This is a genomic window from Roseovarius aquimarinus (genome assembly GCF_043661195.1).
Classification (GTDB): domain Bacteria; phylum Pseudomonadota; class Alphaproteobacteria; order Rhodobacterales; family Rhodobacteraceae; genus Roseovarius; species Roseovarius aquimarinus.
In genome coordinates this window covers 1-109,594 of the sequence record NZ_JBIHMM010000002.1, presented here as the reverse complement: position 1 = coordinate 109,594, position 109,594 = coordinate 1, and the positions used below count along the sequence as shown (strand labels likewise).

Here is a 109,594-nt window from a genome sequence, read left to right as displayed (position 1 = left end):
CCTGCGCCTTCAGGACACCGGCGCGCTTCTGGCCCGGCTCGGCAGCGCCGAGCTGACTGCGCGCGAGGTGGTGAGCGCCGTCTATCCCGACCTCGCCCCGCAGGGCGGCGAGGAGGTGGGCCGCGACCGCGCGGTGATCGGCCTCGATCCGGGCCAGCGCTTCGAGCGGGCGAAATGCTGCGAGCCCCTGCCGGGCGAGCGCATCGTCGGGATCACGTTTCGCGGGCAGGGCGTCACCGTCCACTCCATCGATTGCGACAATCTCCAGAATTACGAGGACCAGCCCGACCGCTGGATCGACCTCGCCTGGCACTCGGGCACGCATGCGGCGGTCTACACGGTTTCGCTCGATATCACGATGAGCAACGATGCCGGCGTGCTGGGCCGAATTTGCACCTTGATCGGGGAGTGCAACGCCAATATCTCCGACCTGACATTCGTGGACCGCAAGCCGGATTTCTACCGCATCCTGGCCGAGGTCGAGCTTCGCGACGCCGAACAACTGCACAGCGTCATCAGTGTTCTGGACGCCGACAGCGATATCGCCCGGATCGAGCGTCACCGAGATATCGCCCGTGCCTCCGGCAAGGGCGCAACCTGAAACCGAAAGAGGGCTCCCCTTGGTCTTCAAGCGACGAGACAGAAGATCCGTCTGGAGAGCCACGGCAGGATTCTTCTGGCCCGAGGGCGGCTGGACGCGCGCGGCGAAATACGTCCAGCACCGCGTCACGCGCCTGCCCGATCCGCCGCACCGCATCGCGCGCGGCATCTTCGCGGGCGTGCTGGTGACGTTCTCGCCCTTCTTCGGGCTGCATTTCGTGTTGGCCGCCCTCATCGCCAAGATCCTGCGCGGCAACATCATCGCGTCGCTTCTGGCGACCTTCGTGGGCAATCCGCTGACCTTTCTCGCCATCGCGGCAAGCTCGCTCCAGACCGGGCATTTCCTCCTGGGCACCGGGCGCAACGTGCTCGAGGAATCGGATCTCAGCCTCGCCGAGAAGTTTTCGGGCGCGGCGGGCGATCTCAAGCACAATTTCCTGGCGATCTTCACACATGAGAAGGCGCATTGGGATCAGCTCGCGCTCTTCTATCACGACGTGTTCCAGCCCTACATGATCGGCGGGATCATCATGGGTCTGATCGCTGGCCTCGTGGCCTATTACTTCTCGCTGCCGATCATCATGGTCTATCAAAAGCGCCGCCAGGCCAAGCTGAAGGCCAAGTGGATCGCGCTCAAGCAGAAGGCGGCGGTGGAAGATGCGAAAGCGTCACACCGCGAGACGCCGCCGCGCTAGGTGGCTTGACGGCGCGCGCCCGCGCGCTTTCTGTAGGGCGGTGCGGGCCCGCTCCAACCCGCCCGTAAGCTGCCGTTCTCGGGGGAAGTCATGCCGGATACGTCAAAGCTGCGCCTCGGCGTCAATATCGACCACGTCGCGACCCTGCGCAATGCGCGCGGCGGGGCCGTCCCCGATCCGGTGCGCGCGGCGAAGCTCGCCGAGCAGGCGGGCGCAGACGGCATCACCGCGCATCTGCGCGAGGATCGCCGCCATATCCGCGACGCCGATATCGAGGCGCTGATGGACGCGCTGAGCGTGCCGCTCAATTTCGAAATGGCGGCCACGGAAGAGATGCAGGCCATCGCCCTGCGCCACAAACCCCATGCCGTCTGCCTCGTGCCCGAAAAGCGCGAGGAGCGCACGACCGAAGGCGGCCTGAACGTCGCCCGCGACGAAAACCACCTTGCCCATTTCATCGCCCCCTTGCGGGACGCGGGCTGCCGCGTGTCGATCTTCATCGCCGCCGATCGTGCACAGATCGAGGCGGCGGCGCGCACCGGCGCGGACATCATCGAGCTGCATACCGGCGCCTATTGCGACGCGCATGCCGAAGGGGATCTCGAGACGCGCGACCGCGAATTGGAATCCCTGCGCGAAATGGCCGCATTCGCCCACGGTCTCGGCCTCGAGGTGCATGCCGGCCACGGCCTGACCTTCGACACGGTCGGCCCCATCGCGGCCATGCCCGAAGTGAGGGAACTCAATATCGGTCATTTCCTGATCGGCGAGGCGGTCTTCATGGGCCTTGAAGGCGCCATCGGCCATATGCGCGAGCTGATGGAGGCGGCGCGATGAATTACCTGCGCTATACCGCGATCTTCCTCGGCGTGGCCGTCGCCTCGGCATTGATCGTGCTGGCGCTGAACACCTGGGCGGATGCGGGGCTAGGCGCGTCCGGGCAGCTTCTGGCGCCGGCGATGATCGCGGCGCTGCTCGAGGGACGCGCGTTCGTGCGGGACGAGGGGCGCGTGCCCAACCCTTCGGAGGCGTGGAATTTCGCGCTTCTGGCGACGGGGCTTGCGGTTCTTCTCAATGCCGCGCTCAGCTTCGGGGCCGTCTGGGTCATCCCCGAAGGCTCGGCGCAGAGCGTCGCGCCAATCGGCACGCGCGCCTTCTGGCTGATGCTCGCGGTGCATGCCATCATCTATCTGCTCTCCAACCGGTTCTTCCTCGGCCTCGGCGCGCGGAACGAGGAGGCGCGCCGCAATCGGCCGGGAGCCTCCTGAGGCGGGCGCGCGCATGATCCTCGGCATCGGCACGGATCTGGCGAATATCGAACGGATCGCCGGCACGCTCGAGCGGTTCGGCGATCGCTTTCGCAATCGCGTCTTCACCGAGACCGAACAGCGCAAGGCCGAGGCGCGCGCCGACACGCCCGGCACCTATGCCAAGCGATGGGCCGCCAAGGAGGCCTGCTCGAAGGCGCTCGGCACCGGCCTGCGCATGGGCATCGCGTGGAAGGACATGGCCGTGAGCAACCTCGTCACCGGCCAGCCCGTGATGGAGGTCACCGGCTGGGCGGCGGAGCGGCTCGCCGAGATGACGCCGCCGGGGCATTCGGCGCTGATCCATGTCACCCTCACCGACGATCACCCTTGGGCGCAGGCCTTCGTGGTGATCGAGGCGCGGCCTCTGGCCGAAGGGCAGGGCGCCTCTGCGGGTTGACTTGGCCCGCCCCCGCGCCCATGAAGCAACTCGACGCGGCGGGGCAGCGGCCCGGCTCGCACAGCCCTGATCGCATAGGCGGAGACCGCGCAATGGCCAAAGGCGCCAAGACTGGCAATCCCATCATCGAAACGATCAAGACGGTGGTCTTCGCCCTCCTGATCGCGGGCATCTTCCGCACGCTCTTCTTCCAGCCCTTCTGGATTCCCTCGGGCTCGATGAAGGACACGCTGCTGATCGGCGATTTCCTTTTCGTCAACAAGATGGCCTACGGCTATTCCTATGCCTCCTGCCCCTCCGTCGCCTTCGGTCCGATCGACATCGACGCGCGCGACATCTGCGGCTTTCTCGACGGCGACAACACGCGCCTTTGGGGCGAGGAGCCCGAGCGCGGCGACATCATCGTCTTCCGCCATCCGGTCAATCACAAGGATTTCATCAAGCGCCTGATCGGCCTGCCCGGTGACACCGTGCAGATGAAGGACGGCGTGCTCCACCTCAACGGCGAGGCCGTCGCGCTCGAGGATGCGGGCAGCTTCGATGAGGTCTATGCGCCGCAAGGCTCGATGCGCAGCCGGCCGCGCTGCGAGAATGGCGTCGTGGGCGAGGGGGGCACCTGCTCGAAATCGCGCCAGATCGAGACGCTGCCGGGCGGGCATTCGCACAATATCCTGAATATCGACGACCAACGCTCGGACGATACCGGCATCTTCACCGTGCCCGAAGGCCATTACTTCTTTCTCGGCGACAACCGCGACAACTCGACCGACAGCCGCTATCCGCAGAGTGTGGGCGGTGTCGGCTTCGTGCCTTACGAGAACCTGATCGGCCGGGCCGGGCGCGTCATCTTTTCCTCGGCAGGTTCGTCCATGCTCTATTTCTGGACGTGGCGGGGGGATCGCTTCTTCAAGAGGCTCGATTGAAACTCTCAAGCGATCTCAAGGCGTTCGCCGAGCGGCTCGGGCATGAATTCTCCCGGACGGCCCTGCTGATCGAGGCGGTCACGCACCCCTCGATGTCCTCGCCCGGACGGTCCGACAATCAGCGGCTGGAGTTTCTGGGCGACCGGGTGCTTGGTCTCGTGATGGCCGAGGCGCTTCTCGCCCATGACCCCGAGGCGAGCGAGGGCCAGCTCGCTCCGCGCTTCAACGCGCTCGTGCGCAAGGAGGCCTGCGCCGATGTCGCGCGGCAAATCGAGCTCGGCCAGGTGCTCAAGCTCGGACGCTCGGAAATGCTCTCGGGCGGGCGCCGCAAGGAGGCTCTCTTGGGCGATGCGATGGAGGCGGTGATCGCGGCGGTCTATCTCGATGCCGGGTTCGAAGCGGCGCGCGCCATGATCCTGCGGCTCTGGGCCGGTCGCATCGGCGCCGTGGCCGAGGATGCGCGCGATCCCAAGACGGCCTTGCAGGAATGGGCGCAGGCGCGTGGCATGGCCCCGCCCAAATACACGGAAACGGCCCGCAGCGGGCCGGATCACGCGCCGCAATTCACCATCGCGGCGCAGTTGCCGAACGGAGCGCAGGAAGAAGCGACCGCGGGCTCCAAACGTCAGGCCGAGCAGGCGGCGGCGCAGGCGTTGCTCGCGCGCGTCGAGGCGCAAGTCGCGAAAACGCCTCCGAAGTGATCCCCCCGGAGGCGCCCTTGCAGTGTCAGAGTGCCGCGACCATCACGGCGGGCAGGCCGAGCATTCCGGCCGTGATGAGTGCGATGGACAGTCCCAAGCCCTTGAACATGATGCTTTCCTCCCGATTGCCATGTACTTGTTGAAATAGGCATCAACGCCGCGTTCCCCATGCGACCCTCCGCCGCAGGCCCGCGCCCTCTGGGCAATCGCGGCGCGATCGGGTAGGGGTGCGCTCTGCAATCACTGGATAGGCATCCCATGAGCACACGCGCCGGATTCGTAGCCCTGATCGGCGAGCCGAACGCAGGCAAGTCCACCTTGCTGAACCGCATGGTGGGCGCCAAGGTCTCGATCGTCACCCACAAGGTGCAGACGACCCGCGCGCGCATCCGCGGCGTGGCCATAGAGGGCCAGTCCCAGATCGTCTTCGTCGACACGCCCGGCCTCTTTCAGCCGCGCCGCCGTCTCGACCGCGCGATGGTCGCGGCGGCCTGGGGCGGTGCTTCGGATGCCGATGTGGTGGTCCTTCTGATCGAGGCGCATCGCGGCATCACCGAGGGCGTCGAGCGCATTCTCGAGAACCTGCCCAATGTCACGAAGGGCCGGAAGGTCGCGCTGGCCATCAACAAGATCGACCGCGTGGAATCGCCCCGGCTTCTGGCGCTCACGAAAGAGATGAACGAGCGGTTCGCCTTCGACGAGACCTATCTCATCTCCGCCGAGAAGGGGCATGGCGTCGAGGATCTGCGCGGCTGGCTGGCGGGCGAGATGCCCGAAGGCCCCTGGCTCTATCCCGAGGACCAGATCGCGGATCTGCCGATGCGCATGATCGCCGCCGAAATGACCCGCGAGAAGCTGACGCTGCGCCTCCATCAGGAGCTGCCCTACCAGCTCACCGTCGAGACCGAGAACTGGGAGGAGCGCGAGGACGGCTCGGCCCGGATCGACCAGCTCATCTACGTCATGCGCGACGGGCACAAGGGCATCGTGCTCGGCCGCAAGGGCGAGACGATCAAGCAGGTCGGCGCCGCCTCGCGCGCCGAGATCGAGGCATTCCTCGGCCGCCGCGTGCATCTCTTCCTTCAGGTGAAGGTGCGCCCGAATTGGCTGGAAGAGGCCGAGCGCTATTCCGAGATGGGCCTTGACTTCAAGGACGGGAACTAGGGCGCGCGTCCATGCTTCATCTTGGCAAAAATACTCAGATGCGGCGGTTGCCATGACGCGCCTCACCGCCGAATTCTGGGTGCATGCCTATCTCGCGCGGCTTCGTGGCCTTGAAATTCCGGCCTTCGTGACGGCGCATGGCGACGACACCGCAGGCGCCGTTCTGGTCAAGCTGAACACGCTCGACGGGCAGGCGGCGGCCTTTCAGCGCAGTTTCGATCTCATGTCGGGCGCGCGCCAGTGGCAGACGCTCACGCAAGGCCCGGAGGCGGAGGTCGATGCGGCCATCGCGCGGCAGCGCGGCTTCGATCCCGATCTTTGGGTGATCGAGGTCGAGGATCGTGCGGGCCGGCATCTTCTGGACCAGCCCGGTCTTGCCGATTGAGGCGCTTGCCATCGCGGCCCGCCCGGTGCCTCATGGCGCGGCAAGGGGGTGAGACGGCATGGAATGGCGCGATCAGGGCATTCTTCTATCGGTGCGCCGGCATGGCGAGAGCGCCGCGATCATCGAGGTTCTGACGCCCTCGCGCGGGCGCCATGCGGGTGTCGTTCGGGGCGGGGCCTCGCGCAAGCTCGCGCCCATCCTGCAACCGGGCGCGCAACTCGATCTCGCGTGGCGCGCGCGGCTCGAGGATCATATCGGCACCTTCGCGGTCGAGCCGATGCGCAGCCGCGCGAGCCATGTGATGACCGACCGCCTCGCGCTGTCGGGGCTGAACGCGGTCACCGCGCTTCTTCTTTTCTGCCTGCCCGAGCGCGAGGCGCATCCGCCGCTCTATGCGCGGACCGAGACGCTCCTCGATCTGATGGGCGAGCGCGACGCCTGGCCGCTGGCCTATCTGCGCTGGGAACTGGCGCTGCTCGAGGAGATGGGCTTCGGCCTCGATCTGTCGGCCTGCGCGGCGCTGGGCGGGCGCGCGAATGATCTGAGCTATGTCTCGCCGCGCACGGGGCGCGCGGTGTCGCGCGCGGGCGCGGGCGAATGGGCGGACCGCCTTCTGCCGCTGCCGCCCTGCCTTCTGGGCCACGGCACCGCACCCGACCACGAGATCGCGCAGGGCTTCGATCTGACGGGGCATTTCCTGCATGCTTGGCTCGCGCCCGAGCTCGGGTCCAAGCCTCTGCCCGAGGCGCGCGCGCGCTTCGTCGAGCGCTTCAAGGCGCGCGCGGCGCTTTGACACCCGGCCCCGCGCTCCGCATAAAGGCGCGGCATTCTCAACGGAGATTTCCCGAATGACCGCCGCTCCCCTGTTTGACATCCCCCCCGCACCCGGCGTCGCCGTTGCCGGCACGGACCGGATCTTTCCGGTGCGCCGCGTCTTCTGCGTCGGGCGCAACTATGCCGCCCATGCCGCCGAGATGGGCAACGAGGTGGACCGCGCCGCGCCCTTCTACTTCACGAAATCGGCCCATGCGGTGATTCCCTCGGGCAGCGAGATCGCCTATCCCGCCGGCACGCGTGATTGCCATTACGAGATGGAATGCGTCATCGCCATCGGCGCCGAGGCGCATGAGGTGCGCGAGGCCGATGCGATGGGCGCGGTCTTTGGCTATGCCTGCGGGATCGACCTGACGCGCCGCGACCTTCAGGCGCAGGCCAAGGATGGCCGCAAGCCGTGGGATCTGGGCAAGGATTTCGAGAATTCCGCGCTGATGGGCACGATCACGCCCGCCGCCGAGTTCGGGGCGCCGGGCGATCAGGCGATCACGCTCGATCTCGATGGCAGGCGCGTGCAGGAGGCGAAGCTGTCGGACATGGTCTGGTCCGTGCCCGAGATCATCGCGCATTTGTCGCGCTACTACCGCCTTGCGCCGGGCGATCTGATCTATACCGGAACGCCCGCGGGCGTGGGCCCGGTAGTGCCGGGCAGCTCCCTCGCCGGTGCGATCGACGGGCTCGAGCCGATCACGCTGACGATCGCGGCATAGGCGGGGCCGGAGCCCGATTGCGGGCCGGGTCCGAGTATTTTCGCCAAGATGAAGCTTCGGGATGGCGCCCCCTTCACAAGGGAGCGCCGTTTCTCCTCAGTTGCTCTGGCTCAGCAGGCGGCGGGCGATGACCTGCGCCTGGATCTCGGCGGCGCCCTCGAAGATGTTGAGGATGCGCGCGTCGCAGAGGATGCGGCTGATCTTGTATTCGAGCGCGAAGCCGTTTCCGCCGTGGATCTGAAGGCCGTTATCGGCGGCGGCCCAGGCGACGCGGGCGCCCAGAAGCTTGGCCATGCCCGCCTCGAGATCGCAGCGGCGCCCCTGATCCTTTTCCCAGGCCGAGAAATAGGTGAGCTGGCGCGCGACCATGATCTCGACTGCCATCATCGCGAGCTTGCCCGAAACGCGCGGGAAGTCGATGAGCGGGCCGCCGAATTGCTGGCGCGTCTCGGCGTATTGCATCGACACGTCCAGCGCCGATTGCGCGACGCCCACCGCGCGGGCGGCGGTCTGGATGCGGGCGCTCTCGAAGGTCTCCATGAGCTGTTTGAAGCCTTTGCCCTCCTCGCCGCCCAGAAGGTTCTCGCCCTTGACGTGGAAATTGTCGAAGGCGATCTCGTATTCCTTCATGCCGCGGTAGCCCAGCACCTCGATCTCGCCGCCGGACATTCCGTCGGTGGGGAAGGGCGCCTCGTCCGTGCCGGGGGTCTTCTCGGCGAGGAACATGCTGAGACCCTTGTGATCCTTGCTCTCGGGGTCGGTCCGCGCGAGGAGGGTCATCACATGGGTGCGCGCGGCATGGGTGATCCATGTCTTGTTGCCGGTCACGCGGTAGTCGTCGCCGTCCTTGACCGCGCGGGTGCGCAGGCTGCCGAGGTCCGAGCCGGTATTGGGCTCGGTGAAGACCGCCGTGGGCAGGATCTCGGCGCTGGCGAGTTTCGGAAGCCAATGCGCCTTCTGCGCATCGGTGCCGCCGCAGATGATCAACTCGGCCGCGATCTCGCTGCGCGTGGCGAGCGAGCCTACGCCGATATAGCCGCGGCTGAGTTCTTCGGAGACGACGACCATCGACGCCTTGCTGAGGCCGAGGCCGCCATGCTCTTCGGGGATGGTGAGGCCGAACACACCCATCTCGGCCAGCTCCTCGATGATCTCCATCGGGATGAGCTCGTCCTTGAGATGCCAGTCATGGGCATGCGGCTCGACCCGGTCGAGCGCATAGCGGCGGAACTGCTCGCGGATCATCTCTAGCTCGTCCTCGAGACCGGTCTTGCCCACGGTGATTTCGGCGCTCTGCTCCTGCATGAGGCGCACGAGGCGGGCGCGCGCGGCCTGGGTGTTGCCTTGCTGCGTGAGCGTCATCACCTCGTCCGTCATCAGCCCGCGCATCTGCTCCTGGCTGAGGCCGATATCCTGAAGTCGCAGGATCTCGCCCTGGCTCATGGGGATGCCGCCGTAGATCTGCCAGAGATACTCACCGAAGGCGATCTGGTGGATCAGCGCCTCGGTCTCGCCGAAGGTGCCGGCCTCGGTCAGCCGGTCGGCCCAGTTCTGCATCTGGCGCAGCGCCTCGGTATAGGTGGCGAGCCAGGCCAGCCCGTGCGCGGCGGTCTGATGCGCATCGACGAGCGCGCCCGAGACGCGCCCCTCCTCGGTCACGGCGTTCCGCAGTGCGGTGCGGGCCGCGCCCAGGATGGCATCCACCGGCCCGAGCGCCGCGCGCGTGAGGTCGGTCAGACCGTTCAGAAGCACGGCGGGCGCCGCCATGTCGAGTTGTCCATCATGTGCCATCATGCATTCCTTTCCCGTGTCCCGCCCTTCCTAGTCCTTTCGCAGGTGCAGCGCAACTATAAGACAAAAAATAGCCCCTCCTTGTTCTAATATTGCGCGGCAAAATAGCGCATCGACGCGCATATGGGCCATTCCACCCCCCATGAATAGCCGGTATTGAAGCGTCATGGAGATTTTCGCCGCGCTCGGACCGCCTCATCTGTGGTTTCTCGCCTATGCCATCGCGCTCGCCGCGGGGGTGGTCAAGGGCGTGGTCGGCTTCGCGATGCCGCTGATCCTGCTCTCCGGGCTCAGCAGCTTCATGGCGCCCGACCTCGCGCTCGCCTGTCTCATCGTGCCGACGCTCCTGACCAATGCCTGGCAGGCGCTGCGGCAGGGGCCGATGGCCGCACTCGCCTCGCTCAAGCGGTTCCGTGTCTTTCTCATCGCCGGGGGCAGCATGCTGATCCTGAGCGCACAGCTCGTGCCGGTCCTGCCCGCCTCGGCGCTTTTGCTCATCATCGCGGTGCCGCTCGTGGCCTATGCCGCCGCCACGCTGGCCGGGCGCCCGCTGCGGCTTCCGCCGCATCCCGGCCCCCGGATCGAAGCGGGCATGGGGGGCGCCGCGGGTTTCATCGGGGGGCTCTCGGGTGTCTGGGGGCCGATCACGGTGGCGATGCTGACGGCGATGGAGACCGAAAAGCGCGAGCAGGTGCGCATTCAGGGCGTGATGTACGGGCTGGGCGCGCTGGCGCTGGCGGGCGCGCATCTCGGCTCGGGCGTGCTGAATGCGCAGACACTGCCGCTTTCGGTCGCGCTCGTGCCGCCGGCGCTTCTGGGGATCTGGACCGGCTTCGCGATCCAGGACCGGATCGATCAGGCGCTCTTCAAGCGGCTGACGCTCTGGATCCTGCTCATCGCCGGGCTGAACCTTCTGCGGCGGGGCATCATGGGGCTCTGAGCGCCCGAATCGCGGACAAGCGGGGCAGGGCGCGCCCCCGGCGCCGCCCCGGCCGCGCGCTCCGGCCCCGCGATGCGCGCCGCCGGAAACCGGCCGAGGGCGGCAAAATTGGCGGATTTCAGGGGATAAGGGGCGGTTTCTGTTTTTGTTTGCCGGACGATGACCTATAGTCTCCTCCAAGCCGAATGGGGCATATAACAAGCGACCGGGGGACTGCGCCGATGATCCGATCGGAATTGATTCAGAAGATCGCGGACGACAATCCGCATCTTTACCAGAGAGACGTCGAGCGGATCGTGAACACCGTCTTCAACGAAATCACGGACGCCATGGCCGCCGGAAACCGGGTGGAACTGCGCGGCTTCGGCGCTTTCTCGGTCAAGAAGCGCGATGCGCGGATGGGGCGGAACCCCCGCACCGGCGAAGCCGTTCCCGTCGAAGAGAAACACGTGCCCTTCTTCAAGACCGGCAAGCTCCTGCGGGACCGTCTGAACGGAAAGTAATACATGCGCTACATTCGCTATGCCTCGATCGCCATCTTCGCGCTGGCCCTGATCCTCGTCGCCCTGGCCAATCGCGAGATGGTGACGGTGCGCATCGTGCCCGAGGATCTCGCGGGCTTCACCGCGCTCAATCCCGCAGGTCAGGTCCCGCTCTTCGTGGTGATCTTCGGCGCGATCCTCGCGGGTCTCATCCTCGGCTTCATCTGGGAATGGATCCGGGAGGCGGGCGAGCGGGCCGCCGCCGCGCGCCAAGCGCGGGAGATGCAGCGCATGCGCGCCGAGATCAAGCGCCTCAAGGCCGAGAAGCATGAGGGCAAGGACGAAGTCCTCGCCATTCTCGACGACGGCCGTTGACGCGCCATGCCACCCGATGTCCGAGTGAAGATGTGCGGCCTGCGCCGCCCTGCCGATATCGCGGCGGCGGCGGAGGCGGGCGCGCATTATGTGGGCTTCGTCTTCTTTCCGAAATCGCCGCGCAACGTCTCGCTCGCCGAGGCCGCCGAGTTGGCGCTGGCGGTGCCGGTGGGGATCGCCAAGGTCGCGCTGGTGGTCGATGCGGATGACGCCGCGCTCGATGCGCTGACGGCGCGCGTGCCGCTCGACATGCTGCAACTGCACGGGCACGAGACGCCGGGGCGTGTCGCCGAGATCAAGGCGCGCTACGGCTTGCCGGTAATGAAGGCCATCGGCATCGCCGACGCTCCGGACCTTGCCGAGATCGAGCGCTATGCCCCGGTCGCCGACCAACTTCTGATCGACGCGAAACCACCCAAGGGCGCCGATCTGCCCGGCGGCAACGCGCTCAGCTTCGACTGGTCGCTCATCGCCGGTCGGCGCTGGAGCAAGCCGTGGATGCTGGCCGGTGGCCTCACTCCCGGGAATGCCGCCGAGGCGGTGCGCCGCACCGGTGCGCGCCAGCTCGACGTGAGTTCCGGCATCGAGAGCGCGCCCGGCGTCAAGGATGCGGGGCTCATGCGGGCCTTCGTCGCGGCGGCGCGGGGCTGACCCGTTTTCGCTGGAAAACCCGGCGCGCCTCCCCTATCCATTCGCCAACGCGCGCAAGGAAAGGCCACCCGCACATGAACGATCTTTTCAACAGCTTCATGACCGGACCCGACGAGAAGGGCCGCTTCGGAGATTTCGGCGGGCGCTTCGTCAGCGAGACGCTGATGCCGCTCATTCTCGAGCTGGAAGAGCAATATGAGCACGCCAAGACCGACGACAGCTTCTGGGCGGAGATGCACCATCTCTGGACGCATTATGTCGGCCGCCCCAGCCCGCTCTACTACGCCGAGCGGATGACCGAGAAGCTGGGCGGCGCCAAGATCTATCTCAAGCGGGATGAGCTCAACCACACGGGCGCGCACAAGATCAACAACGTGCTGGGCCAGATCATCCTCGCGCGCCGCATGGGCAAGACGCGCATCATCGCCGAGACGGGCGCGGGCCAGCATGGCGTCGCCACCGCGACGGTCTGCGCCAAGTTCGGCCTGAAATGCGTGGTCTACATGGGCGCGCATGATGTCGAGCGCCAAAAGCCGAACGTTTTCCGGATGCGCCTTCTGGGCGCCGAGGTGGTGCCGGTGACATCGGGGCGCGGCACATTGAAGGATGCAATGAACGACGCGCTGCGCGACTGGGTGACGAATGTGCGCGACACGTTCTATTGCATCGGAACGGTCGCCGGCCCCCACCCCTATCCCGCGATGGTCCGCGACTTCCAGAGCATCATCGGCAAGGAAGCCAAGGCGCAGATGCAAGAGGCCGAAGGGCGCCTTCCCGATACGATCATCGCCTCGATCGGCGGCGGCTCGAACGCGATGGGCCTCTTTTATCCCTTCCTCGACGACAAGGACGTGGACATCATCGGCGTCGAGGCCGGCGGGCGCGGCGTCAACGAGAAGATGGAGCATTGCGCCTCGCTCACCGGCGGGCGTCCCGGCGTGCTGCATGGCAACCGCACGTATCTTCTGCAGGACGATGACGGCCAGATCCTCGAAGGGTATTCGATCTCGGCGGGGCTCGACTATCCTGGTATCGGGCCGGAGCACAGCTGGCTGCACGATATCGGCCGCGCCAAATACGTCTCGATCACCGACAAGGAGGCGCTGGAGGCGTTCCAGTTCAGCTGCGCGCTCGAGGGGATCATCCCCGCGCTCGAGCCGAGCCATGCGCTCGCCCATGTGATGAAGATCGCGCCTGAGCTACCGAAGGATCACCTCGTCATCATGAACATGTGCGGGCGGGGCGACAAGGACATCTTCACTGTGGCGAAGCATCTGGGCTTCGGCATGGAAGAGAAGGACTGAGCGCGAAAAGCAATGCGCGCTCCCTTCGCCGGCCGCTTGAATGAGTATTTTCACCAAGATGAAGCCGCAAGGTCACCCCGCCGCCCGACACTCGCTTGGCGGAAAGGACGGCGGGGCTTCACCTTGGACGGTCATCGGCTCTCCAGCCTGTACCGCGCGCTCAGTCTGCCCGCATAATCTTTAAAGGCCAGTTAAGCGCCCTGCTTCATCTTGGCAAAAAATACTCGCGGGCGCGGCGCCGGGGGCTGGGCGAGACGTCAGCGTGTGGGCTCGGGGGTCTCACCTCGGTAGTCGTAGAAGCCGCGCCCGGCCTTGCGGCCCAGCCAGCCGGCTTCGACATATTTCGTCAGAAGCGGGCAAGGGCGGTATTTCGTGTCTGCCAGCCCGTCATGCAGCACGTTCATGATCGCGAGGCAGGTGTCGAGGCCGATGAAATCGGCCAGCTCGAGCGGGCCCATCGGATGGTTCGCGCCGAGCTTCATCGACTGGTCGATCGAGCGCACGTTGCCGACGCCTTCATAGAGCGTGTAGACCGCCTCGTTGATCATCGGCATCAGGATGCGGTTGACGATGAAGCCCGGGAAATCCTCGGCGGACGCGGCGGTCTTGCCCAGCCGCTCGACCACTTGAAGGCAGGCGTCATAGGTCTCCTTGTCGGTCGCGATGCCGCGAATGAGTTCGACGAGGCTCATCACCGGCACCGGGTTCATGAAGTGAAAGCCCATGAATTTCTCGGGCCGGTCGGTGCGGCTCGCGAGGCGCGTGATCGAGATCGAGGAGGTGTTCGAGGTCAGGATCGTCTCAGGCTTCAGATGCGGGATGAGATCCTCGAAGATTGCCTGCTTGACGGTCTCGCGCTCGGTCGCGGCCTCGATGATGAGATCGCTGCGGCCCAGATCGGTGAGACTGAGCGTGGTGTCGATGCGTGACAACGCCCCGGTCATGTCGGCCTGGCTGATCTTCTCGCGGCTGACCTGCCGCTCGAGATTGCGGCGCATGACCTCCATCGCCTTGTCGAGCGCATCCTGGCTGACATCGGTCATGAGCACTTCATAGCCCGCCAGCGCCATCACATGCGCGATGCCGTTGCCCATCTGCCCCGCGCCGACGATGCCGATTGTCTCGATGTTCATGGCCCTGCTCCGCTTGCGATGTCGGCGCACAATAGGCCCTTGGGCAGGGGGGCCGCAAGGGCCGGGGGGCGCAGGGGCGCGGCGAAAAGATTTAGTCGAATTCGCGCTTTAGCGATTCCTAAAGGCATTGGGCCGAATCTGCCGGTCGGGTGAATTGAACTGGTGGGAAAAATGGCTTTCGAAAAGCTTGGGGCGACGCCCCTCGACTACATGCCGTGCCGCTATGGCACGTCGAAACTTCTCTTTCGCGGCCCGGCGCGCGATCCGCGCGGGCGGTATGTCGCGTTTCTCGGCGGAACCGAGACCTACGGCAAATTCATAAGGCGGCCCTTCCCGGCGCTGGTGGAGGAGCGCTGCGGGCTGCCCTGCATCAATCTCGGCTGGCCCAATGCGGGGCTGGACGTGCTCTTGCACGATAGCGCGATCCTGCCCGCGGCCTCCGGCGCGGCACTGGCGGTGGTGCAGGTGCCGGGCGCGCAGAATCTCTCGAACCGCTATTTCACGGTGCATCCGCGCCGCAACGACCGCTTCGTCAAGCCATCGGTGCTGCTGCGGGCGATCTATCCCGAGGTCGATTTCACCGAGTTTCATTTCACGAGGCACATGCTCGGCCATCTGGCCGATCTCTCGCCCGAGCGGTTCGCGCCCGTCCGGCGCGAGCTGCAGCAGGCATGGCGCGCTCGGATGCGGCTGCTACTGACGCGGATCGATGCGCCGGTCCTGCTCCTTTGGCTTGCGCCGCAGGCCGCGCCGCTTCGGGCCGATCTGCCCGGGCCGGGGGCTGCGCCCGCCTTCGTCACGCGCGCGATGCTGGAGGCCCCGGGCGGCGCGTGCGTGCGGCTGGTGGAGCTGGCGTACGGCGAGGCTGCGCTCGGTGGGCGGGGCATGGCCTTCTCGCCCTTCGAGGCGCAGGCGGCCGCCGAACTGCCCGGCCCGGGCGTTCATGCGCTGGCTGCCGACGCGCTGATGCCCGCGCTTCGGGAGGCTCTCGGCGCATGAATAAGGCCCGCCTGCGGGGTGCGCGGGCGGGCCCTCTGCGGCAGTGCCCGAAAGGCTCAGCCGAGTTTCTTGGTCAGATCAGGCACGGCCTCGAAGAGATCGGCGACAAGGCCGTAATCGGCGACCTGGAAGATCGGCGCCTCTTCGTCCTTGTTGATCGCGACGATGATCTTCGAGTCCTTCATGCCGGCGAGATGCTGGATCGCGCCCGAGATGCCGACGGCGACGTAAAGATCGGGGGCCACGACCTTGCCGGTCTGGCCGACCTGCCAGTCATTCGGCGCATAGCCCGAATCGACCGCCGCGCGGCTCGCACCGACAGCGGCGCCGAGCGCATCGGCCAGCTTCTCGATCATCGCGAAATCGTCCTTGCTGCCGACACCGCGGCCGCCCGAGACGACGACGCCCGCCGAGGTCAGCTCGGGGCGGTCGGAAGCCGCGACCTTGTCCTCGACCCATTCCGAGAGGCCGGGATTGTCGGTGGCCGAAATCGTCTCGATCGGCGCGTTGCCGCCCTCTTCGGCGGCGTCGAAGGTCGAGGTGCGGAAGCTGATGACCTTCTTGCCGTCGGTGGATTTCACCGTCTGGATCGCGTTGCCGGCATAGATCGGGCGCTCGAACGTATCGGAGGACACGATGCCCGACACATCCGACAGCACCATCACGTCGAGAAGGGCCGCGACGCGCGGCAGCACGTTCTTGGCATCGGTCGTGGCGGGGGCGACGATATGCTCGTAATCGCCCGCAAGGCTCACGATCAGCGCGGCGGTCGGCTCGGCCAGGCGATGGCCCAGGGATGCGTCCTCGGCCACGAGCACCTTGGAGATGCCCTTGATCTTGGACGCCGCCTCGCCCGCAGCGGCGGCGGAGGCGCCACAGCAGAGCGCGGTCACATCACCCAGCTGCGCGGCAGCGGTCACGGCCTTGGCGGTGGCGTCCATCGCCAGTTCGCCATCGGTCACTTCGGCAAGGAGAAGAACAGCCATTACACGGCCCCCGCTTCTTTGAGTTTCGACACGAGCTCGTCCACCGAGCCCACGATTTCGCCGGCCTTGCGTGCCTCGGGCTCTTTCGTGCCGGTGACTTGCAGGCGGGGCGTGACATCGACGCCGTAATCGGCGGCGGTCTTTTCATCGAGCGGCTTTTTCTTCGCCTTCATGATGTTGGGCAGCGAGGCATAGCGCGGCTCGTTGAGGCGCAGATCGACGGTGATGATCGACGGCATCGTGACCTTGATCGTCTGAAGGCCGCCGTCCACCTCACGCGTGACGACCGCGTGATCGCCCTCGATGTCCAGCTCGGATGCGAAGGTGCCCTGGCTCCAGCCCAGCAGGGCCGAGAGCATCTGGCCGGTGGCGTTCATGTCGTTGTCGATCGCCTGTTTGCCCGCGATGACGAGGCCGGGCTTCTCTTCGTCGATGATCGCCTTGAGGATCTTGGCGACGGCCAGCGGCTCGATATCGGTGTTCACGTCTTCGGAGGCGACGACCAGGATCGCGCGGTCGGCGCCCATCGCGAGTGCGGTGCGCAGCGTTTCCTGCGCCTGCTTGACGCCGATCGATACGGCGACGACTTCCTCGGCCTTGCCGGCCTCCTTGAGACGGATCGCCTGTTCGACGGCGATCTCGTCGAACGGGTTCATCGACATCTTCACATTGGCAAGATCGACGCCGCTCCCATCCGCCTTGACGCGGACTTTCACGTTATAGTCGATCACGCGCTTGACAGGCACGATCACCTTCATTGCATGGTCTCCTTCGGATTGACTTGAGAGCCGCGCGGCGACTCCGTGACAGGCTGTTACCCGGGTGTGATATAGGTTTCATCCGGGCGAAAACAGGGCAAAACCGTCACACCATCGCTTGGCCGCGCCTTCCGGCGCTCAAGGCTGCGTTTATACGCCGGAGCTCAGGGTTCGACGCCGTGCTTTTGCGCCAGCTCGGCGAGAATGGAGCCTTCGGGCGGCGTTCCGCCGAAGCGGTTGAAGAGCCGCGCGCGCACGCGGCGGCCGTAGAAATGGATCGAGACGGTATCGTCCCGCACGCGTTTCCATGTCTTCTGCGCGTCGCGGAAGTAGTCGCGCCGATGCTCGAACGGGACGGGGTAGAGGACGTGCGGCTCAAGCGCGCGGTCGAACTCGCCGTTCGCGTGCAGGAAATGCGACAGCGCCTTCGGCCCCCACGCCCCCCATGGCATTTCCGAGACATGCATGGGATCGCCCGCCTCGGCGCGCGCGCGCATCTCGCGCTTGTGCTTGGGCATCATCCAGGGCGGGATCGCGTATTCGTCCTCGCAGAACTCGATCAGCGCGCGCAGCGTCGGAGAGCCGGAGGGCAGGGCCATCACGCCGCTCGCCACGATCTTGTCCGTCTCGCGCCCGAACATGTAGCCGTCTTTCGGCTCGAAGGGCTTGAGGCAATAAGCGTCGGTGTCGGACCACACGATACCGTCGTTCCCGGCCAGAAGATGATAGCGGAACTTGTCGGAGTGAACGGCGGGGCTGCCCGTGCGCTCGTGCACGGCGATCCCGTCGCGATGCGGCAGGATGTCGTTGGCGGAGGCCTGCTCGATTCCCTGCGGCAGGCCGCTGAGACCGCCATAGGAAAAGACCACCACCTTGTGCCCCGCATCGATGAACGAGGTCATGCAAAGCCGCTCGATGAAGCCGGGAGGCGGGCCGTCCCAGAACATGGCGATGGTGGGCAAACTCATGGGCGCGCGCTCCTTTTCGGCGGTGTCCGGCAGCCCGGACGGCGCCAGACTGCCATAGCCGCGCGCACGCCGCCAGACGCTTTAGCGGTTGGCCCCCGGCACCCAGAGCACATCGTCCTTGCCGGCGTTGTTGGCCATCCGGCCGGCGACGAAGAACCAGTCGCTGAGGCGGTTGAGATAATGGAGCGCGGCGAGGTTCACCGCCTCCTCCTCGGCGAGAACGGTCGTCAGACGCTCGGCCCGGCGGCAGGTGGTGCGGCACAGGTGCAGATGCGCGGCGAGCGCGGTGCCGCCCGGAAGGATGAAGCTGCGCAGCGGCTCCAGAATATCAGTCATCGCATCGATTTCGGCCTCGAGCCGCTCGACCTGGGCCGGGGCCATGCGCAGCGGCGGATATTCGGCCTCGGCGTCCTTTTCCATGTTCGGCGTGCAGAGATCCGCACCGAGATCGAAGAGATCGTTCTGGATGCGGGCCAGCGCCTCGTCGGTCTCGGCGGTGGCGTGAAGGCGGGCCATGCCCACGGTCGCGTTCAACTCGTCCACGGTGCCGTAGGCGGTCACGCGGGCCGAATGCTTGGCCATGCGGCTGCCATCGCCGAGCGCGGTGTCGCCCTTGTCGCCGGTGCGGGTGTAGATCTTGTTGAGAACGACCATGATCATTGGCCTCCGAATTGCTGGTGAAGGGTGACGAAGAGCAGGATCAGGGCGACCGCGCCGAACTGGGCATAGATGCGCCAGCGCATGAACTTGTTCGCGCGCTTGCCGTTCTCCGCGCCTTCCTTGCCGAACGTGCTGATGCCGAGGGCGAGGATGATGGCGACGCCGATACAGGCGGCGGCGGCGATCAGGAAGAGCGGGTCTTTGAGCATGGAAGCCTCCTCGAGCGGTTTGCCCGCCATGTAGACCGGATGCGCGACAAGGCGAAAGGGAATTTGCCCAAGAATTCGGTGCAGGCGATCGGCTCAGGCGCGCGACAGGATCCAGTCGAGCGCACGCGTGGGCAGCAGGCGCCGCGCGAGGCCCATCGCATGGGTCGGTACCGTCACCGGATAGCGCGCGCGCGGGCGGCGGGCCTCGACGGCGTGAACGAGTTTCTTGGTCACGGCGGAGGCGGGCAGCTCGAACGTGTCGGGGCCGGTATCGGCATAGAGCCGCTTTTGAAGCCCGGCGCGGTAATCCTCGACGCGGGCCGCGTTCTGCCAGTCGATCCAGCGCTCGAAATGGGGAATGGAGTTCTGACGGATCCGTGAGGTGACGGGCCCCGGCTCGATCAGGCAGACGTGGATGCCGGTGCCGCGCAGCTCGATCCGCATCGTGTCGGTCAGGCCCTCGACCGCGAATTTGGTCGAATTGTAGGCGCCGCGCCAAGGCAGCGTCACGAGGCCGAGGACCGAGGAATTCTGCACGATCCGGCCCGCGCCCTGCGCGCGCATGACAGGAATCACGCGGCGCGTCAGATCGTGCCAGCCGAAAAGATTGGTCTCGAAAATCTCGCGCAACGCGCCGGTGGGCAGATCCTCGACAAGACCGGGGCAGGCATAGGCGCCGTTGTTGAAAAGCGCGTCGAGCCGACCTTGCGTGGCGTCCAGCACCTCGGCAAGACCGCTCTCGATGCTGGCCTCGTCGGCATAGTCGATGCGCGGGCTGTCGAAGCCCTCGGCGCGGAGCCGGTCGCAATCCTCCTGTTTCCGGCAGGAAGCGAAGACGTGCCAGCCGCGTGCGCGCATCCCGTGGGCCGCGTCATATCCGATGCCGGACGAGCAGCCGGTGATGAGAATTCTGCGCTTGGCGCCACTGCTGTCTTGGGTCAAATCAATTGGCCGCCGTCACGAGCCAATCGGCCATCCAACCGGTCTGGCCCGTCTCGATGTCGCGCAGCTCCACCCAAGCGCCCTGGCGGCCCAGAACCTCGACACTGGTGCCGCGCGTGAGCTGATCGACGCGCCCGTATTCGGTGCCGGGACCGCTGCGCATGTTGGCGACGTCACCGGCGACTTCGCGGATATCGGCGCTGCCGCGCGTGGAGACCACGGCATTCTCGATCGGCACGTCCTGCACATCGGAGACGAGCGTCTCGGCGTTGAAGCTGCCGATGCTCTCGATCCCGCCTTGCGGCGCGGCGTCGCCGCCGCTCAGGGGCCGCGTGACCGACGCGAGTGTGATCCCGAAGCCGCCGAGCTGGTCCTGCGAGATGCCCGAAAGACCCGCGAAAACGACCGGCTCCTGACGCTCGGCGCCCCGCATTTCGGTGCGCGCCGTGCGCTTGGGGGCGGGCTCGTCCACGCCGTCCATCCGCGGCTTCGGGGCTGGCGCGTCGTCCGCCGCGGCCAAAGCGACAGGTGCATCGAGATCCAGCGGGGGTGCGAAGAGCGGCTTGCCGGCCATCGCGACCTGCAAGGAATTGGACGCGGGCGCGTAGTCGGAGCCGCCGCTGGCCTCGTAGAAGGCAAGGCCGAGAAAGCCGAAGCTGACCAAGATGAAACGCCACATGACTTGCAACCCCCATTGCAATTTACGGTGCATGCCCGGAGGCGGCGGACCGCCGATCCCGGAAAGCCGAAGGGCTCTGCACCAAACGGTCGGCAGGCAGCCGCCGACGCGAATTTCGGCACTTTACACGATTCGCCCCGGCGCCAGAACGTCAAAAGACCTCATCGGCGCGCGAGAGGCGCTTTACGTGCAAACGCGCCACGGCTATCACCGCGCTCATGAGCGATGACATCAAAGAACCTGGCGCACCCGGCGGCGATCTGCCCCCGGCCGCGGACCCGCAACCCTCCGAGCCGCTGCGCCGCGCCATCGGCGATAGGTATCTGACCTATGCGCTCAGCACGATCATGCACCGTGCGCTGCCGGACGCGCGTGACGGGCTCAAGCCCGTGCATCGCCGGATCCTCTATGCAATGCGCGAGCTGCGTCTGAGTTCCACAGGGGGCTTCCGGAAGTCCGCCAAGATTTCGGGCGACGTGATGGGCAACTATCACCCGCATGGCGATGCCGCGATCTATGACGCGATGGCCCGCCTCGCGCAGGATTTCGCGGTGCGCTATCCGCTGGTCGACGGGCAGGGCAATTTCGGCAATATCGACGGGGACAACCCTGCCGCAGCGCGTTACACCGAGGCGCGCATGACCGCCGCCGCCGAGGCGCTCCTCGAGGGGCTGGGCGAGAATGCGGTCGACTTCCGCGACAATTACGACGGCACCCTGACCGAGCCGGTCGTGCTGCCGGCGAGCTTTCCGAACCTTCTGGCCAACGGCTCCTCGGGGATCGCCGTGGGCATGGCGACGAATATCCCGCCCCACAACATCGCCGAGCTGATCGACGCCTGCCTTCATCTCATCAAGGTGCCGGACGCGCGCGACGACACGCTGCTGAACTACGTGCCCGGCCCCGATTTTCCGACCGGTGGCGTCATCGTAGAGCCGCCCGAGAGCATCGCGCAGGCCTATCGCACCGGGCGCGGCAGCTTTCGGCTGCGCTGCAAATGGGAGATCGAGGATCTGGGCCGCGGCCAATGGCAGATCGTGATCACCGAAATCCCCTACCAGGTGCCGAAATCGCGCCTGATCGAGAAGATCGCCGAGATCATTCAGCTCAAGAAGATCCCGATCCTCGCCGATGTGCGCGACGAGAGCGCCGACGACGTGCGCATCATCCTCGAGCCGCGCAGCAAGAATGTCGCGCCCGAGGTGTTGATGGGCATGATGTATCGCAACTCGGATCTCGAGGTGCGGTTTTCGCTCAACATGAACGTGCTGATCGACGGCGTCACACCCAAGGTGTGCTCTATGAAGGAGGTGCTGCGCGCCTTCCTCGATTTCCGGCGCGAGGTGCTCCAGCGCCGCTCGCTGCACCGGATGGAGAAGATCGACCACCGGCTCGAGGTGCTGGAGGGCCTGATCGTCGCCTTCCTCAATCTCGACCGCGTGATCGACATCATCCGGTATGACGACGCGCCCAAGGCGGCGCTGATGCGCGAGGATTGGGGCCGCGAGTTCATCCGCGCGACAAGCGAGGCCGATTACGTCTCGCCGCCCGAGACGGGCGAAGACGGGCTGAGCGATCTTCAGGCCGAATCGATCCTCAACATGCGCCTGCGCAGCCTGCGCCGTCTCGAAGAGATCGAGCTGCTGAACGAGCAGAGCGCCCTCATGGAGGAGCGCGCGGGCCTCGAAGACCTGCTCGAGCGGCCCGAGCTGCAATGGGACGCGATCACCGACCAATTGCGCGAGGTCAAGAAAACCTTCGGCAAGACCTACGAGGGCGGAGCACGCCGCACCCAGTTCGCCGAGGCGGGCGAGGTCGAGGACGTGCCGCTCGAGGCGATGATCGAGCGCGAGCCGATCACGGTCGTGTGCAGCCAGATGGGCTGGATCCGCGCCATGACCGGGCATATCGACCTGACGCGCGAGCTGAAGTTCAAGGATGGCGACGGGCCGCGTTTCCTCTTCCACGCCGAGACGACGGACCGGCTGCTGGTCTTCGGTAGCAACGGGCGCTTCTACACCGTGCCCGCCGCGAGCCTGCCCGGCGGGCGCGGCATGGGCGAGCCCCTGCGCCTGATGGTCGATCTGCCGAACGAGGCGGAGATCGTGGATATCCTGATCCACCAGCCGGGGCGCAAGCTGCTGCTCGCCTCGTCGGCGGGCGACGGGTTCGTCGTGCCGGAGGAGGAGGTCGTGGCGCAGACGCGCAGCGGCAAGCAGGTGCTGAACGTGCGCGCGCCGGCCCGTGCGATGCTGTCGAAGCCCGTCGTCGGCGATCATGTCGCCGTGGTGGGCGAAAACCGTAAAGTGTTGATTTTTCCATTGTCTGAACTTCCGGAAATGGGGAAAGGCAAGGGCGTTCGGTTGCAAAAGTACAAGGATGGCGGGCTGAGCGATGCCACCACCTTCAGCCTCGAAAGCGGTCTGAGCTGGCGCGATCCGGCTGGACGCACACGCACGGAGACGGCGCTGGACGAGTGGATGGCGAAACGCGCGGGATCGGGCCGCATGGCGCCGCGCGGCTTCCCGCGCGACAACAAGTTCAACTGATCGCGCTTTGCCGGCGGCCGGCAGCGGCGGCTGGACAGCCGCGCGCGGCCTGTGATACTGCGCCCGTCCGCGCGGGCGGATCGGCCAAGGCGAAAAGGCGGCGAGATGACGGGTGAGCCGGGCAGACTGGCGGGGGAATACCATGGCACCGCGGCGCCGCTCTTCTGGCTCGCGGTGCGCACCGCGATGCTTACCGCGCTGACGCTGGGGATCTACCGCTTCTGGGCCAAGACGCGCATCCGGCGCCATATCTGGTCCTGCGTCGCCGCCGATGGGGATGCGTTCGAGTATACCGGCACCGGGCTCGAGAAATTTCTGGGCTTTCTGGCGGCCCTCGTGGTGCTCGCGATCTATCTGGGCGCCGTGCAGATGATCCTCTTCTATTTCGGTCTCACGCTTTTCGGGGCCGCCGAGACACCGGCGCAGGCCTTCGCGCAGTTCGGCGCGCTCGGCGCGACGACGCTGGCGGTGCTGCCGCTCATCTTTTTCGCGCAATATCGCGCGCGGCGCTATCAGATGGCCCGCACGCGGTGGCGCGGTGTGCGCTTCGGGGTGCTGCCGGGCGCCTGGGGCTATGTCTGGCGCGCGATGGGCCATTGGACGGTGACGCTGCTCAGCCTTGGCCTTCTGTGGCCGCGCATGACCTTCCATCTCGAGAAATACAAGGCGGACCGCAGCTGGTTTGGCGATGCGGCCTTCCATCAGGGCGGCCGCTGGCAGGAGCTTTACCCGGCGATGAAGCATCTCTTCATCGGAGGCGGGCTGGTGGCGCTGGGCGTGATCTTCGGGACGCTCGAGATCTATGTCATGGCCGGTCTCTGGGCCGCGCTGGGCGCGGTCTGGATGATCGTGGGGCTGCTCAGCTACCGCGTGAACAGTTTCGCCTATCTCGCGCGCCACCTCACGCTCAAGGATGCCGAGATCGGCTTCGACGCCGCGCCCGAGACATGGAGCATCCTGTGGCAGATCGTGGGCGGCACGCTGCTCGTCTCCATGGGCACGGGCCTCGCCTTCGCGCTGCTCGGCCTCGTGCCCGCCGCGCTGGCCTTCAGCGAGACGGTGCCGCTGCGCGCGCTCATCGTACCGACGGTGCTGGCCTATCTTCTGGCGATGGCGATTTCCTCGGCGCTCTACCTCATCTGCGTGGCGCAGCCGGTGCTGCGTCATGTCACGACGCGGTGCAGCCTCAGCGGCGCGGGCGCGCTGGGCGGCATTCGCCAGCGCGGCGCGGATGGCGACACCGATGCCGAAGGGTTCGCCGACGCGCTCGATATCGGAGGGGCGTTCTGATGCTACCGGTGCCCGCGCGCTTTTATGACGGGACCTCCGCCGCCCGGCGCGATCTGCGCGTCATGCTCTCCGAAGACGGGCGCGCGCTCACGCTTCTGGGCGGGGCGGGCGGCGGGCATGAAGACTGGCCGCTGGCCCGGCTACGCGCGCTGCCGGGCCAGCGCGTGTCGGGGCAGATCGTGCTGACGCTGCACCAGCCCGAGAACACGCGCGACGCCATGCCGCTCTCGCCCAAGCGCCTCGTGATCCGCGATGCCGAGATGATCGCAGCGCTCAAGGCCCGCTGCCCCCGGCTCATGCGGCGCGAGCGCAGGCCGCGCGCGACCGCGCGGCTCGTCAAGCGCGTGGGGCTCGCGGTCGCCGCTGTGGCCGTGATGCTCTTCGTGATCCTGCCGCGCATGGCCGACACGCTGGCCGGTCTTCTGCCCGTCGAGCGCGAGATCGCCTTCGGGCGCGCGGTGGTCGGGCAGATCGAGATGGCGCTGGGCGCAGCCGACATGGGCGCGCTCGATTGCGAGGCGCCCGAGGGGCGCGCGGCGCTCGAGCGCATGACTGCGCGCCTGAGCGAGGGTGCGGACCTCGCCTATGAGCTTGAAGTCAAGGTGCTGGATCACGAGATGGTCAACGCCTTCGCCGCGCCCGGCGGGCATGTGGTGCTGATGCGCGGCCTTCTCGACGAGGCGAGCGGGCCCGATGCCGTCGCGGCCGTGCTGGCCCACGAGATAGGGCATGTCGAGGCGCGCGACGCGACGCGCCTCGCGCTGCGCGCGGCAGGCTCGGCAGGGCTCTTGTCGATGGTGATGGGCGATGTGACGGGCGGGGCCGCGGCGGTGTTTCTCGGCGAGCAGGTCCTGCAGGCGAGCTACACGCGCGAGGCCGAAGCGGCGGCGGATCTCTTCGCGCTCGATCTTCTGGACAATGCGGGCGTCAGCAGCCGGGGCATGGCCGAATTCTTCGATCAGATCGCCGCGATGGAAAGCCCGGTGCGCGATGCGCTGCCGGGGTATCTCGCGTCGCACCCGGTGAGCACGGAGCGCGCCGAACGGGCCGAGCGCTTCGCGCAAAGCCAGGGCGAGACCACCCCGATCCTGACGGATGCGGAGTGGCGCGCGCTTCGCGCCATTTGCGAGTGACGCGGGCGCGTCACTGCTCGAGCGTGTTGCCCTGCTTGATGATCCCGGTCCCGGCGCTCTCGCCGTTCTGGAACCACTCGAGCTGATCGCCGTCGATTTGCGCCTCATAACAGCCGAAATCGGTGCCGGGATAGCAGACGCCCTCGTCGGTGATCTCGTATGTGCCGCCGCCGGTCGCGTCGAGATAGGTGCCGTCCTCGGCGAAATAGCTGGCATACCCGCCGCCACCCATATCGCCCATGAAGGTGTTCCCGACCAGCGCCTCGCGCAGCTCTTCGGGGCTCGATGCGGCGAACGCGGCGCCGCTTGTCAGTGCCAGTGCGCTCGCGGCCAGCGCCGCCCGGATCGTCGTCGTGATGGTCATTCGGCTCACTCCTTGGGTGTCTCCAAACCCGACTAGATAGAGCGGCGGCCTTCGTTGCAATGGAGTTGAGCGGCGCCGGAGGGGGCCTGCGCGTGAAACCGCCGCCCGTCAGGCCGGCTCGGCGGTGAGCCACACGCCGCCCTCGGGGCGGAGCGTCAGGATCATGACCGGCGATGGATCGCGCCCGGTGACCGGCGTGAAGCGGAACCGGCCGAGCAGCGTGGCGAGAATGATGACCGCCTCTTGGAGCGCGAAGCTCGCGCCGATGCAGATGCGCGGCCCGTCCCCGAAGGGCAAATAGCTGTAGCGCTCGATCTCCTTGCGCGTCTCGAAACGCTCGGGGCGGAACGCGTCGGGATCGTCCCAGAGCTGGTGATGGCGGTGGAGCGCGTAGATCGGAATGATGACCGTATCGCCCGCATGGATCTTGCGCCCGCAGAGCGTGTCATCCGCGCGCGCGCTCCGCGAGACCATCGCGGCGGGCGGATAGAGGCGCAGCGCCTCGTCCGCGATCATGCGGATATAGGTCAGATCGGCCACATGCGCGCCCGTCACCGGACCCTCGCCGCAGACGCGCCGCACCTCCTCGCGCGCCTTGTCCTGCACGCGTGGATCGAAGGCGCAGAGATAGAGCGACCACGCGAGCGTGAGCGCCGTCGTCTCGTGCCCCGCGACGATGAACGTCAGCAGGTTGTCGCGTAGCTCGGCGGTGTTCATGCGGCGCTTCGTTTCGGGATCCTCGCCCTCGAGCAGCAGATCGAGCAGGTCCGGCACGCCTTCGGGGCCGCGCGCACGGCGCGCCTCGACCGCATCGTCGGCCACTCGCTTCATGTCGCGCATCGCACTGCCCGAGATGACCCGCGCGGGGCGCGGCACCCAATCCGGCAGGCCGAGAATGTCGAAAAGCGAGATTTTGCCTGCCTCAGCGATATAGGCGTCGATCGCGTGATGCACGCCCGCGCTGTCGAAGCTGCCATCGCCCGAGAAGGTGACATCGGCGATCACGTCGAACGTGGTGCGCACCATGTCGGCGGCGACGTCCACGGCGCGGGGGCCCGCCTCGGCGATACGCCCGGCGCTGCGCTCCGCCGCCGCCGTCATGATGGGCGCGAGGTTCATCACGTTGCGATGCGAGAAGACGGGCGCCGCCGCGCGGCGCTGCCAGCGCCATTCGGCGCCCTCGGCGATGAACATGCTCTGGCCGATGGCGGGGCGCAGCAGGTTCTTGGTGACGAGAGACTTGGGATAATTCGCCTCGTTCTCGAGCAGCACGCGGCGCAGCGCGCCGGGGTCCATCACCATGTGCCAGCGCTTGCCCGTGCGCCCGGACACCATCGGCTGGCGCGTCGCGATATCGGGGATGATGCTCAGCACGTTCCGCCGCGCGGCCTTGAGACTGCCGAGAATGCCGATCGGCTCGGTGACGAGCGGCACGCGGACGGGCAGGGCGGGAAGCGGGGCGGCGGGGTGTGTCATGATCTGCAACCTAGCGGTCCCCGCGCGCCCGGCAATCGCGCGGGGGCGCATTTCGTTGCGCAGCGGGGGCGTCTGCGGTATCGCAGCGCGAAGACGTTTTTCTTTCGCCTGCCGAGGACCGCCGCCCATGCACCGCATCATCGCCCTTGTCTGTCTCGTGATCTCGGTCGCCGCCTGCACCAATCCGAACGATCTGGACGAGGCTCCGGCGCCGCTGGGCGATTTCGCGCTGGGACATAATGTCGTCGTGACGCCCAACATCACCAAGGGTCCGGCCTCGCGCGATGCCTCGGACGAGGAGTGGATCGCGGCGATGACATCCGCGATCGACGAGCGGTTCAGCCGCTACGAGGGCGACAAGCTCTATCATATCGGCATCTCGATCGAGGGCTACGTCCTCGCCGTTCCCGGCGTGCCGCTGGTCGCCTCGCCGAAATCGGCGCTCATCCTCAATGCGACGGTGTGGGACGATGCTGCCGGCAAAAAGCTCAATGAAAAGCCCGAGCAGATCACGGTGATCGAATCCTTCTCGGGCGAGACGATGCTCGGCTCCGGGCTGACGCAGTCCAAGGAAGACCAGATGCGCAATCTGAGCCGCAATGCGGCCAAGCTGATCCAGAACTGGATGGTGCGCCAGAAATATCAGGAAGACTGGTTCGGCGGCACCGAGGCGGACCGGCGGCTGCGCGCCGAGGCCCGCGCGGAGGCCAAGGCCGCCAAGGCGGCATCCGAGGCCGCCGAGGCCGATGCGGAACTACCCGAGGAGGGCTGACACCGCGCGCCATCCGCGCCGATGGGATTTCCGCCCCGTCAGCGCGATTGATGGCTTGATTCCCGTGCGGCGCTCGCGTAATCCGTCGCTCGGACATAGGGGTATAGCTCAGCTGGTAGAGCGACGGTCTCCAAAACCGTAGGTCGCGGGTTCGAACCCTGCTGCCCCTGCCACCATCCTTGAAATCACCTGAACAGAATCGCCGGGCGTCTTGCGGGCCGGTGTTTTCGTGTCTGCGGGCCGAAAAGCTATCCAAAGTGCGTTTTCGCGCTCCGAAGATGCCCTTCGTGCTTTTTCGACATGATTTGAACACGCTTGCCACATTTTTGCCAGAATTGCGCCCTAGACAGGGCCAATTCGGGTCTCCGCGCAGCTACTTTGCGGGTCCGGATTCGCGTGGGGGCGCGAAGTATAGGGTCATGCTGCCATGGCATATTCCGATGATTTGACGACACCGCATGTACCGATTCATGCGATAAGGCCGGGTCTGCGCCTCAAGCCGCTGCAATCGCACGGCACGAAGCTGACCGATGAAGAGATCGACCATGTGATCGCGCGTACGCTCGCCGAGGATCGCAAATACGCGGCGCGCGACTCGCTGCCGCCGATCGCCTCTCAGGAAGAGTTGAGCGGCCATGCCGGGCGGCAGGCGCGCCGCGCTGCGCGCGAGCGCGAGGCCGCCGAGGCGCGTCTGGGCGAGACGCGGGCGCGCTACGGCGCCGAGCCGCAGACCGCGCCGCAGCCGGTCGAGGATCTGCGCGCCGCCGCCCGTTTCAGGCTGCCGGCGCTGCCGACCGTGCCCGCCATTCCCCGCCGCGCCCGCCAGGCGCTCGCCGCGCTCGGCGTCCTCGCGGTGATCTGGTTCCGGCCCTTCGAGGTGTTTCTCGCCCTCTGCATCGCGCTGACGCTCTGCCTTGCCGGCGTTCTCGCGCTCAGCAGCGACACGGTGTCGAACGCGCTCGTGCGCGTCTATCGCTGGCGCCATGCGCGCAGCCCCGCCCGGGCCGAGCGGATGCGCCGCCGGCTCGACGCGCTGGCGATGCGCATCGACAATGTGCTCGACGCGTTGCCCGAGCGCTGGACGACGGGCCTCTACATGGCCGATTTCAGCCGCGAGGCGCTGGGCGTCGATCACGACCGGGACGCCGCCGATCCTTTCGACCGGCTGCGCGATGAGGCCGCGCGCGGCTGACCTCCCGCGGGGCCGATCTGCATCACGGCGGCGCGTCTTTGCCGGATGCGCCGCTATGCGCACTTGAATTCGGCGGCCCTGCCGAGTATGCCCCGCCGCAACACCCGCGCATCCCTGCGCGGGCCGACCCAGCAAAAGAAGGCAGCGCATGGCACGCACCAATCCGCTTCAGTTTGTTCAGCAGGTTCGCGCAGAGGTCGCCAAGGTCGTCTGGCCGACGCGCCGCGAAGTGCTGCTGACCACGGTGATGGTCTTCATCATGGCCGCGCTCACCGCGGTCTTCTTCGCGCTCGTCGATCTGGGCATCCGCAGCGGGCTCGAGGGCATTTTCACGCTCGTCGGGTAAGGCGGCGCCGCAGCTGCGCCGCGCGGGTGGGTGCAATTCGGCCAAGGCCCCTTGAATCCACGCCGCAGGCCGGGTAATTGCCACCACAATTCTGCAATGTGGCGCGCGGCGATTCGAGCCCCGCGCCGATTTTGTTTTGAAAACGTCCGACGCCTCGGCTCCGTGCCGGGTGGGGACAGCAAGGTAATTCCGGCCCACGCGCCGGACGAGACGGAGACAGGCTCAGCATGGCAAAGCGGTGGTATTCGGTGAGCGTTCTGTCGAATTTCGAGAAGAAGATCGCCGAGCAGATCAGAACGTCCATCGTCGAGAACAATCTCGAGGACGATATCGACGAGGTGCTGGTCCCGACCGAAGAAGTGATCGAGGTGCGCCGCGGCAAGAAGGTGACGGCCGAGCGCCGCTTCATGCCTGGTTACGTGCTGGTCCACATGGAGATGTCCGACAAGGGCTATCACATGATCAACTCGATCAACCGCGTCACGGGCTTTCTGGGCCCGCAGGGCCGCCCGATGCCGATGCGCGACGCCGAGGTTCAGGCGATCCTCGGCCGCGTCCAGGAAGGCGAGGAAAGCCCGCGCACGCTGATCCACTTCGAGATCGGCGAGAAGGTCAAGGTTAATGACGGCCCGTTCGAGGGCTTCGACGGATCGGTCGAGAATGTCGACGAAGAGCATCAGCGCCTGAAGGTGTCGGTCTCGATCTTCGGCCGGGAAACCCCGGTCGAGCTGGAATTCACGCAAGTCACCAAGCAATAGGGCTTGCGCGATGCGGTGCCTGCCAAGGCGCCGCCGCCCGGAGCGATCCGGGCTTCATGTGGGAGGCGAGGGGGCCGCGGCACCCGGACCGGACCACACAACCCGAGTGGTTCGCGGGCGCGCCCCGAACCTGTTGAAATGGAAGGAGAGGCCTCATGGCCAAGAAACTCGCCGGGAAGATGAAGCTGCAGGTGAAAGCCGGGCAAGCCAATCCCAGCCCGCCCGTCGGCCCCGCACTGGGTCAGCGCGGCATCAACATCATGGAATTCTGCAAGGCGTTCAACGCCAAGACGCAGGACATGGAGCCGGGCGCACCGTGCCCGACCGTGATCACCTACTACCAGGACAAGTCCTTCGAGATGGAAATCAAGACGCCGCCGGCGTCCTACTATCTCAAGAAGGCGGCCAAGCTGTCGTCGGGCGGCAAGACCCCCGGCCGCGAAACTGCAGGCTCGGTCACCGTCAAGCAGGTGCGCGAGATCGCGGAAGCCAAGTGGAAAGACCTGAACGCAAACGACGTCGAAGCCGCGATGAAGATCATCGTGGGCAGCGCACGCTCCATGGGCATCGAGGTGAAGTAAGATGGCGAAACTTGGAAAACGCACCCGCGCCGCTCGTGAGGCATTCGCCGGCAAGACCGATCTGACCGTCGAGGACGCCGTCAAGCTGGTCAAGGCCAATGCCACCGCGAAATTCGACGAGACCATCGAGATCGCGATGAACCTCGGCGTCGATCCGCGCCACGCCGACCAGATGGTCCGCGGCGTCGTCGGCCTGCCCAACGGCACCGGCAAGGACGTCCGCGTTGCCGTCTTCGCCCGCGGCGCCAAGGCCGAGGAGGCCGAGAAGGCCGGGGCCGACATCGTCGGTGCCGAAGACCTGATGGAGACCGTGCAGAGCGGCAAGATCGATTTCGATCGCTGCATCGCCACGCCCGACATGATGCCCATCGTGGGCCGTCTGGGCAAGGTCCTGGGTCCGCGCAACCTGATGCCGAACCCCAAGATCGGCACCGTGACGATGGACGTCGCCCAAGCTGTCAAGGACGCCAAGGGCGGCCAGGTGCAGTTCAAGGCCGAGAAGGCCGGCGTCATCCATGCCGGCGTCGGCAAGGCGTCCTTCGATCAGGCGAAACTGGTCGAGAACGTCCGCGCCTTCATCAGCGCCGTGCAGAAGGCCAAACCGGCCGGTGCCAAGGGCTCCTACATGAAGCGCATCTCGCTGACCTCGACCATGGGTCCGGGCGTCACCATCGACGTGGCCGACGCCGCGACCGAGTGATTTCGGCCTCTGTCCGATAGCGAAGTTCATTGCCAGGCCCCCTCGCGGGGCCTGGCGCGTTTTCGGGGGTGGGCCGCGCCGCCCGGCGAAAAACGTTGATTACTGCGGCGCGCCCGGTATGCTGCCCCGAGAACATTGCACGTCAGATGCAAGTTATTGGAGCAGAGCATGCAAGCAGCAGTCACCCGCCTTTCGGCAGGGCCGCCTTCCGTTGACGATATCCATGCGCTCGCCGCGGCGGAGCTGAAATAGCCGACGCCGGGTTTCGATGCGGCCTCCCATCTTTCAACGCTCAAGACCCTGATCGTCGGCGAGCGGAGCGCGGCCGAGCTCGAGGCGATGATCATGCTTCAAGTCGCCGGGCGCATCCGGCCCGCGCGCACCCGCATCTTCATGAACTCCCTGCGCGCGCAGCGCATCGCGGAAGGTAACGAGGCGGCGTTCGACGCATTCGAGGCGATGCTTCTCGAAAGCCTGGGCGCCTAGGTGCTGCTGGGGCATTCCTATCTGCCCGATGCGTTCAAGACCGCGGATCATGAGGCCGTGTGGAGCCAGGTCGGCGACGCCATCGCGTCGCTCGAAGCCTTCTCGCCGCATGTTTTCCTGAATTCCGGGACGCTTCTGGGCGCGGTGCGGGACGGCAAGCTGATCGATCATGACGACGATGTCGATCTCGCTGTCCTGATCGACGCGCAGAACGAGGAAGAGGCGGGGCGCGTCTGGCGGCGCATGTGCGAGGAGATGGCGGCGCAGGGGATGCTGGACAGCTCGAAGGAGCGCGACATGGCGCAGGTTCAGCTCAAGACGGGCGGGCAGACCACGATCGACGTCTTTCCGGGTTGGATCGACCGGGGCAGGGTCTATGTCTACCCGCATACCTACGGCACGCTCGACGAGGCCGATCTTCTGCCGCTCGGCACCTGCAGGATCACCGGGCTCAAGATCCCCGCGCATCCCGAAAAGATGCTGGCCGTGAATTACGGGGACGGCTGGCAAAAGCCCGATCCTTAATTCGTTTTTCCGTGGAAGCAGCGCAAGAAGCGCTTCAACCGGTTCCTGAGGGCCTGCGGGCTGGGGTTGAAATGATCCGCCGAGCCGCGCCCGGCAAGGGCCCTCGCACCGTGCTGACCTACGGCACGTTCGATCTTTTCCATGCGGGTCACGTCCGGCTCCTGTCGCGGTTGGCCGAGCTGGGCGACCGGCTCGTCGTCGGATGCTCGACCGACGCGTTCAACTCGAGCAAGGGCAAGCTCTGCGTCATGTCCTTCGATGCGCGTGTCGAGATCCTCGAGGCCTGCCGCCATGTCGATCTGGTGATCCCCGAGGAATGCTGGGAGCAAAAGCGCACCGATATCGTCGAGCACGGGGCGGACATCTTCGCGATGGGCAGCGACTGGACGGGCAAGTTCGACGATCTGTCGGACCTGTGCGAGGTCGTCTATCTGCCCCGAACCGAGAACATCTCGACCACCGAGATCAAGCAGCTCATGCTGGAGCGGGGACGCGCGGGCACCGCCGCGCGTGCCGCGCCCCGGCAGATGGCCGCCGGGCGCAGCCGGCGCGGCTGAAATTTGCAGAAATTCTGGCCGCGGGGGTTGGCATTCGCGCGGCAGTCCTCTAAAGGCTCACGCAGCAGGGCAGGCGCGGGATTCGTCCCATGCCTGTTTTGCGTTTCGTCCAAGACGGTGGGTGGGCTTTTGCCCTTAATATCCTGCCCGAGGCGGGAATTGAGATTTTCAGCCGAACATCTGCTTCGGATGCTGTATCGATGCCCCGTTTACAGGACCAAATGCCAGGCAGTCCTGCCTGGCTGAACTGAGCCGGGGGACTTCCCCCAAATTTGGAGTGAAACTGTGGATAGAGCCCAGAAAGAGAAAGTGGTCGACGAGCTCGGCCAGATCTTCGAAAGCTCTGGCGTCGTGGTGGTATCCCACTACACCGGTCTTACAGTTGCGGAAATGCAGGATCTGAGGGCGCGCGCACGCGCGGCCGACGCATCCGTTCGCGTTGCCAAGAACAGGCTCGCCAAGATCGCCCTGGACGGCAAGCCCTGCGCATCCATCGCAGGCTACCTGACGGGCATGACCGTTCTGACCTATTCCGAGGATCCCGTGGCGGCCGCCAAGGTGTCCGAGGACTTCGCCAAGGGGAACCCCAAGTTCCAGATCCTCGGCGGTGCAATGGGTGAGACGGCCCTTGACCGTTCCGGCGTCGAAGCCGTGTCGAAAATGCCCTCGCGCGACGAGCTCATCGCTCAGATCGCAAGCTGCATCGGCGCACCCGCTTCGAACATCGCCGGCGCGATTGGCGCACCTGCTTCGAACATCGCGAGCATCCTTTCGACTATCGAGGAAAAGGCCGAAGCGGCCTGACGCAACTTGTCATCCGGCTGGGGCCGAGGCCCTGGCGTTGGAACACATCTTAAAACGGAAAGCATGATAAAATGGCTGATCTGAAGAAACTGGCAGAAGAGATCGTTGGTCTGACCCTGCTCGAAGCACAAGAACTGAAAACCATCCTGAAGGACGAGTACGGCATCGAGCCCGCAGCAGGCGGCGCAGTGATGATGGCCGGTCCCGCAGGTGGCGACGCCGGCGGCGCTGCTGAAGAGCAGACCGAATTCGACGTCATCCTGAAGTCGGCAGGCGCCTCCAAGATCAACGTGATCAAGGAAGTCCGCGCGATCACCGGTCTTGGCCTGAAAGAAGCCAAGGACCTGGTCGAAGCCGGTGGCAAGGCCGTCAAGGAGCAGGTCTCCAAGGACGAAGCCAACGACATCAAGGCAAAGCTCGAAGCCGCTGGTGCGGAAATCGAACTGAAGTAATCGCAGGGGCATGGGCCGGTGCCTCGGCGCGCCGCCCGACCCCTTTGATCGAGGCTGGACCCGGAAATTCCGGGTCCAGCCGAACCTGTCTTGGACAGGCCCTCATGCGGAAGCGCGCCGCCGGTTCACGATACCGGCACCGTGCGTTGCGACGCGAGGCGGGGGGCCTATCTCAGGCGAGGTTCGTGCGATCGGGAGGCCGTCACTCGGGACGATGGCCATGAATGGATCGCACCCCCGCTCTCTCTGATGGCCGCGCGGCTGGGGCCCGACAGCCCGCGCGACCCGTTGAGAAATGAAAGGTGACCAGACACATGGCTCAATCCTACCTTGGCCAGAAGCGTTTGCGTAAATACTTCGGTAAAATCCGCGAAGTCCTCGAAATGCCGAACCTCATCGAGGTTCAGAAATCCTCGTATGACCTCTTCCTGCGCTCGGGCGATCAGCCCCAGCCGATGGACGGCGAAGGCATCAAGGGCGTGTTCCAGTCCGTCTTCCCGATCTCGGATTTCAACGAGACGAGCGTGATCGAGTTCGTCAGCTACGATCTGGAAAAGCCGAAATACGACGTCGAAGAATGCATGCAGCGCGACATGACCTACAGCGCGCCGCTGAAGGTGACGCTGCGCCTCATCGTGTTCGATATCGACGAAGACACGGGCGCCAAGTCGGTCAAGGACATCAAGGAACAGGACGTGTTCATGGGCGACATGCCCCTGATGACGCCCAACGGCACCTTCGTGGTCAACGGCACCGAGCGGGTCATCGTCAGCCAGATGCACCGCAGCCCCGGCGTGTTCTTCGATCACGACAAGGGCAAGACGCACAGCTCGGGCAAGCTGCTCTTCGCCTGCCGGATCATCCCCTATCGCGGCTCGTGGCTCGATTTCGAGTTCGACGCCAAGGACATCGTCTTCGCGCGCATCGACCGTCGCCGCAAGCTGCCGGTCACGACGCTGCTCTATGCGCTGGGTCTCGACCAGGAAGGCATCATGGATGCCTATTACGACACGCTCCAGTTCAAGCTGAAGAAAAAGGGCAAGGAGAACGGCGGCTGGGTCACCAAGTTCTTCCCCGAACGCGTGCGCGGCACCCGTCCGACCTATGATCTGGTCGACGCGGCCACCGGCGAAGTGATCGCGGAGGCCGGCAAGAAGGTCACCCCGCGCGCGGTCAAGAAGCTGATCGACGAGGGCAACGTCAAGGAGCTGCTGGTTCCTTTCGAGCATATCGTGGGCAAGTTCGCGGCCAAGGACATCATCAACGAGGAAACCGGCGCGATCTATGTCGAGGCGGGCGACGAGCTGACGCTCGAGCGCGACAAGGACGGCGAGATCACGGGCGGCACGCTTCAGGATCTGCTGAATGCCGGGATCACCGAGATCCCCGTTCTCGACATCGACAACATCAATGTCGGCCCCTACATCCGCAACACGATGGCCGCCGACAAGAACATGAGCCGCGAGACCGCGCTCATGGATATCTACCGCGTGATGCGCCCGGGCGAGCCGCCCACCGAGGAGGCCGCGTCGGCCCTTTTCGACACGCTCTTCTTCGACAGCGAGCGCTATGACCTTTCGGCCGTGGGCCGCGTGAAGATGAACATGCGCCTCGATCTCGAGAAGCCGGACACCCAGCGCACGCTGGACCGCGAGGATATCGTGGCCTGCATCCGCGCGCTGGTCGAGCTGCGCGACGGCAAGGGCGATATCGACGACATCGACCATCTCGGCAACCGCCGAGTGCGCTCGGTCGGCGAGCTGATGGAGAACCAGTACCGCGTCGGCCTGCTGCGCATGGAGCGCGCCATCAAGGAGCGCATGTCCTCGGTCGAGATCGACACGGTCATGCCGCAGGATCTCATCAACGCCAAGCCGGCAGCCGCCGCCGTGCGCGAGTTCTTCGGCTCGTCGCAGCTGTCGCAGTTCATGGACCAGACCAACCCGCTCTCGGAAGTGACGCACAAGCGCCGTCTTTCGGCGCTCGGGCCGGGCGGCCTGACGCGCGAGCGCGCGGGCTTCGAGGTGCGCGACGTGCACCCGACGCATTACGGCCGCATGTGCCCCATCGAGACGCCGGAAGGCCCGAATATCGGCCTGATCAACTCGCTCGCCACCTTCGCGCGGGTGAACAAGTACGGCTTCATCGAAACGCCCTACCGCAAGGTGAAGGACGGCCAGGTCACGGACGAAGTGCAGTACATGTCCGCGACCGAGGAGATGCGCCACACCGTCGCGCAGGCGAACGCCAATCTCGACGAGAACGGCCGCTTCGTGAACGATCTGGTCAGCACGCGTCAGGCCGGCGACTACATGCTCGCGCCGAACGAGCAGGTCGATCTGATCGACGTCTCGCCCAAGCAGCTGGTTTCGGTCGCGGCATCGCTCATTCCCTTCCTCGAGAACGACGACGCCAACCGCGCGCTGATGGGCTCGAACATGATGCGGCAGGCCCTGCCGCTCATCAAGGCCGAGGCGCCGCTGGTCGGCACCGGGATCGAGGGCGTCGTGGCCCGCGACTCGGGCGCCGCGATCATGGCGAAGCGCGCGGGCGTCATCGACCAGGTCGATGCGCAGCGTATCGTCGTGCGCGCCACCGAGGATATGGAGCCGGGCGATCCGGGCGTCGACATCTACCGTCTGCGCAAGTTCCAGCGCTCGAACCAGAACAGCTGCATCAACCAGCGTCCGCTGGTGAAGGTGGGCGATACCGTGGGCAAGGGCGAAGTCATCGCCGACGGCCCGGCGACCGACATGGGCGAGCTGGCCGTGGGCCGGAACGTCATCGTCGCCTTCATGCCCTGGAACGGCTACAACTACGAGGACTCGATCCTCATCTCCGAGCGCATCAGCCGTGACGACGTCTTCACCTCGATCCACATCGAGGAATTCGAAGTCGCCGCGCGCGACACGAAACTGGGGCCAGAAGAGATCACCCGCGACATTCCCAACGTGGGTGAAGAGGCGCTGCGCAACCTCGACGAGGCGGGCATCGTCTATATCGGCGCCGACGTGGAGCCGGGCGACATTCTCGTGGGCAAGATCACGCCCAAGGGCGAAAGCCCGATGACGCCCGAGGAAAAACTGCTGCGCGCGATCTTCGGCGAGAAGGCGAGCGACGTGCGCGATACGTCCCTGCGCGTCAAGCCGGGCGATTTCGGCACGGTCGTCGAGGTGCGCGTCTTCAACCGCCACGGCGTGGAGAAGGACGAGCGCGCGCTTCAGATCGAGCGCGAAGAGGTCGAGCGTCTGGCGCGCGACCGTGACGACGAGCTGGCGATCCTCGATCGCAACATCTACGCCCGTCTGCACGACATGATCCTTGGCAAGACCGCCGTCAAAGGCCCCAAGGGCGTCAAGTCGAATTCGGAGATCACCGAGGAGTTGCTGTCGTCCCTGACCAAGGGCCAGTGGTGGCAGCTTGCGCTCAAGGAAGAGGCCGACGCGCAGATCATGGAGGCGCTCAACGCGCAATACGAGGCGCAGAAACGCGCCCTCGATGCGCGCTTCGAGGACAAGGTCGAGAAGGTCCGCCGCGGCGACGATCTGCCCCCGGGCGTGATGAAGATGGTCAAGGTCTTCATCGCCGTGAAGCGCAAGCTTCAGCCGGGTGACAAGATGGCCGGCCGTCACGGCAACAAGGGTGTCATCTCCAAGGTGGTCCCGATGGAGGACATGCCGTTCCTCGCGGACGGCACGCCGGTCGATTTCTGCCTCAACCCGCTGGGCGTTCCCAGCCGGATGAACGTGGGCCAGATCCTCGAGACGCATATGGGCTGGGCCTCGCGCGGCTTCGGCATCAAGATCGACGAGGCGCTGCAAAGCTACCGCCGCGACGGCGATCTGACGCCGGTCAAGGAGGCGATGCATCTCGCCTATGGCGACGAGGTCTTTGCCGAAGGCATCGAAGGCATGGACGAGCACCAGCTGATCGAGGCGGCGGGCAACGTGACGAACGGTGTTCCGATCGCGACTCCGGTCTTCGACGGCGCGAAGGAGCATGACGTCAACGACGCGCTGAGCCGTGCAGGCTTCGACACGTCGGGCCAGTCGATCCTCTTCGACGGCCGCACGGGCGAGCAGTTCGCGCGTCCCGTCACCGTGGGCGTCAAGTACCTGCTCAAGCTGCATCACCTTGTCGACGACAAGATCCACGCACGCTCGACCGGCCCCTACAGCCTCGTCACGCAGCAGCCGCTGGGCGGCAAGGCGCAGTTCGGCGGTCAGCGCTTCGGTGAGATGGAGGTCTGGGCGCTCGAAGCCTACGGCGCCGCCTACACCCTGCAGGAGATGCTGACGGTCAAGTCCGACGACGTGGCAGGCCGGACCAAGGTCTACGAGTCGATCGTCAAAGGTGAAGACAGCTTCGAGGCCGGCGTGCCGGAATCGTTCAACGTGCTGGTCAAGGAGGTCCGGGGTCTGGGCCTCAACATGGAACTCCTGGATTCGGAGGGGGAAGAGTAAGCGCAAAAATCTGCCAAGATTTTTGGCGGGCTCCCTTGCGGGGAGCTCGCCTCGCCATCCCCCTTTCGCGCCCAACATTACGAGGTAAGTAAATGAACCAGGAACTGACGAACAATCCGTTCAACCCCGTCGCGCCCGCCGCCGTCTTCGACGAGATCAAGGTCTCGCTGGCATCGCCCGAGCGCATCCTCAGCTGGTCCTACGGCGAGATCAAGAAGCCCGAGACGATCAACTACCGCACGTTCAAGCCCGAGCGTGACGGCCTCTTCTGCGCGCGCATCTTCGGTCCGATCAAGGATTACGAATGCCTTTGCGGCAAATACAAGCGCATGAAGTATCGCGGCGTCGTCTGCGAGAAATGCGGCGTCGAAGTCACCCTTCAGAAGGTCCGCCGCGAGCGGATGGGCCATATCGAGCTGGCCGCGCCCTGCGCCCATATCTGGTTCCTGAAATCGCTGCCGTCGCGCATCGGTCTCATGCTGGACATGACGCTGCGCGATCTCGAGCGTGTGCTCTATTTCGAGAACTACGTCGTGATCGAGCCGGGCCTGACGGATCTGACCTATGGCCAGATGCTGACCGAAGAGGAATTCATGGACGCGCAGGATGCCTATGGCATCGACGCCTTCACCGCCAATATCGGCGCCGAGGCGATCCGCGACATGCTGGCCCAGATCGACCTCGAGTCAGAGGCCGAGAACCTGCGCGCCGATCTGGCCGAGGCCACGGGCGAGCTGAAGCCCAAGAAGATCATCAAGCGTCTCAAGGTCGTCGAGAGCTTCCTCGAGTCGGGCAACCGTCCCGAGTGGATGGTCATGACCGTGATCCCGGTCATTCCGCCCGAGCTGCGCCCGCTGGTGCCGCTGGACGGGGGCCGTTTCGCGACGTCGGACCTCAACGATCTCTATCGCCGGGTCATCAACCGCAACAACCGCCTCAAGCGGTTGATTGAGCTGCGCGCGCCCGACATCATCGTGCGCAACGAGAAGCGGATGCTTCAGGAATCCGTCGATGCGCTCTTCGACAACGGCCGCCGCGGCCGCGTCATCACCGGCGCCAACAAGCGTCCGCTGAAGTCGCTCAGCGACATGCTGAAAGGCAAGCAGGGTCGCTTCCGCCAGAACCTTCTGGGCAAGCGCGTCGACTTCTCGGGCCGTTCGGTCATCGTGACCGGTCCCGAACTCAAGCTGCATCAGTGCGGCCTGCCCAAGAAGATGGCGCTCGAACTCTTCAAGCCGTTCATTTACTCGCGGCTCGAGGCCAAGGGTCTGTCGAGCACCGTCAAGCAGGCGAAGAAGCTGGTCGAGAAGGAGCGTCCCGAGGTCTGGGACATCCTCGACGAGGTCATTCGCGAGCATCCGGTGATGCTGAACCGCGCGCCGACGCTCCACCGCCTCGGCATCCAGGCGTTCGAGCCGATCCTGATCGAGGGCAAGGCGATCCAGCTTCACCCGCTGGTCTGCTCGGCCTTCAACGCCGACTTCGACGGCGACCAGATGGCCGTGCACGTGCCGCTGAGCCTCGAGGCGCAGCTTGAAGCGCGCGTTCTGATGATGTCGACGAACAACGTCCTCAGCCCCGCCAACGGCGCGCCGATCATCGTTCCGTCGCAGGACATGATCCTCGGGCTCTACTACACCACGCTCGAGCGCAAGGGCATGAAGGGCGAGGGCATGATGTTCGCGTCCATGGACGAGGTGCAGCACGCGCTCGACGCCGGCCATGTGCATCTGCATGCGCGCATCACCGCGCGCATCCCGCAGATCGACGCCGAGGGCAACGAGGTGTTCGAACGCGTCGAGACGACACCGGGCCGCGTGCGGCTCGGCGCGCTCCTGCCCAAGAACGCCAAGGCGCCTTTCAGCCTCGTCAACCGCCTTCTGCGCAAGAAGGAAGTTCAGCAGGTCATCGACACCGTCTACCGCTATTGCGGCCAGAAGGAGTCTGTCATTTTCTGCGACCAGATCATGACGATGGGCTTCCGCGAGGCGTTCCGCGCCGGTATCTCCTTCGGCAAGGACGACATGGTCATTCCCGACAACAAGTGGGAGATCGTCGGCGAGACGCGCGAGCAGGTCAAAGGCTTCGAACAGCAGTACATGGACGGCCTGATCACTCAGGGCGAGAAGTACAACAAGGTGGTCGATGCCTGGTCGAAATGTAACGATCAGGTCACCGAGGCGATGATGAACAACATCTCGTCGGGCAAGACCGACGAGAACGGCGCCGAAGCGGAGCCGAACAGCGTCTACATGATGGCCCATTCGGGCGCGCGTGGCTCGGTCACGCAGATGAAGCAGCTGGGCGGCATGCGCGGCCTGATGGCCAAGCCGAACGGCGACATCATCGAGACGCCGATCATCTCGAACTTCAAGGAAGGTCTGACCGTTCTCGAGTACTTCAACTCGACCCACGGCGCCCGTAAGGGTCTGTCGGACACGGCCCTCAAGACGGCCAACTCCGGCTATCTGACGCGCCGCCTCGTGGACGTCGCTCAGGACTGCATCGTGCGGGAGTACGACTGCGGCACCGAGCGCGCGATCACGACCGAAGCCGCGGTCAACGACGGTGAGGTCGTCTCGTCCATCGGCGAGCGTCTCCTGGGCCGCGTTGCGGCCGAGGACATCCTGCGCCCCGGTACGGACGAGGTGCTGGTCAAGCGCGGTCAGCTCATCGACGAGCTTACCGCCGACGCGGTCGAGGAGGCGGCGGTGCAGACCGCGCGCATCCGCAGCCCGCTGACCTGCGAGGCCGAGGACGGCGTCTGCGCCATGTGCTACGGGCGTGACCTCGCGCGCGGCACGATGGTGAACCAGGGCGAGGCTGTCGGCATCATCGCCGCGCAGTCCATCGGCGAGCCCGGCACGCAGCTGACGATGCGGACCTTCCACATCGGCGGCGTCGCGCAGGGCGGCCAGCAATCCTTCCTTGAAGCCAGCCAGTCGGGCAAGATCGCCTTCGACGGCGAGCAGACGCTCGAGAATTCGGCGGGCGAGACGCTGGTGATGGGCCGCAACATGAAGCTGCTCATCATGGGCGAGGGCGATGTCGAACTGGCGAGCCACAAGCTCGGCTACGGCACGAAGCTGCATGTGAAGGCGGGCGACACGGTAAAGCGCGGCGACAAGCTCTTCGAATGGGATCCCTACACCCTGCCGATCATCGCCGAGAAGTCGGGTATGGCCAAGTTCGTGGACCTCGTGACCGGCGTCGCCGTGCGCGACGAGACGGACGATGCCACCGGCATGACCCAGAAGATCGTCATGGACTGGCGCGCGGCCCCCAAGGGCAACGAGCTCAAGCCCGAGATCTTCATCGTCGGCGACGATGGCGAGCCCGTGCGCAACGAGGCCGGCAACCCCGTCACCTATCCGATGTCCGTGGATGCGATCCTCAGCGTCGAAGAGGGCGATGCGGTCAAGGCGGGCGACGTGGTGGCGCGGATCCCGCGCGAGGGCGCCAAGACCAAGGACATCACCGGCGGTCTGCCGCGTGTGGCCGAGCTCTTCGAGGCGCGCCGTCCCAAGGATCACGCGATCATCGCGGAGATCGACGGCTATGTGCGCTACGGCAAGGACTACAAGAACAAGCGCCGTATCGCGATCGAGCCGACCGACGAGACGCTCGAGACCGTCGAATACATGGTCCCCAAGGGCAAGCACATCCCCGTGCAGGAAGGCGACTACGTCCAGAAGGGCGACTACATCATGGACGGCAATCCCGCGCCGCATGACATCCTCAGCATTCTGGGTGTCGAGGCGCTGGCCGATTACATGATCGACGAAGTCCAGGACGTCTATCGTCTGCAAGGCGTGAAGATCAACGACAAGCACATCGAGGTCATCGTGCGCCAGATGCTGCAGAAGTGGGAGATCCTCGACTCTGGCCAGACCACGCTGCTCAAGGGCGAGCATGTGGACAAGGCCGAGTTCGACGCCGCCAACGAGAAGGCGCTCAAGAAGGGCGTGCGCCCCGCACAGGGCGAGCCGATCCTTCTGGGGATCACCAAGGCGTCGCTGCAAACCCGCAGCTTCATCTCGGCGGCCTCCTTCCAGGAGACGACGCGCGTGCTGACCGAGGCTTCGGTTCAGGGCAAGCGGGACAAGCTTGTCGGCCTCAAGGAGAACGTCATCGTGGGCCGCCTCATCCCGGCGGGCACCGGCGGCGCGACCCAGGAGATGCGCAAGATCGCCGCGGGCCGCGACAACATCGTCATCGAGGCGCGCCGCGAGGAGGCCGAAGCGGCCGCCGCCCTGGCCGCTCCGGTGGTCGAGGAGAGCGATGCGGACACAAGCGCCGAGGATACCGGCGCCGAGTGATCCAAGGCGGATTGAAGATGGAAAAGGCCCCGCAGCGATGCGGGGCCTTTTGCGTTGGGGCCTCTTTTCGTATCGGGACGCCCGCTCAGTAGGGGTTTCGCGGGCTCCGGTCCTGCGAGAGCGATTGCTGGCGCCGCGCGACTAGCAGCTCGATCGCGTCGGCCAGATGCTCGCGCTCGATACTCCGCGCGCCTTGCTCGACCCGGATCCGGTGCGCTTCGATCATCACATCGGCATACCGGCACCCCTCGGGCGGCTCGAACCGGTAGCTGGCGAGCTCCATCCGAAGGCCGAGCGGATCGCGGAAATAGATCGAATCCATGAAGCCGCGATCGACCGGCCCCGAATGCTGCACGCCTCGCGCCTCGAGCCGGGCCGCCACCTGCCAGAAGGTCGCCTGGCTGACGTTCAGGGCGAGGTGATGCAGCGAGCCGACGGCCTCGGGTACGGGGGAGGGATCGGGCTTGCGGTTCTCGTTGGTGAAGATCGTGATGAGCCGCCCATCGCCCGGATCGAAATAGAGATGCCCCTCGTTCGGATCGTCCAGGTTGGGCTGATCGAAGATGAAGGGCATGCCCAGAACGCCCTCCCAGAAATCAATGCTGGTCTGCCGGTCGGCGCCCGTGAAGGTCAGGTGATGCACCCCTTGGGTCTGGATCTTGCGAAGCTCGGTCGCTTGCGTCATCGGCGGTCTCCTCTCGTCTCGGCGGTCCTGTGGTCCAGCTTTCAAGCTGGCGCGCAGGGCGCCGAAGGCAAGGCGGCGCCCTGCGCGTTTCGGGGCTTGTGCGCTTCTCGATTGGCTGCGCAAATGCGCGCATGAAACTGACGGACAACATGATCGGCGCGCTTCTGATGATGGGCGCCATGGCGGCCTATACGATCAACGACACGTTGATGAAGACGCTCGCGGGCACTGTTCCGCTCTTTCAGGTCATCTTCCTGCGCGGCTGCCTGACGAGCGTGGCCGTGGGCGTGATCGCCTGGCGCATGGGCGCCTTCTCGCGCCGCGTCTCGCGCCGCGACTCGGGCGCCATCGCGCTGCGCGTCGCGGGCGAGGTCGCGGGCACCTATTTCTTCCTGACCGCGCTTTATCACATGCCTCTGGCCAACGTGACCGCGATCCTTCAATCGCTGCCTCTGGCCCTCACGCTCGCGGCGGCCGTGTTCCTGCGCGAGCCGGTCGGATGGAAACGCATCACGGCCGTTCTGGCGGGGTTCATCGGTATCCTGATGATCGTGCAGCCGGGTGCCGAGGGCTTCAACGTTTATGCGCTCTACGGTCTCGCTGCCGTGGTCTGCGTCACGGTGCGCGATCTCGCGACGCGCCAGCTTAGCCGCGAGACCTCCTCGATGCTCGTCACCTTCGCGACCTCGGTGACGGTCATGACGGTCTTCGGCATCGCCAGCGCGGCGGACGATTGGGCGCCGATGAGCGCGGAGGCCTGGGCAACCGTGGCCGGGGCGGCGGTGCTCATCATCGCCGGCTATCTGGCCTCGATCATGGTGGTCCGCGTGGGCGAGATCAGCTTTACCGCGCCCTTCCGATACACGGCGATCCTCTGGGCGCTGCTGCTCGGCTGGCTGGTATTCGGTGACTGGCCCGAGCCTCTGGTCCTGCTGGGGGCGGGCATCGTCGTGGCCAGCGGGATCTTCACGCTTTACCGCGAGGCCCGGCTTGGGCGCCAAAAATCTCCCGCACCCGCGCTTCGTCAACGTTGAAACGCGTGCGGAAGAGCTGACGCTGCGCATCGGTGAGCGGCTTGAGGCGGCGGGGGCGGAACTTTGCCTCGCTGTCGTTGTCGGCATGCTTGGCGCGGATATACATCGGCGGATGCGGGTGGATGATCGACGGCATGACGTGATGCAGCTTGTGATGGCCGAAATTCATGATCGTCTTGTCGTCGCCTTCCGCGAAATGCACCGCGAGCCCGCAGGCCCAGAACGAGCTGATGACCTCCTCGGCGATGATGCCCTCCGCCGAGAGCGTCGCGGAATAGCCCGAATTGAATTCGATCGCTGTGCGCGGCTGTCGCCGCCGTAGCCGCCCCGACCGCCGCGCGACCGAGCGCGCCTGTTCGACGAAATCGACGCCCATCGCGTCGTCGTCGTCGAGCCTGAATTGCAGGCTCTCGGGCCGCGCCGCGCCCAACTCGTCCTGAATGGCGATCTGGAGCGCGAGCCGGTGCTTGAGCGGCTCGCAGGGCACGATGCGGATTTGCGGCACATCCGCGCAGAGCGCCTTGAGCCTGCCCATCCAGGGCTCGGGCATGTTGGGGCCGATGATGATGAGGAAGGTGAAGTCCGGATCGGTTTGCGCCGCGACCGACGGCAGGGTCAGCGCCTCGAAATGCGCGAAACGCAGCGCCATGCGGGCGGGCGCGTAGAGATAGGCCTCGCGCTCGGCCACGCTGTCATGCATCCGCTTGAAGCCGCCGAGGGCCGGGTAGGAGAAGCGGCAGACGCCGATCACGCGCATCTCAGGCGCCTTTCGCGAAATGGGCGCGGACATGATCCGCGTCGATATTGTAGAGGCGCCGGAACGCGGCCTCGCCCGCCTCATCCAGAAGCGGCAGGCGCACGGGCTTCACGCCGTCCTTCTGGCGCGAGTCGTTGAACTGGTTGTGCCCGCGCAGCATGATGTCCTCGCCCGGCAGTGTCAGCACCGGCATGACGCGCGCGAGCTTGGCATGGCTGAAATTCATGATGCCGCGCGATGCGCCGGGCGCGACCGCCATGCCGAGCGCCGGGGTCCAGAGCGTCTCGGTCGTCGGTTTGGCGTGGATGCCTTTCGGGCTGATGCGCGCGATATGGCCCTGGTTGAAGTCGATCCCGACATAGCGATGCTGCGCGAGCAGGGGCGCGATGCCGCCCGCCGCCGCGCGCAGCCGCTCCATGAAGGTGACGCCCACGGCATCGTCGTCGTCCATCCGGAACTGGAGCGAGGGCAGGGGGCTTTCCTGCCGCACCGTGTTGATGACCTCCTGCATCACCTGCCGGTGCCGTCCGGGCGCGCGGGGGATCACCACCGCCTGCGGCATGTCCTGCACCAGATCGAGCAGGCGTGTCAGCAGCGCCTCGGGCATGGCGTCTCCGACGACTATGGCCAGGGTGAAGTCGGGATCCGTCTGCGCGCGGAGCGCGGGCAGGGTCATCGTGGCGAAGGTGGCGAAACGCTCGTCCATGCGGACGGGATCGTAGAGGAACGCGGCCCGCGCCTCGGGGCTGTCATGCTCGATCTGGAAGCCGCCGAGGGCGGGGTAGGAAAATCGGCATAGGCCGATGACCTGCATTCGTGCTACGTCCATTTCGGCCCTGCCTGCGCGCGCTGTTCCGGCCCAGACGATGGCAGCGGAACGGCCCCAAGACAAGGCGCGGGCATGGCATTTGAGTGACGCGGCGCGCCTTGCGGTGAAGGCCGCCGATACGCCGGGTGGGGCTGTTGACAACCCCCGCGACTCCCCCTATACGCGCCTCATCCGGTCGCGGGGGTCGCCCCGTATGCCGATATCAGAACTGAAGTGGTCAAGATCCGGGCGCCCGCCGTCCCGATCCTCTGGAAACTCGCCGCGTCCGCACCAGCAAGGGTTGCGATCGCGGTCCTTGCGTATTGCGGACGCGCCATATGCATTTGATTAACCGCATGGGCCAGCCCCGTGCAGACACATGTGTTGAGAGACGGGGAAAGAACCGGAATGCCAACGATCCAACAGTTGATCCGCAAACCGCGGCAGCCGAAAGTTAGAGCGCAGAAATCGCAGCATTTGCAGGGTTGCCCGCAAAAGCGCGGCGTCTGCACACGCGTTTACACCACCACGCCCAAGAAGCCGAACTCGGCCATGCGGAAGGTCGCCAAGGTGCGCCTGACCAATGGCTTCGAGGTCATCAGCTACATCCCGGGCGAGAGCCACAACCTTCAGGAGCACTCGGTGGTCCTGATCCGCGGGGGCCGCGTCAAGGACCTTCCCGGCGTGCGCTACCACATCCTTCGCGGCGTGCTCGACACGCAAGGCGTCAAGGACCGCAAGCAGCGCCGTTCGAAATATGGCGCCAAGCGCCCGAAATAAGAGGATTACCAGATGTCCCGTCGTCACGCCGCCGAGAAGCGCGAAGTTCTGCCCGATGCCAAGTATGGTGACCGGGTTCTGACCAAATTCATGAACAACCTGATGGTCGATGGCAAGAAATCCGCCGCCGAGCGCATCGTCTACAACGCGCTGAGCCGCGTCGAGGACAAGGCCAAGCGCGCGCCGGTCGAGATCTTCCACGAGGCGCTCGATCTGATCAAGCCGTCCGTCGAGGTCCGTTCGCGCCGCGTCGGCGGTGCGACCTACCAGGTCCCCGTCGAAGTGCGCCCCGAGCGCCGCGAGGCCCTGGCGATCCGCTGGCTCATCAACGCGAGCCGCGCACGCAACGAGAACACGATGGAAGAGCGCCTTGCGGGTGAGCTTCTGGACGCGGTCAACAGCCGTGGCAGCGCCGTCAAAAAGCGCGAAGACACTCACAAGATGGCCGACGCGAACAAAGCGTTCAGCCATTACCGTTGGTAAAACAGATACTCTGAGGAAGCAGCCCCATGGCACGCGATTATCCGCTCGAACGCTACCGCAACTTCGGCATCATGGCCCATATCGATGCAGGCAAGACCACCTGCAGCGAGCGCATCCTGTTCTACACAGGCAAGTCTCACAACATCGGTGAGGTGCATGACGGTGCGGCCACGATGGATTGGATGGAGCAGGAGCAGGAGCGTGGCATCACGATCACCTCGGCTGCGACCACCACCTTCTGGCAGTGGCAGGAAGACCCCACCAAGGACGGTACGTCGGACACCAAGTTCCGCATGAACATCATCGACACGCCCGGCCACGTCGACTTCACGATCGAAGTCGAGCGTAGCCTCGCCGTGCTCGACGGTGCCGTCGCGGTTCTCGACGCCAACGCGGGTGTCGAGCCCCAGACCGAGACCGTCTGGCGCCAGGCCGACCGCTACAAGGTTCCGCGCATCGTTTTCGTCAACAAGATGGACAAGATCGGCGCCGACTTCTTCAACTGCGTCAAGATGATCAAGGACCGCACCGGTGCGATCCCCGCCCCGATCCAGATCCCGATCGGCGCGGAGAACGAGCTCGAGGGCATGGTCGATCTCGTCACCATGGAAGAGTGGACCTGGAAGGGCGAGGATCTGGGCGCGTCCTGGACCCGTCAGCCGATCCGCGACGAGCTGAAAGAGCTCGCCGAGGAGTGGCGCGCGAACCTCATCGAGAACGCCGTCGAAATGGACGACGCCGCGATGGAAGCCTATCTCGAAGGCGAGGAGCCTGACGTTCCGACCCTGCGCAAGCTGATCCGCAAGGGTACGCTGTCGATGTCCTTCGTTCCGATCCTCTGCGGCTCGGCCTTCAAGAACAAGGGCGTGCAGCCGCTGCTGAACGCTGTCGTCGATTACCTGCCCAGCCCGCTGGACGTGGTCGACTACATGGGCTTCAGCCCCGATGACGAGACCGAGACCCGCAACATCCCGCGCCGCGCGGATGACAACATGGCGTTCTCGGGCCTCGCGTTCAAAATCATGAACGACCCGTTCGTCGGCTCGCTGACCTTCACGCGCATCTATTCGGGCGTGCTCAAGAAGGGCGACACCGTCCAGAACTCGACCAAGGGCAAGAAGGAGCGCATCGGCCGCATGATGATGATGCACTCGATCAACCGCGAAGAGATCGAAGAAGCCTTCGCCGGCGACATCATCGCGCTGGCCGGTCTCAAGGACACGACCACGGGCGACACGCTTTGCGATCCCAAGGAGCAGGTCGTTCTGGAAACGATGACCTTCCCCGAGCCCGTGATCGAGATCGCGGTCGAGCCGAAGACCAAGGGCGACCAGGAGAAGATGTCCGCGGGCCTCGCACGTCTTGCGGCCGAGGATCCCTCGTTCCGCGTCGAGACCGATATCGAGTCGGGCCAGACGATCATGAAGGGGATGGGCGAGCTTCACCTCGACATTCTCGTCGACCGTCTGCGCCGCGAGTTCAAGGTGGACGCCAATATCGGTGCGCCGCAGGTGGCCTACCGCGAGACGATCAGCCACGAGATCGAGCACACCTACACCCACAAGAAACAGTCGGGTGGTTCGGGTCAGTTCGCCGAGGTCAAGATGGTCATCTCGCCGACCGAGCCGGGCGAAGGCTTCTCCTTCGAGAGCCGCATCGTCGGCGGCACCGTGCCGAAGGAATATATCCCCGGCGTCGAGAAGGGCATCCGTTCCGTCATGGACAGCGGCCCGCTCGCCGGCTTCCCGGTGATCGACTTCAAGGTCGCCCTGATCGACGGCAAGTTCCACGACGTGGACTCCAGCGTCATGGCCTTCGAGATCGCGGCCCGCATGGGCATGCGTGAAGGTCTGCGCAAGGCCGGCGCCAAGCTGCTCGAGCCGATCATGAAGGTCGAGGTCGTCACCCCCGAGGAATACACGGGCGGGATCATCGGCGATCTGACCTCGCGCCGAGGCCAGATCTCGGGGCAGGAGCCGCGCGGCAACGCCATCGCTCTGAACTGCAAGGTGCCGCTGGCGAACATGTTCGGCTACATCAACACCCTGCGGTCGATGTCGTCGGGCCGGGCCCAGTTCACGATGCAGTTCTCGCATTACGAGCCGGTCCCGAGCAACATCTCGGAAGAGATCCAGGCGAAATACGCTTAACCGGGTGGCGGGGGTCTCCCCGCCCTACCCACCACCGTAGGGTGGGCATGTCGCCCACCACCTGACTTGTCAAAAGAGGAGCCACACCATGGCAAAGGAAAAGTTTGACCGCAGCAAACCGCACGTGAACATCGGCACGATCGGTCACGTCGACCACGGCAAGACCACGCTGACGGCTGCGATCACCAAGTATTTCGGCGACTTCCGCGCCTATGACCAGATCGACGGCGCGCCCGAAGAGAAGGCCCGCGGCATCACCATCTCGACCGCTCACGTCGAGTACGAGACCGAGAGCCGTCACTATGCCCACGTCGACTGCCCCGGCCACGCCGACTACGTCAAGAACATGATCACCGGTGCGGCCCAGATGGACGGCGCGATCCTCGTCGTGAACGCGGCCGATGGCCCCATGCCCCAGACCCGCGAGCACATCCTGCTCGGCCGTCAGGTGGGCATCCCCTACATGGTCGTCTACATGAACAAGGTCGACCAGGTGGATGACGAGGAGCTGCTCGAGCTGGTGGAAATGGAAATCCGCGAGCTGCTGTCCAGCTACGAGTATCCCGGCGACGACATCCCCGTCATCCCCGGCTCGGCGCTGCACGCGATGAACGGCACGCAGCCCGAAATCGGCGAAGAGTCGATCCGCAAACTGATGGCCGCCGTGGACGAGTACATCCCGACGCCCGCACGCGCCGTGGACCAGCCCTTCCTGATGCCGGTCGAGGACGTCTTCTCGATCTCCGGTCGTGGTACGGTCGTGACCGGCCGCGTCGAGCGCGGTGTCATCAACGTCGGCGACGAAATCGAGATCGTCGGCCTGAAGGACACCAAGAAGACCACCTGCACCGGCGTGGAAATGTTCCGCAAGCTGCTGGATCGCGGTGAAGCAGGCGACAACATCGGCGCCCTGCTGCGCGGCATCGACCGTGAAGGCGTCGAGCGCGGCCAGGTTCTGTGCAAGCCGAAGTCGGTCACGCCCCACACCAAGTTCGAGGCGGAAGCCTACATCCTGAACAAGGAAGAGGGTGGCCGTCACACGCCGTTCTTCGCCAACTACCGTCCGCAGTTCTACTTCCGCACCACGGACGTGACCGGCACCGTCGTTCTTCCCGAAGGCACCGAAATGGTGATGCCGGGCGACAACCTTCAGTTCAACGTCGAGCTGATCGCCCCGATCGCCATGGAAGAGGGTCTGCGCTTCGCGATCCGCGAAGGTGGCCGCACCGTCGGCGCCGGCGTCGTCTCGAAGATCGTCGAATAATCATCCCGGGCGGGCGCCGTGCCCGCCCCAAGGGTTCGATGAGGGAGGCCGGGTGGTCCGGCCTCCCTCCTATCAACTCCAATGCCGCGAAAGGCTAGACCAATGCAAAGCCAGAACATTCGCATTCGGCTCAAGGCGTTCGACTACCGCGTACTGGATGCCAGCACGCAGGAAATCGTCAACACCGCGAAGCGCACGGGCGCCGACGTCCGTGGGCCCATCCCGCTGCCGAACAAGATTGAAAAATTCACCGTTCTGCGTGGCCCCCACGTGAACAAGAAGTCCCGCGATCAATGGGAGATCCGCACGCACAAGCGCCTGCTGGATATCGTTGATCCGACGCCCCAGACCGTGGACGCGCTGATGAAGCTCGACCTCGCCGCCGGCGTCGACGTGCAGATTTCGGTTTAAGGAGGGCAGTCGTTATGTTGCGCTCTGGCGTTATCGCAAAGAAGGTGGGCATGACCCGTCTTTTCATGGAAGACGGCCGGCAGGTTCCTGTCACCGTTCTTCAACTGGACAAGCTTCAGGTCGTCGCGCAGCGCACGGCCGAAACCCACGGTTACTCGGCCGTTCAGCTGGGCGCAGGCTCGGCCAAGGCCAAGCGGACCTCCAAGGCCATGCGCGGTCACTTCGCCGCGGCCAAGGTCGAGCCCAAGCGCAAGATCGCGGAATTCCGCGTGGCGCCCGAGGCGATGATCGCGGTCGGCGAGGAGATCACCGCCAACCATTACTTCGAAGGTCAGTTCGTGGACGTCTGCGGCACCTCGATCGGTAAGGGTTTCGCCGGTGCCATGAAGCGTCACAACTTCCGTGGTCTTGAAATGACCCACGGTGTGTCGATCAGCCACCGCTCCCACGGCTCGACCGGCCAGTGCCAGGACCCCGGCAAGGTGTTCAAGGGCAAGAAGATGGCCGGCCACATGGGTGCCGCGCGGATCACCACGCAGAACCTGCAAGTGGTCAAGACCGATGCGGGCCGCGGCCTCATCATGGTCAAGGGCGCCGTTCCCGGCTCCAAGGGCGGCTGGGTGACGATCAAGGATGCGGTGAAAAAGCCGTTCCCCGAGAACGCCATCATCCCCGCCGCGCTGAAATCGGCAGCCGAAGAGGCCGAGAAGGCCGCAGCCGAGGCAGCCGCAGCCGCAGCCGCCGAGGAAGAAGCAGCCGCCAAGGCCGCAGCCGAGGCGCAGGCCGCCGAGGAGGCAGCCGCCGAGAAGGAGGCCGAGGCCGAGATCGAGGCAGAGAAGGACGCGGGTGTGGATCCGTCCAACGAGAAGGATAGCGAAGCATGAAACTCGACATGATCAAACTGGACGGCAGCAAGGCCGGCTCGGTCGATCTGGGCGAAGACATCTTCGACCTCGATCCGCGTGCCGATATCCTGCACCGTGTCGTCCGCTGGCAGCGCAACAAGGCGCAGCAGGGCACGCACAAGGTCAAGACGCGCTCGGAAGTCAGCTACTCGACCAAGAAGATCTATCGCCAGAAGGGCACCGGCGGCGCACGCCACGGCGCGCGTTCGGCTCCGATCTTCCGCAAGGGTGGTATCTACAAGGGCCCGACGCCGCGCAGCCATGCGCATGATCTGCCCAAGAAGGTCCGCGCGCTCGGTCTCAAGCATGCCCTGAGCGCCAAGGCGCGCGCAGGCGAGCTCGTGATCATCGAGAACGTGTCGGGCGTGACCAAGACGGGCGCCCTGGCCAAGCAGATCAAGGATCTGGGCTGGAAGCGCGCGCTGGTCATCGACGGCGCCGAGGTCAATGCAGACTTCGCCAAGGCCGCGCGCAACATCGAGGGTCTGGACGTCCTGCCGACCATCGGTGCGAACGTCTATGACATCCTCAAGCGTGACACGCTGGTGATCACGAAGGCGGGTGTCGAAGCACTGGAGGCACGACTGAAATGAGCGCGAAACCCGAACATTACGACGTGATCCGCAAGCCCGTCGTGACCGAGAAGGCCACGATGGCGTCCGAGAACGGCGCCGTCGTCTTCGAAGTGGCGATCGACAGCAACAAGCCCCAGATCAAGGAGGCCGTCGAGGCGCTCTTCGGTGTGAAGGTGAAGGCCGTGAACACGACCATCACCAAGGGCAAGTCCAAGCGCTTCCGCGGCCAGATGGGCCGCCGCGCGGACGTCAAGAAGGCGTATGTCACGCTGGAAGAAGGCAACACGATCGACGTGACCACCGGTCTCTGACGTCTTGTTGGTTTGAAGAATTGGAAAACCCCGGCTGTAGTGGCCGGGGTTTTTTTGTGGTCATATTGGATTCAATTGCGTCACACTTCCTGTTGAAACCAACCGGTGCGTCGGCTGCAGAAATTCGCACTACTTACCTCAATTGAGGGAATAAAAGAGCAATTGAATGGAAGAGTTTGTTCGCCTCTATAAAAATATCCACAAACACTGCAGCTATTACTGTCGGCATCTTGGCCATCTAAAAGGCCTGATCGGCAATGACGATTGGATAAGGGTCGTTGACGGCTCAATGTCAGGGCGCGCATTAGCTCTCGGCAACAGCGAGATCATTAACGCACTCGTTCTCTTCAACACGCGGATGTTTGATACCGGGCGCGATGCAATCACCATCCATAGTCTTTGCAGAAATTTGCCGTCGGACTTGGAAATAGAGCAGTATCACTCGGAAAGGATGGCAAAAATAGGTATTACCTATGAAATTGAACGTTATTTTGCGGCCAAGCGTCAATTCGTCGAATTAAATCGGCGTGTTAGGAATAACTCTACGTTATCTCAGCTGAAGTCTTTGAGAGACTATACGTTAGCTCACAATATTGATCCAAAAACTAAATTTGATAGAGCAACTTTGAAAGATCTACTCGACCTGACTGAGCGGGTGCATGAAATAGTGGATCAAGCCGGATATATTGTTGAAAGCTCCCGGAACGTTTACCGGGACTTTCCAAAACGAGCTGAAAAAGAAACTAGGATGCTGTGTGCTGCGCTTCCAATGCTAGCAAGTATCGAACGAGAATAGATCGATGCGGCAGTAGGGTCCGCAGTGTCGATCGGTGAAGTGTTGCTTAACAACTCCTGGCTCGGAGAGCTGGCGCCATGGGGCAGGGGGCACGCGGCCCACCCAGCCAATCGCCTTTCGCACCTTATCCGCTTGACCCTCCGCGCGGTCTTTACTACACGGACCCATCACGGCAGCCCCGGATTCGTCCGGGGCTTCGTTTTCGTTCACTCGAACGATCTAGCCGGGCACCTACGGGGGCCTATACCAATGGCGGGCCAGGCCCGCCCCACATAGGCGAAACACGTTTCGCCACTGCTAAACGGAAGACAGAAAGCATGGCACTCAAGTCGTATAAGCCAACGACGCCGGGCCAGCGCGGGCTGGTGCTGATCGACCGTTCGGAGCTGTACAAAGGACGCCCCGTCAAGGCCCTCACCGAGGGTCTGACCAAGTCGGGCGGCCGGAACAACACCGGACGTATCACATCGCGTCGTCGCGGGGGTGGGGCGAAGCGCCTCTACCGGATCGTTGATTTCAAGCGCAACAAGTTCGACATGGGCGCGACCGTCGAGCGGATCGAATACGATCCGAACCGGACCGCGTTCATCGCCCTCATCAAGTACGACGATGGCGAGCAGACCTATATCCTGGCGCCCCAGCGCCTCGCGATCGGCGACAAGATCTATTCCGGCGCCAAGGTCGACATCAAGCCCGGCAACTGCATGCCGTTCTCGGGCATGCCGATCGGCACGATCGTGCACAACATCGAGCTGAAGCCCGGCAAGGGCGGCCAGATCGCACGCGCCGCGGGCACCTATGCCCAGTTCGTCGGCCGTGACGGTGGCTATGCCCAGATCCGCCTCAGCTCGGGCGAGCTTCGTCTCGTGCGGCAGGAGTGCAAGGCGACGGTTGGCGCGGTCTCGAACCCCGACAACTCGAACCAGAATTTCGGCAAGGCTGGCCGGATGCGCCATTACGGCGTGCGCCCGTCCGTTCGCGGTGTCGTCATGAACCCGATCGACCACCCGCATGGCGGTGGCGAGGGCCGGACGTCGGGTGGTCGCCACCCCGTCACGCCCTGGGGCAAGCCGACCAAGGGTGCGCGCACCCGCAACAAGAACAAGGCGTCGCAGAAGCTCATCATCCGCTCGCGTCACGCCAAGAAGAAGGGCCGTTAACACATGGCACGTTCTGTATGGAAAGGCCCCTTCGTGGATGCTTACGTCCTGAAAAAGGCCGAAGCATCGCGCGAATCCGGGCGCAATGAAGTCATCAAGATATGGTCGCGCCGCTCGACGATCCTGCCCCAGTTCGTGGGCCTGACGTTCGGCGTCTACAACGGCAAGAAGCATATCCCTGTCAACGTCACCGAGGACATGATCGGTCAGAAGTTCGGCGAGTACTCGCCGACCCGGACCTATTACGGTCATGCCGCGGACAAAAAAGCGAAGCGGAAGTAAGTCATGGGCAAGGAAAAGAACCCCCGCCGCGTGGCAGACAACGAAGCCCGGTCCAAGCTCCGGATGCTTCGCACCAGCCCGCAGAAACTCAATCTTCTCGCGCAGCTCATCCGCGGCAAGAAGGTGGACAAGGCCCTCACGGACCTCACCTTCAGCCAGAAGCGGATCGCCGAGGATGTGCGCAAGTGCCTCCAGTCGGCCATCGCCAATGCCGAGAACAACCACAATCTGGACGTCGATGAGCTTGTCGTGGCCGAGGCCTATGTCGGCAAGAACCTCGTGATGAAGCGCGGCCGTCCGCGCGCCCGCGGCCGGTTCGGCGCCCTGCGCAAGCCGTTCTCGGAAATCACGATCATCGTGCGTCAAGTCGAGGAGCAAGCCTGATGGGTAACAAAGTCAATCCGATCGGCATGCGCCTGCAGGTGAACCGCACCTGGGACAGCCGCTGGTACGCCGACACCAAGGACTACGGCAACCTCCTGCTCGAGGACATCGCCATGCGCGAGTTCATCAAGCGCGAGTGCAAGCAGGCCGGCGTCAGCCGCGTCATCATCGAGCGTCCGCACAAGAAGTGCCGCGTGACGGTGCACACGGCCCGCCCCGGCGTCATCATCGGCAAGAAAGGCGCGGATATCGAGACGCTGCGCAAGAAGCTGGCCGCGATGACCGACAGCGAGCTGCACCTCAACATCGTCGAAGTGCGCAAGCCCGAGCTGGATGCCGCGCTGGTGGGTGAGAGCATCGCCCAGCAGCTGGAGCGCCGGGTCAGCTTCCGCCGTGCGATGAAGCGCGCCGTGCAGAACGCGATGCGCATGGGTGCCCTCGGCATCCGCGTGAACCTCGCCGGCCGCCTCGGCGGCGCCGAGATCGCCCGGACCGAATGGTATCGCGAAGGCCGCGTTCCGCTGCACACGCTGCGGGCCGATATCGATTACGCGCATGTCGAGGCGCTCACCGCCTACGGCATCATCGGGATCAAGACCTGGATCTTCAAAGGCGAGATCATGGACCACGACCCCAGCGCGCGTGACCGCAAGGCTCAGGAACTTCAGGATGGCCCGGCACCTCGCGGTGCAGGCGGTCGTCGCTAAGGGGGAATGACAGATGCTACAACCGAAACGCACTAAATTCCGCAAGCAGTTCAAGGGCCGCATCAAGGGCGAAGCCAAGGGCGGCTCGGACCTGAACTTTGGCTCCTTCGGCCTCAAGGCCACGCAGCCCGAGCGCATCACGGCACGTCAGATCGAAGCGGCACGCCGCGCGATGACGCGCCACATGAAGCGTCAGGGCCGTGTCTGGATCCGGATCTTCCCGGACCTGCCGGTGACGTCGAAGCCGACCGAAGTCCGTATGGGTAAGGGTAAAGGCTCGGTCGATTACTGGGCCGCCCGCGTCAAGCCGGGCCGCGTGATGTTCGAGATCGACGGCGTCAGCGAAGAGATCGCCTTCGAGGCCCTGCGCCTCGCCGCGATGAAGCTGCCGATCAAGACCCGCGTGGTGGTCCGCGAGGACTGGTAACATCATTCGCTTGCGAATGACGCGGGCGGGGACGCGATTGGCGAAGCCAATTGCGGCCGCACCACGGTAGAGAAGTTGAGAATGCCCCTGCTTAAAGTTCAGCGGGGGCATTTCTTGTTTACAGCGGAGATTGAATTGCGAAATTGCGTAGAAATGTTGACCGCCTTTTTAGTGGTGACGTTCGTATTTGCAGTTGCATTTCTCTATCAGCATGGATGGTACGACGCGAGCTACGGTGGACGTTATCCGTGGGCGGTGTTTTTTACAGGATTAGGCGCGGCCGCTGTACCAGCGTTTATTGCGGCAATAATATCTTTTCTTCTGAGAATTTTTTCCCGCACAGCGGATTTTTCTGCCACTTGGGTGAAAGTTTTCGGCGTAGTTTCGTTAATTTTCTTATGGCTGTTGGTCGGCCTTTGAGTATGAAAATCTATGATTTTGTAATGATATATTTTGTTATCGCGTTACCCTCAGCGGGGTACGCGAGAAATCCTATAAGATATATTTAGTAGATCTGGACTTATCGGTGGTTTGGCAACACACTCACCCCCAAGCATAATTGAAACTCACACTCACCCGGTCCCCCTCAGACATGTTCACCGGCACCTCATGCCGCAGCCACGACTCCCACAGCAGCACCTCGCCCGCCTCCGGCGCCTCATACCTAAACGCCCGCAGCTCCTCGCGCGCGTCCTTGCGGCGGGGCGGGGCGGCCATCATGCGGGCGAGCCGTGGGTCTTCCAGCTTCAGCGCGCTGGTGCCTTCGGGCATGGTGACGTAGGTCGTGCCGGAGATGACCGAATGCGGGTGGATATGCGACGAATGCGTGCCGCCCTCGGGCAGGATGTTGATCCAGAGGCTGTCGAGCTTGAGCTTCCTTCCGCCAAGATCGAATTCCAGATCCTCGGCGAAAGCGGCGACATGCTTGTCGAGCGCCTTCTCGAGGTCGCGGAAGATCGGGAAGCGGTAGGGCAGATCGTCGAGCGACGCGTAGGAGGTATAGCCCGGATAGCCGTTCTCCTCGCACCAGGCCTGCCCGGCCTCGTCATCCTCGGCGATGGACCAGCAGGACGCCTCGAGCTCGGCGGCGTCGATCGGCTTGCCCAGCTCGCTCAGGCGGGCGCGGTAGAGACGGGTGACGAAGAGAGAGGATATATGTGCCATGCGCGGCGTCTTAGCGCAGGGCAGGGCGCAAGGCGAGGGGCAATCGAACTAAGGGGTTGCGCCCACCGGCCCGCCCCTCTATACGCGCCCAATCACAAGGATCTCCACCGGAATCAGGGTGACGCGTTCTGCGGCCCTCCAGTGATGTTGAAAGGATACGGCAATGAATGCCAAGGAACTTCGCGAGAAGACGCCCGACCAGCTGCGTGAAGAGCTGGCGAATCTGAAGAAGGCTCAGTTCAACCTGCGCTTCCAGGCGGCCACCGGCCAGCTTGAGAACGCGGCGCAGATGCGCACCGCGCGTCGCAACGCCGCCCGCGTGCTGACCATTCTCAACGAGAAAGCCGCTGCCGCGGCAGCAGAATAAGGAGCCTGCAAGATGCCCAAACGTATCCTCTCCGGCACCGTGACGAGCGACGCCAACGCACAGACCGTAACCGTTTCGGTCGAGCGCCGCTTCAAGCATCCCGTTCTGCAAAAGACGATCCGGAAATCCAAGAAGTATCGCGCTCATGACGAGAACGAGACCTTCAAGGTCGGTGACCAGGTCCGCATCATCGAATGCGCGCCCAAGTCCAAGACGAAACGCTGGGAGGTTCTGCAGGCGTAAGCCGGCGGGATCTTTCCTATTTAATCGAAACCCCGGGGCAAGGGCCGCATCGCCCCCCGGTAGGTCGGGAGAAACCAAATGATCCAGATGCAGACAAACCTGGATGTTGCTGACAACAGCGGCGCGCGCCGCGTGCAGTGCATCAAGGTTCTGGGTGGTTCCAAACGTCGTTACGCGAGTGTCGGTGACATCATCGTCGTTTCGGTCAAGGAAGCCATCCCCCGTGGCCGTGTGAAGAAGGGTGACGTGCGCAAGGCCGTCGTCGTCCGCACCGCCAAGGAAGTGCGCCGCGAAGACGGCACCGCGATCCGCTTCGACACCAACGCCGCCGTGATCCTGAACAACGCAGGTGAGCCGGTCGGTACGCGTATCTTCGGACCGGTCGTTCGCGAGCTGCGCGCCAAGAAATTCATGAAAATCATCTCGCTCGCCCCGGAGGTGCTGTGACATGGCTGCCAAACTGAAGAAAGGCGACAAGGTCGTCGTCCTTGCCGGCAAGGACAAGGGCAAGGAAGGCACGATTTCCTCCGTCGATCCCAAGGCCGGCAAGGCCGTGGTCGATGGCGTGAACATGGCCATCCGTCACACACGCCAGAGCCAGACGAGCCAGGGCGGCCGCATCCCCAAGGCGATGCCGATCGACCTGAGCAACATCGCGCTCCTGGATGCCAAGGGCAAGCCGACCCGCGTCGGCTTCGAGATCAAGGACGGCAAGAAAGTGCGCGTCGCCAAGACCACGGGGGACGTGATCGATGCTTGATACCGCAACCTATACCCCGCGCCTGCGCACGCAGTTCCGCGACGAGATCAAGGCCAAGCTGAAAGAAGAGTTCGGCTATACTAACGACATGCAGATCCCGCGTCTGGACAAGATCGTCCTGAACATCGGCTGCGGGTCCGAGGCCGTGCGCGACAGCAAGAAGGCCAAGTCGGCTCAGGACGACCTGACCGCGATCGCCGGCCAGCGCGCCGTCGTCACCAAGGCGAAGAACTCCATCGCGGGCTTCCGCGTTCGCGAGGACATGCCCCTCGGTGCCAAGGTCACCCTGCGCGGCAACCGCATGTACGACTTCCTCGACCGTCTCATCACGGTCGCGATGCCCCGGATCCGCGACTTCCGCGGTATTTCGGGCAAATCCTTCGATGGCCGTGGCAACTATGCCTTCGGCATCAAGGAACACATCATCTTTCCCGAGATCAACTTCGACAAGATCGACGAGAACTGGGGCATGGATGTCATCATCGCAACCACGGCGAAGACCGATGCCGAAGCGAAGGCGCTGTTGAAGCATTTCAACATGCCTTTCAACAGCTGATCGGCGGGAGAGAGAGTTATGGCTAAGAAAGCAATGATCGAGCGCGAGAAGAAGCGCCAGAAGATGGTCGAGAAGTACGCCGCGAAACGCGCCGCGCTCAAGGAGATCATCAACGATGAGAGCAAGCCGATGGAGGAGCGCTTCCGCGCGACCCTGAAGCTGGCGGATCTGCCCCGCAACAGCAGCGCGACGCGGCTTCACAACCGCTGCCAGCTGACGGGCCGTCCGCATGCATATTACCGCAAGCTCAAAGTGTCGCGTATCGCGCTGCGGGAACTGGGCCAGAACGGCCAGGCCCCCGGCCTCGTGAAATCCAGCTGGTAAGGGAGATTTGATATGAATGATCCTATCGGCGATATGCTCACGCGGATCCGCAACGCCTCCATGCGCGGCAAGTCCACGGTCATCACCCCCGCCTCCAAGATGCGCGAGCGCGTGCTCGGCGTTCTGGCGGACGAAGGGTATATCCGTGGCTTCGAGAGCGTGACGGGCAAGGATGGCCACCCGGCCATCGAGATCAGCCTGAAATACTTCGATGGCGCCCCCGTCATTCGCGAAATGAAGCGGGTCTCCAAGCCCGGTCGTCGCGTCTATCTGGGCGTCAAGGACATCCCCTCGGTCCGTCAGGGCCTCGGTGTGTCGATTGTCTCCACCCCCAAGGGTGTGATGTCGGATGCAAATGCACGCAGCCACAATGTCGGTGGCGAAGTGCTCTGCACGATATTCTAAGGAGGCCTGAATATGTCTCGTATCGGCAAATTGCCCGTCGCCCTTCCTGATGGTGTGACCGCGTCGCTCAGCGGCCAAAAGCTGGAAATCAAGGGTCCGAAGGACGCCAAGTCCTTCACCTTCACGGATGACGTCACGATCGCCATCGAAGATGGCACGATCCGCGTCAGCCCGCGCGGCAAGTCCAAGCGCGCGCGCCAGCAGTGGGGCATGACCCGCACCGTTGTGGCCAACATGGTCCACGGCGCGAAGAATACGTTCAAGAAAGAGTTGGAAATCCGCGGCGTGGGTTACCGGGCGCAGCTTCAGGGCAATGTCCTGAAACTGAACCTCGGCCTGTCGCACGACGTCGATTTTCAAATTCCGGAAGGTGTGACTGTCACCGTTCCCAAGCCCACCGAAATGGTGGTCGAAGGCACGGACAAGCAGCTCGTCGGTCAGGTCGCGGCCAATATCCGCGATTGGCGTCGTCCCGAGCCCTACAAGGGCAAGGGTATTCGCTACAAGGACGAGTATATCTTCCAGAAAGAAGGCAAGAAGAAGTAAGGAACGGGTAGATGGCAAACAGCAAGAGAAAACTGTTTCAGAAACGCCGCCTGCGCGTTCGGAACAAACTTCGTCAGGTCAATGCTGGGCGCATGCGCCTCAGCGTGCACCGCAGCAACAAGAACATCAGCGTTCAGCTGATCGACGATGCGAACGGGGTGACCCTCGCATCGGCCTCGACCCTCGAGAAGGATCTGGGCATGGTCGGCAAGTGCAACATGGAAGCGGCCGTCAAGGTCGGCTCCACGATTGCGGAACGTGCCAAGAAGGCCGGCGTGAGCGAAGCTTACTTCGACCGTGGCGGCTTCCTCTTCCACGGCAAGGTGAAGGCTCTGGCCGACGCCGCGCGTGAAGGTGGTCTGAAGATCTGATTTCAGCGCAGGCGGCCCCGCTCCGGGGCCGCCTCGATGATCCGGGGGCGCTATCGCCCACCTGGATTGACACAAGACTGGCGCCAAGCGACGCGCCGCCAAGATAAAGGACATGCCACATGGCAAGAGATGACAACCGGGGCGGCGGCCGCCGCAACCAGCGCGAAGAGGCCCCCGAATTCGCCGACCGTCTGGTCGCGATCAACCGCGTTTCGAAAACCGTCAAGGGCGGCAAGCGCTTCGGCTTCGCCGCGCTCGTGGTCGTGGGCGACCAGAAGGGCCGCGTCGGCTTCGGCAAGGGCAAGGCCAAGGAGGTCCCCGAGGCCATCCGCAAGGCGACCGAGGCCGCCAAGCGCGGCATGATCCGCGTGCCGCTGCGCGAGGGCCGCACCCTGCATCATGACATGGAAGGCCGCCACGGCGCCGGCAAGATCGTGATGCGCACCGCGCCCCAGGGTACCGGCATCATCGCCGGTGGTCCGATGCGCGCCGTCTTCGAGATGCTGGGCGTTCAGGACGTCGTTGCCAAATCCAACGGCAGCCAGAACCCCTACAACATGATCCGTGCCACCATGAACGGCCTGACCAAGGAGTCGAGCCCGCGTCAGGTGGCACAGCGCCGCGGCAAGAAAGTCGCCGACATCATGGCGACCTCGGACGCGCCCGCCATCAAGGGCGAGCAAGCGCCCGTCGCTCAGGAGGGTTAAGACATGGCCAAGACGATCGTCATCAAGCAGGTGGGCAGCCCCATCCGCCGCCCCGCCGAGCAGCGCGCGACGCTGATCGGCCTCGGCCTCAACAAGATGCACCGCGTGCGCGAGCTGGAGGACACACCCAGTGTTCGCGGCATGATCAACAAGATCCCGCACATGGTGGAAATCCTGGAAGAGAAGGGCTGAGCTTTCAGCCTTCGATCCGAAACAGCAGCGCCCCGGTCAGAAATGACCGGGGCGTTTCGCGTTTCAGGCCATGCATGTTCAGTGGCAATGCAGCGGCTTGGAGCCCGCATGGCAGCATTTACCGGGGGGCGAGTCCTTGCGGCATCCACCGCTATGGGCAACCGGCGCGCCGGCAGGCTGCGCGGCGAGATGGCCTGCGCGCTCAGATGCAGAGACCGGAGCGGCGGTGAGCGTTGCAAGCGCGCTGGCGATGACGAATGATCTGATCATTGTGGAGACCCTCGGATAAATCTTCGCCACAATCTTAACCACGGTTAACATCGTCACGCCAGTCGCCAGAAGGAGAGCGCCAATGTTTGTCAAGACCCTCGCCGAGACACTCGGAACGGCCGATCATGTGACCGGCGAGGCCTTCGAGAGCCGCCGGATCCTGCTTGCGCGCGACGGGTTGGGCTACTCCTTTCATGACACGCTCATCATGGCGGGAAGTACGCAGCGCCTCGAATACAAGAACCATGTCGAGGCGAATTACTGCATCGAGGGGGAGGGCGAGGTAGAGGAGGTGGCCACGGGACGCAGATGGACCCTGCGGCCCGGCAGCATGTATGTGCTCGATGCGCATGACGCCCATATCATCCGCGCGCGGACAGACATGCGGCTGATCTGCGTCTTCACCCCGGCGCTGAGCGGGGCCGAAACCCATGACGCGGATGGCAGCTACAACCTGCCCGGATAGAGGCGGTGATGCCCGCCCTTGCGTGCATCCGTCCGGCCCGCTATACGCGCCCGGTGTCGGCCTGATTGCCGACTCACAATCCAACTCAAGCCGCGTTCGGCCGCTCCCGTCGCTGGGGGCCGCATCCGGCACAAGGAGAAGCGACATGAAATTGCATGAACTGCGCGATAACGACGGCGCAACCAAGCGCAAGAAGCGCGTCGGCCGTGGTCCCGGCTCGGGCATGGGCAAGACCGCCGGCCGTGGTGTCAAGGGTCAAAAATCCCGTTCGGGCGTGGCCATCAACGGCTACGAGGGCGGCCAGATGCCGCTCTATCAGCGCCTGCCCAAGCGCGGCTTCAACAAGCCGAACCGCAAGGCCTATGCCGTGGTCAATCTGGGCCTGATCCAGAAATTCATCGACGACAAGAAGCTCGATGCCGGCAGCGCCATCACCGAGGACGCGCTGATCGCGTCGGGCCTCGTGCGCCGCAAGCTCGATGGCATCCGCGTGTTGGCAAAGGGCGACGTGACCTCCAAGATCACGCTCGAAGTCACCGGCGCGTCGAAATCGGCGGTCGAGGCTGTCGAGAAGGCGGGTGGCTCACTGAAAGTCACAAGCGCGCAGGCGGCTGAATAAGAGGTTGTGAGCGGCGCGCCTGCCGCTTACACACTTCGTAGTTTTCAAAACGGACGCCGCCGGGCCGCTGGAAAACAGCACCCCGGCGGCGTTTGTCATTACAAAAGAGAGCCGAATGGTATCTGCAGCAGAACAAATGGCGGCCAACACCAGCTGGGCGGCGCTCGGCAAGGCCACCGATCTTCGCAAGCGCATCTTCTATACCTTGATGCTCTTGATCGTCTATCGCCTCGGCACGTGGATCCCCGTGCCCGGCATCGACGGTGTCGAGCTGCGGGCCTTCATGGCGGATGCGGGCGCCAGCATCGGCGGCATGCTCAGCATGTTCACCGGCGGCGCGCTGGGGCGGATGGGCATCTTCGCGCTCGGCATCATGCCCTATATCTCGGCCTCGATCATCGTTCAGCTCATGACGGCCATGGTGCCCGCGCTCGAGCAGCTCAAGAAAGAGGGCGAGGCGGGGCGCAAGAAGATCAACCAGTACACGCGCTACGGCACAGTGTTCCTGGCGACGCTGCAATCCTACGGCCTCGCGGTCAGCCTGCAATCGGGCGATCTCGTCACCAATCCCGGCACGTTCTTCATCGTCTCGTGCATGATCACGCTGGTCGGCGGCACGATGTTCCTGATGTGGCTGGGCGAGCAGATCACCGCGCGCGGCATCGGCAACGGTATCTCGCTCATCATCTTCGTCGGCATCATCGCCGAGGTTCCGGCAGCGCTGGCGCAGTTCTTCGCCTCGGGCCGCTCGGGCGCGATCAGCCCCGCGGTCATCATCGGCGTGATCGTGATGGTGGTCGTCGTGATCGCCTTCGTGGTCTTCATGGAGCGCAGCCTGCGCAAGGTGCATATCCAGTATCCGCGCCGCCAGGTCGGCATGAAGGTCTATGACGGCGGCTCCTCGCACCTGCCGATCAAGGTGAACCCGGCGGGCGTCATCCCGGCGATCTTCGCCTCGTCGCTGCTGCTTCTGCCGACGACGATCAGCACCTTCTCGGGCGGGCAGGGCTCGAGCCCGATCATGTCCACGATCCTCGCGTATTTCGGCCCGGGCCAGCCGCTCTATCTGCTGTTCTTCACCGGCATGATCGTGTTCTTCGCGTATTTCTACACCTACAACGTCGCGTTCAAACCCGACGAGGTGGCCGAGAACCTAAAGAACCAGAACGGCTTCGTTCCCGGCATCCGTCCCGGCAAGCGCACGGCCGAGTATCTCGAATACGTTCTCAGCCGCATTCTCGTGCTCGGATCGGGCTATCTCGCGCTGGTCTGCCTGCTGCCGGAAATTCTGCGTTCGCAATTCGCCATTCCCTTTTATTTCGGCGGGACTTCGGTTCTTATCGTCGTGTCGGTCACCATGGATACGATACAGCAGGCGCAGAGCCATCTGCTGGCGCATCAATATGAGGGCCTCATCGAGAAATCGCAGCTCGGCGGTAAAGGTAAGCGTCGCACACGGCGCAAAGGGACAGGACGCAAGTAAATGAACATCATTCTTCTCGGACCGCCGGGCGCCGGCAAGGGCACGCAGGCTCAGCAACTCGTCAAGGAGCGGGGCATGATCCAGCTCAGCACGGGCGACATGCTGCGCGAGGCCAAGGCGTCGGGCACCGAGATGGGCAAGAAGGTCGCCGAGGTGATGGCGCGCGGCGATCTGGTGACGGACGAGATCGTGATCGGCCTCATCCGCGAGAAACTCGAGGGCGAGAAGGGCGGGGGCTTCATCTTCGACGGCTTCCCGCGCACCCTGCCGCAGGCCGACGCGCTCGGGCAGCTTCTGGCCGATTGCGGCGAGCGCCTCGATGCGGTGATCGAGATGCAGGTCGATGACGACGCGCTGGTCGAGCGCATCACCGCGCGCTCCACCTGTTCGGGCTGCGGCGCGGTCTACAACGACAAGACCAAGCCGATCCCCGCCGATGGCGTCTGCATCAATTGCGGCGAGGCCAAGGAATTCGTCCGCCGCGCCGACGACAACGAGGAGGCGCTGCGCAACCGCCTCATGGAATACTACAAGAAGACATCGCCCCTGATCGGCTATTACTACGCCAAGGACATGCTGAGCCCCGTCGACGGCCTCGGCACCATGGACGAGGTTAAGGCCGAGATCGCGGCGGTCCTCGACGCCTGACCGGCTCAACGTACAGTCTAACCTAAATGCAATGTAAATTATTGCATTTTTGCGGTTGAACTCGTGGCTTGATTTCTGTTTCCAAGACGCGGAACAGGAGAAAAAGGTATGAGATTGATCATTTCAGCAGCTACAATTGCAACGGTATCTGCTTGTGCGTCCACTTCGGTTACACCGGTATCCCGAAACGAGTTTTTGCTAAACACTAGCGCCGCGCCCGTGTGTGGCACATCTGGGGCTGCAAAAGTTGCGAGTGAAATGGCGGCTATTGAGACGCTCAAGGCTGGCTACGATGGTTACAGAATCCGTGGAGCGCACTCTGACAATAACGTCCAGGTCGTGCAAACTGCCCCAACCGGCGCATCAACCACCTCCTCATACAATGTGTCGGGTAACGGTTTATCGGGGCAGGCGAACACCACGTTTACCGGAGGAGGAACAATTATAACCGGTGGTTACGATCAGAGTATTGCGGTTCGTATGTATAAACGCAGCGAAGCAGGCTACGAGCGAGCAATAGATGCGCGTAAGGCTTTGGGTGAGAACTGGGAAGAAGCGGTTCAGAACGGCGTGTCGACATGTACTTGAAGTCCGCGAAGTGTGACTATTTGTGACGTCCTCACAAAGCTTGCGCGCCACCCTTGACGATCCGGGCAAATCCCCCTAACCAGCACCATCCCGCAAGGGGCGCTGATTCATATGGGATTTGCCCATACCGAATCGATCACCTGAATTCAGCTACGGCCCAGGGCGACCGCCTCGGGCCTGCGTTGTGAAAAAAGGGCCCGGAATTACGGGCTCGCAACGAAAAGGAACATGCACGTGGCACGTATCGCCGGCGTCAACATCCCGACGCATAAACGGGTCCCCATCGCCCTCACCTATGTCACCGGTATCGGCCATTCCACGGCCAAGACCATCTGCGAAGCGGTCGGCATCGACCTGTCGCGCCGCGTCAACGAGCTGAGCGACACCGAAGCCGTCGCCCTGCGCGAATACATCGACGCGAACCTGACCGTCGAGGGCGATCTGCGCCGTGAGACGCAGATGAACATCAAGCGCCTGATGGATCTCGGCTGCTATCGCGGTCTGCGCCACCGCCGCAACCTGCCGGTTCGCGGCCAGCGCACCCATACCAACGCCCGCACCCGCAAAGGCCCCGCGAAGGCCATTGCCGGCAAGAAGAAATAAGGAGGGCTTGAGTTATGGCACGTGATACCCGCCGCACGAAGAAGAAGGTTTCCAAGAACATCGCCACCGGCGTTGCGCATGTGAACTCTTCGTTCAACAACACCAAGATCCTGATCTCGGACGTTCAGGGCAACGCGATCGCATGGTCCTCGGCCGGCAGCTGCGGCTTCAAGGGCTCGCGCAAGTCGACGCCCTATGCCGCCCAGCTCGCTGCCGAAGACGCCGGCAAGAAGGCGCAGGAGCATGGCATGCGCACCCTTGAAGTCGAAGTGCAGGGCCCCGGTTCGGGCCGCGAGAGCGCGCTGCGCGCCCTCGCTGCCGTCGGCTTCAACATCACGTCCATCCGCGACGTGACGCCGATGGCGCATAACGGCTGCCGTCCGCCGAAGCGCCGCCGCGTCTGAGGCCATTGTTTCAAGTGGGGTTGCGCATGTCCGCGCAGCCCCACTTACGTCATTTTGAAACCTCGGGCGTTCTGGCCGTCGGACATGCGGGCAGGACAGGTATGGAGGGACACATGATCCACAAGAATTGGGCTGAACTGATCAAGCCGACCCAGCTGGACGTCAAGCCGGGCAACGATCCCGCGCGTCACGCCACGGTCGTCGCCGAACCGCTGGAGCGGGGCTTCGGCCTGACCCTCGGCAACGCGCTGCGCCGCGTGCTGATGTCGTCGCTTCAGGGCGCGGCCATCACCGCCGTCCAGATCGACAACGTTCTGCATGAATTCTCGTCCGTCGCGGGTGTCCGCGAGGACGTCACCGACATCATCCTGAACCTCAAGGGCGTCGCGCTGCGCATGGAAGTCGAAGGGCCCAAGCGCCTGTCGATCAGCGCGAAGGGTCCGGGCATCGTCACCGCCGGCGATATTTCGGACAGCTCGGGCATCGAGGTTCTGAACCGCGATCACGTGATCTGCCACCTCGACGAGGGCGCGGATCTCTTCATGGAACTGACGGTCAACACCGGCAAGGGCTACGTCGCCGCCGACAAGAACAAGCCCGAGGACGCGCCGATCGGCATGATCCCCGTGGACGCGATCTACAGCCCCGTCCGCCGCGTCAGCTATGACGTGCAGCCCACCCGCGAGGGGCAGGTGCTGGACTATGACAAGCTGACCATGAAGATCGAAACCGACGGCTCGATCAGCCCCGACGATGCCGTGGCCTATGCCGCGCGCATCCTTCAGGACCAGCTGAGCATCTTCGTCAACTTCGACGAGCCCGAGAGCGCGGGCCGTCAGGACGACGACGACGGTCTCGAGTTCAACCCGCTTCTGCTCAAGAAGGTGGACGAGCTGGAGCTGTCGGTGCGCTCGGCCAACTGCCTCAAGAACGACAACATCGTCTATATCGGCGATCTCATCCAGAAGACCGAGGCGGAGATGCTGCGCACGCCGAACTTCGGCCGCAAGTCTCTGAACGAGATCAAGGAAGTGCTGTCGGGCATGGGTCTGCATCTCGGCATGGATGTCGAGGACTGGCCGCCCGACAATATCGAGGATCTGGCGAAGAAATTCGAAGACGCCTTCTGAGACTAAGCGGGCCGGGAGCGATATCCCGGCCCGTCACGACCCGGGCACCCGCCCCAAGGAGAGCGGCGCGGCACGCACCCCGCCGCCAGACAAAGCAAAACGGCCCGTAGAGGGCAAATCTAGGAGTATTACACATGCGTCACGCAAGAGGTTACCGCCGCCTGAACCGCACCCACGAGCACCGCAAGGCGCTCTGGGCGAACATGGCCGGCTCGCTCATCGAACATGAGCAGATCAAAACGACCCTGCCCAAGGCCAAGGAACTGCGCCGCATCATCGAGAAGATGATCACGCTCGGCAAGCGCGGCGATCTGCACGCCCGCCGCCAGGCCGCCGCGCAGCTCAAGCAGGACCAGTATGTCACGAAGCTCTTCGACGTGCTCGGCCCGCGCTACAAGGATCGTCAGGGCGGCTACGTGCGCGTCCTGAAGGCCGGCTTCCGCTATGGCGACATGGCGCCGATGGCGATCATCGAATTCGTCGACCGCGACGTCTCGGCCAAGGGCAAGGCCGACAAGGAGCGCGTCGCCGCCGAAATGGCGTCGATGGACGAAGACTGAGCATCCCCCGAAAGGGACGGTGACGAAGGCCCCCGCCGGGATCGGTGGGGGCCTTTCGCGTTTTCGCGCACATCGCGCCGAAACTTGCAATCGCGCGCGCCGGGGCGCATATCGCGAGGGCAGGACCGACCCCGGAGGCGCCCATGTTGAAACCGCTCGCCGTCGCGATGATCGCGTTCGCCGCCCCTGCCGCGGCCCAGATGGAGGTGCCGCGCAGCAGCGCCGAGATCCAGATGGGCTTCGTGCCGGTGGTGAAATCCGTGACGCCCGCCGTGGTCAACATCTATGCCCGTCGCGTGATCGAAGGCCGCGCCAGCCCTTTCGCGGACGATCCGTTCTTCGGCCAGCTCTTTCAGAATTTCGGCGGATCGCGCCCGCGTGTGGAAAACTCGCTCGGCTCGGGCGTGATCCTCGGCGCGGACGGCATCGTTGTCTCCAACTATCACGTCGTGGGGCAGGCGACCGATATCCGTGTCGTGCTTAATGACCGGCGGGAATACGACGCCTCGGTCCTTCTGGCCGACGAGGAGAGCGATCTGGCCATCCTTAAACTCGAGGGCGGTTCGGACCTTCCCGCGCTCGAGCTGCGCGACAGCGACAGCGTCGAGGTGGGCGAGCTGGTCCTCGCCGTCGGCAATCCGTTCGGCGTGGGCCAGACCGTCAGCAGCGGCATCGTCTCGGGCCTCGCGCGGTCGGGCACGGCGACGGGCAATGCGCGCGGCTATTTCATTCAGACGGATGCGCCGATCAATCCCGGCAATTCGGGCGGCGCGCTCGTCGATATCAACGGCGCGCTCATCGGGATCAACACCTCCATCCTCAGCCGCTCGGGTGGCTCGAACGGGATCGGCTTCGCCATTCCCGCCACGCTCGTGCGCCAGTTCGTCGATCAGGCCCGCGCGGGCGAGACGCGGTTCCAGCGCCCCTGGGCGGGCGTCACGGGCCAGCCGCTCACCTATGACATGGCCGAGGGGCTGGGCCTGCCGCGTGCGAGCGGCATCATTCTGTCGGACATGCACCCCGCCAGCCCCTTCGCCGCGGCCGGGCTGAAGGCGGGCGATGTCATTCTCAGCGTGGACGGGCAGGAGGTGAACGGCCCCGCCGAGATGATCTACCGCATGAGCGTCGCGGGGCTGGGGGCGGATGTGACGCTCGAGGTGGTTCAGGGCGGCGAGACGCGCTCGCTGAGCGTGCCGATGGAGCGTGCGCCCGATGCGCCGCCCCGCGCGACGCTGACGACCGGCGCGCGCGCCGCCGTGCCGGGTGTCACGCTCAGCACCGTGAACCCCGCCGTGATGGCCGAATACGATCTGCCGCTGACGGCGCAGGGCGTGCTCGTCGAGGATCCGGGCGATGTGGGCGCGCGCGCCGGGCTGCGCGTGGGCGACGTCATCCTCGGCATCAACGGCGCCGCCGTGACCGACAGCCAGAGCGCCGAGGCCGCGCTCGAGGCCGCCGAGCGGCGCCTTGCGCTCGACGTGCGGCGCGGACAACGGCGCCTGACCATGCGGTTCAGGCTCTAGCGCGTGGCGGATCTCTTCGATACCGGCGCCCCCGCTCCAGAGGGACAGCCGAAGGGGCATCGCCCGCTTGCGGACCGGCTGCGGCCCAAGGCGCTTGGCGAGGTGATCGGGCAGGAGCAGGTGCTTGGCCCCGAGGCGCCCTTGGGCGTGATGCTGGCGGCGGGCAGTCTCGGCAGCCTCATCTTCTGGGGCCCACCCGGCGTGGGCAAGACCACCATCGCGCGGCTTCTGGCGGATGTGACGGACCTGCATTTCGTGCAGATCAGCGCGATCTTCTCGGGCGTGGCCGACCTCAAAAAGGTCTTTCAGGAGGCCCGGCACCGCGCCGCGAACGGGCAGGGCACGCTTCTCTTCGTGGACGAGATTCACCGCTTCAACAAGGCGCAGCAGGACGGCTTTTTGCCCTATATGGAGGACGGCACGATCCTTCTTGTGGGCGCCACAACCGAGAACCCCAGTTTCGAGCTGAACGCCGCCCTTCTGAGCCGCAGCCAGGTGCTCGTACTCACGCGGCTCGACCTCGCCGATCTGGAGCGGCTCGCGCAGCGGGCCGAGCGCGAGTTGGGGCGCAGCCTGCCGCTCGACGGCGCGGCGCGCGAGGCGCTTCTCGAAATGGCCGATGGCGACGGGCGCGCGCTTCTCAACCTGATCGAGCAGATCATGGCGTGGAAGATCGAGGGCAAGCTGGCCACCGAAGGCCTCGCCAGCCGCCTCATGCGCCGCGCCGCGAAATACGACAAGTCGGGCGACGAGCATTACAACCTCATCTCGGCGCTGCATAAATCCGTGCGCGGCTCCGATCCGGACGCCGCGCTCTATTGGCTGGCGCGGATGCTGACCGGGGGCGAGGATCCACGCTATCTCGCGCGGCGCATCACGCGGATGGCGGTCGAGGATATCGGGTTGGCCGACACCCATGCGCATCGCGTCTGCCTCGATGCGTGGGAGACCTACGAGCGGCTCGGCTCGCCCGAGGGCGAGCTCGCGCTGGGGCAGGCGGTGATCTATCTCGCGCTCGCGCCCAAATCGAACGCGGGCTACGCCGGCTTCAAGGCGGCGATGCGCGAGGCGAAGAAGACCGGCTCCGAGCCGCCGCCCAAACATATCCTGAACGCGCCCACCAAGCTCATGAAGGAGCAGGGCTTCGGCGCGGGCTATGCCTATGACCACGATGCCGAGGACGGCTTCTCGGGGCAGAACTATTTCCCCGAAAGCATGAAGCGCCCGGTGCTTTATCAGCCGGTCGAGCGGGGGTTCGAGCGCGAATTGAAAAAACGGCTCGATTATTTCACCAAGCTGCGCCTGCGCCGCGGCTGAGGCCCTCGCGCCATGTCGCTTTCAGGAAACTTGTCTGTTTGCGACATCGAATGCTGCATCGCAGCGGGGTGACGCAACGTCACGGCGATCCGTTTCGGTCCTGTTTTAAAGGGCAGTAGCGGCGACGGGCACAAGGTCAAGCCAAGAAAACAAGGGTTTTTGGCAGATTCCTGCTGGCGGCTCGGACCATTCCATGTTTTCCTTTGCGCATGTCGCAATCAGACTACTATTTGCGAGCGCGCATATCCGCTGCCGACACACCGCATATCGCGGTGAGCCGCGGGCCTGCGCGCACCTGGGGAGGGGCGGCGCGTTCGACGCGCCGTGTGCGCATCGCAAGCTGATCGTAGACAGCGAAGTTCAACTTAATTGGAGGTAACCATTATGACCAAGTCCAAGAACAGTGAATTGTTGACGCGCCTCGGCGAGGCGGCCCGAACGGGCAGCATCTCGCGCCGCTCGTTCATGAACTACTCGATGGCCGCCGGCGTCAGCGCCAGCGCCGCGACGGGCCTCTGGACCACCAAGGCCAATGCCGCGCCCCAGAAGGGCGGCACGTTCCGCTTCGGCATCCATGACGGCAACTCGTCGGACACGCACGATCCCGGCACCTATGTCAGCCGCCAGCAGATCTATCTGGCGCATCAGTACCGCTCGTATCTGACGATGATCAATCCCGACGGCACGCTGGGCAATGACCTCGCCACCGCGTGGGAGCCGAACGAGGACGCGTCGGTCTGGACCTTCGAGATCAACCAGAACGCCAGCTTCCATTCCGGCAAGCCGGTGACGTCCGAGGACGTGGTCGACTCGCTCAACTTCCACCGCGGCGAGGCATCGACCTCGGCGGCCAAGTCGCTCTTCTCGGGCGTCAAGGACATCCGCGCGGATGGCGAGCATACCGTCATCGTCGAGATGGAAGGCGGCAATGCCGATGTGCCGTGGCTGATGACGGACTACCACTTCGCCATCTGCCCCAGCAACGGCGACGGCACGATCGACTGGCAGTCCGGCGACGGCTCGGGCCCCTACAAGATCGACGAGGCCGAGTGGGGCGTGCAGTTCCGCCTGTCGCGCCACGACGGCTGGCACCTCGAGGGCGCCTATTTCGACGAGCTTCTGATGCTCGTGCTCAACGATCCGAACGCGCGCCAGACGGCGCTCGTCACCGGCGATGTGGACGCGGTCTCGCTTGTCGATCTCAAGACCAAGTCGCTTCTCGAGCGCGATCCCTCGATCGAGATCCTCTCGGTGCCCTCGGCGGCGGCCATCACCATGCCGATGTTCTGCGACACGGCGCCCTTCGACGATGTGAACGTGCGCAATGCGCTGAAGCTGGCCATGAACCGCGAGGAGATCATCGACAAGATCGCCTTCGGCGAAGGCACAATGGGCAACGACTTCCACCACTCGCCCGCGATGCCCTATTTCCCGGAAGGGATCGAGCAGCGCAGCTACGATCCCGATCAGGCGAAATCGTTGCTCAAGAAGGCGGGCGCCGAGAACCTCACGGTCAGCCTCAGCACTGCGGATTCGGTCTTTTCGGGCGCGGTCGACATGTGCGTGCTCTATTCCGAGCAGGCCAAGGCGGCGGGCATCACCGTGAATGTCGTGCGCGAGCCGAACGACGGCTACTATTCTGATGTCTGGCTGAAAAAGCCCTTCACCGCCGTCAGCTGGGGCGCGCGCCCGACGCCCGACGTGATGTATTCGCTGGCCTACCAGTCGGGTGCGGCATGGAACGAGTCGCGCTGGGAGAACGAGGAGTTCAACAAGCTTCTCCAGCAGGCCAAGGCCGAGCTCGACGACGAGCGTCGCTCGGAGATGTATCGCGAGATGGCGCTTCTGGCGCGCAACGATGGCGGGACGATCATCCCGTTCTTCAACAACTTTGTCTATGCGGTGCGCAACAACGTTCAGACCGGCGAGAACCTGGCACCCAGCTGGGAGCTCGACGGTGCGCGCGGCCCGAGCCGCTGGTGGTTCGGCGAGGCATGAGCCGATCCCGTCGGCGCCCGTTCGCGGGCGCCGGCATTTCCGCGGCGGATGTTCCGAAAACGACACGAAATGCGTCCGCGAAGCATCATTCAGATGGAAGCGTTTGCTTAGTTCATGAAATTCGCCGGAAAAACACCGCCTTGGCACAAAAGTGTGGATGCAGGCGGGTATTCGTGTTTTGCTTGCGAAAGGTCGCTTTCGGACCTGTGAAGCCGGAGGGGATGAGACCACACTGCCAGGATGTCGGACACAAGGCCGGCCAAACGATAAAAAACAAAATATATCAGGGAGAAGTTATGAAGAATTCAGTGAACCAGCAGATGCTGGACCGTCTCGCCGACGCTGCCCGTGAGGGTCGCATCTCGCGGCGGTCCTTCATGCATTACTCGATGGCGGCCGGTGTCACGGCAAGCGCCGCGACGGGCCTTTGGACCACCAAGGCCCATGCCCAACCCAAGCGCGGCGGCACCTTCCGCATCGCGCAGCATGACGGCAACTCGGGCGACACGCATGATCCGGGCATCTACGAATCCAACGCCGAGATCCTGCTGGCCCACACGTTCCGCGCCTTCCTCACCCAGATCAACACCGACGGCACGCTCGGCGCGGATGTCGCGACCGAATGGTCGGCGACGCCCGACGCCTCGGAATGGACGTTCAAGCTCAACCCCAATGCCAAGTTCCACTCGGGCGGCAAGGTGACGGCGGAAGATGTCGTCGCGTCGATGAATTTTCACCGCGGCGAGGAGTCGACATCGGCGGCGAAGTCGCTGCTGGGCTCGGTCACGGAGATCGTGGCCGAGGACGAAGGAACGGTCGTCTTCAAGCTGAACGCCGGCAACGCCGATCTGCCCTGGCTCATGACCGACTACCACCTCGTCATTCTGCCCCGCAACGATGACGGCACGGCCAACTGGCAGTCGGGCGACGGCTGCGGCCCCTATGTTCTCAACAGCTGGGAGCCGGGCGTGAACGCCTCGCTGACGCGCTTCGAGGACTGGCATGGCGAGGGCGCCTATTTCGATGCGATCGAGGTGACCTTCATCAACGATCCCAACGCGCGCCAGACCGCGCTCGTGACCGGGGACGCCGACGCGACCAGCCTTCTCGAGAACAAGACGATGGGCCTGCTCGAGCGCTCGCCCGATGTGACGGTCATCAACCTGCCCTCCGCGCAGGCGATCACGATGCCGATGTTCTGCGACACCGCGCCCTTCGACAATGTCGATGTGCGCAAGGCGCTGAAACTGTCGATGAACCGCGACGAGCTGGTCGAGAAGATCGCCTTCGGCGCGGCGACGGTTGGCAACGACTTCCACCACTCGCCCGCGATGCCCTACTACCCCGAAGGCATCGAGCAGACGCCCTATGACCCCGATCAGGCCAAGTCGCTCCTGAAAAAGGCGGGCATGGAGGATCTGTCGGTCAGCTTCAGCGTCGCGGATTCGATCACGGCGGGCGCGGTCGATCTCGCCATCCTCTATTCCGAGCAGGCCAAGGCCGCGGGCGTCGACATCAAGGTCCAGCGCGAGCCGAGCGATGGCTATTATTCCGACGTGTGGCTCAAGAAGCCGTGGTGCATGGTCGTCTGGGGCGCACGCCCCACGCCGGACGTCATGTATTCGCTGGCCTACAAGGACGATGCGGCGTGGAACGAGTCGCGCTGGCAGAACGAGCGCTTCAACGAGCTTCTGCTCCAGGCAAAGGCCGAGCTGAACGACGAGCTGCGCGCCGAGATGTATCGCGAGATGGCGATCCTCGCCAAGGACGACGGCGGCACGATCATCCCGTTCTTCCCCAACTTCGTCTACGGCATCCGCAGTAATGTGGGCACCACGGGCGAATACGCCCCGAGCTGGCATATGGACGGCTACCGCGCCGCCAGCCGCTGGTGGTTCAAGGACTGACACGATTTGCACGGCCCGGCTTTCGAGCCGGGCCGCGTTCACGAATTTCGGGCGCTATTCGCCGCTCGTGCGTCTCCGGCGGGAACCCGCCGATGCAGAACGCGCTTGTCATGATACCGCTCACACCGACTGCGCCGCCCGGCGGCGCCAACACGTAAAAAACCGCAGGAGGGACACATGGGAGACATTCTTGGGCTCGTTGCGAAACGGCTCGGTCTGGGGCTGCTCATACTTTTCGTCATCTCGATCATCATCTTCTTCATGGTCGAACTGCTGCCCGGCGACATCGCCGAGGCCGTTCTGGGGCAGGGCGCGACCGAGGAGAACGTCAGGAACCTGCGCGAGCAGATGGGTCTGAACGATCCGGCGCTGGTGCGGTATTTCGACTGGCTGAAAGGCGCGGTCTTCCTCGATTTCGGTCGCTCCATCGTCACGCAGGAAACCGTGATGAGCGTCATCGGAGAGCGCTTCCGCAACACGCTCTTCCTCGCGACCTATGCCGCGGTCATCGCCGTGCCCTTCGCCATCATCCTCGGCGTGATCGTCGCGCTTCTGCGCAACTCGATCTTCGACCGTGTGGCCAACGTGCTGACGCTCACCTCGATCTCGAGCCCGGAATTCTTTCTCGGCTACATTCTCATCCTCTATTTCTCGGTCAAGTGGGGCATGTTCCCCGCCATCGCGAGCCTGAGCGACGGAATGAGCTTCGGCGATCTGCTGCAACGCACCTTCCTTCCGGCGCTGACGCTGGTTCTCGTGGTCACGGCGCACATGATGCGCATGACCCGCGCCGCGATCATCAACCTGCTGGCCTCGCCCTATATCGAGATGGCCAAGCTGAAAGGCACGCCGCCCTGGAAGGTGATCGTCAAGCACGCGCTGCCCAACGCCTGGGCGCCGATCATCAACGTCGTTGCGCTGAACCTTGCCTATCTCATCACCGGCGTCGTGCTGGTCGAGGTGGTCTTCGTCTATCCCGGCATCGGTCAGGCGCTGGTCGACGCGGTCTCCAAGCGTGACTTCCCCGTGGTTCAGGCCTGCTGCCTGATCTTCGCGGCAACCTTCATCCTGCTGAACCTTGCGGCAGATGTGGGCGCAATCCTGACGAACCCGCGCCTGCGGCATCCGAAGTAAGGGAGAGAAAGCAATGGAAGATATCACAACACTCCTCTATTTCGGCATGTCGCCGAGCATGTTCGCGGTGGTCTATTACGCGCTGCTTCTGGTCGCGTCCTGTGCCTTCGCCTACTACAACCAGCGCTCGGCCTTCCTTCTGGTCTTCTCGCTGACGCTGGTGTCGATCATCGTCGGCATCGTCGGCGGGGCCAGCGCGCTTTCGGCGATCGCGGTCACGGCTTTCATCATCGCCATGGCGGCCATGATCTCCTACGCGTTCCGCGAGTTCCTGATCCTGATCGTGAGCCGCGAGATGGCCAAGGAGTTGCGCACCGCGCCGCTCACCGCGGCCTTCGGCATGTTCGTGATCTTCGTCTACGTGATCGCGGGCATCTTCGCGCCCTGGATCGCGCCGCATGGCGAGGCCGAGGTGATCGCGTCGGCCTTCGCGCCGGCGGACGAGAACATGCTCCTCGGCGCCGACCAGCTCGGCCGCGACATGTTCAGCCGCCTGATTTACGGCACGCGCAACTCGGTCGGCCTCGCGCTGACGGCGACGCTGGCGGCCTTCTTCATGGGCGCGCTCGCGGGGCTTCTGGCGGCCACCAAGGGCGGCTGGTTCGACAACTTCATGGGCCGCGTGGCCGATGTCATCATGTCGATCCCGTCGCTCATCTTCGCGCTGCTGATGCTGTCGATCTTCGGCCCGTCCATGCCGGTCATCATCGTGGCCGTCGCCATCATCTACGCCCCGCGCGTCTTCCGCCTCACGCGGGCGGTCGCCGGGAACGTGGTTGTGATGGACTATATCGAGGCGGCCAAGCTGCGCGGCGAGGGGATGTTCTATCTCATCCGCCGCGAGATCCTGCCCAACTCGACCGCGCCTCTGATCGCCGAATTCGGCCTCGAGTTCTGCTTCGTGTTCCTTCTGGTCGCGGGCCTGTCGTTCCTCGGCCTCGGCATCCAGCCGCCGACGGCGGACTGGGGCTCGATGGTGCGCGAGAACGCGACGCTGATCTCGTTCGGAGAAATCACACCGCTCATCCCCGCCGCCGCGATCGCGCTGCTGACTGTCGGCGTCAACTTCGTGGTGGACTGGATGCTGCACCGGTCCTCGGGACTGAAGGAGTAATCGATCATGGAAAACCCGAAGAAAAAAGACGTCCTGCTCAAGATCCGAAACCTCAAGATCGAGGGCTATACGGACGAGACATGGGTGCCCATCATCAAGGGCGTGGACCTTACGCTCCATCGCGGCGAGGTCATGGGCCTCATCGGCGAGTCGGGCGCGGGCAAGTCCACCATCGGCGCCGCCGCGATGGGCTATGCCCGGGACGGCACGCGCATCACACAGGACAGCTCCATCGAGTTCGACGGGATGGAGCTGACCACCGCCACCGAGAGCGAGCGTCGCGGCCTGCGCGGCGCGCGCATCGCCTATGTCGCGCAATCGGCCGCGGCCTCCTTCAACCCGGCGCACAAGATCATCGACCAGCACACCGAGGCGCCGCTCCATTACCGCCTCAAGAAGCGGATGGAGGCGCAGGAGGACGCGATAGAGCTCTACAACAAGCTGCGCCTGCCCAATCCCGACGAGATCGGCTTTCGCTATCCGCACCAGGTCTCGGGCGGCCAGCTTCAGCGCGCGATGACGGCCATGGCCATGTCCTGCCGGCCCGATCTCATCATCTTCGACGAGCCGACGACCGCGCTCGACGTGACGACGCAGATAGAGGTTCTGGCGGCCATCCGCGACATCGTGGACGAGTTCAACACCGCCGCGCTCTACATCACGCATGACCTCGCCGTGGTCGCCCAGATGGCCGACACGATCAAGGTTCTGCTGAAGGGCGAGGAGGTCGAGGAGGCGCCGACCAAGCAGATGCTCGACAGCCCCAAGGAAGACTACACCAAGTCCCTCTGGGCCGTGCGCAGCTTTGAGAGCCCGCAGCGGAGCCGCCAGGGGCGCGAGCCTCTGATCCAGGTGAAGAACGTGGATGCGGCCTATGCGTCGGGGCCGAAGATCCTCGACGATGTCAGCTTCGACATCTACGAGGGTATGACCGTCGCCGTGGTGGGCGAGTCCGGGTCGGGCAAATCGACGACCGCGCGCGTCATCACGGGGCTTTTGCCACCGCAGAAGGGCGAGGTGCTCTTCAAGGGCGATCCTTTCCCGGCGAGCTACAAGGACCGCAACAAGGAACAGCTGCGCCAGTGCCAGATGATCTATCAGATGGCCGACACCGCGCTGAACCCCAAGGTCCGGATCAGCGAGATCATCGGGCGGCCCGCCAAGTTCTATTCGGGCCTTTCGGGCGCCGCGCTCAAGAACCGCGTGGACGAGCTTTTGGACCTGATCGAGCTCGAGCCGTCGCAATACTACAACCGCTATCCGCCCGAGCTGTCGGGTGGGCAGAAGCAGCGGATCGGCATCGCCCGCGCGCTCGCCGCCGAGCCGAGCTTCATCGTCTGCGACGAGGTGACCTCCGCGCTCGACCAGCTTGTGGCCGAAGGCATCCTGCGGCTTCTCGACCGGCTTCAGGACGAGTTGAACCTAGCCTACATGTTCATCACCCATGACCTCGCGACCGTCCGCTCGATCGCCGATGAGGTGGTGGTGATGCAGAACGGGCAGGTGGTGGAGCAGGGGCCGAAGGACGAGATGTTCACGCCGCCCCACCATCCCTACACGGACCTTCTGCTCAGCTCCGTGCCGGAAATGGACCCCGAGTGGCTCACGACCCTCCTCGAAGAGCGCGGCCTCGAGAATATCGGCGAGGCGGCTTCGGACAAGATCGATCCGGACGACAAGAAGGTCGCCGCCACCAAGGTCTGACCGGCGGACAAAGAAAAAGCGGCGGATGGGGGACCATCCGCCGCGTCTCATGAAGGCCCGAAGGCGATCGGTTCAGACCATCGCCATCCCGGTCAGGATCATCGTGCCCACGATCACCGCATAGACGATGAGCACGGCGGGAAAGGTCGCGCTATGCGCGCGGAGTTCGCGGTTGAGTTGGTCTCTGGTCATGGCATTGATCGCTTCTGTCGCGCACCGGGAGGCTCCGTTTCCCGGCCGGCATTGAAAATTGGCGCATGGGATGGCCCATCCGCCGCTGCATCTGCTGAAACTTTCCGAAAAGGCCCGCCGGGTCCGGCAGGCCGTGGCCCGATGTCAGGTGATCGACATCGCGGACAGGACCATCGTCCCGACGATAAGGCCATAGACGACGAGCACAGCAGGCCAGGTGGCACTATGCATGCGAAGTTCGCGGTTCAGTTGATCCCGAGTCATGGGTGCCTCCTTTGATCTGCGTTAACGTCCAAGGGCTCTTTCGTCTTGCCCTGACCCGCATCTACCCATTTTTTGCGACATTGCAATGGTCAAAAGAAGAAAATTACATGCGCCCCGCGCATGGCAGCCAGACCGAAAATGCATGGGTCTTGGGTGGTTTCTCAACACGCTGAAATACAAAGGAAAAGCGTGGAATTGAGTTGGGGTTTGCGAGGGTAATTATGTTGCGCCCCGCGTCGCCTGCCAATTTGTCACAGGGGGGCGCGCCCGGCGCGGCGGTTGCCGCGCCGAGGAATATCATAAAGCGGTCTGAGCGCGCCGCTCAGGCCGCTTGCGGGCCCTGAAGCGGCATGACCTTGAGGTCGCCCTCCGCGCGCGCATGCATCGCCTGAGCGGCGGCGAGCGTCGCCGCTGCGGTCGTGAAATACGGGATCTTGTCGTAGAGCGCGACCGAGCGGATCTCGCGGCTGTCCTCGACCGAGAGCGCGCCTTCGGTCGTGTTCATGACCACGGCAATCTCGCCGTTTTTGAGCATGTCGACGATGTTGGGGCGCCCCTCGTAGACCTTGTTCACCACGGTGCAGTCGATGCCTTCGCTCTTGAGGAAGGCCGCGGTGCCGCGCGTGGCGACGATGGAGAAGCCCATGCCGATCATCAGGCGCGCGGCCTCGGTGATCTGCGCGGTCTTGTCGGCCTCCTTGACCGAGAAGAAGGCCTGCCCCTCGGTCGGAAGGATCACGCCCGCGCCCATCTGTGCCTTGAGGAAGGCCCGTGCGAAGCTGACGTCCCAGCCCATGACCTCGCCGGTCGAGCGCATTTCCGGCCCAAGGATCGTATCGACGCCGGGGAAGCGCGCGAAGGGCATGACCGCCTCCTTCACCGAGAACCAGGGCATCGCGTAATCGGCCAGCGTCATCTGGTCGGCCATCGGCAAACTGCCGGGCGTGGCGTCGGCGGGGTAGGGGCCGCGATGCGGGAAGGCATCGAGCGTCTCGCCCGCCATGAGGCGCGCGGCGATGGAGGCGATGGCGGAATCGGTCGCCTTGGCGACGAAGGGCACGGTGCGGCTCGCGCGCGGGTTCACCTCGATCAGGTAGATCTCGCCGTCCTTGACCGCGAACTGCACGTTCATGAGGCCCACGACCTTGAGCGCGCGGGCGAGCGCGACGGTCTGGCGCTCGATCTCGGCGATGGTGTCCTTGCCCAGCGTGTAGGGCGGGATCGAACAGGCCGAGTCGCCCGAATGCACGCCCGCTTCCTCGATATGCTGCATGATGCCCGCGACATGGACGTTCTCGCCGTCGCAGAGCGCATCGACATCGCATTCGATCGCGCCCGAAAGGTAGCTGTCCAGAAGGACGGGCGACTTGCCCGACACGACCACCGCCTCGTTGATGTAGCGCTTGAGGTGATCCATATCGCGCACGATCTCCATCGCGCGCCCGCCGAGCACGTAGGAGGGGCGGATGACGAGCGGAAAGCCGATACTGTCCGCGATGGCGAAGGCCTGCGCATCCGTCGAGGCGATGCCGTTCTTGGGCTGCTTGAGGTCCAGACGGTTCACGAGGTCCTGGAACCGCTCGCGATCCTCCGCGAGGTCGATCGCGTCGGGCGAGGTGCCGAGGATCGGGATGCCTTCGGCTTCGAGCGCATTGGCAAGCTTGAGCGGTGTCTGCCCGCCGAACTGCACGATCACGCCATGCAGCGTGCCGTTCTGCTGCTCGACCCGCAGGATCTCCATCACGTGCTCGAAGGTCAGCGGCTCGAAATAGAGGCGGTCGGACGTGTCGTAATCGGTGCTCACCGTCTCGGGGTTGCAGTTGATCATGATCGTCTCGTAGCCCGCATCGCTCAGCGCGTAGCAGGCATGGCAGCAGCAGTAATCGAACTCGATCCCCTGGCCGATCCGGTTGGGTCCGCCGCCGAGGATGACGACCTTCTTCGCCTCCGTGGGCCGGGCCTCGCACTCGACCTCGCCCATCATGGGCGCCTCGTAGGTTGAATACATGTAGGGCGTCTGCGCCTCGAATTCGGCGGCGCAAGTGTCGATCCGCTTGAAGACCGCGATGACGCCCGCGGCGCGGCGCGCGGCCCGCACGTCCTCTTCGGTCTTGCCGGTCAGCATCGCGAGGCGCGCGTCGGTGAAGCCCATCATCTTGAGATGGCGCAGACCCGCCTCGGTCGTCGGCAGGCCGCTCGCGCGGACCTCGTTCTCGGCCTCGACGATCTCGCGGATGCGGGCGAGGAACCACGGATCGTACATGGTGACGGCGTGGATGTCGTCGTCGCCCAGCCCGTGACGCATCGCCTGCGCGATCACGCGGATGCGGTCCGGCGTCTGCTTGGCGAGCGCGCGGGTGATCGCGGCCGGATCGGGCGCGCCCTCGATCTCGATCTCGTCGAAGCCGGAAAGGCCGGTCTCCATCGAGGCCAACGCCTTTTGCATGGACTCGTGGATCGTGCGCCCGATGGCCATCGCCTCTCCCACGGATTTCATCGCCGTGGTCAGATGCGGCTCGCTGCCCGCGAATTTCTCGAAGGCGAAGCGCGGGATCTTGGTCACGACATAGTCGATGGTCGGCTCGAAGCTGGCGGGGGTGACCTGCGTGATGTCGTTGTCGAGCTCGTCGAGCGTATAGCCCACGGCCAGTTTCGCCGCGATCTTGGCGATGGGAAAGCCCGTCGCTTTGGAGGCCAGCGCCGAGGAGCGGCTGACGCGCGGGTTCATCTCGATCACGACCATGCGCCCATCGACAGGGTTGATCGCCCATTGCACGTTCGATCCACCCGTCTCGACGCCGATCTCGCGCAGCACGGCGATGCTGTGATTGCGCATCACCTGATATTCCTTGTCCGTCAGTGTCAGGGCAGGGGCGACGGTGATGGAATCCCCGGTATGCACGCCCATCGGGTCCACGTTCTCGATGGCGCAGACGATGATGGCGTTGTCGGCGCGGTCGCGCACGACCTCCATCTCGAATTCCTTCCAGCCCAAGAGGCTCTCGTCGATCAGGATCTGGCCGACGGGCGAGGCATCGAGGCCCGTCTTGCAGTAATGCTCGTAATCGTCGCGGTTATAGGCGACGCCGCCGCCGGTGCCGCCGAGTGTGAAGGCGGGGCGGATGATCGCCGGCAGGCCGACATAGTCGATGGCGTCCATGCATTCCTTCATGGAATTGGCGATGGTCGCCTTGGGGTTCTCGATCCCCAGCCGGTCCATCGCCTCGCGAAAGAGCTTGCGGTCCTCCGCCATCTCGATCGCGGCGCGGTTGGCGCCGATCAGCTCGACCCCGAATTTCTCGAGCACGCCCATATCCGCCACCGCCAGCGCGGTGTTCAGCCCGGTCTGCCCCCCCATCGTCGGCAGGAGCGCGTCGGGGCGCTCCTTCTCGATGATCCGGGCGACGACCTCGGGGGTGATCGGCTCGATATAGGTGGCATCGGCGAGGCCCGGATCGGTCATGATCGTCGCGGGGTTCGAGTTGACGAGGATGACGCGGTAGCCTTCCTCGCGCAGCGCCTTGCACGCCTGGGCGCCCGAATAGTCGAACTCGCAGGCCTGCCCGATGATGATGGGGCCCGCCCCGATGATCATGATGGATTTGATATCGTCGCGCTTCGGCATGGCGGTCCCCGTATGGCAGCTATGGGCGCGCAGGCCCGCCGGGCGCATCGAGTGGAAACGGCGCGAGCGGCGGGCGCGCAAATTGTTGGCGGTTATATCCATGGTGCGCCCCGGCGCAAGGGGATAGGGCGCCCGCGCCGTGCGGCCTCGCCCGATTTTCCCTGTTTTTCGCCCGGCGCTCGCTCTAGGTAGCGCGGCAGGCAGTTTCAGCGGGAGGGGCCGGTGGAGATTCGTTTCGATCAGGGGCCGCATGGGGACGGCGCCGCGCGTTTCGCGGCGCCCCGCCGCATCATCGAGGCGCGCGCGCCGGGTGAGGTGCCCCAGGCGCTGGCGGCGCTCGATGCCGCGCGCGCCGAGGGCGCGTGGCTCGCCGGATATGCAAGCTACGAGCTCGGCCACGCGCTCGAGCCGCGGCTCGCCCCGCTCATGCCCGCGCGGCGGCGCCTGCCGCTCCTGCACATGGGCGTCTATGACGCGCCCGAGGAGGCCCCGGACCTCGTCTCCGGCGCGGCGGGCCTGACGGATCTCGTGCCCGCATGGGACGGCGCGCGCTATGCCGAGGCGTTCCGCACCGTGCACGCGTTCATCGGCGCGGGCGACATCTATCAGGCGAACCTCACTTTTCCGCTCACCGCGCGCATGACGGGCACGCCCGAGGCGCTCTATGCCGCGCTCGCGGCGCGCCAGCCGGTGCGCTTCGGCGCGCTCGTGCTTCAGCAGGACGGCCCCGCGATCCTCTCGCGCTCTCCCGAGCTGTTCTTCCGCACCGATACGGGCGGGCGGATCGAGACGCGGCCGATGAAGGGCACGCAGCCGCGCAGCGAGGACGCGGCCGAGGATGCGCGCCGGCGCATCTTCCTTGCCGCGGACGACAAGAACCGCGCGGAAAACCTCATGATCGTCGATCTTCTGCGCAATGACATCAGCCGCATCTGCACGCCCGGCAGTGTCCACGTGCCCGAGCTTTTCACCGTCGAGAGTTACAGCACCGTGCACCAGATGACCTCGCTCATCGCCGGGCAGATGGCCGAGGGCACGGGGCTCGGCGACATCTTCGCGGCGCTCTTTCCCTGCGGGTCGATCACCGGCGCGCCCAAGCTGCGCGCGATGCAGATCCTCGCCGATCTCGAGGAGGCCCCGCGCGAGATCTATTGCGGCACGATCGGCTGGGCCGCGCCCGACGGGCGCTCGGAATTCAACGTGGCGATCCGCACGCTCATGGTCGAGGCGTGCGAGGTCACGCTCAACGTGGGCGGCGGGGTCGTGCATGACAGCACCGCCGAGGCCGAATACGAGGAGGCGCTGTGGAAGACACGCTTCGCCCGGATCTGACGCCGCCTCCGGGGCCCGATTTCGCCCTGATCGAGACGATGCTCTGGACGCCCGAGGGCGGCGTGCGGCACCGCGCGCGCCACATGGCGCGCCTCGCGCGCTCCGCTCGGCATTTCGGCATCGATCCCGGCGGCGCGGCGGCCCTGCTCGACGGCATCGCGGGGGATGGCCCGCTGCGCCTGCGCCTGACGGTGAATGCCCAAGGAGAGGCGCAACTCGTCTCGGCCCCTTTCCTGCCGCTCGGCCCCGAGGCACGCTGGCGCGTCGCGATCCATCCCGAGCGGCTCGACGCGGCCGATCCGTGGCTCGCCCACAAGACGACGCGCCGCGCGCTCTACGACGCGGCCCGCACGGACCTGCCCGAGGGCATCGACGAATATCTCTTTCTCAATCGCGACGGCGCCCTGGCCGAGGGGGCGATCACCACGGTCTACGCCGATCCCGGTGACGGGATCCTGCGCACGCCGCCCCGCGCCTGCGGCTGCCTGCCGGGTATCGGGCGCGAAGTCCTGATCGCCGCGCGCCGCGCGCGCCCCGCGCGGCTCACGCCCGAGGATCTGGCGTCGGCCCGCGCCCTCTATGTCGGCAACGCGCTGCGCGGTCTCATCCGCGCCGAGCTCGTTTCTTCTTGCTGAAAATATCCCCGCCGGAGGGGTATCCTATTGCCATGCGGAATCGACCAGATGGTCTCAGGACGCTCCGGCCTTTAAACCCTGCTTTAATCCCAATGCGTTACGTTTCCCATATGGCTCCAGCTGGAGCCGGAAAGTGTTGTGACCGAGTGTTGACAGAAGGGTAGATATTATGCGGGTTGCGAACAAGCTCAAAGCTCTGGAAGTGAAGAGCTTTCCGCCGGGGAAATATGGTGACGGCAGCGGCCTCTGGCTGCTGAAACGCGAAGACGGTGGAGGCCAGTGGAGCTTCCGCTATACGCTGTATAGCCGGCGCAAAGAGATGGGTCTGGGCTCGCTCAAAGAGGTCACGCTTCGTGATGCGCGGATCGCGGCAGAAGAAGCGCGCCGCGATCTGCGCGAAGGCAACGATCCGATGAAGCAAAGGCGCATCCGGCTCGGGCAGATCCGACGTGTCAGCGATACGCTCGAAGCTGTCGCGGAAGACGCCTATGAGTCGCATAAAAAGACATTGAAGCGCGATGACGGCCGCTGGGTTGGTCCGCTGCGTCTGCACGTCCTTCCGAAGCTGGGCAAAATGCCGATCGAACAAATTGATCAGCATGACATCCGCGACGCGCTTGCGCCGCTCTGGCATACGAAAAACGAAACCGCGCGAAAAGCACTGTCGCGTCTCAAGACCGTCTTCGTTCATGCGCTTGCGCTCGGCTTAGACGTCAAGCTGCAAACTCTTGAGAACGCGAAAGTGCTTCTTGGTCGGGCCGAAGTCAGTTGCCGACATATCGCAGCAATGCCGTGGTCCGACGTTCCAGCATTCTATGACACGCTCGGCGAGAGCCAGGCAGAGCTGGCGCTGCGCCTGTTGATTTTGACCGGCGTTCGAAGCGGATCCGTTCTCAATTTCGATTTTGACCAAATCGAAGGTGACGAGTGGGTGATCCCCGCAGAGCACCTGAAAGGACGAAAATTCCAGAAGAAGACGTTCACCGTCCCCCTCTCGGCTGAGGCCAAAATTGTGGTAAATCTGGCGCGCAAGCATCAATGCGGAGCGCATGCGTTCTCGAACACGCGGGGCGGCCGTATCGACAAGATGTCGATGCGCAAGCTCATGGTGGACCGTGGTCTTTCGGCGCGGCCACATGGATTTCGATCCTCGCTTCGGACATGGCTCGCAGAGGAGACCGACTGTCCAAACGATGTGGCGGAAGCGATGCTTGCGCATGAAACAGGATCGGATGTCGAACGCGCCTACAAGAGGACTGATTTCTTGGAGAAGCGCCGCAGCTGGACCGATGCGTGGTCAGCCTTTGTTACCGGGATCGAGACCGATATCGCCAGGGCGGCCTGATACGGACTGACCAAAAAGATTACAAAGCGGCCTACACAGGAAGGGCTCTCCTTGATTGGAGAGCCCTCATGCGTTTCTCGGCGGTGACGCCTGCTTTGGTCGGGGCTTAGCCAACGATTTCCAAAAAATGAAACTCGGTCTCTGGCCGGATCTCGATTTTCAGATTTTTATCAGCTTTCCAGAGATTTTTCCAGAAAATCGCCCGTCCCCCGAGAAAACTCCAAAGATTTTCAGAAAACCACCCGGTTGGGTGTTCATTTTTCTGAAAACCGCCCACTTTCGGGTCACACCCCCCGTTTTAGGGGCTTCAGCCGTCTTTCCGACCCATTTGCTGCTCCACAAGACGCCGGATCATCTCTGGCCTTGTAGGCAGATCGTCCTCCGTCCGCCGCAGTGCATCGATTTTCTCGATCATCTCGACCGACATCCGCACAAGAACAGCTTGGGTATCTGTTTTTTCTGCATTTTTCTTCGATATCATGATATTTATCCTTGACGGTGATATTTAGATATCGTAATATATAGACGAGCCAAGGTCGGGCGGCAACCCAACCTTGGCTCTGAATCACAAACCGATCTAGTAAGGAGATCAATTCATGACCTACCAAACCGCTATCACAGCCAATTCGTCTAAAGAAGAGCCGCAGGGCTTCACTCACAGCCCGGTTTCACAAAGCTTCTCCGCGCTTCTCCTCGCCCTTCGCAGCGCAGTAGAGGCCGAAATCGACTCGCTCGAGGCCGATATCCACAGTGTTGCATTTAAGAAGCGGATGAACGACGCGGCCGTTGATTGGCGCGTTGTCTACAATTTTGTCAGGACAGTCTTGGCACAAAAGCCAGCGCGGCCAGAGGATCTTGAGCTTCATTACATTGCATCGCTGATCGCTCTCTCGACATCGTTCGAGCATTCCGAAGATTGCCCGGCATACAATCTGCTTGTTCGCGACTATTCTCCAATCATTCAATGCTGCGCAGAGTCCCCAACAGGACAGCGCACGATCGAGATGATTGAAATTGCGCGAAAGAGCTTTAAAACGCTTGATCGCGCGGTTTTGGGCCGGAATCCGCGGGCTGAGACACAGGCCGTCGCAGCTAAGTAGCGGCCAATCGCGCGGTTCGGGATCGTTCCCGGCCGCGCGCCGTCATCCTCTGTCATCATCCATTCTATTTGGAGGCAATCATGCCGTTCCAACCCGAACTTCCGGGGTTCTCTTCGCCTGCGCGCCCTGAACCCGCCCTTTCTAACGCTCTGGAAGCGTATCCAGATGTGTCCGCCACGACGATCTGCCGTCATGCCAAGCGCATCGGCCGCGCCGGTGAGCACCTCGTTGATAGTATACTCACTCGATATGGCGATCACATTCTCGCCGCGCCCGAAGATGAACCCTTCGACCGGCTCGTCAGGCGCGGTGATCGTCATGTCACGATCCAGGTCAAGACCTCGGCGCGTGCCGTCGACGGGTTCTACAAATTCTCTATGAAGCGCGGCTACGCCGGATCGCCAAAAGGCATCCGCTCGTATGGCGCGAATGACTATGACATCGCCGCGCTCGTCGCCTTGCCCGAGAATGTGGTTCTCTTCTCCGCCGACAGACGCGAGTCGCATCGCATAAGTCTGGATCAGATCCAGGCGCTCCGCGAGCGCCCACGGGCAAGCTATTTGCGGGCGCTCGAAGAGATCGGGCTGATCGGGCCCGATGAGCCCGAGGCCGCGCCTCCTAGCCCGGGATCACCAGCTTTCTGACCAGATGGACCGGCACCTCGTATCTCGGGGTCGTGCCGTATCGCCTGCCTTCCATCGAAATCCCATCGGATCCGGTTTCCGGACCCGCCGTCCCCCTATTCCTGAAAGACACCTTATGACCCAAACGAATACCGAAGCTACATGGCGTCCGCTTGCTGCCCAAGCACTGGAGCGCCTACGAAGCCAGCCCGGCCGAGCCCGAAAGACGGAGGAGGATGATCCGTTCACCGAGGAGGCTCTGCTCCGCGATGAAGAGCCGCTGCGAGAGTCCAAAGCGAAGCGGCGGGTCATCGCGAAGACCAGTCAAACGGACCAGTCTGACAAATCCAAGAAGCGCATTCCAAAGCCGCGGCCGCACCCGCGAACGCAGCCGCGTGATCTCACCCTGCTTTTCCGCCTCTGTGGGACATTTGAAACGCAATCGAACATCAACAAGATGCTGAACCCCGGCGCGCTGACATTGATCGAGGTCGGGGACGCGTCGGTGAATGCCATTCTCGAGCTTTTCGAGACCGCGCTGTTCGACAAAGAGGTGACGTTCGGGTCAGATACATATCTGCCGAAAGGCGCTCCAGGATCGACTTTGCTCGCACTCACATTGATGGAGCCGGAGTATCGCAGAGACACCCGTGACCAAAGAAGCAAGATCATGGCGGCGCTGGAATCTCCACATCCGGTTCTCTTGCTCGCCCCGAGCTTCGGCCACGTGCCGAGAGACATGCTGAATTGCCTGCCGACCCCACAGCGCCTTTCACCGATCTCGAGTGGCATTGTCTCGGCGCTCACCGATGAGGTCTATTCACCGTCCAACTCGGAAGCGCGAAAGGTTCAAGAGATGTTGTCCGATCTTACGTCTGATCTCTCCTGGCCGCGCCTGGCCGCCGCCTTGCGCGAACGAGACGCCGTATCATTTGCCGCAAGGCTGCTCTCTTTGGCCACCCAAAATACCCGAGAAGGTCCGACTCTTGCAGATATCGTGGGTTATGGCCCCGCCGAGGAGGTGGCGCGGCAAATGGTGTCGGACCTCGAGGATTGGCGCGATGGGCACCTCGCCTGGTCGGAGGTGCAGAGATCGGTCCTCTTCCACGGCGCTCCAGGCACCGGCAAATCTTTCTTGGCCTCGGCGATGGGCAACAGTGCGGGTGTCACCCTCGTGCGGGGCAGTTTCGCCCAATGGCAGGCCGCTGGCCATCTCGGAGACATGCTGAAGGCGATGCGTGACACCTTCCAGGAAGCGGCGCAAGCGCGTCCCTCAATCCTCGTCATCGACGAAGTGGATGCGCTCGGCGACCGCGCCAGCCTCGAGAAGCATAATGCCAATTACACCCACCAGGTGATCAATGGCTTTCTCGAGTCTATGGACGGCCTAAAGGATCTTGCGGGGCTAATTGTGGTCGGCACCTGCAACTTTCCCGATCGGATCGATGCCGCCGCCCTCAGGCCTGGCCGGTTCGACATGAAGGTAGAGGTTCCTCTACCAGGCAGGATGGCATTGCGCAGGATGCTCCGGGATGGGCTTCCCGAAGAACCCGGCGAGGCGGATCTCGAGCATCTGGTCTCCGCTGCCGCAGGCCGGAGCGCGGCGGAGATCGACGGCGCGCTCCGCGCGGCTCGCACCCGTGCGAGGTCTAAAGCCCGGGCTCTTCAGGTAAGCGATCTCCTCACGGAATTCGGCGCAGAAGCGCGCAATCCCGCGCTTGAATACCGGGTCGCGATCCACGAATGCGGCCACGCGATTGTGCATCAGTTTCTGGGTATGGGGCGCGTCAACCGCGTCGCGCTGACGACCACTGGTGGCGGGACATGGGTCAGTTCCACTCGCACTGAGGGCCTCATCACTGATTGCGAGAACCAGCTGATCCACCTGCTTGCAGGCCGCGCCGCGGAGCGCGTGGTGTTCGGCGCCCCCACTGCCGGTTCAGGTGGCAGCGAAACATCGGATCTTGCCCAGGCGACCCGGAAGGCTGCGGAGATCGACACGAAACTTGGCCTTGGCGCCGAAGGTCTTGCATGGACCGATCTTGATCACAGCCTTTATCTGCATGATCCGGAAAACGCCGCAAGAGTTCGGGACCGCCTCGAGGCGGCCGAGGCGCGGGCAATCTCTGTATTGGGGGAGCATGAGGCCTTGCTCAAGGGCATGGGGCGTGCGCTCTTCAAGGCCAGAATGCTTGAAGGCGAAGCACTCGAAAGTTGGATCCGGAAGATCGAAACCGGCAAGGGCGACAAGGGAGCCAGGCGGAGGCTAGACAGCGGGCCCGCGCTCATGCCGGATGTTCCGACCTCAGGATACACATCCGGGACCGACCCCTGAGGGCCATTGAGCCGAGCGTCCCGGCAACCGGAATTGCGGTTGCCGGGACGCGCGTTTGCGGGCTGCAGCATCGGAGATCCGAGCCCGCGCAAAGATGCGGCATTCAAAGTGCACCGCGCTCAGCGAGCCAGGCGCGCAGCGCGGATCCGGACCAGCCAACACGCCGGGGGGACAGCTGCACAGTTTGCGGGAAATCACCCGCATACATGAGCCGATAGAGGCTTGATTTGCTGAGCCCAGTCATCTCTTCGACTTCGCCGCGGTTATAGATTCTGTTCTCGATGGTCATATGAATTCCTTCCTTGAAATGACTAATGAGAACTTAACGGAAGATGGTTTCGGCGGGGTTTAAAGAAGGGCATGGCTGGGGGGGAAGATGCCGAGAAGCCCGAAACATGTCATGCTGGGGTGTCTTTCTGTGCCATATCGGCGCCCGTGGTCCCGGTCATAGACGCCACCACGGCTTGAAGCGTCTCCGCACGAGTGCGCTCCCCTGAAAGCTTGCGCTCAAGATCCCCAATAATCTTTCTGGCTTCGCGCAGTCGATCTTCCATCTGGCGAGTGCGCTTTTCCTCGACTACAGCCGCAGCCTCGAGTTCCGTGACCACGGCAAGCCGCTCGCGCGCCAGAGCTTCCGCACGGTCACGGTCACGCTCGAGAAGCATCCGGTCAGCCTCGAAAACCCGCGTCGCGTGAAACATGGCGGTCGTCCAGATGAAGTTCTTGAACCCACCGAATTCGTCTGCGACATGCTCGGGCATGCTGAGCAGCGCATCTTCCTCCGCGCGGATCTCTTCGAGCAATTTTGCGGCTGTCGAATATGATCCCACCCCCGCGCGATCACGGATCGCCTTGGCCGTGACCTCTGCGCCATCTTTCTCGAGCTGCGAAATTGTTTCCGCGACGATCTTCTTGGTAAGTAACTGCTTCGCCATCCTTATTCTCCGGTCTGTGGTCTGAGGCAGGAGATAGCGGAGCGCGGTTAAATGCGGGTTTAGAGGGCTGTTACCGTAAGGGTTACGGTAATAATCAAGAATCTTTACACCAGATCGCGCTCTATAATCGCCGACCTGGCTTTCGCTGATATGGATCATTGCAGCTTCTCTGATGGGAGCGCCGTTCGATCTCCGGCGAAATCAACAGCACGCGCCCCTTACTCACCTGACATCTTCATCAGGATCATGCCCGATGCAATGAGCGCCGCGGCGCATATGCGCATGAGGGAAGTCTGCTCGCCGAAGAGCCAAATGCCAATCATGAAGGCTCCGATCGCGCCGATGCCGGTCCAGATCATATAAGCAGTCCCGAGAGGAAGGGTCCGCATGGCCAGTGCCAGCAGACTGAAAGAGCCAAGCATCGTGACAACCATGATCGCGGTTGGCACTGCGCGCGTGAATCCGTGAGATTGTTTCATAGCACTTGCCCAAACGATCTCGAGCAGGCCAGCGACAAGAAGGTATACCCAAGCCATGTTCACTCCAACTCCGGGTCGTCCCGGTATAGAAACACAGGCTGAGGTCGTCCTCGCATGGATCATCTATAATCACGGGCGAGGATGTTCAAGCGCGTGGCTACAGAAGGTCACGCGGGCCGAAGATCCTGCGTCGCCTCCATGAGCCAGGATTTGAACGCCCGGCAGGCGGCATTGGACCGGCTTTCGTCGATGAAGTGAGCGCTATACCACGCACAGCGCGTCTTGCGCTTGTCGAGTTGCACGAGAACGCCTGTCGCCAGCTCCCGCTCGCACAGGATATCGTCGGCAAGGATCACCCCTTCTCCATCAGTCGCTGCGTCAATCGCGAGCGAAAGGTCCGAGTAAACGCGGCCGCTTTTCCAGTTGTTCGAGCTGGCTTCGTGTTCTTCGAACCAGCCGCGCCAGACGCTGACGCCGTGATCGTGAACGAGCGGCACGTGCGCCATGTCGTATTCTCCTCCAGGAGCCGGGTGATCTTCCAGAAATCGAGGGGCCGCTGCGGGAAATGCGTCGATCGGAAAGAGGCGGGTCGCCGTCTCATCGCCTTGCGGGAATCGAGTGTCGAAATGTATGACGACATCAATGCCGCTGCGCTCTGCAGTCGGCGGACTCCACGAGGCCTTGAGGTCGAGCTCGAAGCGCGGATACCGCGCGCGGAAGTCGTCGAGGTGGCGGCGCAGCCAGAGTGACGCGAAGGCTGGCTCTGCCACGACATGGACGGTCTGCCGCGTCTCGCCGCTACCGATGGATTGAAACGCATCGTCAATCGCAACCATTGCACCCGTGATCTTTGGCGAGATCATGCGTCCGGCGGGCGTGAGCCTCACCCGGTTACCATCGCGCTGGAAAAGCTCGGTCTCAAGCCATCGCTCGAGATTGCGCACATGGCGGCTGATGACTGTGTGACTGACCTTCAGCTCTTCGGCGGCCTTGGCAAAACTCTCAAACCGTGCCGCCGCCTCGAAAGCGCGCACGGCATTCAGATATGAGGTTGCTCGGACCATGGCCTAGCGTAGCTTCAGGCTTCGCTGAGCGCAACAAATAGGCGTTTTGGTGCAGGCAGGCTTCTGTCTAGGCTTCTCAACAAGAACGAAGAGTAAAATCACGATCGGGAGGAACCAAGATATGCATCGCAAGACCATAACTCATGCCATGACCCGGCGGACGCTTCTGCAGACCTCGGCAGCCGCAGGTGTTGCCGCCGCCGGGGGCTTGCTGGCCGCACCTGCAATCGCACAAGCGCGCAGCCTCAAGGTCGGCGCCTACGGCGGGTACTTCGAGAATAGCTTCAAGGAACACGTCTATCCCGAGTTCACCAAGGCGACCGGCATAGAAGTTGAAAGCGTCACCCAATCCGACTCGACGGGCTGGATGCTGACGATGCAGCAGGCCAAGGCCGCCGGCATCGTTCCAGCCGATGTGTCCCTATTCACGCCGTTTTCGCTCATCAAGGGCTCACGCATCGGCGATCTCTACGCACCGTTCGACCCGGAACGCATCCCGAACCTTTCCAACCTCGACGAGAAATTTCTACACCGCGACGAAGCAGGCCTGACCGGCGTGGCTGCCATGAGTTTCTTCTATTCGATGGTCATCAACACCGATGAGGTTGAGCGACCGGAAAGCTGGGCGGAATTCTGGGATACTGGGCGCTTCGAGGCGAGCCTTGGATTGCCCAAGGGCTACAACTGGTTCTTCCTCGACATCATCGCCGCAACCTTCTTCGACGGTGCCGCCAGCTTTGAGACGCGCGAAGGCATCGAAGCTCTGATTGCCAAGGCGGCCGAAATCCGGCCCAACGTGGGACTCTGGTATGGCTCGGAGAGCCAGATGGAGCAGGCGCTGAAGAATTACGACGTCGTTGCGGGCGAGTATTTCCACGACGTGACCGGGCTGATGGCTGCCGACGGTCACCCTGTCGCCTCAATCTTTCCGAAGGAAGGTAATCCGATCAGCCACAACTCCTGGACGCTCTCGCCTTTGTCTGAGAAATCCGATGAAGCGCATGAATTCGTCAACTTCTCGTGCGATCCAGCGACGCAGGCGATCATGTCCCGCAAGATCGGAACCGCGCCCGTGGTCGATCCCTCTCTCACTGATCTCAGCCAAGAGGAGCTCGACGCCGTATCGGGCACTCCCACGATCACGCCCGCCTACGAAGCTTACATCGACAACGAAAGCTTCATTCAAGAGGCATGGAACAAGATGGTGGCCGGCGCCTGAGCGCCGTTCAGCCAGCCCGCCCGCGCAACTGCAGGAGTCAGCAGAAATGTCGGACCTCATCCTTCAGAACGTTCGCAAGACCTTCGGCTCCTTCGTAGCCGTCGAGGGGCTGGATCTGCAGTTCGGGCACGGAGAACTGACGGCCCTCCTGGGGCCGTCAGGATGCGGCAAGACGACTCTTCTGCGTATGATTGCCGGTCTTGAGGCACCGACGAAGGGCCGCATCCTGTTCGAGAATGAGGACATAACGTCGAAAGGGGCCGAGCGGCGGAATTTCGGCATGGTTTTCCAGTCTTTCGCACTTTTTCCGCACATGAACGTGGCCGAGAACATCGCCTACAGCCTCACTCTCAAAGGCGTGCCGCGTGCCGAACGGGAGGCCCGGGCGAAAGAGCTACTGGAGCTCGTCCAGCTTGGCCATCTGGGCACACGCCGGATTGGCGAGCTATCGGGCGGCCAGCGCCAGCGCGTCGCGATCGCCCGTGCTCTCGCGCAGGAGCCGGGAGTCTTTCTTCTGGATGAGCCGATGTCGGCCCTGGATGCGCAGTTGCGGGGCGACATGCAGATGGAATTGCGGATGCTCCAGCAGAAGCTCGGCATCACTACGATCGTGGTGACGCATGATCAACGCGAGGCGATGACGATGGCCGACAAGATCGTTGTCATGTCGAGCGGCCGGGTCGAGCAGATCGGCACACCGCAGGAAATCTATCACGAGCCAGCGAACGCCTTCGTCGCGTCCTTCATCGGCAGCGCAAACCTTCTGAAGGGCACTTTCAGCGACGGAGCCGTGAAGATTGGCGCACTTAGGTTCGAGGTGCCCGCCGAGATGCGGGCGGCCGAGAACGCTCCGGTCACGCTATTCTGTCGCCCAGAGAAGGTGCGGCTGGGGCCGGAAAGCTCTGGCGACAACGTGATTGCTGCAGATGTGAAATTCGTGCGTGATCTGGGGCCGGTTCGCGAGATCCATCTTGTGACCGAACACGGCCCGGTCGCGGTCGAGGCGGGAGACATGGAGGGCATACCGCTCAAGGCGGGCGACAGGGTGAATGCGCATCTTCCAAAGGCGGCATTGCGCTTGTTGCCGGGTGACGCGGCATGATTGAGGCTGCTGCCCGAACAGGCGTCGCAAAAAGGCTGCTTCTGCTCGCGGTCATCGCATTCCTATGCCTCATCCCGTTCCTGCTGATCATTGCCGTCAGCCTGGGGCAGAAGATTGATGGCGCCTACTGGGAATGGGGACTGACCCTAGGCAACTACAAACGGTTCTTCGTCGGCGCTGACTGGCCGCAAACCACCTCCACGCTGCACCTGAGCCAGCTTTGGTATTCGATCTACTATGCGATGGTCGCTGCCATCGCTGCGGTCGCGACCGCCTTTCCGTTCACATACCTGATGACCCGCGGATCGTCGCGGAGGCAGACCTTCTGGCTGATCTTCTTTCTCTCCAGCGTATCGCTGTCCGAGGTGTTCGTGGCGATGGGCTGGGACGTCTTGTTGTCGGCTCGATCGGGGCTGCCGATGCTGTTCCGCGAGACCGGCATCACCGATTGGCTCAAGGATGCCGGCTGGTTTGGCACGCTGAGGGATTGGGGGCTCGCCACGCCGCGTAATGTCAAGTTCAAGCCCTCTGGCCTCGCGACGATCGTCACGATGACTTACCTCGTCTGGCCCTATGCAGTGATCCTGCTTTATCCGCCGCTCTCGCGTCTCGACCGCTCAACCGAAGAGGCGGCTCGCACGATGGGCGCGCGACCCTTCACTGTGGTCCGGACCGTTGTTCTTCCACAAGTGCGCCTGCCGGTCATCGGCGCGGTGCTGGTCCTCTTCGTGTTTCTCCTCGGGGCTTACGTTGTGGTCGCGGTCTTCGCCGACACGTCGAAGCAGACGCTGGCCATCGCGATCTACGAGTCCGTCCGAGGAATCGCGCTCGATGCGCCGTTCGGGGCCGCGCAGGCGATGGTTCTTCTGGTGTCGGCGGGGGCAGTGCTGCTCTTCAGCACATGGCTCACGCGCAAGAAGGAGGGTCGGGCATGACGCTACGCTTACTCGGAAAAGCCTATATGGGTCTTTGTGCGCTCTTCATCGTCCTGCCGATCATGGTCGTGATGGGTGCCGCGCTGAACGGTGGCCGATCCATGCTCTTCCCGCCCAAGGATGTGACATTCGATCGCTTCGCCGAATTCTTCTACACCGACCCAAGCTGGGTGCGCGCCCTGGGCAATTCGCTGGTAACCGCAGGCGGCAGCGCGGCCCTGGCGGTACTTCTGGCTTGGCCGATCGCCTACGGCCTCTGGAGGCATGGAAGCGGGCTGTCCAAGGCGATCGCCGGGCTAGGCACCTTGCCCTTCGCGTTGCCGCCCATCGTCTTCGGGGTCGGGCTGTCGTTCCTGTGGACTTTCACCGGTGGCCTCGGCCACATGTGGGCGGGGGTGCTCAGCCACACTGCGTTCTTTCTGGCGCTGCCGATCGTGATGATCTCGATCGGGCTGCAATCCATCGATCCGGCGCATATCGATGCCGCGCGCACGATGGGAGCGGATGGGCGGGCCATCTTCCGCACGATCGTTTTCCCACAGATGATGCCCTATTCGGCCTCGGGATTCTTCTTCGTCCTCGTGCTCAGCTTCAACGAGTTCATCATCATGTTCTTCGTCTCGTCCTCGGCCTACTCGACGGTGACGGTCAAGATCTTCAACTCGCTGCGCAATGGCTTCACGCCCACGATGGCTGTCGGCGCAATAACCTTCATCACGGTCTCAATCATCGCTTTCTCGCTGATCGCGAGATTCGGTAATCTGCCGCGCCTTCTGGGTGCGGATCACACGAACACGAACTGACAGGAGCACCCTCCATGGCAAATCCCAATCTGAAAAAGCGCGCGCTCATCGAGGGGCGCCCGGCGCTCATCGTAATTGACATCCAGGCGGGCACTTTCGCCGATACGAGCGCCGAGCGCGCCATCGACCATATGCCCGATTACGCCGAGCGCATGCTGCGCGCACGGCGCGCAATCGACGCGGCCCGCGAGGCCGGGGTTCCGGTGATCTTCATTCAGGAGGCGCATCGCCCCGATCACGTTGATTTCGGCCGCGAGCTCGACGGTAGCGAGGATGTGCACTGTGTCGAAGGCAACCCGAATACCGAACTTGCGGTCGAACAGATGGGCATCCGCCCGGACGATTACACGATCAAGAAACGGCGCTATTCGGCCTTCTTTGGAACCGATCTCGAGATCCTCCTGCGGGGGTTGAAAGCAGATACACTCCTTCTGTGCGGCGGACTCACCGATGTCTGCGTGCACTACACCTTCGTCGACGCGCACCAATCAGACTATTTCTGCCGCGTGATCGAGGATTGTGTTGCCGGATCCAGCATTGAGGCTCACGAGGGTGCCTTGCGAGCGATGGAATACTTGCAAGCCGGTGCACGCCGCGGCATCGACGAGGTAATTGAAGCGATGGGCGAGGCTTCGCGAGCCAGATCAGTCGCATGATCACTAGGCGCACTGGAAGGTAGTCAATCTCCAGCGCTTTTGGAATTGGCGCGCAATGCGCGTCCTGAGATTAGCTTGCACGTAATTTCAGAATTGAGACGCTTTAGCTTCACGTAATCAGGCGAGCAGAAGCAGATCAGTGGCGGCTAGCTTTCGGGCGATGAAACCGGCTTCTCGCAAGGGGTTTCAGGCATCATCCTTTTGCACTTCATCGACGAGCCAGTCGCAAAACAGGCGGGAACTCTCTGACATGGTCGCCACTCGTAAGTAATAGTATTCCCTCTCGATGGCGTTGATTGCTTTCATCCGAAGAAGCGTTCCGTCCTTGAGAAACCCGTCGACCAGGGGATGACCAGCCAAGGCAACGCCCTGACCTCCCAGCGCCGCCTGTAGCATGTGAGGATAGGTGTTGACCTGAATTCCTGACCGTTCTTCGGGTGGCTGCAAATCGTGTTGCCTGAACCAATGAGGCCATCTTGCTTCGGCGCGATAGCGCCCGGAGAGATGAAGCAACCTTTCTCGGAGAAGATCCTCGGGCTGCGCAAGCGCTGTTCGCGCTGCATAGTTGGGGCTGAAGACCGGGAATATTGTCTCCCGAACCAGCGGTGTCCAACTTTCGTCTGCCATCGTGGCTGGCATGTATCGGACGATGATGTCGAGGCCTTCCGAAGAGATATCGAGGTAACGGTCGGAGACGATGAGGTTGATTTCGATATCAGGATGGTCTGCGCCGAACCCCGCAAGACGCGGCATCAGCCAGTATGTCGCGAATGCCGAAGTCACTGTGACGGTCACCCTCGACCCACGCGGACTGACACGCTGGCGTTCTAGCAGATCCGCTATGGCATGAAGCGCCGGATTAAGCGCCTCCGCGAAAGACGAGCCGGCGGCGGTCAGAGACACTTTTCGGTGGCCTCTCAGGAAGAGTCGTTGTCCCAGATTCATTTCCAGCTCAGCGATCTGACGGCTTACTGCGACGCGCGACAGACCCAGCTCCTCGGCAGCGCGCGTAAAGTTACCCGTGCGCGATGCGGCTTCGAATGTCACAAGGTTCTTGTAGATATGAAGATCTCTGCGCAGCTTTGGCATAACGCTCAGGTTAACAGCGTGATAGCAAATCAGCAACTTCACAGAAGTCGCCAGGGTCATATCATCGACCCCAATTGAGACGCCTGTATCACACGATGAGGAGATGACTGATGAAGACGCTATCGCTGTCCACCGCAAGTGCAGTCGCGTGTATGGCGCTGGCTACCCCGCTCACCGCGCAGGACAAACCCGGTGAGGGCGTGACCCTCAACCCGATCAAGGGGTCGCCAGCCAATGCCTGGTTTCAGCACATGGTTGTTCAACTGGGCCTCGAAGCGCTCGGATATGAGGTTGAGGAGACGCGGGAAGCGGATTTTCCGGCGTTGCATCTCGCCGTTGCATCAGGTGATGCCGACTACACGATCAACAACTGGAAGCCACTGCATGACGACTTCTATGAGAGATCGGGCGGCGACGCCGTGATGGTGCGCGACCATGTCGTCATTTCTGGCGCCGGCCAGGGTTACTTCATCGACAAGGCAACCGCCGAGACGCACGGGATTACCAATCTCGGTCAATTACAGGATCCGGAGATCGCCGTTCTTTTCGACAGTGATGGCGATGGCCTAGCGAACCTTTCAGGGTGCAATCCCGGCTGGGGCTGTGAGCTTCGCATCGAAGATCATCTCGACGCGTATGGGCTGAGAGATACGGTCGAACATGACCAGGGCAGCTATTTCGCTATTATGGCAGACACGATCACCCGTTATGAGGGCGGGGGCTCGATCCTGTATTACACTTGGACGCCAAACTGGATCAGCGACGTTCTGGTGCCCGGCGAAGACAGTGTTCAGATTGGTGTGCCAGCACGCGACGACAGCGAGACCGTCGGTGTGGACGGTTTTGACCCAGGGTTCCCCGTCAATGATGTCTACGCTGTCTCGAATCGCGCTTTTTATGAAAGCAATCCAGCAGCCGCGAAATTTCTCGACCTCGTTGAGATCCCAATCTCGGCTGTGAACGCAGCCCAGATCAAGCTGAGGGACGGCGAGGATACACTTGAGGACTTTCGCGCGCAGGCCGAAGAATGGGTGGCTGCAAATCAGGAACAGTTCGACGCTTGGGTCGAGAAAGCCGCAAAAGCAGCCGAGTGATTATGGCAAGGGCGCGCGCAGGCGCGCCCTGCCCTTGACCGCCGGGGGATACATCGTGGCCGAGCTGGCAATCAGTTGCAAGAATTTGTGGAAGATCTACGGCGCCCGCGCCAATGAAGCGATGGACGCCATACGGCAGCGCAACCTCGGCAAAGACGAGGTGCGAGACGAATTCGATTGCGTTCTGGGCGTTCATGATGCGAGCTTCGACATCGCAAAGGGTGAGATCTTCTGCATCATGGGGCTTTCGGGATCGGGCAAGTCCACCCTGGTGCGCCACATCAATCGCCTTATCGATCCGACATCGGGCGAAATCCATGTCGGTGGGCAACGGGTCGATACCATGGCCGAGCCCGAACTGCTCGAGTTGAGGTCCAGAACCATTGGAATGGTCTTTCAACACATGGCGCTCTGGCCGCACCGGACATTGGCGGGCAATGTGGGCTTCGGTCTCGAAGTGCGCGGCATTCCCGTGAAAGAGAGGCGTGCAGCCGCCGAAAAAGCGCTTGGATCTATGGATCTGGATGGCTGGGCGGACCACTATCCTGACCAGCTTTCTGGCGGCATGCAACAACGCGTAGGACTCGCGCGCGCCCTTGCGGCCGATCCGGAGATACTGCTGATGGACGAGCCATTCTCGGCGCTTGACCCGCTCATCCGGCGTCAATTGCAGGATCAGTTTCTGACATTGTCCCAAAAGCTCAAGAAGACGACCGTCTTCATCACACACGATCTGGATGAAGCCATCCGCATGGGCGACCGTATCGCAATCATGAATGAAGGCGAAATTGTTCAGATCGGCACCCCCGAAGAGATCGTGACCCAGCCCGTCGATGGCTATGTCGCCGAGTTCGTCAAAGGCATCAGCCGTGTCAGCCTCGTTCGGGCGGAAAGCCTGATGACACGGCTGAACGGCCATGCGCCGACACAAAAGAAAGTGACGGCACAAAGCGATCTCGGCACCGTCATCGATGCGTTCATGGACGATCTAGGTCCAGTCACGGTGGTCGATGCCGAGGGCGCCCCGCTGGGTGTCATCACTATCAAGGACGCGCTAAGCGCCTTGCGCGGATAGGAGCAAATATGGACCTTTGGAACATATTCGACACCGAGTGGGTGCCGGTCGGGGAGTGGGTCGACGCCCTCCTGCAATGGGTAGTTACGCATTTCCGCTTTATCTTTCAGGCGATCAAGGTTCCCTTCGATATCGTGCTTGGCGCGCTGGAGGACGGACTTACCGGCGCGCCCGATCTTTTGATCCTTGGGCTCATCGTTCTCATCGCGTGGCAAGCCGGTGGTCGCAAACTGGCGGCCATTTCCGCGGCCGCCTTGCTAGGCATCGGCCTCATGGGCGCATGGGAAGAGAGCATGGTGACGCTTTCCATCGTGCTGACTTGCGTCATCTTCTGCTCGCTGATCGGCATTCCGCTCGGGATCGCCGCTGCCCGAAATGACAGGTTTTGGGCCGTGCTGCGCCCACTTTTGGATCTGATGCAGACGATCCCGTCCTTCGTATATCTCGTGCCCGTGGTGATGCTCTTTTCGATCGGTAACGTGTCGGGCGTAATCGTGACCTTCATCTACGCTCTGCCGCCGGTCGTGCGGTTGACCAACCTGGGCATACGTCAGGTGCGTCAGGATATGGTCGAAGCCGCTCGGGCCTTCGGAGCGAGCCGCCGGCAGACGCTGGTCAAGATCGAATTACCGCTCGCGATGCCGACCATCATGGCCGGAGTGAATCAGACGATCATGATGGCCCTTTCGATGGTGGTTGTGGCCTCCATGATCTCGGTCACGGGTTTGGGTCAGATGGTTCTGCGCGGAATCGGTCGCCTCGATATGGGTCTGGCAACCATCGGCGGCCTCGGGATCGTCTTCCTCGCAATAGTGATCGATCGCATCAGTCAGAGCTTCGGGATGTCATCGCGCGAACGCGGCCACAAGAAATGGTATCGCACCGGGCCCGCCGGAGTGGTGCATCGCATGTTTCGAAAAGGATAAGTTATGAGAGGCCAACCCAACATCCTCTTCATTCAAGTTGATCAATTAACCGCACAATCTCTGAGGGCCTACGGCGACAAGGTGTGTCACGCACCCAATCTCGACAGGCTCGCCGACAGCGGCATGGTCTTCGAAACCGCCTACTGCAATTTTCCTCTCTGTGCGCCCTCCCGCTTCTCGATGGCCGCGGGTCAACTGTGCTCGACGATCGGTGCATATGACAATGCGGCGGAAATGCCCGCATCGGTGCCGACCTACGCGCACTACCTACGCGCCGAAGGGTACCAGACAGCGCTTTCGGGTAAGATGCATTTCATCGGGCCAGACCAGCATCACGGGTTCGAGAAACGCCTGACGGCTGATCTTTATCCTGCAGACTTCTCTTGGGTGCCTAGTTGGGGGAACGAAGGCAAGCGTGACACGAACGATTCGCGCGGCGTCGTCGTTTCCGGCATTTGTGAGCGGTCCGTTCAAATCGACTATGATGAGGAAGTCACCTTCAAGGCGATCCGGCATCTCTACGACATGGCCCGCGCTGGCGACGAGCGACCTTTTTTTCTGCAAGTCTCATATACCCACCCGCACGAGCCTTATCTGTGCCGCAAGGAATACTGGGATCTTTACGAAGGCGCCGACATTCCCTTGCCGCATGTCCCGGCACTGCCTGCTAAGCAGCACGACGCCCATTCGCAGCGTCTTCTCAGGGATTTCGGCATGCTAGACACACGGTTCGCGGACGAGGATATCGCACGAGCGCGTCGCGCCTATTACGGCTCGATCAGCTTCATCGACGCGATGGTGGGCCAGATCCTCGATACGCTCGACGCGCTCGGCCAGAGCGAGAATACCGCGATCATCTTCAGTTCGGACCATGGCGAGATGCTAGGTGAGCGCGGCATGTGGTTCAAAAAGCATTTTTTCGAGCCTGCCCTGCGCGTTCCTCTGATCATCAAGGCGCCGAATGTCGACAGTGGCCGCTGCGCAACACCCGTTTCGCTGGTCGATCTGCTGCCAACTTTCATGGGTCTGGCGACCGCTCCCGGCTGGTCGAGCAACGTCGAGCCGTTGGAAGGGTGTGATCTGACGGCGCTTGTTGGTGAGCCAGCAGACCTTGAGCGTCCCATCTATGCTGAATACCTAGCCGAAGCGACCACGGCGCCGATCCTGATGATCCGCCGGGGCCGCTACAAATGCATCGCATCCACCGACGATCCGCCCCTCTTATTCGACCTAAGAGACGATCCGAACGAGCGCGTGAACCTCGCCCTCTCTAAAGCGCACGCCGAGCTTCTTGGACAATTCCAGTCCGAAATAGCGCAGCGCTGGAACAGCGCCGATCTAACGCACCTTGTTAAGCTGAGTCAGCGTAGACGGCGGAAAGTGCTTGAGGGATACGTCTTTGGCGAGATGCCGAGGTGGAACCATGGAGAGGAGCCAGGCCAAGACGTGCTGTGGTATCGCGGACAAGGCAGTTACAACGACTGGGCCTTCGCTTACCTGCCGGTGCAGACAGAGGCAGCCGAGTAGATCGGCGTCGTAACTGGGCTGGATTTTGCGCGGCTCAACAGCGCCAATCGCCAAACAAAGTTTTGTCTGAGCAGTGGAGCAAACTTACCTCCGACTTGATTGGTAGTGGCCGGTGCGGAAACTTGAGCCTGCCGTTAAGCGATCCTTTTGTGTAACACCTCTGAATGCCCACGCCGAAGGCTTGCAGCAGCGCTGCTAGTATTTTCCTACAGTGCAGTCCGGAGCCTAAGCCAACTTATAAACCAAATCGCGACCGACCCATGACCCTACAAGCACATACGCGGCTCTAGTCGTGATGCATGATTTCAGCCGCCCCACTCCACCCGCGCTGCAGATGAACCGCCGCCAATTGAAAGCCCGAACTCGGCCAAGCAGTCGGCGATGGAACGAACAGCGTGCGCTTGAGGCCAAACCCGGCATCTCTGACGAGCGAAACACGTCTCTTCGTTCCGAAATGATTGACTGGAGCGAGAAAGAGAACATTGTCTGCCACTCGCAAACTATGCTCAAGGAAATCGCGAAACCGGCTCCAGGGCGGGTTAGTGATGATCCAGTCGACCGGCGTTGTGAAGTCGAAGAAATCGCGGCCCTCGCTGATCTCGCACCAGTGCTTGGTCACATGTGCTGGCAAAGCATCGTAGAACGCGCGATCCCCCCGTGCCGGCTCGAGCACCGCGCCGCCAATCTCGTCCGCAAAGGCCTTGACGATGTGGACCGCGAGATTCCTTGGCGTGAAAACCAGGTCTGCTTCCGCATGGTTTGGCTTGGGCACCAGCCGGTTGGATGGCGCCGCGAGCATGTTCATGAACCCCAGCGCCCGCAAGTAACGTCGCAGTGTCTCTACCCGTGCTCGGAAACGGGTTTCAAGCGTTACGATCGTTTGGGGGCTTACGCCAAGTTTTGCGGCCATATCGCGCTGCGACAATAGCTTTGCCTTGCGCCGGGCCGCGAGTGCCTGCGCCGCCGCCACCCCATCGATTTCATTCGTCCAACTCCAGCGCAGACCTAGTGCGGCGCGCAATCGGTTTAGGGATGAAATACTGCCGCCGCCGCGCAGCACAGTGCGAACGGTCTCCCAATTGAGACCGCTGTCATTCGACAGTTCGTAAAGCGAGCTCTGTTCAGGTTTGAAGCCGGTGGGAAAGAGGATGGACTGCATATCGAGTTTCTGGATCATTTGATCCAGCTTTTCAATATGTTCATAGCACTGTTAAGCTCCGGCTTAGAACGGCGCGTCCCGCCGCGTGCGCTTGATCGCTGAAGTCGTGCCGCAGACGGGGTGTGGCGATCGGGGAGATGTTCTGAGGCGCGCTTGAAAGATGACTTCCCCTAGCTTCCTAGCGAACGACCATATTCAGATTTGAAGAACTGCAATTCGGGAACCCGGATGAACCACGCAGGTCACCAAGAAATGGGCATCTGCGGCGGCGTCAGCGGATGGACGAAAACTGGCACGACGGCGCTTTCAGCTGTAGTTTGGGCTCATGTGTAACCTCTACTCCAACACCACATCGCAACAGGCAATGCGCCAGCTCTTCCAAGTTTCGCCGGAGCACGACCACCTTGGCAATGCCGAGCCGCTGACCGCGATTTATCCGAATTATTCTGGTCCGGTGGTCCGCCTTGAAGAGAACGGGGAGCGCGAGTTGGTAAGCCTGTCCTGGGGCTTCCGAACGACGAGCAAATCCAAGAAGACAGGCGCGATCATCAAGCCGGCTGCCTGGAACAACGCGCGCGACGACAAGCTGACCCGCGCTGGACTGTGGAGGAAGAGCTTCATCAATCGCCGCTGCCTCATTCCCGCATCGAGTTTTTGCGAAGCGAAGGGGCGCAACCCTGCCACCTGTTTCTGGTTTGCCCTGAAGGGCAGTGAGCCTCGCCCTCCATTTGCGTTTGCCGGCATGTGGCAACTGTCGCGATACGAGACGAAAGAGGGGCCTGAGTCCGCCGAGACCTATTCCGTCGTCACGACGACGCCAAATGACATCGTAAGACCGATTCACCCGTCACGGATGCCTGTCATTCTCGATCCCGAAAGCTACGAGACCTGGCTCAACGGCAACGCCAACGCGGCCCAAACGCTTCTTCGGCCGTATCCGGCAGAAAAGATGGAGGTTGTGCAGCAGGGTGAGGGTCTTCGAGCGGACGAAGGTGGGTAAATACGCCCCCAAAAAAGGAGGCGTTTGCTGCAACCAACCGCTACCAACGAGTATTTCGAAATACGCGACTTTCGGCCCAGACCTGCCATTGGCTTGATGGTCGAACGCTGCGATGCAGCTTCACGATATCGGCCATCCATCCCTCGCGCATCACTTTCGAAGGTGAAGGTCGGCGGAGCGGACAAAGGAAGCATCCGCTCGAGTTATCTCCGTCTCATCATGCAGTTTCTCGAGGAGCTGGACCGCGCGTGAGAGGTCACGTCCGTTATCCGCGCCTCATCTCGCCGTCGTTTTCAAGATGACCTCTGCGGCCTCCTTCGGGCGGTCCCATTGCGGGAAGTGGCCACACCACTCGAACCAGTGCAACCGCGCGGTGGGGAAGGCCGCTTGTGCGCGCTCCGCCTGACGTGGCAGCAGGAGACGGTCCTGACGGCCCCAGCCAATCGTCACGCGGCCCGGAGGTGTGGCGGTCCCCTCCTGCAACGGACCACGCGCCAGTTCGCGCAGCATCGCGTCGAACACGTCTGTCTCGGCTATGGCCGTCAGCTCGTTCCGGACCAGCAGGGGATCAAGGGCGCCGGGCCTCGCCGACAGTTGCGCGAGCAGAACGGCCCGCGCGGCGCGACTGTGCGAGAGCGCCGGAATGCGCCGCCGCAGGAGGCGCACCAGCCGGACCGAGGCTGCAAGCGTGGAGCGGAACCACACCGTCTCCCAGCCGCGCCAGAAACCGCCCGGATCATAAGCGACCGTGTGGCCGCCGATGCCGCGCCGTGCCAGTTCCAGCACCAGCCGCGCGCCGACAGAACTGCCGACGGTATCGACGCCGGCGAGCCCGTTCCGGTCGATGAAGTGTTCGAGCGCGTCCGCATGGGCGGCGATCGTCTGGCGCCCCGGAAGCGCCGGAGACCCCCCGTGCCCAGGCAGATCGACCAATATGACCTCGCGTCCGCGAGCAAGCATCGGCAGGATGCCGTCCCAGGACCGGACGCTTCCACCCAGCCCGTGAACCAGGAGCAAGGGTGGTCCGGCACCGTGACGCTCGCAATTCAGTTCCATGCTCAAGGAACGCTCGGCAGCGAAACTCGTTCCGCCGGTGGTGCTGGTAGCCGACGGGTCGTCGTGCCGACGGCGGCGTGCAGCGGACGCGCATATTCCGGTCCTCCTGCGCATCGCCGCCACCGACGCCCCCGCGCAGCAGATATCAATTCCTGACCCCTGTGCGGTCGTCCCGCCGCAGTCAAGGACGGCCCTAACCAGCCTTTCGCTTCGAGGCCGAGCGCTGCGGTGCAGCTTCACCATAGCGGCCATTCGTGCATCGCGCAGCATTTTCAGAGGGTGAAGGTCGGCAGAGCGGGACATTCCAGCCGTTCGCGGGAGCGGTAATATTGACCTTTCTCGCCTCACGGTCAATACCGCTCACATGGTTGAGAAGGACATCCACATAGTCGCCCGGTCAGCCGGTATCCCCTTGGCGGGATGCCGGGATGACGATCACGCGACCTGACCACGCCGATCGCCAGCCTCGGCCTCGCCCTTTCGGACGAGGTTTTTTGCGTGGAAAACGTGCCTCGTCCCCCTTTCTCTGGAGATGAACATGGCTCAGAATATCTACGACAACCCCGATTTCTTCGCTGGCTACAGCCAGCTTCCCCGGCAGGTGCGAGGGCTGGAAGGCGCGCCGGAATGGCCCGCCATCCGCGCGTTGCTGCCGGACGTAGCAGGCAAGCGCGTGGTCGATCTGGGCTGCGGCTTCGGTTGGGCATCCCGCTGGTTCCGCGAAAACGGTGCGGCCTCGGTCCTGGGGCTCGATCTTTCGCAGAACATGATCGACCGGGCACGGGCAGACACCGACGATGTCGCCATTGACTATCGCATTGCCGATCTCGACACGCTCGAACTGCAGGAAGCCGCGTTCGATCTGGTCTATAGCGCGCTGACCTTCCACTACGTGCAGGATTTCAGCCAGGTGATGCGCGCGATCCACCGCGCACTGACGCCCGCCGGCGATCTGGTTTTCACCATCGAACACCCGATCTTCATGGCGGCGGCCCATCCGCATTGGATTGAGGACGAAGACGGGCGGAAAACATGGCCGATCAACGGCTATTCGACGGAAGGTGAACGCCGCACCAACTGGTTCGCCGAGGGGGTGCTGAAGCAGCATCGGACACTGGCGACCACGATCAACACCCTGATCGGCGCGGGCTTCACCTTACGCAGGATCGAGGAATTTGCACCTACGCCGGACCAAATCGCGGCGATGCCAGAGCTGGCCGACGAAGTGGAGCGGCCAATGATGTTAATGGTTTCGGCATACAAGATTTGATCTCGTTGCCGCCCGGTCCTACCGGCCGGGCGGCATGCTACCTAATGTCGTGGAAGGGCTCAAAGCTGACTTGCGGCGGTGCAGCACTCGATCTTGGGCCATCATCATCCCTGAGGGGTTGATCCGATGACCGCGGTCGGCCCAAAGCCGCCGTCCGCTTGGGGCGTCAGATGCTGCAGCGCGGCCCGTCGAACCAGCCGTTCGTACATCCTGCAGCATTTTGTCGGCTAAAACGTCGGTCAGCGGACAAAGCGTGCTTTTGCTGCGTAGCAAGACAACTGCGCTTGACACACTCGCATTATATCGGTATTTCTCGATATATGGATAATAACTCCGCTCTTGAGGCCTTCGCTGCCCTAAGCCAGCCGA

The 109,594-nt window shown here is 63.6% G+C and carries 117 protein-coding genes and 1 tRNA gene (1 of these 118 cut by a window edge); 94 read left to right on the top strand and 24 right to left on the bottom strand.

Features of this window, described 5'->3' with window-relative positions; all coding sequences use genetic code 11:
* From ACGRVM_RS07875 to ACGRVM_RS07825, 11 genes are all read left to right on the top strand, one after another.
* On the top strand, nt 1–601 hold the 3' portion of the coding sequence (locus tag ACGRVM_RS07875) for a RelA/SpoT family protein (protein WP_377171125.1). Its footprint begins 1,535 nt before the window's first position; the window shows 601 of its 2,136 coding nt (coding positions 1,536–2,136); its start codon lies beyond the left edge, outside the window; the stop codon is at nt 599–601.
* Nucleotides 602–620: 19 nt separating this feature from the next.
* Entirely contained in the window at nt 621–1,295 is a 675-nt protein-coding gene (locus tag ACGRVM_RS07870) for a DUF2062 domain-containing protein (RefSeq protein ID WP_377171127.1), read from the top strand.
* Nucleotides 1,296–1,385: 90 nt separating this feature from the next.
* Nucleotides 1,386–2,132 (top strand): pyridoxine 5'-phosphate synthase, encoded by a 747-nt coding sequence (locus ACGRVM_RS07865; RefSeq protein ID WP_377171130.1) that lies wholly within the window; start codon nt 1,386–1,388, stop codon nt 2,130–2,132.
* Nucleotides 2,129–2,563, top strand: a complete 435-nt coding sequence (locus ACGRVM_RS07860; protein ID WP_377171132.1) for an ABZJ_00895 family protein — start codon at nt 2,129–2,131, stop codon at nt 2,561–2,563. Before ACGRVM_RS07865 ends, ACGRVM_RS07860 begins: the two co-directional genes overlap by 4 nt.
* A 13-nt stretch (nt 2,564–2,576) precedes the next feature.
* The gene (acpS, locus tag ACGRVM_RS07855) at nt 2,577–3,002 is read left to right on the top strand and encodes a holo-ACP synthase (protein ID WP_377171134.1); all 426 of its coding nucleotides are present in this window, start codon (nt 2,577–2,579) and stop codon (nt 3,000–3,002) included.
* A gap of 92 nt (nt 3,003–3,094) precedes the next feature.
* Nucleotides 3,095–3,925 carry a signal peptidase I gene (gene lepB / locus ACGRVM_RS07850; protein WP_377171137.1) on the top strand — a complete coding sequence of 277 codons (831 nt, stop codon included), beginning with the start codon at nt 3,095–3,097 and terminating at the stop codon, nt 3,923–3,925.
* Nucleotides 3,922–4,626 carry a ribonuclease III gene (gene rnc, locus ACGRVM_RS07845; RefSeq protein WP_377171139.1) on the top strand — a complete coding sequence of 235 codons (705 nt, stop codon included), beginning with the start codon at nt 3,922–3,924 and terminating at the stop codon, nt 4,624–4,626. Before lepB ends, rnc begins: the two co-directional genes overlap by 4 nt.
* Nucleotides 4,627–4,884: 258 nt before the next feature.
* Nucleotides 4,885–5,790 (top strand): GTPase Era, encoded by a 906-nt coding sequence (era, locus tag ACGRVM_RS07840; RefSeq protein ID WP_377171141.1) that lies wholly within the window; start codon nt 4,885–4,887, stop codon nt 5,788–5,790.
* Between the two features lie 52 nt (nt 5,791–5,842).
* The gene (locus ACGRVM_RS07835) at nt 5,843–6,175 is read left to right on the top strand and encodes a DUF1491 family protein (protein ID WP_377171143.1); all 333 of its coding nucleotides are present in this window, start codon (nt 5,843–5,845) and stop codon (nt 6,173–6,175) included.
* A 58-nt stretch (nt 6,176–6,233) separates the two neighbouring features.
* Complete coding sequence (gene recO, locus ACGRVM_RS07830; RefSeq protein WP_377171145.1) at nt 6,234–6,968, top strand: DNA repair protein RecO; 735 nt, start codon at nt 6,234–6,236, stop codon at nt 6,966–6,968.
* A gap of 55 nt (nt 6,969–7,023) precedes the next feature.
* Nucleotides 7,024–7,719 carry a fumarylacetoacetate hydrolase family protein gene (locus ACGRVM_RS07825; protein WP_377171148.1) on the top strand — a complete coding sequence of 232 codons (696 nt, stop codon included), beginning with the start codon at nt 7,024–7,026 and terminating at the stop codon, nt 7,717–7,719.
* A 96-nt stretch (nt 7,720–7,815) separates the two neighbouring features.
* Here the strand turns inward: ACGRVM_RS07825 and ACGRVM_RS07820 are convergent, their stop codons facing one another.
* Complete coding sequence (locus ACGRVM_RS07820) at nt 7,816–9,510, bottom strand: acyl-CoA dehydrogenase family protein (RefSeq protein ID WP_377171400.1); 1,695 nt, start codon at nt 9,508–9,510, stop codon at nt 7,816–7,818.
* A gap of 166 nt (nt 9,511–9,676) precedes the next feature.
* Between ACGRVM_RS07820 and ACGRVM_RS07815 the strand changes: the two genes are divergently transcribed.
* From ACGRVM_RS07815 to trpB, 5 genes are all read left to right on the top strand, one after another.
* The gene (locus ACGRVM_RS07815) at nt 9,677–10,450 is read left to right on the top strand and encodes a sulfite exporter TauE/SafE family protein (RefSeq protein ID WP_377171150.1); all 774 of its coding nucleotides are present in this window, start codon (nt 9,677–9,679) and stop codon (nt 10,448–10,450) included.
* A 221-nt stretch (nt 10,451–10,671) separates the two neighbouring features.
* The gene (gene ihfB, locus ACGRVM_RS07810) at nt 10,672–10,953 is read left to right on the top strand and encodes an integration host factor subunit beta (protein ID WP_377171152.1); all 282 of its coding nucleotides are present in this window, start codon (nt 10,672–10,674) and stop codon (nt 10,951–10,953) included.
* A 3-nt stretch (nt 10,954–10,956) separates the two neighbouring features.
* Nucleotides 10,957–11,307: a LapA family protein gene (locus ACGRVM_RS07805; protein WP_377171154.1), complete on the top strand. Its 351-nt coding sequence runs from the start codon at nt 10,957–10,959 to the stop codon at nt 11,305–11,307.
* 6 nt (nt 11,308–11,313) lie between these two features.
* Nucleotides 11,314–11,958 carry a phosphoribosylanthranilate isomerase gene (locus ACGRVM_RS07800; RefSeq protein ID WP_377171156.1) on the top strand — a complete coding sequence of 215 codons (645 nt, stop codon included), beginning with the start codon at nt 11,314–11,316 and terminating at the stop codon, nt 11,956–11,958.
* 74 nt (nt 11,959–12,032) lie between these two features.
* Entirely contained in the window at nt 12,033–13,262 is a 1,230-nt protein-coding gene (gene trpB, locus ACGRVM_RS07795; RefSeq protein WP_377171159.1) for a tryptophan synthase subunit beta, read from the top strand.
* 257 nt (nt 13,263–13,519) lie between these two features.
* Here trpB and ACGRVM_RS07790 read toward each other — a convergent pair whose 3' ends face one another.
* A complete protein-coding gene (locus ACGRVM_RS07790; protein ID WP_377171162.1) occupies nt 13,520–14,395 on the bottom strand; it encodes a 3-hydroxybutyryl-CoA dehydrogenase in 876 nt (291 codons plus the stop codon).
* Nucleotides 14,396–14,566: 171 nt separating this feature from the next.
* Between ACGRVM_RS07790 and ACGRVM_RS07785 the strand changes: the two genes are divergently transcribed.
* Nucleotides 14,567–15,394, top strand: coding sequence for a DUF6473 family protein (locus tag ACGRVM_RS07785; RefSeq protein WP_377171164.1), 828 nt, complete (start codon nt 14,567–14,569; stop codon nt 15,392–15,394).
* A 56-nt stretch (nt 15,395–15,450) separates the two neighbouring features.
* On the opposite strand, the gene ACGRVM_RS07780 is transcribed toward ACGRVM_RS07785, so the two are convergent.
* The 7 genes from ACGRVM_RS07780 to ACGRVM_RS07750 form a co-directional block, all read right to left on the bottom strand.
* Complete coding sequence (locus tag ACGRVM_RS07780; protein WP_377171166.1) at nt 15,451–16,380, bottom strand: electron transfer flavoprotein subunit alpha/FixB family protein; 930 nt, start codon at nt 16,378–16,380, stop codon at nt 15,451–15,453.
* A complete protein-coding gene (locus ACGRVM_RS07775) occupies nt 16,380–17,138 on the bottom strand; it encodes an electron transfer flavoprotein subunit beta/FixA family protein (RefSeq protein WP_377171169.1) in 759 nt (252 codons plus the stop codon). The genes ACGRVM_RS07780 and ACGRVM_RS07775 overlap by 1 nt, the downstream gene beginning before the upstream one ends.
* Before the next feature lie 164 nt (nt 17,139–17,302).
* Nucleotides 17,303–18,106: a hypothetical protein gene (locus ACGRVM_RS07770; RefSeq protein WP_377171171.1), complete on the bottom strand. Its 804-nt coding sequence runs from the start codon at nt 18,104–18,106 to the stop codon at nt 17,303–17,305.
* 81 nt (nt 18,107–18,187) lie between these two features.
* Nucleotides 18,188–18,760, bottom strand: coding sequence for a cob(I)yrinic acid a,c-diamide adenosyltransferase (locus tag ACGRVM_RS07765; protein WP_377171173.1), 573 nt, complete (start codon nt 18,758–18,760; stop codon nt 18,188–18,190).
* 2 nt (nt 18,761–18,762) lie between these two features.
* Nucleotides 18,763–18,975: a twin transmembrane helix small protein gene (locus ACGRVM_RS07760; RefSeq protein WP_377171175.1), complete on the bottom strand. Its 213-nt coding sequence runs from the start codon at nt 18,973–18,975 to the stop codon at nt 18,763–18,765.
* A gap of 93 nt (nt 18,976–19,068) precedes the next feature.
* Complete coding sequence (locus ACGRVM_RS07755; protein WP_377171177.1) at nt 19,069–19,917, bottom strand: SDR family NAD(P)-dependent oxidoreductase; 849 nt, start codon at nt 19,915–19,917, stop codon at nt 19,069–19,071.
* Between the two features lies 1 nt (nt 19,918).
* Complete coding sequence (locus ACGRVM_RS07750; protein WP_377171179.1) at nt 19,919–20,596, bottom strand: SH3 domain-containing protein; 678 nt, start codon at nt 20,594–20,596, stop codon at nt 19,919–19,921.
* Nucleotides 20,597–20,814: 218 nt separating this feature from the next.
* On the opposite strand from ACGRVM_RS07750, the gene parC reads away from it, so the two are divergent.
* The 3 genes from parC (at nt 20,815) to ACGRVM_RS07735 (ending at nt 25,568) form a co-directional block, all read left to right on the top strand.
* Nucleotides 20,815–23,145 (top strand): DNA topoisomerase IV subunit A, encoded by a 2,331-nt coding sequence (gene parC / locus ACGRVM_RS07745; protein ID WP_377171181.1) that lies wholly within the window; start codon nt 20,815–20,817, stop codon nt 23,143–23,145.
* 105 nt (nt 23,146–23,250) lie between these two features.
* The gene (locus tag ACGRVM_RS07740; protein WP_377171183.1) at nt 23,251–24,435 is read left to right on the top strand and encodes a DUF898 family protein; all 1,185 of its coding nucleotides are present in this window, start codon (nt 23,251–23,253) and stop codon (nt 24,433–24,435) included.
* A complete protein-coding gene (locus tag ACGRVM_RS07735; protein ID WP_377171185.1) occupies nt 24,435–25,568 on the top strand; it encodes a M48 family metallopeptidase in 1,134 nt (377 codons plus the stop codon). The genes ACGRVM_RS07740 and ACGRVM_RS07735 overlap by 1 nt, the downstream gene beginning before the upstream one ends.
* 10 nt (nt 25,569–25,578) lie before the next feature.
* Here the strand turns inward: ACGRVM_RS07735 and ACGRVM_RS07730 are convergent, their stop codons facing one another.
* Entirely contained in the window at nt 25,579–25,932 is a 354-nt protein-coding gene (locus ACGRVM_RS07730; protein WP_377171187.1) for a hypothetical protein, read from the bottom strand.
* Between the two features lie 108 nt (nt 25,933–26,040).
* On the bottom strand, nt 26,041–27,408 hold the full coding sequence (locus ACGRVM_RS07725) for a cytochrome P450 (RefSeq protein ID WP_377171189.1): 1,368 nt from the start codon (nt 27,406–27,408) through the stop codon (nt 26,041–26,043).
* A 127-nt stretch (nt 27,409–27,535) separates the two neighbouring features.
* On the opposite strand from ACGRVM_RS07725, the gene ACGRVM_RS07720 reads away from it, so the two are divergent.
* From ACGRVM_RS07720 to rpoC, 14 genes are all read left to right on the top strand, one after another.
* Nucleotides 27,536–28,180, top strand: coding sequence for a hypothetical protein (locus ACGRVM_RS07720; protein WP_377171192.1), 645 nt, complete (start codon nt 27,536–27,538; stop codon nt 28,178–28,180).
* A gap of 97 nt (nt 28,181–28,277) precedes the next feature.
* Nucleotides 28,278–28,353, top strand: a tRNA-Trp gene (locus tag ACGRVM_RS07715).
* Between the two features lie 254 nt (nt 28,354–28,607).
* A complete protein-coding gene (locus ACGRVM_RS07710) occupies nt 28,608–29,372 on the top strand; it encodes a hypothetical protein (RefSeq protein WP_377171194.1) in 765 nt (254 codons plus the stop codon).
* Between the two features lie 148 nt (nt 29,373–29,520).
* Nucleotides 29,521–29,718 (top strand): preprotein translocase subunit SecE, encoded by a 198-nt coding sequence (secE, locus tag ACGRVM_RS07705; RefSeq protein ID WP_377171196.1) that lies wholly within the window; start codon nt 29,521–29,523, stop codon nt 29,716–29,718.
* A 227-nt stretch (nt 29,719–29,945) separates the two neighbouring features.
* Nucleotides 29,946–30,476 (top strand): transcription termination/antitermination protein NusG, encoded by a 531-nt coding sequence (nusG, locus tag ACGRVM_RS07700; RefSeq protein WP_377171198.1) that lies wholly within the window; start codon nt 29,946–29,948, stop codon nt 30,474–30,476.
* A 155-nt stretch (nt 30,477–30,631) separates the two neighbouring features.
* The gene (rplK, locus tag ACGRVM_RS07695; RefSeq protein ID WP_377171200.1) at nt 30,632–31,057 is read left to right on the top strand and encodes a 50S ribosomal protein L11; all 426 of its coding nucleotides are present in this window, start codon (nt 30,632–30,634) and stop codon (nt 31,055–31,057) included.
* A 1-nt stretch (nt 31,058) separates the two neighbouring features.
* Nucleotides 31,059–31,757, top strand: coding sequence for a 50S ribosomal protein L1 (gene rplA, locus ACGRVM_RS07690; protein WP_377171203.1), 699 nt, complete (start codon nt 31,059–31,061; stop codon nt 31,755–31,757).
* A gap of 345 nt (nt 31,758–32,102) precedes the next feature.
* Nucleotides 32,103–32,243, top strand: coding sequence for a hypothetical protein (locus ACGRVM_RS07685; protein WP_377171205.1), 141 nt, complete (start codon nt 32,103–32,105; stop codon nt 32,241–32,243).
* Nucleotides 32,244–32,768, top strand: coding sequence for a LicD family protein (locus ACGRVM_RS07680; RefSeq protein WP_377171207.1), 525 nt, complete (start codon nt 32,244–32,246; stop codon nt 32,766–32,768). It abuts the gene before it with no gap.
* A 71-nt stretch (nt 32,769–32,839) separates the two neighbouring features.
* The gene (locus ACGRVM_RS07675) at nt 32,840–33,325 is read left to right on the top strand and encodes an adenylyltransferase/cytidyltransferase family protein (protein WP_377171209.1); all 486 of its coding nucleotides are present in this window, start codon (nt 32,840–32,842) and stop codon (nt 33,323–33,325) included.
* A 285-nt stretch (nt 33,326–33,610) separates the two neighbouring features.
* Nucleotides 33,611–34,129 carry a 50S ribosomal protein L10 gene (gene rplJ, locus ACGRVM_RS07670; RefSeq protein WP_377171211.1) on the top strand — a complete coding sequence of 173 codons (519 nt, stop codon included), beginning with the start codon at nt 33,611–33,613 and terminating at the stop codon, nt 34,127–34,129.
* Between the two features lie 71 nt (nt 34,130–34,200).
* Complete coding sequence (gene rplL / locus ACGRVM_RS07665) at nt 34,201–34,581, top strand: 50S ribosomal protein L7/L12 (RefSeq protein ID WP_377171214.1); 381 nt, start codon at nt 34,201–34,203, stop codon at nt 34,579–34,581.
* A gap of 314 nt (nt 34,582–34,895) precedes the next feature.
* Nucleotides 34,896–39,044, top strand: coding sequence for a DNA-directed RNA polymerase subunit beta (rpoB, locus tag ACGRVM_RS07660; protein WP_377171216.1), 4,149 nt, complete (start codon nt 34,896–34,898; stop codon nt 39,042–39,044).
* Nucleotides 39,045–39,136: 92 nt separating this feature from the next.
* A complete protein-coding gene (gene rpoC / locus ACGRVM_RS07655; protein WP_377171217.1) occupies nt 39,137–43,363 on the top strand; it encodes a DNA-directed RNA polymerase subunit beta' in 4,227 nt (1,408 codons plus the stop codon).
* A gap of 85 nt (nt 43,364–43,448) precedes the next feature.
* Here rpoC and ACGRVM_RS07650 read toward each other — a convergent pair whose 3' ends face one another.
* A complete protein-coding gene (locus tag ACGRVM_RS07650; protein WP_377171219.1) occupies nt 43,449–44,048 on the bottom strand; it encodes a VOC family protein in 600 nt (199 codons plus the stop codon).
* Nucleotides 44,049–44,179: 131 nt separating this feature from the next.
* Between ACGRVM_RS07650 and ACGRVM_RS07645 the strand changes: the two genes are divergently transcribed.
* Nucleotides 44,180–45,082: a DMT family transporter gene (locus ACGRVM_RS07645; protein ID WP_377171221.1), complete on the top strand. Its 903-nt coding sequence runs from the start codon at nt 44,180–44,182 to the stop codon at nt 45,080–45,082.
* Here ACGRVM_RS07645 and ACGRVM_RS07640 read toward each other — a convergent pair.
* Together ACGRVM_RS07640 and ACGRVM_RS07635 are read right to left on the bottom strand one after the other, a co-directional pair.
* A complete protein-coding gene (locus tag ACGRVM_RS07640; RefSeq protein ID WP_377171223.1) occupies nt 45,015–45,839 on the bottom strand; it encodes a putative rhamnosyl transferase in 825 nt (274 codons plus the stop codon). The genes ACGRVM_RS07645 and ACGRVM_RS07640 overlap by 68 nt on opposite strands.
* Before the next feature lies 1 nt (nt 45,840).
* The gene (locus tag ACGRVM_RS07635) at nt 45,841–46,668 is read right to left on the bottom strand and encodes a putative rhamnosyl transferase (protein ID WP_377171225.1); all 828 of its coding nucleotides are present in this window, start codon (nt 46,666–46,668) and stop codon (nt 45,841–45,843) included.
* A 387-nt stretch (nt 46,669–47,055) separates the two neighbouring features.
* Between ACGRVM_RS07635 and rpsL the strand changes: the two genes are divergently transcribed.
* The 15 genes from rpsL to ACGRVM_RS07560 all read left to right on the top strand — a co-directional run bounded on the left by rpsL (nt 47,056) and on the right by ACGRVM_RS07560 (nt 57,702).
* A complete protein-coding gene (gene rpsL, locus ACGRVM_RS07630; RefSeq protein WP_076532270.1) occupies nt 47,056–47,427 on the top strand; it encodes a 30S ribosomal protein S12 in 372 nt (123 codons plus the stop codon).
* A 12-nt stretch (nt 47,428–47,439) separates the two neighbouring features.
* On the top strand, nt 47,440–47,910 hold the full coding sequence (gene rpsG, locus ACGRVM_RS07625; protein ID WP_377171227.1) for a 30S ribosomal protein S7: 471 nt from the start codon (nt 47,440–47,442) through the stop codon (nt 47,908–47,910).
* Between the two features lie 26 nt (nt 47,911–47,936).
* Entirely contained in the window at nt 47,937–50,060 is a 2,124-nt protein-coding gene (gene fusA / locus ACGRVM_RS07620) for an elongation factor G (protein ID WP_377171229.1), read from the top strand.
* 88 nt (nt 50,061–50,148) lie between these two features.
* Nucleotides 50,149–51,324 (top strand): elongation factor Tu, encoded by a 1,176-nt coding sequence (tuf, locus tag ACGRVM_RS07615; RefSeq protein WP_377171231.1) that lies wholly within the window; start codon nt 50,149–50,151, stop codon nt 51,322–51,324.
* 102 nt (nt 51,325–51,426) lie between these two features.
* The gene (gene rpsJ, locus ACGRVM_RS07610) at nt 51,427–51,735 is read left to right on the top strand and encodes a 30S ribosomal protein S10 (protein WP_076532278.1); all 309 of its coding nucleotides are present in this window, start codon (nt 51,427–51,429) and stop codon (nt 51,733–51,735) included.
* Nucleotides 51,736–51,749: 14 nt separating this feature from the next.
* A complete protein-coding gene (gene rplC, locus ACGRVM_RS07605; RefSeq protein WP_377171233.1) occupies nt 51,750–52,619 on the top strand; it encodes a 50S ribosomal protein L3 in 870 nt (289 codons plus the stop codon).
* Nucleotides 52,616–53,233, top strand: coding sequence for a 50S ribosomal protein L4 (gene rplD, locus ACGRVM_RS07600; protein WP_377171235.1), 618 nt, complete (start codon nt 52,616–52,618; stop codon nt 53,231–53,233). Before rplC ends, rplD begins: the two co-directional genes overlap by 4 nt.
* On the top strand, nt 53,230–53,526 hold the full coding sequence (locus ACGRVM_RS07595) for a 50S ribosomal protein L23 (RefSeq protein ID WP_377171237.1): 297 nt from the start codon (nt 53,230–53,232) through the stop codon (nt 53,524–53,526). The genes rplD and ACGRVM_RS07595 overlap by 4 nt, the downstream gene beginning before the upstream one ends.
* Before the next feature lie 166 nt (nt 53,527–53,692).
* Nucleotides 53,693–54,322, top strand: coding sequence for an AbiU2 domain-containing protein (locus tag ACGRVM_RS07590; RefSeq protein WP_377171239.1), 630 nt, complete (start codon nt 53,693–53,695; stop codon nt 54,320–54,322).
* 317 nt (nt 54,323–54,639) lie between these two features.
* The gene (gene rplB, locus ACGRVM_RS07585) at nt 54,640–55,482 is read left to right on the top strand and encodes a 50S ribosomal protein L2 (RefSeq protein WP_377171241.1); all 843 of its coding nucleotides are present in this window, start codon (nt 54,640–54,642) and stop codon (nt 55,480–55,482) included.
* A gap of 3 nt (nt 55,483–55,485) precedes the next feature.
* Nucleotides 55,486–55,764, top strand: a complete 279-nt coding sequence (rpsS, locus tag ACGRVM_RS07580) for a 30S ribosomal protein S19 (RefSeq protein WP_055295568.1) — start codon at nt 55,486–55,488, stop codon at nt 55,762–55,764.
* A 3-nt stretch (nt 55,765–55,767) separates the two neighbouring features.
* Nucleotides 55,768–56,148 (top strand): 50S ribosomal protein L22, encoded by a 381-nt coding sequence (gene rplV / locus ACGRVM_RS07575; protein WP_076532290.1) that lies wholly within the window; start codon nt 55,768–55,770, stop codon nt 56,146–56,148.
* Complete coding sequence (gene rpsC, locus ACGRVM_RS07570; protein ID WP_377171244.1) at nt 56,148–56,855, top strand: 30S ribosomal protein S3; 708 nt, start codon at nt 56,148–56,150, stop codon at nt 56,853–56,855. The genes rplV and rpsC overlap by 1 nt, the downstream gene beginning before the upstream one ends.
* A 13-nt stretch (nt 56,856–56,868) precedes the next feature.
* The gene (gene rplP, locus ACGRVM_RS07565; protein WP_377171246.1) at nt 56,869–57,282 is read left to right on the top strand and encodes a 50S ribosomal protein L16; all 414 of its coding nucleotides are present in this window, start codon (nt 56,869–56,871) and stop codon (nt 57,280–57,282) included.
* An 81-nt stretch (nt 57,283–57,363) separates the two neighbouring features.
* Nucleotides 57,364–57,702 carry a hypothetical protein gene (locus ACGRVM_RS07560; protein WP_377171248.1) on the top strand — a complete coding sequence of 113 codons (339 nt, stop codon included), beginning with the start codon at nt 57,364–57,366 and terminating at the stop codon, nt 57,700–57,702.
* Nucleotides 57,703–57,825: 123 nt separating this feature from the next.
* Here ACGRVM_RS07560 and ACGRVM_RS07555 read toward each other — a convergent pair whose 3' ends face one another.
* Nucleotides 57,826–58,446: a TIGR02466 family protein gene (locus ACGRVM_RS07555; protein ID WP_377171250.1), complete on the bottom strand. Its 621-nt coding sequence runs from the start codon at nt 58,444–58,446 to the stop codon at nt 57,826–57,828.
* Nucleotides 58,447–58,609: 163 nt separating this feature from the next.
* Here ACGRVM_RS07555 and rpmC point away from each other — a divergent pair, with 163 nt between their 5' ends.
* The 27 genes from rpmC to ACGRVM_RS07420 all read left to right on the top strand — a co-directional run bounded on the left by rpmC (nt 58,610) and on the right by ACGRVM_RS07420 (nt 80,385).
* On the top strand, nt 58,610–58,813 hold the full coding sequence (rpmC, locus tag ACGRVM_RS07550) for a 50S ribosomal protein L29 (protein ID WP_377171252.1): 204 nt from the start codon (nt 58,610–58,612) through the stop codon (nt 58,811–58,813).
* A gap of 12 nt (nt 58,814–58,825) precedes the next feature.
* A complete protein-coding gene (gene rpsQ / locus ACGRVM_RS07545; RefSeq protein ID WP_377171254.1) occupies nt 58,826–59,056 on the top strand; it encodes a 30S ribosomal protein S17 in 231 nt (76 codons plus the stop codon).
* Nucleotides 59,057–59,134: 78 nt separating this feature from the next.
* Nucleotides 59,135–59,503 carry a 50S ribosomal protein L14 gene (rplN, locus tag ACGRVM_RS07540; RefSeq protein WP_377171256.1) on the top strand — a complete coding sequence of 123 codons (369 nt, stop codon included), beginning with the start codon at nt 59,135–59,137 and terminating at the stop codon, nt 59,501–59,503.
* Between the two features lies 1 nt (nt 59,504).
* Complete coding sequence (gene rplX, locus ACGRVM_RS07535) at nt 59,505–59,816, top strand: 50S ribosomal protein L24 (RefSeq protein ID WP_377171258.1); 312 nt, start codon at nt 59,505–59,507, stop codon at nt 59,814–59,816.
* A complete protein-coding gene (gene rplE, locus ACGRVM_RS07530; protein ID WP_377171260.1) occupies nt 59,809–60,372 on the top strand; it encodes a 50S ribosomal protein L5 in 564 nt (187 codons plus the stop codon). The genes rplX and rplE overlap by 8 nt, the downstream gene beginning before the upstream one ends.
* A gap of 18 nt (nt 60,373–60,390) precedes the next feature.
* Nucleotides 60,391–60,696 carry a 30S ribosomal protein S14 gene (gene rpsN / locus ACGRVM_RS07525; protein WP_377171262.1) on the top strand — a complete coding sequence of 102 codons (306 nt, stop codon included), beginning with the start codon at nt 60,391–60,393 and terminating at the stop codon, nt 60,694–60,696.
* Between the two features lie 12 nt (nt 60,697–60,708).
* Nucleotides 60,709–61,101, top strand: coding sequence for a 30S ribosomal protein S8 (gene rpsH, locus ACGRVM_RS07520; protein ID WP_377171264.1), 393 nt, complete (start codon nt 60,709–60,711; stop codon nt 61,099–61,101).
* A 12-nt stretch (nt 61,102–61,113) separates the two neighbouring features.
* Entirely contained in the window at nt 61,114–61,647 is a 534-nt protein-coding gene (gene rplF / locus ACGRVM_RS07515) for a 50S ribosomal protein L6 (RefSeq protein ID WP_377171266.1), read from the top strand.
* Nucleotides 61,648–61,658: 11 nt separating this feature from the next.
* Nucleotides 61,659–62,018, top strand: coding sequence for a 50S ribosomal protein L18 (gene rplR / locus ACGRVM_RS07510; protein ID WP_377171268.1), 360 nt, complete (start codon nt 61,659–61,661; stop codon nt 62,016–62,018).
* Nucleotides 62,019–62,137: 119 nt separating this feature from the next.
* Entirely contained in the window at nt 62,138–62,725 is a 588-nt protein-coding gene (rpsE, locus tag ACGRVM_RS07505) for a 30S ribosomal protein S5 (protein WP_076532318.1), read from the top strand.
* Between the two features lie 3 nt (nt 62,726–62,728).
* Entirely contained in the window at nt 62,729–62,917 is a 189-nt protein-coding gene (gene rpmD / locus ACGRVM_RS07500) for a 50S ribosomal protein L30 (RefSeq protein WP_377171271.1), read from the top strand.
* 352 nt (nt 62,918–63,269) lie between these two features.
* Nucleotides 63,270–63,653, top strand: coding sequence for an ectoine synthase (locus ACGRVM_RS07495; RefSeq protein WP_377171273.1), 384 nt, complete (start codon nt 63,270–63,272; stop codon nt 63,651–63,653).
* A 145-nt stretch (nt 63,654–63,798) separates the two neighbouring features.
* Nucleotides 63,799–64,272, top strand: a complete 474-nt coding sequence (gene rplO / locus ACGRVM_RS07490; RefSeq protein WP_377171275.1) for a 50S ribosomal protein L15 — start codon at nt 63,799–63,801, stop codon at nt 64,270–64,272.
* A gap of 115 nt (nt 64,273–64,387) precedes the next feature.
* Nucleotides 64,388–65,755 carry a preprotein translocase subunit SecY gene (gene secY, locus ACGRVM_RS07485; RefSeq protein WP_377171278.1) on the top strand — a complete coding sequence of 456 codons (1,368 nt, stop codon included), beginning with the start codon at nt 64,388–64,390 and terminating at the stop codon, nt 65,753–65,755.
* Entirely contained in the window at nt 65,756–66,403 is a 648-nt protein-coding gene (locus ACGRVM_RS07480) for an adenylate kinase (RefSeq protein ID WP_377171280.1), read from the top strand.
* 108 nt (nt 66,404–66,511) lie between these two features.
* Complete coding sequence (locus tag ACGRVM_RS07475) at nt 66,512–66,991, top strand: hypothetical protein (protein ID WP_377171282.1); 480 nt, start codon at nt 66,512–66,514, stop codon at nt 66,989–66,991.
* Between the two features lie 234 nt (nt 66,992–67,225).
* Complete coding sequence (gene rpsM, locus ACGRVM_RS07470; protein WP_377171285.1) at nt 67,226–67,594, top strand: 30S ribosomal protein S13; 369 nt, start codon at nt 67,226–67,228, stop codon at nt 67,592–67,594.
* Nucleotides 67,595–67,608: 14 nt separating this feature from the next.
* Nucleotides 67,609–67,998, top strand: a complete 390-nt coding sequence (rpsK, locus tag ACGRVM_RS07465; protein WP_076532328.1) for a 30S ribosomal protein S11 — start codon at nt 67,609–67,611, stop codon at nt 67,996–67,998.
* A 113-nt stretch (nt 67,999–68,111) separates the two neighbouring features.
* The gene (locus tag ACGRVM_RS07460) at nt 68,112–69,128 is read left to right on the top strand and encodes a DNA-directed RNA polymerase subunit alpha (RefSeq protein WP_377171288.1); all 1,017 of its coding nucleotides are present in this window, start codon (nt 68,112–68,114) and stop codon (nt 69,126–69,128) included.
* A 134-nt stretch (nt 69,129–69,262) separates the two neighbouring features.
* Nucleotides 69,263–69,688: a 50S ribosomal protein L17 gene (rplQ, locus tag ACGRVM_RS07455; RefSeq protein ID WP_377171291.1), complete on the top strand. Its 426-nt coding sequence runs from the start codon at nt 69,263–69,265 to the stop codon at nt 69,686–69,688.
* Between the two features lie 143 nt (nt 69,689–69,831).
* Nucleotides 69,832–71,211: a trypsin-like peptidase domain-containing protein gene (locus tag ACGRVM_RS07450; RefSeq protein WP_377171293.1), complete on the top strand. Its 1,380-nt coding sequence runs from the start codon at nt 69,832–69,834 to the stop codon at nt 71,209–71,211.
* Nucleotides 71,212–71,214: 3 nt separating this feature from the next.
* Nucleotides 71,215–72,528 (top strand): replication-associated recombination protein A, encoded by a 1,314-nt coding sequence (locus ACGRVM_RS07445; protein WP_377171295.1) that lies wholly within the window; start codon nt 71,215–71,217, stop codon nt 72,526–72,528.
* 384 nt (nt 72,529–72,912) lie between these two features.
* Nucleotides 72,913–74,526 carry an ABC transporter substrate-binding protein gene (locus ACGRVM_RS07440; RefSeq protein ID WP_377171297.1) on the top strand — a complete coding sequence of 538 codons (1,614 nt, stop codon included), beginning with the start codon at nt 72,913–72,915 and terminating at the stop codon, nt 74,524–74,526.
* A gap of 296 nt (nt 74,527–74,822) precedes the next feature.
* Nucleotides 74,823–76,433: an ABC transporter substrate-binding protein gene (locus tag ACGRVM_RS07435; RefSeq protein WP_377171299.1), complete on the top strand. Its 1,611-nt coding sequence runs from the start codon at nt 74,823–74,825 to the stop codon at nt 76,431–76,433.
* Nucleotides 76,434–76,610: 177 nt separating this feature from the next.
* Nucleotides 76,611–77,567, top strand: coding sequence for an ABC transporter permease (locus ACGRVM_RS07430; protein ID WP_377171301.1), 957 nt, complete (start codon nt 76,611–76,613; stop codon nt 77,565–77,567).
* Nucleotides 77,568–77,580: 13 nt separating this feature from the next.
* A complete protein-coding gene (locus ACGRVM_RS07425; protein ID WP_377171303.1) occupies nt 77,581–78,681 on the top strand; it encodes an ABC transporter permease in 1,101 nt (366 codons plus the stop codon).
* Between the two features lie 6 nt (nt 78,682–78,687).
* Nucleotides 78,688–80,385 (top strand): ABC transporter ATP-binding protein, encoded by a 1,698-nt coding sequence (locus ACGRVM_RS07420; RefSeq protein WP_377171305.1) that lies wholly within the window; start codon nt 78,688–78,690, stop codon nt 80,383–80,385.
* 778 nt (nt 80,386–81,163) lie between these two features.
* Here ACGRVM_RS07420 and carB read toward each other — a convergent pair.
* Nucleotides 81,164–84,466, bottom strand: coding sequence for a carbamoyl-phosphate synthase large subunit (gene carB / locus ACGRVM_RS07415; protein ID WP_377171402.1), 3,303 nt, complete (start codon nt 84,464–84,466; stop codon nt 81,164–81,166).
* 222 nt (nt 84,467–84,688) lie between these two features.
* Between carB and ACGRVM_RS07410 the strand changes: the two genes are divergently transcribed.
* The 3 genes from ACGRVM_RS07410 (at nt 84,689) to ACGRVM_RS07400 (ending at nt 87,778) form a co-directional block, all read left to right on the top strand.
* On the top strand, nt 84,689–85,798 hold the full coding sequence (locus ACGRVM_RS07410) for an aminodeoxychorismate synthase component I (protein WP_377171307.1): 1,110 nt from the start codon (nt 84,689–84,691) through the stop codon (nt 85,796–85,798).
* On the top strand, nt 85,771–86,433 hold the full coding sequence (locus ACGRVM_RS07405) for an aminotransferase class IV family protein (RefSeq protein WP_377171309.1): 663 nt from the start codon (nt 85,771–85,773) through the stop codon (nt 86,431–86,433). Before ACGRVM_RS07410 ends, ACGRVM_RS07405 begins: the two co-directional genes overlap by 28 nt.
* 169 nt (nt 86,434–86,602) lie before the next feature.
* Nucleotides 86,603–87,778, top strand: a complete 1,176-nt coding sequence (locus tag ACGRVM_RS07400) for a tyrosine-type recombinase/integrase (RefSeq protein ID WP_377171311.1) — start codon at nt 86,603–86,605, stop codon at nt 87,776–87,778.
* 307 nt (nt 87,779–88,085) lie between these two features.
* Here ACGRVM_RS07400 and ACGRVM_RS07395 read toward each other — a convergent pair whose 3' ends face one another.
* Nucleotides 88,086–88,259, bottom strand: a complete 174-nt coding sequence (locus ACGRVM_RS07395) for a ribbon-helix-helix protein, CopG family (protein WP_377171313.1) — start codon at nt 88,257–88,259, stop codon at nt 88,086–88,088.
* Nucleotides 88,260–88,374: 115 nt separating this feature from the next.
* Here ACGRVM_RS07395 and ACGRVM_RS07390 point away from each other — a divergent pair, with 115 nt between their 5' ends.
* The 3 genes from ACGRVM_RS07390 (at nt 88,375) to ACGRVM_RS07380 (ending at nt 91,836) form a co-directional block, all read left to right on the top strand.
* Nucleotides 88,375–88,878, top strand: coding sequence for a hypothetical protein (locus ACGRVM_RS07390; protein WP_377171315.1), 504 nt, complete (start codon nt 88,375–88,377; stop codon nt 88,876–88,878).
* Between the two features lie 80 nt (nt 88,879–88,958).
* A complete protein-coding gene (locus tag ACGRVM_RS07385) occupies nt 88,959–89,522 on the top strand; it encodes a hypothetical protein (protein ID WP_377171317.1) in 564 nt (187 codons plus the stop codon).
* A 115-nt stretch (nt 89,523–89,637) separates the two neighbouring features.
* Entirely contained in the window at nt 89,638–91,836 is a 2,199-nt protein-coding gene (locus ACGRVM_RS07380) for an AAA family ATPase (protein ID WP_377171319.1), read from the top strand.
* Nucleotides 91,837–91,939: 103 nt separating this feature from the next.
* Here ACGRVM_RS07380 and ACGRVM_RS07375 read toward each other — a convergent pair whose 3' ends face one another.
* From ACGRVM_RS07375 to ACGRVM_RS07360, 4 genes are all read right to left on the bottom strand, one after another.
* Nucleotides 91,940–92,125 (bottom strand): helix-turn-helix transcriptional regulator, encoded by a 186-nt coding sequence (locus ACGRVM_RS07375; protein WP_377171321.1) that lies wholly within the window; start codon nt 92,123–92,125, stop codon nt 91,940–91,942.
* Nucleotides 92,126–92,234: 109 nt separating this feature from the next.
* A complete protein-coding gene (locus ACGRVM_RS07370; protein ID WP_377171323.1) occupies nt 92,235–92,930 on the bottom strand; it encodes a DNA-binding protein in 696 nt (231 codons plus the stop codon).
* Nucleotides 92,931–92,989: 59 nt separating this feature from the next.
* Nucleotides 92,990–93,307, bottom strand: a complete 318-nt coding sequence (locus ACGRVM_RS07365) for a DMT family transporter (protein WP_377171325.1) — start codon at nt 93,305–93,307, stop codon at nt 92,990–92,992.
* Nucleotides 93,308–93,417: 110 nt separating this feature from the next.
* The gene (locus tag ACGRVM_RS07360; RefSeq protein ID WP_394624038.1) at nt 93,418–94,314 is read right to left on the bottom strand and encodes a LysR family transcriptional regulator; all 897 of its coding nucleotides are present in this window, start codon (nt 94,312–94,314) and stop codon (nt 93,418–93,420) included.
* Nucleotides 94,315–94,435: 121 nt separating this feature from the next.
* On the opposite strand from ACGRVM_RS07360, the gene ACGRVM_RS07355 reads away from it, so the two are divergent.
* From ACGRVM_RS07355 to ACGRVM_RS07335, 5 genes are read left to right on the top strand one after another with little or no spacing between them, the layout of a single operon-like run.
* A complete protein-coding gene (locus ACGRVM_RS07355) occupies nt 94,436–95,533 on the top strand; it encodes an ABC transporter substrate-binding protein (RefSeq protein ID WP_377171329.1) in 1,098 nt (365 codons plus the stop codon).
* Nucleotides 95,534–95,579: 46 nt separating this feature from the next.
* A complete protein-coding gene (locus ACGRVM_RS07350; protein WP_377171331.1) occupies nt 95,580–96,635 on the top strand; it encodes an ABC transporter ATP-binding protein in 1,056 nt (351 codons plus the stop codon).
* Nucleotides 96,632–97,570 carry an ABC transporter permease gene (locus ACGRVM_RS07345; protein ID WP_377171333.1) on the top strand — a complete coding sequence of 313 codons (939 nt, stop codon included), beginning with the start codon at nt 96,632–96,634 and terminating at the stop codon, nt 97,568–97,570. Before ACGRVM_RS07350 ends, ACGRVM_RS07345 begins: the two co-directional genes overlap by 4 nt.
* Nucleotides 97,567–98,373, top strand: a complete 807-nt coding sequence (locus tag ACGRVM_RS07340) for an ABC transporter permease (protein WP_377171335.1) — start codon at nt 97,567–97,569, stop codon at nt 98,371–98,373. The genes ACGRVM_RS07345 and ACGRVM_RS07340 overlap by 4 nt, the downstream gene beginning before the upstream one ends.
* Before the next feature lie 14 nt (nt 98,374–98,387).
* Nucleotides 98,388–99,029, top strand: coding sequence for a cysteine hydrolase family protein (locus ACGRVM_RS07335; RefSeq protein WP_377171337.1), 642 nt, complete (start codon nt 98,388–98,390; stop codon nt 99,027–99,029).
* A gap of 186 nt (nt 99,030–99,215) precedes the next feature.
* Here the strand turns inward: ACGRVM_RS07335 and ACGRVM_RS07330 are convergent, their stop codons facing one another.
* Nucleotides 99,216–100,178, bottom strand: a complete 963-nt coding sequence (locus ACGRVM_RS07330) for a LysR substrate-binding domain-containing protein (RefSeq protein ID WP_377171339.1) — start codon at nt 100,176–100,178, stop codon at nt 99,216–99,218.
* A gap of 50 nt (nt 100,179–100,228) precedes the next feature.
* Between ACGRVM_RS07330 and proX the strand changes: the two genes are divergently transcribed.
* From proX to betC, 4 genes are read left to right on the top strand one after another with little or no spacing between them, the layout of a single operon-like run.
* A complete protein-coding gene (gene proX / locus ACGRVM_RS07325) occupies nt 100,229–101,212 on the top strand; it encodes a glycine betaine/L-proline ABC transporter substrate-binding protein ProX (RefSeq protein WP_377171341.1) in 984 nt (327 codons plus the stop codon).
* Between the two features lie 55 nt (nt 101,213–101,267).
* Nucleotides 101,268–102,287, top strand: coding sequence for a quaternary amine ABC transporter ATP-binding protein (locus ACGRVM_RS07320; protein WP_377171343.1), 1,020 nt, complete (start codon nt 101,268–101,270; stop codon nt 102,285–102,287).
* Nucleotides 102,288–102,295: 8 nt separating this feature from the next.
* On the top strand, nt 102,296–103,213 hold the full coding sequence (locus ACGRVM_RS07315; protein ID WP_377171345.1) for an ABC transporter permease: 918 nt from the start codon (nt 102,296–102,298) through the stop codon (nt 103,211–103,213).
* Between the two features lie 3 nt (nt 103,214–103,216).
* Nucleotides 103,217–104,740 carry a choline-sulfatase gene (betC, locus tag ACGRVM_RS07310; RefSeq protein WP_377171347.1) on the top strand — a complete coding sequence of 508 codons (1,524 nt, stop codon included), beginning with the start codon at nt 103,217–103,219 and terminating at the stop codon, nt 104,738–104,740.
* Nucleotides 104,741–105,026: 286 nt separating this feature from the next.
* Here betC and ACGRVM_RS07305 read toward each other — a convergent pair whose 3' ends face one another.
* On the bottom strand, nt 105,027–105,917 hold the full coding sequence (locus tag ACGRVM_RS07305; protein WP_377171349.1) for a helix-turn-helix transcriptional regulator: 891 nt from the start codon (nt 105,915–105,917) through the stop codon (nt 105,027–105,029).
* A 307-nt stretch (nt 105,918–106,224) separates the two neighbouring features.
* On the opposite strand from ACGRVM_RS07305, the gene ACGRVM_RS07300 reads away from it, so the two are divergent.
* Nucleotides 106,225–106,899, top strand: a complete 675-nt coding sequence (locus ACGRVM_RS07300) for an SOS response-associated peptidase (RefSeq protein ID WP_377171351.1) — start codon at nt 106,225–106,227, stop codon at nt 106,897–106,899.
* A 276-nt stretch (nt 106,900–107,175) separates the two neighbouring features.
* On the opposite strand, the gene ACGRVM_RS07295 is transcribed toward ACGRVM_RS07300, so the two are convergent.
* On the bottom strand, nt 107,176–107,955 hold the full coding sequence (locus tag ACGRVM_RS07295; protein ID WP_377171404.1) for an alpha/beta fold hydrolase: 780 nt from the start codon (nt 107,953–107,955) through the stop codon (nt 107,176–107,178).
* A gap of 538 nt (nt 107,956–108,493) precedes the next feature.
* Between ACGRVM_RS07295 and ACGRVM_RS07290 the strand changes: the two genes are divergently transcribed.
* On the top strand, nt 108,494–109,225 hold the full coding sequence (locus ACGRVM_RS07290) for a class I SAM-dependent methyltransferase (RefSeq protein WP_377171353.1): 732 nt from the start codon (nt 108,494–108,496) through the stop codon (nt 109,223–109,225).
* The last annotated feature ends 369 nt before the right edge of the window (nt 109,226–109,594 follow it).

Excerpts from the sequence above, each read along its gene's own strand:
- tuf (WP_377171231.1), top strand. The coding sequence starts at position 50,149 with ATGGCAAAGGAAAAGTTTGACCGCAGCAAACCGCACGTGAACATCGGC.
- ACGRVM_RS07450 (WP_377171293.1), top strand. The coding sequence starts at position 69,832 with ATGTTGAAACCGCTCGCCGTCGCGATGATCGCGTTCGCCGCCCCTGCC.
- ACGRVM_RS07335 (WP_377171337.1), top strand. The coding sequence starts at position 98,388 with ATGGCAAATCCCAATCTGAAAAAGCGCGCGCTCATCGAGGGGCGCCCG.
- ACGRVM_RS07370 (WP_377171323.1), bottom strand. The coding sequence starts at position 92,930 with ATGATCCATATCAGCGAAAGCCAGGTCGGCGATTATAGAGCGCGATCT.
- ACGRVM_RS07560 (WP_377171248.1), top strand. The coding sequence starts at position 57,364 with ATGCCCCTGCTTAAAGTTCAGCGGGGGCATTTCTTGTTTACAGCGGAG.
- rpoC (WP_377171217.1), top strand. The coding sequence starts at position 39,137 with ATGAACCAGGAACTGACGAACAATCCGTTCAACCCCGTCGCGCCCGCC.
- ACGRVM_RS07780 (WP_377171166.1), bottom strand. The coding sequence starts at position 16,380 with ATGGCTGTTCTTCTCCTTGCCGAAGTGACCGATGGCGAACTGGCGATG.
- ACGRVM_RS07775 (WP_377171169.1), bottom strand. The coding sequence starts at position 17,138 with ATGAAGGTGATCGTGCCTGTCAAGCGCGTGATCGACTATAACGTGAAA.
- rpsC (WP_377171244.1), top strand. The coding sequence starts at position 56,148 with ATGGGTAACAAAGTCAATCCGATCGGCATGCGCCTGCAGGTGAACCGC.
- ACGRVM_RS07760 (WP_377171175.1), bottom strand. The coding sequence starts at position 18,975 with ATGCTCAAAGACCCGCTCTTCCTGATCGCCGCCGCCGCCTGTATCGGC.
- ACGRVM_RS07385 (WP_377171317.1), top strand. The coding sequence starts at position 88,959 with ATGCCGTTCCAACCCGAACTTCCGGGGTTCTCTTCGCCTGCGCGCCCT.
- ACGRVM_RS07475 (WP_377171282.1), top strand. The coding sequence starts at position 66,512 with ATGAGATTGATCATTTCAGCAGCTACAATTGCAACGGTATCTGCTTGT.
- era (WP_377171141.1), top strand. The coding sequence starts at position 4,885 with ATGAGCACACGCGCCGGATTCGTAGCCCTGATCGGCGAGCCGAACGCA.
- ACGRVM_RS07330 (WP_377171339.1), bottom strand. The coding sequence starts at position 100,178 with ATGACCCTGGCGACTTCTGTGAAGTTGCTGATTTGCTATCACGCTGTT.
- rplR (WP_377171268.1), top strand. The coding sequence starts at position 61,659 with ATGGCAAACAGCAAGAGAAAACTGTTTCAGAAACGCCGCCTGCGCGTT.
- ACGRVM_RS07730 (WP_377171187.1), bottom strand. The coding sequence starts at position 25,932 with ATGACCATCACGACGACGATCCGGGCGGCGCTGGCCGCGAGCGCACTG.
- rplC (WP_377171233.1), top strand. The coding sequence starts at position 51,750 with ATGTTGCGCTCTGGCGTTATCGCAAAGAAGGTGGGCATGACCCGTCTT.
- rpsJ (WP_076532278.1), top strand. The coding sequence starts at position 51,427 with ATGCAAAGCCAGAACATTCGCATTCGGCTCAAGGCGTTCGACTACCGC.
- acpS (WP_377171134.1), top strand. The coding sequence starts at position 2,577 with ATGATCCTCGGCATCGGCACGGATCTGGCGAATATCGAACGGATCGCC.
- rpsK (WP_076532328.1), top strand. The coding sequence starts at position 67,609 with ATGGCACGTGATACCCGCCGCACGAAGAAGAAGGTTTCCAAGAACATC.
- rpsH (WP_377171264.1), top strand. The coding sequence starts at position 60,709 with ATGAATGATCCTATCGGCGATATGCTCACGCGGATCCGCAACGCCTCC.
- rpmC (WP_377171252.1), top strand. The coding sequence starts at position 58,610 with ATGAATGCCAAGGAACTTCGCGAGAAGACGCCCGACCAGCTGCGTGAA.
- ACGRVM_RS07735 (WP_377171185.1), top strand. The coding sequence starts at position 24,435 with ATGCTACCGGTGCCCGCGCGCTTTTATGACGGGACCTCCGCCGCCCGG.
- ACGRVM_RS07420 (WP_377171305.1), top strand. The coding sequence starts at position 78,688 with ATGGAAAACCCGAAGAAAAAAGACGTCCTGCTCAAGATCCGAAACCTC.
- ACGRVM_RS07480 (WP_377171280.1), top strand. The coding sequence starts at position 65,756 with ATGAACATCATTCTTCTCGGACCGCCGGGCGCCGGCAAGGGCACGCAG.
- ACGRVM_RS07675 (WP_377171209.1), top strand. The coding sequence starts at position 32,840 with ATGATCCGCCGAGCCGCGCCCGGCAAGGGCCCTCGCACCGTGCTGACC.
- ACGRVM_RS07495 (WP_377171273.1), top strand. The coding sequence starts at position 63,270 with ATGTTTGTCAAGACCCTCGCCGAGACACTCGGAACGGCCGATCATGTG.
- ACGRVM_RS07365 (WP_377171325.1), bottom strand. The coding sequence starts at position 93,307 with ATGGCTTGGGTATACCTTCTTGTCGCTGGCCTGCTCGAGATCGTTTGG.
- ACGRVM_RS07595 (WP_377171237.1), top strand. The coding sequence starts at position 53,230 with ATGAGCGCGAAACCCGAACATTACGACGTGATCCGCAAGCCCGTCGTG.
- ACGRVM_RS07770 (WP_377171171.1), bottom strand. The coding sequence starts at position 18,106 with ATGAGTTTGCCCACCATCGCCATGTTCTGGGACGGCCCGCCTCCCGGC.
- rplL (WP_377171214.1), top strand. The coding sequence starts at position 34,201 with ATGGCTGATCTGAAGAAACTGGCAGAAGAGATCGTTGGTCTGACCCTG.
- rpsG (WP_377171227.1), top strand. The coding sequence starts at position 47,440 with ATGTCCCGTCGTCACGCCGCCGAGAAGCGCGAAGTTCTGCCCGATGCC.
- ACGRVM_RS07650 (WP_377171219.1), bottom strand. The coding sequence starts at position 44,048 with ATGACGCAAGCGACCGAGCTTCGCAAGATCCAGACCCAAGGGGTGCAT.
- rpoB (WP_377171216.1), top strand. The coding sequence starts at position 34,896 with ATGGCTCAATCCTACCTTGGCCAGAAGCGTTTGCGTAAATACTTCGGT.
- ACGRVM_RS07305 (WP_377171349.1), bottom strand. The coding sequence starts at position 105,917 with ATGATCCAGAAACTCGATATGCAGTCCATCCTCTTTCCCACCGGCTTC.
- ACGRVM_RS07740 (WP_377171183.1), top strand. The coding sequence starts at position 23,251 with ATGACGGGTGAGCCGGGCAGACTGGCGGGGGAATACCATGGCACCGCG.
- ACGRVM_RS07340 (WP_377171335.1), top strand. The coding sequence starts at position 97,567 with ATGACGCTACGCTTACTCGGAAAAGCCTATATGGGTCTTTGTGCGCTC.
- ACGRVM_RS07290 (WP_377171353.1), top strand. The coding sequence starts at position 108,494 with ATGGCTCAGAATATCTACGACAACCCCGATTTCTTCGCTGGCTACAGC.
- ACGRVM_RS07790 (WP_377171162.1), bottom strand. The coding sequence starts at position 14,395 with ATGAACATCGAGACAATCGGCATCGTCGGCGCGGGGCAGATGGGCAAC.
- recO (WP_377171145.1), top strand. The coding sequence starts at position 6,234 with ATGGAATGGCGCGATCAGGGCATTCTTCTATCGGTGCGCCGGCATGGC.
- ihfB (WP_377171152.1), top strand. The coding sequence starts at position 10,672 with ATGATCCGATCGGAATTGATTCAGAAGATCGCGGACGACAATCCGCAT.
- rpsN (WP_377171262.1), top strand. The coding sequence starts at position 60,391 with ATGGCTAAGAAAGCAATGATCGAGCGCGAGAAGAAGCGCCAGAAGATG.
- ACGRVM_RS07430 (WP_377171301.1), top strand. The coding sequence starts at position 76,611 with ATGGGAGACATTCTTGGGCTCGTTGCGAAACGGCTCGGTCTGGGGCTG.
- rplA (WP_377171203.1), top strand. The coding sequence starts at position 31,059 with ATGGCGAAACTTGGAAAACGCACCCGCGCCGCTCGTGAGGCATTCGCC.
- rplF (WP_377171266.1), top strand. The coding sequence starts at position 61,114 with ATGTCTCGTATCGGCAAATTGCCCGTCGCCCTTCCTGATGGTGTGACC.
- rplK (WP_377171200.1), top strand. The coding sequence starts at position 30,632 with ATGGCCAAGAAACTCGCCGGGAAGATGAAGCTGCAGGTGAAAGCCGGG.
- rplN (WP_377171256.1), top strand. The coding sequence starts at position 59,135 with ATGATCCAGATGCAGACAAACCTGGATGTTGCTGACAACAGCGGCGCG.
- ACGRVM_RS07315 (WP_377171345.1), top strand. The coding sequence starts at position 102,296 with ATGGACCTTTGGAACATATTCGACACCGAGTGGGTGCCGGTCGGGGAG.
- rplX (WP_377171258.1), top strand. The coding sequence starts at position 59,505 with ATGGCTGCCAAACTGAAGAAAGGCGACAAGGTCGTCGTCCTTGCCGGC.
- trpB (WP_377171159.1), top strand. The coding sequence starts at position 12,033 with ATGAACGATCTTTTCAACAGCTTCATGACCGGACCCGACGAGAAGGGC.
- ACGRVM_RS07645 (WP_377171221.1), top strand. The coding sequence starts at position 44,180 with ATGAAACTGACGGACAACATGATCGGCGCGCTTCTGATGATGGGCGCC.
- ACGRVM_RS07345 (WP_377171333.1), top strand. The coding sequence starts at position 96,632 with ATGATTGAGGCTGCTGCCCGAACAGGCGTCGCAAAAAGGCTGCTTCTG.
- ACGRVM_RS07725 (WP_377171189.1), bottom strand. The coding sequence starts at position 27,408 with ATGACACACCCCGCCGCCCCGCTTCCCGCCCTGCCCGTCCGCGTGCCG.
- ACGRVM_RS07710 (WP_377171194.1), top strand. The coding sequence starts at position 28,608 with ATGGCATATTCCGATGATTTGACGACACCGCATGTACCGATTCATGCG.
- rpsE (WP_076532318.1), top strand. The coding sequence starts at position 62,138 with ATGGCAAGAGATGACAACCGGGGCGGCGGCCGCCGCAACCAGCGCGAA.
- rpmD (WP_377171271.1), top strand. The coding sequence starts at position 62,729 with ATGGCCAAGACGATCGTCATCAAGCAGGTGGGCAGCCCCATCCGCCGC.
- rplO (WP_377171275.1), top strand. The coding sequence starts at position 63,799 with ATGAAATTGCATGAACTGCGCGATAACGACGGCGCAACCAAGCGCAAG.
- rpsQ (WP_377171254.1), top strand. The coding sequence starts at position 58,826 with ATGCCCAAACGTATCCTCTCCGGCACCGTGACGAGCGACGCCAACGCA.
- ACGRVM_RS07635 (WP_377171225.1), bottom strand. The coding sequence starts at position 46,668 with ATGGACGTAGCACGAATGCAGGTCATCGGCCTATGCCGATTTTCCTAC.
- ACGRVM_RS07765 (WP_377171173.1), bottom strand. The coding sequence starts at position 18,760 with ATGGTCGTTCTCAACAAGATCTACACCCGCACCGGCGACAAGGGCGAC.
- fusA (WP_377171229.1), top strand. The coding sequence starts at position 47,937 with ATGGCACGCGATTATCCGCTCGAACGCTACCGCAACTTCGGCATCATG.
- ACGRVM_RS07375 (WP_377171321.1), bottom strand. The coding sequence starts at position 92,125 with ATGACCATCGAGAACAGAATCTATAACCGCGGCGAAGTCGAAGAGATG.
- ACGRVM_RS07820 (WP_377171400.1), bottom strand. The coding sequence starts at position 9,510 with ATGGCACATGATGGACAACTCGACATGGCGGCGCCCGCCGTGCTTCTG.
- rplE (WP_377171260.1), top strand. The coding sequence starts at position 59,809 with ATGCTTGATACCGCAACCTATACCCCGCGCCTGCGCACGCAGTTCCGC.
- ACGRVM_RS07360 (WP_394624038.1), bottom strand. The coding sequence starts at position 94,314 with ATGGTCCGAGCAACCTCATATCTGAATGCCGTGCGCGCTTTCGAGGCG.
- ACGRVM_RS07720 (WP_377171192.1), top strand. The coding sequence starts at position 27,536 with ATGCACCGCATCATCGCCCTTGTCTGTCTCGTGATCTCGGTCGCCGCC.
- rpsL (WP_076532270.1), top strand. The coding sequence starts at position 47,056 with ATGCCAACGATCCAACAGTTGATCCGCAAACCGCGGCAGCCGAAAGTT.
- ACGRVM_RS07355 (WP_377171329.1), top strand. The coding sequence starts at position 94,436 with ATGCATCGCAAGACCATAACTCATGCCATGACCCGGCGGACGCTTCTG.
- proX (WP_377171341.1), top strand. The coding sequence starts at position 100,229 with ATGAAGACGCTATCGCTGTCCACCGCAAGTGCAGTCGCGTGTATGGCG.
- ACGRVM_RS07295 (WP_377171404.1), bottom strand. The coding sequence starts at position 107,955 with ATGGAACTGAATTGCGAGCGTCACGGTGCCGGACCACCCTTGCTCCTG.
- ACGRVM_RS07400 (WP_377171311.1), top strand. The coding sequence starts at position 86,603 with ATGCGGGTTGCGAACAAGCTCAAAGCTCTGGAAGTGAAGAGCTTTCCG.
- ACGRVM_RS07860 (WP_377171132.1), top strand. The coding sequence starts at position 2,129 with ATGAATTACCTGCGCTATACCGCGATCTTCCTCGGCGTGGCCGTCGCC.
- betC (WP_377171347.1), top strand. The coding sequence starts at position 103,217 with ATGAGAGGCCAACCCAACATCCTCTTCATTCAAGTTGATCAATTAACC.
- ACGRVM_RS07555 (WP_377171250.1), bottom strand. The coding sequence starts at position 58,446 with ATGGCACATATATCCTCTCTCTTCGTCACCCGTCTCTACCGCGCCCGC.
- secE (WP_377171196.1), top strand. The coding sequence starts at position 29,521 with ATGGCACGCACCAATCCGCTTCAGTTTGTTCAGCAGGTTCGCGCAGAG.
- ACGRVM_RS07395 (WP_377171313.1), bottom strand. The coding sequence starts at position 88,259 with ATGATATCGAAGAAAAATGCAGAAAAAACAGATACCCAAGCTGTTCTT.
- ACGRVM_RS07435 (WP_377171299.1), top strand. The coding sequence starts at position 74,823 with ATGAAGAATTCAGTGAACCAGCAGATGCTGGACCGTCTCGCCGACGCT.
- ACGRVM_RS07800 (WP_377171156.1), top strand. The coding sequence starts at position 11,314 with ATGCCACCCGATGTCCGAGTGAAGATGTGCGGCCTGCGCCGCCCTGCC.
- carB (WP_377171402.1), bottom strand. The coding sequence starts at position 84,466 with ATGCCGAAGCGCGACGATATCAAATCCATCATGATCATCGGGGCGGGC.
- ACGRVM_RS07380 (WP_377171319.1), top strand. The coding sequence starts at position 89,638 with ATGACCCAAACGAATACCGAAGCTACATGGCGTCCGCTTGCTGCCCAA.
- ACGRVM_RS07300 (WP_377171351.1), top strand. The coding sequence starts at position 106,225 with ATGTGTAACCTCTACTCCAACACCACATCGCAACAGGCAATGCGCCAG.
- ACGRVM_RS07685 (WP_377171205.1), top strand. The coding sequence starts at position 32,103 with ATGCTTCAAGTCGCCGGGCGCATCCGGCCCGCGCGCACCCGCATCTTC.
- rplD (WP_377171235.1), top strand. The coding sequence starts at position 52,616 with ATGAAACTCGACATGATCAAACTGGACGGCAGCAAGGCCGGCTCGGTC.
- ACGRVM_RS07785 (WP_377171164.1), top strand. The coding sequence starts at position 14,567 with ATGGCTTTCGAAAAGCTTGGGGCGACGCCCCTCGACTACATGCCGTGC.
- rplQ (WP_377171291.1), top strand. The coding sequence starts at position 69,263 with ATGCGTCACGCAAGAGGTTACCGCCGCCTGAACCGCACCCACGAGCAC.
- lepB (WP_377171137.1), top strand. The coding sequence starts at position 3,095 with ATGGCCAAAGGCGCCAAGACTGGCAATCCCATCATCGAAACGATCAAG.
- rpsS (WP_055295568.1), top strand. The coding sequence starts at position 55,486 with ATGGCACGTTCTGTATGGAAAGGCCCCTTCGTGGATGCTTACGTCCTG.
- ACGRVM_RS07425 (WP_377171303.1), top strand. The coding sequence starts at position 77,581 with ATGGAAGATATCACAACACTCCTCTATTTCGGCATGTCGCCGAGCATG.
- ACGRVM_RS07440 (WP_377171297.1), top strand. The coding sequence starts at position 72,913 with ATGACCAAGTCCAAGAACAGTGAATTGTTGACGCGCCTCGGCGAGGCG.
- ACGRVM_RS07460 (WP_377171288.1), top strand. The coding sequence starts at position 68,112 with ATGATCCACAAGAATTGGGCTGAACTGATCAAGCCGACCCAGCTGGAC.
- ACGRVM_RS07750 (WP_377171179.1), bottom strand. The coding sequence starts at position 20,596 with ATGTGGCGTTTCATCTTGGTCAGCTTCGGCTTTCTCGGCCTTGCCTTC.
- ACGRVM_RS07350 (WP_377171331.1), top strand. The coding sequence starts at position 95,580 with ATGTCGGACCTCATCCTTCAGAACGTTCGCAAGACCTTCGGCTCCTTC.
- rplV (WP_076532290.1), top strand. The coding sequence starts at position 55,768 with ATGGGCAAGGAAAAGAACCCCCGCCGCGTGGCAGACAACGAAGCCCGG.
- ACGRVM_RS07805 (WP_377171154.1), top strand. The coding sequence starts at position 10,957 with ATGCGCTACATTCGCTATGCCTCGATCGCCATCTTCGCGCTGGCCCTG.
- ACGRVM_RS07640 (WP_377171223.1), bottom strand. The coding sequence starts at position 45,839 with ATGCGCGTGATCGGCGTCTGCCGCTTCTCCTACCCGGCCCTCGGCGGC.
- secY (WP_377171278.1), top strand. The coding sequence starts at position 64,388 with ATGGTATCTGCAGCAGAACAAATGGCGGCCAACACCAGCTGGGCGGCG.
- ACGRVM_RS07865 (WP_377171130.1), top strand. The coding sequence starts at position 1,386 with ATGCCGGATACGTCAAAGCTGCGCCTCGGCGTCAATATCGACCACGTC.
- rplP (WP_377171246.1), top strand. The coding sequence starts at position 56,869 with ATGCTACAACCGAAACGCACTAAATTCCGCAAGCAGTTCAAGGGCCGC.
- ACGRVM_RS07590 (WP_377171239.1), top strand. The coding sequence starts at position 53,693 with ATGGAAGAGTTTGTTCGCCTCTATAAAAATATCCACAAACACTGCAGC.
- ACGRVM_RS07815 (WP_377171150.1), top strand. The coding sequence starts at position 9,677 with ATGGAGATTTTCGCCGCGCTCGGACCGCCTCATCTGTGGTTTCTCGCC.
- ACGRVM_RS07390 (WP_377171315.1), top strand. The coding sequence starts at position 88,375 with ATGACCTACCAAACCGCTATCACAGCCAATTCGTCTAAAGAAGAGCCG.
- ACGRVM_RS07825 (WP_377171148.1), top strand. The coding sequence starts at position 7,024 with ATGACCGCCGCTCCCCTGTTTGACATCCCCCCCGCACCCGGCGTCGCC.
- parC (WP_377171181.1), top strand. The coding sequence starts at position 20,815 with ATGAGCGATGACATCAAAGAACCTGGCGCACCCGGCGGCGATCTGCCC.
- nusG (WP_377171198.1), top strand. The coding sequence starts at position 29,946 with ATGGCAAAGCGGTGGTATTCGGTGAGCGTTCTGTCGAATTTCGAGAAG.
- rplB (WP_377171241.1), top strand. The coding sequence starts at position 54,640 with ATGGCACTCAAGTCGTATAAGCCAACGACGCCGGGCCAGCGCGGGCTG.
- ACGRVM_RS07835 (WP_377171143.1), top strand. The coding sequence starts at position 5,843 with ATGACGCGCCTCACCGCCGAATTCTGGGTGCATGCCTATCTCGCGCGG.